Below are 115,343 nucleotides of genomic sequence, written 5' to 3' on the forward strand. Positions count from 1 at the left end.
TGGTGTTGAGGTCTCATTGGCTAAGCTTGCAAAAGGGTAATTTTTTTCTGGTTCCCACGGTCCTCCGTGGGAACCCATACCTTGTCAGCCGAGGCAAGATCGGTATGCATTCCCACGCTGGAGCGGTGGGAACGAGGAAAACGGTAATTTTTGACTTATGTATAACGATGAGCGCAGAGCGTGGGAACGATAATTTCCGGGGGACTAAATAGTTACGCGAACTTAGCCCAGCCTTAACATTGCGCGTCAATAGGTTATTGAATAATATGCAATAATTAATTTTATGGCACTACAAAGTTAAATTTGGCATGATTTTTAATTATTATATTTCAATAGCATAGGCGGTAGGCACTACACTTGTTAAAGCTGGGTTAGGCTAAACGAGACAATTCCAACCAATGCCGTTTATCCTGAATTCGGCAGTTTAACCATGAAGTTCATGAAGGATTCCAAGAACTTACCAAATCCTTCTCGCTAACCTTTTTGGTGAGCGAAAGTTCTATACAAACGCGTAATAAGCTATTGAATTAACTTCCTATTCTTCATGATCTTCATGGTGAAATGCTTTTTCTAGGTTTATAATTCATTCGACTTCTCGGATTTATCGCCGCTGACCGCCTTTTTTAAAAACCGATGAAAACCATCCTCGTGACCGGCGCCACCGGACAAATCGGCTCGGAATTGACGCCTGCTCTCAGACAGCGATACGGCAATGATTCCGTCATTGCCGCCGGTCACCGCAAACAACCTGATGCCGAGATATCGAACGCAGGCCCCTATTGCCGGCTGGACATTGAAGACGTCGCGGCGTTGGCTTGGATTGTCGAGGACTATCGCATCGATACGATTATTCACCTCGCCTCGCTATTGTCCGCTGTTGCCGAAACAGACCCCCAAAGGGCATGGTCGGTCAATATCGATGGCTTGTTCAATGTTTTGGAAATCGCCCGCCAACACGATTGCTCGGTGTTTTTTCCCAGTTCGATAGGCGCCTTCGGCCCGAATACACCTGCTTTCGATACGCCCCAGGAAACGATACAGCGCCCCAATACGCTGTACGGCATCGGCAAGGTAACCGGCGAATTACTGTGCGATTATTATCACAAGCGCTATAACCTTGACACTCGGGGACTTAGATTTCCGGGATTGATTTCCTACAAAACGCCGCCCGGCGGCGGCACGACCGATTACGCAGTCGAAATATTCAACGCTGCCGTTCGATGGCAACATTATACCTGCTATCTAAAACCCGATACGCAGCTGGATATGATGTACATGCCGGATGCGATCGATGCGATTTGGCAGTTAATGACAGCCGATCCCAAACGCTTGATCCACCGCAATGCCTACAATGTGACCGCGATGAGCTTCACGCCCGAACAACTGGCCTCGGAAATTCGCCGGCATATTCCTAATTTCAAAATAAGTTATAAAATCGACCCGCTTAGGCAAGCCATAGCGGACTCTTGGCCGCGCCACATGGACGATAGCGCCGCCCGGCAAGAATGGTGTTGGCAAGCGCGCTTCGACCTAGCAACGATGGTCGAAGACATGCTAGAGCACATAGCCGAATAAACCGATAATGCCCTTTCAATAAACCAACCCCCTATTCACTATTCACTATTCACTATTCACTATTCACTATTCACTACTTACTGCTAACCGCCAAAAGAGGTCATCATGACACTTGCCAAACTCGACATACAGTTAAGGGACCGACTCTCCGCGATGCAGGCCAAAGGTATCTCAAAGGGCAAGGAAAAAATCATCACCGGCTTCAAAACTACCGAAAACGGCCTCGGCCCAAGGGTATTGCTTCAGAATTACCCGGATCGGACATTTTTGAGAATGAATGCCAATGCCTACCTGGGTCTATCGAGCCATCCCGCAGTCATTGCCGCCGAATCGAAAGCCGCCGAAACCTTCGGTACGGGCCCCGGCGCGGTGAGGTTTATCAGCGGCACCTATCAGCCTCATATCGACTTGGAAAATCGCCTGGCCGAATTTCACGATCGTAACTCGGCCATGCTATTCAGCGCGGCCTATGCGGCTATGATCGGTATCTTGCCGGCGCTGATCGATGAAGAGACGCTTGTCGTCAGCGATGCACTCAATCATAACTGCATCATCAATGCGATTCGTTTGGCAAAAACGGCGCGAAAAGCGGTTTATCCGCATCTGGACCTGAGCGAACTGGAACGCATACTGATCGATAACAAAGGCCAAGCGGAACGAGTAATCATCGTCACCGACGGCGTCTTCAGTATGCGCGGCGACCATGCGCCGCTGGATAAAATAGACGCGATACGCAGAAAGCATGAAGCCGCTTACGCACAAGGGATTTTGACGGTAGTCGACGATTCGCACGGCATCGGCGCGCTCGGACCGTCCGGGCGCGGCACCGAAGAAATCACTACAAGCCGAGCGGATATCTTGATTGCAACACTCGGCAAAGCGCTCGGCGTCAATGGCGGCTATGCGGTGTCCAGCCGGACCGTAATCGACTATTTAAGGGAAACATCGGCGAGCTATATTTATTCCAATCCGATTACCCCACCGGAAGCGGCATCAGCTTTAGCCGCATTGAATATACTGGACAGCGCCGAAGGCAAGGACTTGCTTAACCATATAAAAACGCTAGCTTTAAGGCTCAGGAACGGATTGACCGATTTGGGATTCGAAACCTTACCCGGAGCACACCCGATAGTGCCGATCCTAGTTAGAAATACCGACAAAACCACGGCCTTGGTAGAACATTGCTTCAAGCACGACATTTTGGTTACCGGCTTGAATTACCCGGTTGTCGCAAAAGGAGAACAAGAAATCCGGCTACAGATTTCCGCGACCCACACAGAAAAAGACATCGATTATTTTTTGGATGTTCTAAGCCAATTTAAGCATTGACCTAGAAAAGCATTTCAAAATGAAACTCATGACGAATAAGATGTTAATTCAATGACTTATTATTTCCATGTAAATCATTTTTGCTCTGCCGCTCCTTTTTGATTGAAAAACCGTCTAAGAGAAAAAGGTATAGAATGTGTCTATCGAGGAAGTAATTTTAACTAAAGACTATCTAGGTACCTCCATGTACCCGGTCTGAACTTTTACGAGGTTCTAATTTTTTTTCTGTTTTTTGATGATGACTTTATCGTCGATGACCAAGTCGGAAATACCGCCGATCTCTATCCGCAACGTACAAGAAGCGTTTTTGAATGCATCGGTTTCACCTTGATAGTTATAAGTTACGTAAGACTCCTTGTCGCTTTTCGTCTCGGATGGAAAAAATACCTGTTCGCCGGTTTCCTTCATGATCGCGGCCGGGCATTTTTTAGATGCCATTTCCTGCATCGCGACATAAGCCCTGATCATTGCAGCCGACTCTTTGTCTTCAACGGATTCTTGTTTGCTGACACCCACGACAATAAATCCGACGACAAAAACACCGATAACCGCAATTACAATTTTAGTTGTTTCAGACATAGTACCCTCTAAGTTGTTTATTTTTATTAGTATGATGCCGAAAACATTTCAAAACATTCGGCAATACCTTATGAATTCTATGCTAATCCGCTAATATCGGCAATGATTAGAGCGGTTTAAAACTCAACTCCCTGCTCTGCCTTGATACCCTGGGTATACGCATGTTTAACCAGGGTCATATGGGTCACCGTATCGGCAACTTCAATCACCTCCGGCGCGGCATTGCGCCCGGTCAGCACTAAATGCATCCAGGACGGCTTTTCATTTTTAATGAACTCGGCGATTTCTTGTCCGGTAATCCATTGATAACCGCAGCAATAATTGATTTCATCGAGCAATACGAAATCATAGGCTTCAGACTTAATTTTTTCCTTACTGAACTCCCAAATCGAACGACTGGTTTTAATATCCTGCTCGGGATTTTTCGTATCCCAAGTAAATCCGTCGCCCAAAGCATGCCATTCGATATTGTCGAAACGCTCCGCGGCTTTGTGTTCGCCGGTTTTCCATTGGCCTTTAATATACTGAATCACGCAAACCTTCATGCCCCAGCCGGCGGCGCGAAACACCATGCCCAACGCACTCGAAGACTTGCCCTTTCCTTCGCCGGTATTGACCAACACCAAGCCACGCCGCTTATCTCTTGCTTTCATCCAATCTCCTTTACAAGTTATCAAATGTCGAGCAGAGTAACACCTTTATTCGTGAACACAAGTGTTACCGGACAATAAACACCGGCACTATGACTTGGCTTCATATACTCGTAGGTCAAAATTCGGCGCCGAATTTTGACCTACGGATATAACACAACACCACGCGGGTCGAAATAAAATTTTTTATCGATAGGATTGCATGATGAATAAAACCTTACCCATTCTGATTTTCGGCTACGGCAACCTCAGCCGGGGCGACGACGCGCTCGGCCCATTACTGATGGAAATAATTCAGGATCGAATAGAACTGGATTCCGTCGAAATTTTGAACGACTTTCAATTACAGGTCGAGCATGCTCTCGATCTTGAAAACCGGGATTTGGTGTTGTTTATCGATGCCTCGGTCGCCTGCAAAGGCGCGTTCGATTTCAGGGAGCTCGAACCCGCCCATGACAAAAGTTACACCACGCATGCGATGAGCCCTGCCGCCGTGTTGCAAGTTTATCAAACCATCAAACACCGTCCCCCTCCGCCGTGTTTCTTGTTGAGCATTCAAGGCGAACAATTCGAATTAGGCAGCGATTTAAGCCCGAAAGCACGCGCAAATTTACAACGGGCCGGCCAATATGCCGAACGATTATTAAAACAACCGAATGTCGAAATTTGGCGCGAGCTAACCGAAAAAGTATTTCACCATGCAGAATAAAAAATGAATTTATTCATCCAGCGCCGAAATTTGAAGCTGGAAAGGTATATCTTATCTGCGCTTCACGAGTGATTATTCACACCCCCTATCGTTCCCACGCTCCGGCGCTCGCCGTTATACACAAATATCGGTAAACTTGCTAAACAGAGGTCATCGTACAACTGGAAACGGTGCTGTTTGATAAATCTGCGGATATTGGATATCAGTGGCTCCGAGATCGCGATCTGGAGATCGCTCCCACAGAGCATCCAGCCCCTTGTGGGAGCGACACCTTCGTCGTCCCTCACCTAACGCTAGGTGAGGGAAAGTCAGTTACGTTATGAAACAATAAAGGGTATCGAGGTCACATTTGCCAAGATGGCAGACGGTATATCTACGACTTATGTATACTCATATATGGACTCCTCGTTTATTGCAAGCCAAGTTTTCAAAAAATGATGTCAAAACAGAGATCAAGATTGCAGCCATATATCCGGTCTCTCAACAGAGGCTTTATTGCCTCAGGACTCCTGATGAATCTATCCGCGCGCCTATTCCTCAACCATCGTAACGGTTTCTTAAGAACCTATGAGTATATCGGGTTGTAAAAGCACCGGTCTGACCTGTTGTTGTCATCAATGATTGTCTACTTGCCTCCGCAATCTTGTGTACTCGGTTAAATCAATCGCACTCATCAGGGTTATCCACGCTTTGTCCACGGGCGGAGAGCTCTCTTCTCTAGCTCGGAGCCGGTGGGCAAAGGGTGGATAACCCGGCCCGAAGCCCGCGTTAGGCAGGCGCCCCTTGATAAGCTTCATTTTTCGTGGTCATCGCCCACAGTATCCGGGCGTTTTTGTTGGCCAGGGCAACCGCGGCCTTGTTAAAGCCGCGTCGCTCGACCAGCGACTGCAGCCACTGGCTGAGTTGATCTGTTTTGCCAGCACAGTTTTTGACCACCGCGCGTGCACCATGAATTAAGTTGGTTCGGATATAACGATTACCCCGTTTACTGATCCCCAGATAGCGGGGTTTATCGCCGCTGCTATGCTGCCCGGGAACCAGGCCCAGACTCGCCGCATAATCTCGGCTACTGGTATAGCCTTTGCCGTCCCCGATATCAGATGCCACAATCGTGGCGGTGATCGGACCCACCCCGGGAACATCCAGCATACGTCGGCTTAATGCATCGGCTTGACTGAGCCTGCCAAGCCGTTTGTCTTGCTCCTTAATCGCCTTATCCAATTCTCTTAACCGTTCGGCTTGCTCCGCAATCAGCTCTCGACACAGCGCTGTTAGTCCGTTCTCGGCATCTTCTAAAATATCAGGCAATTGTTTTCTGACTTGATCGACCCCTTTGTGAATGGCAATGCCGCGCTCCAGCAAGGCTCCACGAATCTGATTCACTACAGCAGTTCGTCGTTTGACCAGATCCTGGCGTAGATTATGAAGCAGTTGCATATCTTGCTGTACCTCGGTTTTGATCGACACCACCCGCTTATTGGGCCGGCCGACCGCATCAAAAATCGCTTGGGCATCGTTAAAATCATTCTTGTTGCCGACCAAGAAGCTCTTGACAAACTTCGCGTTCAATAACATCACTTCATGGCCCAGTTTAGTTAATTCTCTAGCCCAATAATGGCTACTGCCGCACGCCTCGATACCAATCGTGCTGACCGGATAATTGGCGAAGAAGGTCAAGACTTGCGCCCGTTTGAGTTTTTTCTTGATGACTTTATTATCCGCATTCAACGTATACAGATGAAAAATGTTCTTTGCGATATCTAAACCAATTACGCTAGTATTCATCTCGGACTCCTCTTGTTTTGTTTTTTACTAAGGTGCTATTTGACACCAACAGAGTGAGAGGAGTCCATATCATCATCGTAGATGAAAATTCGGCCTCGGGGTGCCCGTCAAAGGACGCCGTAAACCCAGCACCTAAATCCAGCACCTAAATTCCATAGCCGATTGGCTATGTTTAATATCATGACTAATTTAGGTGCTGGATGAATTCCATAGCCTATTGGCCATGATTGATTACATAGATAATTTAGGTGCTTGGTAAATACGTCCATGTAGGCTCTATGCCAGCTCCATGCTGGCAAAGCCTTTACCGAGCACCCCGAGGCCTCCTCCGGCACTGCCGAAATTTGAAGTGCGAAAGGTATATAACGATGAGCGCAGAGCGTGGGAACGATAATTTCCGGGGGACTGAATAGTTACCTTCACGAAGTTTCAGATTAAACATTCAATGTATCCATCAAATCGATCATGAATTCCATTTCTTCCTCATCGACTTTTTCCCACCCTTTAAACCCCAGGCTTTCCAATACGCCAGCCCCTTTTGTTTCCTCGGCCATTTTTAATAAACACTTTTCGAGTAATTCTTTTTTGTCTTTGAGTTTTGGACCTATCATCAAGGAATGATGAATCACGCCGATTTGGCTTCGCACTAGAATTCGCAAACGTTTTTTGATCATTTCGGATAAATCGTCGTAGGCTTCGGCCAAGAAAATTCCGACATCGGCATCGCCTTGCAATAAATGTTTCGCAACTAAAATATAGGTATCGCAAGGTACGCCTTGTATGTTGCCGACATCCAGATCGCCCGGTTCGAGCATGATCATGCCCATTAGGCGAACATCCGGATCGTCGGTATAGGAGACTCTTGTACCGGGCTTTAAATCGGTCACACATTGAATCGCGCTGTCGGCATTGACGGCAATGATCGCTTCATCGGATTCGCCTTGCGGTTTCACTAAAGGCACAAATCCTTTTTCTCGTACCAGCATGGCTGCATCGAATGGATTGGCGTAAATCAAATCGATTTGATCATGCGCAATCGCCTCTCGCTGCAATTGAAAATCGTCGTACATTTCCAGATGTATCGGCAAATCGGTTTGCCTTTGCAACCATGTGTTAAAGATATACCAACCGGATAGATGATCCGGCGTAAAATCCGGACTGACAGTGAATTTGAAAGTCATGCGCGCTCCTGTTGTATCATGGCCGAATAGAGTTTAATGCTTTCTTCCACTTTGGTTCGAGAAGGTTTTCTTCTGACCGAGGTATAACCGACGACTTTGCCTTGCCGAACATTCGGGATCACGGTGGCCTTCACCCAATAATAGCCGCCGTCTTTACGCAGATTCTTGACAAAACCCTGCCATTTTTCGCCGCGATTGACGGTATCCCAAAGATCCTTGAAGGCCGCCGCCGGCATGTCGGGATGCCTCAGGATGGAATGCGGCGCGCCAATTAATTCTGCCTCGGTATAGCCCGACATATCGACGAACGATTGATTGACATGCGTGATTACACCTTCCGGGTCGGTTGTCGAAACGATTAACTTGCCATCCGGATAAGGTATTTCCGATTCGGTATATAACACTCTGCGACGAATACCGCCGTAAAGCTCAAGCATCGTTTCCTGGTATTCGCCCTTGATAAACTCGGGTTGCATATCGTGTATCATATCGGTCACCTAATCGTTGCTTGGCGGTCTAAAGCATTTCGGAGATATGTTGAGCGGCTCGTTTGACGTCAAGGAAAATCAAACCTAGCTTGGCATTGGGTTTTGCCAGTACGGTCAACACAGCCTCTTCGCCCGCATAAGTCATCAACACATAGCCTCTGTCGCCCTTGATCAATACTTGCTCGAGAGTGCCCCGCCCCAGTTCTTGGGCTGTTCTGTCGCCTAATGAAAGCATTGCCGCACTCATTGCGCCGACCCGGTCTTCATCCATTCCGACCGGCAATACACAAGCCATCATCAAACCATCGGTAGATATTACACCGGATGCTTCGATATCGGCTGATGTTCCATTTAACTCAGTTAACACGGAAGTCAACATATCTGCTCGCATAGCAGTCTCCTTAGATAATCATAAAATCGATTGATAATTTCATCCTCCAACGATGCTTTTTGTCGCTAACGCGGGGATCGAGTAGTCGCTTTATTTTCGGTTAGCAGCATAACGACTGAATAAGACCCAAACCAGCTCGACGAATTCGGACCGATTAAAATGAGGCACGCCGCTGATTGCAACGATAAAACGGGTTTCGCCTATAAATAAGGGCCAAAAGCCGACCTGGCTATTCCCTGCGGCATCGACAACGGCCCACGCATGACTATTCAAGCCCATGTTATTGAATAGCAATCCGGAGCGCCGCTCATGTATCGAGGCAATTTCAGCACCAAGCGCCGACAATTCTTCGGCCGTTTCATGCGCGAAACCATGACAAATCAAGTAAAAGCCTTGATTATCGGCCAATAACACCTTGCCGCTTTCAGTGAGACTCCCCAGCATGTTCGGCAAAATTTGTTCGAATGCGCCGGTCGGAGCCTCAATGGCTTGTTCGAGTCCTTGCACCAATCCAAGCTTCTGGCAATGATGCAATCGTTCGAAACAGATTTTCGGCTCGTCGTTTTCCATTAACGTAAGCAAGCTGTCTTCTGTCAGTGCTGGGGTTCTTTGTTGCCGAAATAAACTTCTTAAAAATTGCCGGGTTTTGTCTTGCTCCCGCGAAGCAACCGCATAATAAGCGCCCGCCGGTGTCGGCAACAAAAACAGACCTTCCGACAGTTTATAATCGGCCATGTCAAGCCTCCAAGCCGGGATCCAACGAATACAGCAGTGCCTGTATCAATAATGAAACATCGTTCTTTACTCGGGCGTCGACAGTAAAAACCGGAATATTCTTGTCCATTTCTTTAAGTTTTTTATGATAATCATTGATTACCGGGCGGCTACTTAAATCCATTTGTGTCACACCAATCGCGACTTGCGTTTTCTTGATAAAGTCGGAGAACGCCTCCAAAAAAAACCTCATATCCTGAAAAGGATCGGTGCGCGTATTATCCAATAGCAATATCAAGCCGATACCGCCCGATGTCAAAATATCCCACATAAAATCAAAACGCTCTTGCCCCGGCGTGCCATATAGATGTAATTTTTCTCCGCCGGCCAAATTCATTACGCCATAATCCATCGCGACAGTTGTCGCTGCTTTTCGGCTTTTGGTCATATCGCTGGCTGCTGCGTCGGTTTTAACCGGTGCAATATCGCTAATCGATTGGATCGCAGTGGTTTTTCCCGCACCGACCGGGCCGGTAAAAATAATTTTATATTGGCTCATTACTGTCTAGTCCATTGGGCTTGTTGACTCTAAGTTTATCGATGATTCGGCTCAGCAAGCTCTTGTTGCGACTGGGCCTAAGCTCGGGCGGCTCAATCACGCTATCGGCATTCCTGTCGCTTTGTTTGAGCAGTCCTAAAGCACTTGCCGCGCTAATGAAGACAAAGACATATTCGGGTTTTATATGTAGTAACCCGGCAATTTTTATCGGAGCGACCGGTTTATCGATCAACAATGCGGCAATTCGAAGTGCATGGGGCGTCAGAACTAAGCGGGTTAAATTGGGCCATTGTTTTAAATACACCGGGCGTTCGATATCGATATGTCTTGGGTATCGGCCTTTGGAGGTCCAGCAGGCAAGTTTCCATACAATCGCTTCCATACTTTGAAACTTATCCAAGGCACCGTTAAGGATTAACTTCGGGTCCGGCCAACTGATCGACATCTTTTTGGAGCTATTTTTGTTGATCGCCAAACCGGAAAAAGCGCGTAATTGCTTATCGTCGGCATCCAACCATATTTCATTGCTACGAGGCAGGATCAACATTTGCTTCCAGCCGGTATGCAGTTGCAACACCTGGTCCCTATCCTTAGCTACTTTGATAGCCGATTGCACGAAGCCTTGAAAATATTCTTTCGGATTATAAGCGGCGCGCTTCAGTTGCTCGGTATTATCGATATCCAATGGCTCAAGCCCGGTCAATAATAATGAAAACCCTTTATCACTTAATTGCATCGCGGTTTGATGCTTAGCCGATTTATTACGCTCGCTTGCATCGACATCAAGCCGTTTCATAGCCGGCTCCGATACCTGTTGTTTAGTGATAGAGGATGAAGGAGAGTTCGTCGATGGCTCTTTCTCTTTAGGAAGAGCGGATTTAGCCGAAGCAATTGAGCGATTTTGTTGTGATTGCCGAAGCTGAGTTCCAATCCTATCGAGCGCGTCCAACATCGACTCGACTTGAACCGGTTTTTTAATATAGAAAACCCCTTCGCGACTGATTTCTTGTAATGACAAAACGATCAGAGGACGAGGCAAAGTCTCGCTAAACCGTTTATCCAATAATGACCGACCTTCTCGCAAATCCGCATCGATGATTTCCAAGTCCGCCTCAAGAAAATCGACGATCGTGACGCCGGCAGCCTTACACGGACCTTGGAGATATAAAGTGAGCGTTTTTCGAGTGCGTTCATCCATCCCGGAAAGCACGACTTTTAACGTTTCTTTAGTTGATTTCTTTAGCATCGCTGAGCTCATTAAAATAATCATTCAATGCTATCCATGCGGCGGGCATATTGGTATTTTGTTGACGCAACGCGGCAAAAGCACGCGCAAACCGGGAATGATCATGGGTAGAGCGGTATAATTCCAATAAGGCATCTTGTAAATCAATACGCTCGGGTTGTTCCGTCATCGCTTGTTCCAATATAGCCATCGCCTCGCTTAATTGACTATATTCGACTGCGTCTTGGGCCAACTGTAGAGGATCTCGAGCGCCGCTATCCGATGAACTCATTTTTTCTATCACTTGCGTGCAGCCCAGCGTTCCTTCAGTTAAAAGACTAAAACGATTGCTCGGCAGTTTTGCAACGAATTCATAATCTTCGTTGATCGCAGCCATGAGAATATCTCTTTGAGACGAAGTCAATTTCGACCGCGAACCGAGAATCATTCGCCGAGCGATGGCCCTTCCCCGACTATCCAATACAATCAAAAAATCGACTAACGCCGCAAACAAAGCTTCCTGCCAATCCTTGCGATAGCAAAGATAAATACGCCGAATATGATTGCTGAGGTTTTGAGGTTTCCGAACTATTTCATGGGATAGAAATATAGCCAATGCGTCTATGTCTTGTGCGACATAGTCGAATAAACGTTCCGGCACCCCCAAAAAAATACGGAACCGGCTGTTCTCAGTTGTGGTTAAGCTTGATTCATGCTCAAAAAGAATGGGGCGATTCATCATGATCGTATCTTGAAATTAACAATTTCCACAAAATAATAGTGAAAATTAAACTTGATTTCTGAAATCACGATCACATTTGTAGTAATTCTGCCGTAAAAGACAAGATATGACCGCACTCAGTTATCAATTAAATCTATCCTCGTTCCCACCGCTCAAGCGTGGGAATGCATACGGATCTTGTCTAGGCAGGCATGGTATAGGTTACCACGGAGGATCGCTCGCTGTTATACTTCGCACGGTCATGTTTTCGGCTTTTATGGCAATGCCATTTTGTTCGGTAGCAAGGCGCGAAAACAGGCGTTAAGCTAAGCTATGTAACTGTTTTCGCAATGCAACTACCGGACAAAAGAGCGCGCCAGAAAACTGAAAATGTGGCCGTGCGAAGTATATACACAAGTATAAAATTCCTATCGTGCAAAAAGCAGCGGCCGAGCGCGAGCTTGCCGAGTCGTTCGGAAACGCTATTGGTGTTTGAGCATTAGCGACTTCGATAGCCGCGACGTAGGCGTCGCTCCCACAAGGGGCAGGTTTCTCTGTGGGAGCGATCCCCTGATCGCGATTTCAAAGCCGGGAGCGTTAGGTAACAATATATGTTATCGAGGTCAGATTAGCTAAGGAATATGCACAAAATAACTTATTCAAGCAATAGGCTTTGTGGCGGTTTGGTGACTCGCTTGACAGGACGCCGTGAATACGTCCGTGTAGGCTTGACGGCGGCTATCCCTGCCGCCGACACCTGTCAATCGAGCCACCAAATCCCCTTCCAACCGTTGTCTAAGTTATTTCATGCTCGTTCCTAAGGTAGCAAGACGGTATCTACGACTTATTTAAAACGACGAGCGGAGCACCGTGGGAACCCGAAATATTAGGTACTCAACTACTTGATTTACTCCCTTTATACTCAAAAAATGGTTAACTTTATGAAGGTATGGGGTGTGGCTAGCGAGGATGTCGGCAGCAGGGAGCTGCCGCCAAGCCCCCATGGATGGGTTTACCCAGCACCTAAATTCCATAGTTCATTGGCTATGACTAACTACCTAGGATAATTTAGGTGCTGGGTTTACGGCGTTCCTCGATAGACACATCCCATACCTTTTATTCTTAGACGGTTTTTCAATCAAAAGGGAGTAAGCTAATCTCTAGCTATCCAAACCGAATCGAGATTATGCGTTTTTTTCACCCTCGCCGCATAAGCGGATGCCTCATCCCGGCTCTTAAATCCGGAAACCGATAACCTATACCAAGTTTGACCTTTGACTTGCACCGGAATAACCTTGGCAGGTACCCCCTGCTTTGAAAATTCAGCGGCTTTTCTATTGGCGTACCAGTCTTGCTTAAACGAAATCAAATTCACCGACCAACCGGCCGATGGCGCCTTGGATTTTGGCGGGCTTCGTTTTATCGGGGCTGACGATTTGCTTGCCGCTTTTTTAACTGGCGGAGCGGTCGCCTTAGCAAGCTTCGTTTCCAATTCTTTAATTCTAGCTTCCAATGCCGCTACTTGACCGGTCTCGTTAGTAACATCGGATACCGGCGGTGAGCCCTCCTCTTGCTCGATTTTCTTTTCAGTATCGGTCGGTGTTGCCTCGGTTTTGCTTGCAGATTGAGCTAATTGCGCTTCCGAAGAAACCGTTCCATTTGCTTCCGTTTCGGTAAGCTTCGGGGTTAACGGAATGATTTCAGTTTTATCGCCTTCAATAGATGCATCTTGCGAAGCCATTGGCGCAGGGCTTGTTTGAGCGACTTCCGGCATATTGTTTTTGATCAATAAAGCATTCAATTCGGTTTGATTTTCTTCCAACGTACCGATTAATTCAGTCAAAGATTCGATTTCATTATCGCTTTGCAAAACCAAGTATGCGAATACGCCGGCAGTTAATAAAGCCACAACAGCAGTGGCCATGGCCACATAAGTAATCGTCGGTATTTTAGCGCCTTTGTCGAGTTGTTTTTTTAATTGGTTTTGCATCTTAGACAAACGATCGATTTCATCGGCCTGCCCTTGGCTCGTCGAAGCGCTCATTGCGCCCAATTGCTGCTTTAAAATTTCCTGTTCGCTAAATAATTGACTGATTTGTGTCGTAATAACATCATCGACGACTGTTTTATGGGGTTCTTCCGCCGTCATCACTTCAGGGAACGCCGAAGCATCGTCATAGACCGCAAAGTCCGGCTCCGCCGGATCCGGTTCTTGCTCTAGCTCTTCAGGGTCTTCCATTACCCGAGGATTTTCCTCCTCTTCCTCGAGTGCAATATTTTCGTCCTGGGTCTTTGCAAATTCGTCGACGTCATCTTCCGGGGCAGAAATATCGAATTCCGCTAACGTAAAGTCATCGCTATCGAAATCCGTTTCCGTCTTTTCTTCCGGCGGTGAAGAAACAGGGATCGGTTCCGGCTCGGTTTCTGCAAACTCGTCGAAACCGATATCTGAAAACTCATCGATTTCGGCCATTGCCGAATCTTCAGAAGAATTGGACGGCTCCAGGTCTTGAGCGAAATCGGCTTTTCCCCCGGACAGGTCATTATCGGCATCTAAATCATCGGTTAGTTGATCTCCGACTGTTGAATCTTCGGCAAATAACTCGCCGAACTCGTCTTCGTCGTCGGACAAATCTTGCTCATCAAATGCGCTATCCATCAATAATTTGTCGATAGCGTCATCATCATTCATTAATTCATCGCTATCGATTGACGAAGCCGCATCATCGAGCATTGAATCTAAGTCATCAGCAAAGTTTTTAGGCGATACTGACTTTTTTTTATCTTCTGAGTCGGCCATGGTTGAGCAGTCTCTTTATTGAAATAGTTGAATAACGTTTATTATAGTGTTTTCCGTAACTTTTGCGATTTTGCCGCTTACGATATTCATGCTATTCGACTACAATCCATTCATCGCTGATGCCGCATGCCCCATCAAAACTCCAAATCAACCTCCCCTTCATAATCGAATGGCAATGTTATAAGGCTGCGCATTAAACCTAGATGTCCGGTCAATTGGTAGCGAATGGGAGCGCCATTACGCCGAGTCAATTGACGTAAAAGCGTCTTTAATTTGACGCTCACGGGCAATTCGACAACATATTCGCCATATTCGGGAATCGTAATTTCCTGATCGCTCATGCCTTCAGCAAAATCGACACCATTAAGTTTCAGCGCATAGACCATGTCTCTTATCGCCAATTCGGAATCGTTCCTATTTTGCAAGCGCAAACGGATATTAAAACGTTGTTCGAATAAGCCGAACTTTGAAGGCTCAATAGCCAACAATTTAACTTTTGGCGCTTTGAAATCGGCATACATCCATGTACACGCATTAAGCTGCGAGACAAAAATAAGCACCGCTAAAAACTGAATCCATTTCACCGTTTGAAAACCTACTGTGAAAAAAGGAGTGATCCTACCTCATCTATCACTAATGCAATAGCATTTAGATATACCTTTCGCACTTCAAATTTCGACAGCCCCTGAGGAGGCGCCGGGGTGTCCGATCCATACGCATCAAGCTAAGGATTTCGTGAAAAAAAAACGTCCTGGAACTATGAGCTTTGTTGAGGGAGTCTAAACAGCGTAGCCCGGATGGAGCGTAGCGCAATCCGGGAAGCTCGGAGCCACGCTATTCCCGTATTCCGCTTCGCTGCATACGGGCTACGTGCTTTAATAGCAACTTTGGAAAGAGCAGACGTGGGGTGGTGTGGCCGTTTTTAGCTTGCTGCGTATGGGTGTCCGATCCCTCACCTAACGCTACTAGGTGAGGGACCAGCATGTAGCTGGCATAGAGCCTACATGGACGTATTCACCCAGCACCTAAACTCCATAGCTCGTTGGCTATGGTTAACTTCCTTTGATCCTAGAAAAAGCATTTCACCATGAAGATCATGAAGAATAGGAAGTTAATTCAATAGCTTATTACGCGTTTGTATAGAACTTTCGCTCACCAAAAAGGTTAGCGAGAAGGATTTGCTAAGTTCTTGGAATCCTTCATGAACTTCATGTGCTTCATGGTTAAACTGCCGAATTCAGGTTGATAATTTAGGTGCTGGGTTCACGGCATCTTTAGCGGACACCCAGGCGCCGAATTTTGATCTACGACGGGTATAGAATCGTTTGAGCATCCGGATTCGATTATCGGTAAAATAAACTCTGACTCAGATCCATACACTATTAGCATGACACTCAACGACGAATTTTCTGAAAAAGCCGTACAATTAATCGAAGCCGGACGCTTTATCGACAGCAAAGGCTGGGTACCGGCAACTAGCGGCAATTTTTCCGCACGCTTGTCCAATGGCAATGTAGCTATTACTGTTTCAGGCAAACACAAAGGTCGACTTAGCACAGAAGATATTATGCTGATTGCTCCTGACGGCACGTCCCTTGACGGTAAAAAACCGTCGGCCGAAACACTATTGCATACAGCGCTATATCAAAGATTCCCGGAGGTGAAAGCCGTTTTACACCCACATTCGTTAAATGCCACGCTCATATCCAAGCTGTTTAAAACCGAGCTGGTACTCGATGATTATGAACTTTTGAAAGCGTTACCCGATATCGATACACATGAAACGCGAATCAGCATTCCCATTTTCGCGAATGACCAAAATATGCATAGACTTTCAGCAAGGATCGATGCTGATATGGATCGACGCGAATCAACTTATGCTTATATTATCTCGGGACACGGCTATTACACATGGGGCCGGAGTGTCGAAGATGCGCTAAGGCATGTTGAAGCGTTGGAGTTTTTATTTGACTGTGAAATACGACTGTACGGAGCCTTAAACCGATGAGCGCCTTAACTGTATACCCCGATAATGCCCCGAATAACGGCAATACTTATCTTGATTTCAGCGATATACAAACCCAGCTGACACCACTGAATGTCCGTTTCGAACGTTGGAGCGCGGGATTCGAGCTTCCGGACGATGCCGACCAGGACGCTATATTACAAGCCTACCGGCAACCGATTGACCGCTTAAAAGAAGAATACGGCTTTCAATCCGTCGATGTTATCGGTATAAGCCCGAATCACCCCGAAAAAGAGGCATTACGACAAAAGTTTTTATCCGAACACATCCATGACGATTTCGAAGTTCGTTTCTTCATCGAGGGCAGAGGGCTATTTTCATTACATGTCGACGACAAGGTGTATTGCATTTTATGCGAGCAAGGCGATTTAATCAGTGTTCCGGCAGGCGCCAAACATTGGTTCGACATGGGCGAAAATCCGAATTTCCGATGTATTCGCCTGTTCACGACACCGGACGGCTGGGTCGCGAATTTCACCGGCAGCAACATTTCCGAGCAATTCCCAAATTTCGACGACTATATTCAACAATTAGAATAATATTCTTTCTATCGACACTTATGATCACAACCATCGTCACCGATATTGAAGGTACAACTTCATCTTTATCCTTCGTCAAGGAGGTATTATTTCCTTATGCTAGAGCCCATATTGCCGAATTCATTCGCAACCATGATCACGAACCGAAAGTTAGCGAATTATTGCAGGATGCCGCCAAACTAACCGACGACCCGACGAATACCGAAGCATTGATCGAACAAATGATCCAATGGATCGATCAAGATCAAAAGGTGACGCCGTTAAAATCTTTACAAGGATTGATTTGGGAACACGGTTATCGTCAAGGCGATTTCAAGGGACATATCTATGCCGATGCGGCTCAAGCCATGCAGGAATGGCATGATCAGGGCATCAAACTTTATGTGTATTCATCGGGCTCGGTCTATGCGCAAAAACTGCTATTCAAGCATACCGAATTCGGTGACTTAACCTCGCTATTTTCCGGCTATTTCGACACGCACATCGGCGGTAAAAAAGAGACCGCCTCTTACTCGGCAATCGCCGAACAAATCGCAACCGAACCTGAAAATATTTTATTTTTGTCGGATATTACCGAGGAGCTGGATGCCGCATCAAAAGCAGGATTCAAAACATGCCGATTAGTCAGGGAAGGAAAAGCCGATGACCCAAGCGATCACGGCACCGTATCTAATTTTTTTGATATCAAATTGTAGCCGGTCAGCGTCATATCGGCATTGATTGCCGATATCCTGGCTTGTACGGAGCTGAAGCTACGCATTATCCTAAATTCAGCAGTTTAACCATGAAGTTCATGAAGGATTTCAAGAAATTACCTAAGCATTCTCGTTAACCTTTTTGGTGAGCGAAAATTCTCTACAAGCGTGTAATAACTTATTGAATTAACTTCATGATCTTCATGGTGAAATGCTTTTTATAGAATTATCATTCATCGCACTGGATTCCGCCAAAAGTTCGTATGGACGGATTTGCATTTACCCGGAGGGCTCCGGGCAGGATAGCCCGGAGTGAATCCCTGGCGAAATAACGCGCGTCGGCGCCTCTGGGGTTTGACGGCAACACGAACGCCAAGGATGGCGTAAATGCAGATAAGGTGCCATCATACTTGCCACCAAGGCTCATTCAAACAAATCGAAATCGTCCATCGATTCATCAACCATCGGCATAGGCTCTTCTTCCTCCTTTGGCTCCTCTTCTACCGGCTTAGCTTTCAGTAAGTTTTTAGCATCGGGCCCCATCGCGATTGAATAATCGGTAGTCGCTACAAAATATCCGCTATCGATATCGACAACTCTTAGCGATACATAAGCATTTTTCTTACCCGGCGCAAAAGTGCCTACTAACAAAGCTTGCGCACCAACTTCGGCCAATCCGGCTTTAGTTTCATCGGACAACTGCAAAATACCGGTGTCATTTTTGACGAAAATTTCGGTCGGTAACTCCATACCCATGACACGATAACCTGAACGATGAAATGCCGATGCAATTTGATCGGAAACGATTCTACCGAACGAAAACGATTGACTCATATCATCTACATTGACTAACGAGTTAACGACAACCAAGCTTCCTCTAGGCAACGGATGTCTAAGATGTGTCAACAACTCATCTACCGCATCGTAGCTGACTTCCACTAAGTCATCATCGTCGACATCCTGGGCATAATAAACCCGATTACACCCGCTCAGTGCGGTTACAGCCGAAATCAGCAAAACAATTGCCTGCTTTTTGAACATTAGGAATCTCCTTTTTAAATTTGCAAATCATAAAAACTGAAAACCGTATCGCGTCAATGCTTAGGAATACGCACAAAATATACCTTTCGCACTCCAAATTTCGGCAGCGCCTTAGGAGGCGCCGGGGTGGGGTGCACGGTCCCTCAACTAACGCTAGGTGAGGGACTGTCAAAGCCTTCACAGAAGACCTCGGCTCCCTCGATAAGTCGGAGCCAAAATTAAATCTGAAAAAGGTATGCTTTTTAGGGTACATAGCAGCCCTGTAATAAATCTATAGTAACTATTCAGTCCCCGGCAATTATCGTTCCCACGCTCTGCGTGGGAATGCCTGAGTACCGCTCCAGCGGTACGAGACGCTAGAGCGTCTCAGTCTCCGTTCCCACGCTGGAGCGTGGGAACGATAGGGGATGTGAATAATTACATAAGTATCGATAGAGTTGAGGCACAATATACCCGTCGTAGATCAAAATTCGGCGCCTGGGTGTCCGCTAAAGGACGCCGTGAACCCAGCACCTAAATTCCATAGATCTTTGGCAATGATTCAAAATCATGGCTTATTTAGGTGCTGGGTGAATACGTCCATGTAGGCTCTATGCCAGCTCCATGCAGGCAAAGCCTTTATGAACGCCATGGATGGCGTGAATGTCGATTTTGCAGGAGCGAAAATCGACCGGACACCCAGGCGCCTTCTCTGGCACTGCCGAAACTTGAAGTGCGAAAGGTATACATTCAATTAAACTTTCAAGCAATTATAGACCAGGTAGAACTGTTTCAAAAAATACTACTCTTTTATAATTGCCGAAACCGTGACAGGGTTATCCTAAAGACCTTATTAAGCCAACGCCATCCGATCCTAAGCCAATGAAACAACCTTTACATAAATTTTTAATTGCACTAACGATAATCGCTTTATTCTTGCCGAAAATATCGACTGCCGAGCATCTAAGCGTTGAAGAATCGATACGCGAACGAATTGAATCCGCGGCTGAGATTCTTGATCTTTCAATCGATAACCAACCTTTAAACTCGCAAAAGGGCCTTATTACCTTTTACTCGGACAGGCAATTTTCTAAAGCTTGGCTTGCCAACGGTCAACCGACCCCGCAAGCTTATCAACTGATTCATATACTCAATAGCGCTGATCAGCATGGTCTCAATAAAAGCAATTACCATGTCACGGCAATTAATGAACGCCTGGAAAGATTAAAAGCACCGCTGGATGAATCCGAAGTCTTGATTCTCTCGGTCGATTTAGACTTATTATTAAGCGATGCCTTTCTAACTTACGGAACCCATTTGATACAAGGACAAGTCAACCCGCAAAAGCTCCAATCGAAATGGGATACCGGTCGACGCGCAACCGATATGGTCAAAATTCTGACCGATGCGATCAACACCAATTCGATTGAGCAAAGCCTCAATGAGTTAATGCCGAAACAACCGGGCTACCGCTCTTTGGTACGAGCATTGGCCGATCATCATGCGATCAAGGATCGGGGCGGTTGGCCTTCGGTTACGAAAGGCCCCAGTCTTCGCCCTGATGAGAAAAATCCTCGCATCATCGAACTTAGAAAAAGGCTGGCCGCCTCGGGCGATTTAGTTAACGATGTCGCTCTTGACAACCAAGAATTTGACCGGTCACTCCAGCAAGCAGTTAAATACTTTCAAAAACGGCACGGCTTGGAAACCGACAGCATTGTCGGAAAAGCCACGCTTGCGGCACTCAACGTCAGCGTGGATCAGCGCATCGCACAAATTCGCGCCAATCTCGAACGATGGCGCTGGCTTCCTGACGATCTTGGCGCACGCCATATCATGGTCAATATTGCAGGATTCGAACTTGATTTTGTCGGTAACGGCGAAGTCTTGCTGCACATGCCGGTCATTGTCGGTAAAACATACAGAGAAACCCCGGTATTTACCGGTTCAATGACTTATTTGGTCATCAACCCTTCCTGGTATGTACCGAACAGTATCGCCGTCAAAGACAAATTACCGATTCTGGTCAGGGACCCCTATTACATCGAACGAAATCACATGAAACTTTACCGTGGCTGGGGGGCCAATAGAACAGAAATAAACCCATTATCGGTTAATTGGCGGCAAGTAGACCCGAATAACTTTCCCTTTCGCTTGGTTCAAAAACCGGGACCCAAAAATGCCATGGGCAAAGTTAAATTTATGTTTCCCAATCCGCATAACGTCTATTTACACGATACGTCGGAACCAAGTTTATTTAATCGGGTCGATCGTACATTCAGTTCCGGCTGTATTCGTGTCGGCAAACCTTTCGCGCTGGCAAACTTAGTGCTTGAAAACAATTCCCGCATGACGCCGGACGCCATTCGAGAGGCTTTCGACCAAAGCGATCAAAAAACCGTCACGCTGCTTAACCCGATTCCCGTGCATATCTTGTATTGGACTGCTTGGGTTGATTTGGAAGGTGTCGTTCAATTTCGCAGAGACATATACAACCGTGACGACGAACTCATCCAAAAATTACAAAAATCCTTTTAGCTCCCAACCACCTCCCAAAAGCATTGATGAAATTAAGCGCATTATTGATAATCGTATTATTGACTTACTCCAACCTATCACAGGCAGGACATCATCGCAGCGAACGAAACAGTTTTTCAGTCACGATTCATTCTTTTTCGAAACATAGCAATAAGGACGAAACCATTCCCTTTAATACTCTTGGCATCTCTTTATTACCTAATGAGCGATTTATTCTTCAAGTCAAAACAAACAAACCCTCTGTCCCTGTAAAGTTTCAAGCCGAACAAGGCAAAACACGGCAACTTGCCCAGCAACAATGGCAATGGCAAGCACCCAATAAGCCTGGTTTGACCGTTTTACGTTTGATTCATCCCATTAGCAAGGAAACCACAGAGCTGAACGTTTTTGTCATGGTACCGGCTAGCAACGTGAAAAATGGCATGTTGAACGGGTATCAAATCGGAAGCTATCCCCGCCTACCGTTTAAAAACATGACAACCTACGAAACGCCGAAAGGTTTTATCGAAGTCACCGAAGCCAATCAAGATACTAAGGTATCGCCGCATTTTACGATCGGCGAATTCCTTTCCCATCAAAAAGGCGGCTTTCCGAAATATCTGGTGCTGCGCGAACGATTGCTGCTCAAGCTCGAACACATTATTGAAACGCTGTACAGCAAGCATTTTCCGGTCGATTCGCTGCATATCATGAGCGGTTATCGAACGCCCTGGTATAACAAATCGCTCGGACAAGGCCCCTATAGCCAACACATCTATGGCGGTGCCGCGGATATTTACATCGACGTAAATCCCAAGGACGGCTATATGGACGACCTCAACAAAGACGGTAAACGCGATTACCAAGACGCCAAGGTTTTGATCGATATCATCGAGGAAATGGAAGGTCAATCTCTATACAACAAATTCGTCGGCGGCCTAGCGCGTTACCGAAAGACGCCACACCACGGCCCATTCGTGCATATCGACGAGCGCGGCTATAAAGCGCGTTGGAATGATTAAACCGATTTGCCGGAAAGTCTGGTCCACAAGGATTTTGTTAAAAATGTAGGAAGCGGTGAGCGGTGAGCGGTGAGCGGTGAGCGGTGAGCGGTGAGCGGTGAGCGGTGAGCGGTGAGCGGTGAGCGGTGAGCGGTGAGCGGTGAGCGGTGAAATGATGCGGAATTCAACCTATTTGTCAAGCGCTAATTTCCTCTTTCCTCTTTCCTCTTTCCTCTTTCCTCTTTCCTCTTTCCTCTTTCCTCTTTCCTCTTTCCTCTTTCCTCTTTCCTCTTTCCTCTTTCCTCTTTCCTCTTTCCTCTTTCCTCTTTCCTCTTTCCTCTTTCCTCTTTCCTCTTTCCTCTTTCCTCTTTCCTCTTTCCTCTTTCCTCTTTCCTCTTTCCTCTTTCCTCTTTCCTCTTTCCTCTTTCCTCTTTCCTCTTTCCTCTTTCCTCTTTCCTCTTTCCTCTTTCCTCTTTCCTCTTTCCTCTTTCCTCTTTCCTCTTTCCTCTACCCCACCAAACCGCTCTGCTCGATACCGTCGAAAACAAACTGAACCGCCAATGCCGAGAGTAGAATCCCCGAAATGCGGGTAATGACTTGGATGCCGGTAACACCCAAGAATCGATGAATTTGACTGGCCATTAACAAGATCGACAGCGTCAGCAACATGATAATGAACAATGACGACAAAACGACCAATTGACGGGAGAAATCGCCGGCAGAATCGGCCATTAGCAAAATAATCACACCCATAGCGCCGGGACCGGCAATCAAGGGAGTCGCCAAAGGAAAAATCGAAATATCATGCCTCAAACGGGCTTCATCGGTTTCCGCCGACGTTGTCGTAAGCGCTCCCGAAGAACGCGCGAAAACCATATCGAGAGCAATCAAAAATAATAAAATGCCGCCCGAAGTTCTCAAGGCAGCCAAAGAAATGCCCAAACTATTCAATAAAAAGTCGCCGGCAAACGCAAAGACCAATAAGATCATGGTCGCGCTAATGACTCCGCGAACCGCATAAACCTGTCGCTCCTTAAGCGTCGCCGAAGCAGTCATCGCGGTAAAAACAGCGGCCACATCCAATGGTCCGACCGTCGTAAATAAAGCGGCTAAAGCAACCGTTGCGGTGTCGATCATCATATTATCCGGGGAAAATTTAATTTAGTCGGTATGACTGACTCTAACCCCGAAATAATCCAACTCGGCTATCAGGTTGAATTTCGGCGGCTTCTCAATATCAAGCAACTCGAAAATCTCTTTCAAGCGTCTTTGTCTTAGCTTTTCAAGATCGCCGTATCGAATCGCAAACAACTTATCTTGCTTACCGGACGGATAGCGTTTTTTGATTTCGTCTATTCTGCGATTTACCGTCAGCACCGCATTTTTCAATAAAACCGAAACTTCCTGAGCCGATTCAATCGTTGCATTTTTATCGATTAAACCTCTCGATTTCTCGAAACAATCCGTTTTAAGGCCCTGCTTAGCCAATGACGCTAAGCGCTTACTCTTAACTTGCGGCACTAATAGATTTGCTTCGGTTAAAATAATCTTTGTAGAATTTTTAAGTATTGTCATCGGCTTACATTATGGGTTCCCACGGTCCTCCGTGGGAACCAGAAAAACTAAAACTATGTCCCTTTTCCTCGTTCCCATCGCTCTAGCGTGGGAATGCATACCGACCTTGCCTCGGGCAGCCCAAGTATGGATTCCCACGGAGGACCGTGGGAACCAGAAAAACATTTCCTCGCTCCCATCGCTCTAGCGTGGGAATGCATACCAATCTTGCCTCGGGGTAGCCCAAGTATGGATTCCCACGGAGGACCGTGGGAACCAGAAAACTAAAACTATGTCCCTTTTCCTCGTTCCCATCGCTCTAGCGTGGGAATGCATACCGATTTTGCCTCGCGCAGCCCAAGTATGGATTACCCGCCTCTTCCGGAACGACGAGGGGCTATTAATATAAAAATGGAGGTATTATTCGAGCATTATGAATTTTCGATTCGGCATTTCTTATGCCCTCTACAAATTCCTGTAAGGATTTTTTTGCATTTTGCAAATAATACTCATCTAATTTCGGATCATTCTCTATCAATTTAGTCAAATACTGTTTGGTATTGTGCCGCTTAATTTCCAGGCTCGGCGCGCATTGCTCATAAGCCATTTTTGTACTGAGATTGCCCTGTATCGATTGATGACGTAATTGATCGCAGCGCTTACAAACCTCGTCGAATTCTTTTTGAATGCATTCTATTTCGATCCGACTATTCATAAAATTTACCCATCATTGCCATAATCAGTAACGCCAATATTTCGGTGAAAGCAATACCAAAATCGTAAATATTTCCAAGCGCCCCAAAAGCATGGCAAAACAAGCCAACCATTTGACCGGGTCGCTTACCGTTCTAAAACTTGTCGCAACATCGCCTAGGCCCGGGCCGACGTTATTGATACAGGCCGCGACCGCGGAAAAAGCCGTCACTTGATCGAGCCCCCCGGCCATCATCAATAACATGATAATTCCGAAGGATACGACATATAAACCGAAAAAGCCCCAAACCGCCTCGATAATGCGTTCTTGCTGCACTTCCTTGCCTACTTTAACAGGAATACAGGCATTCGGATGAATCAAGCGTTGGATTTCTCGGTCACCTTGTTTATAAAGCAACATAACGCGTATGACTTTCAAGCCTCCAGCCGTCGAACCCGCACAGCCGCCGACAAAGCCGATAAACACCAGCATCACCGGCACCGGCCCTGACCAGTTATAAAAATCGGTCGTTGAGAATCCGGATGTGGTCATAAACGAGACGATTTGAAACATGCCGTGCCGCATCGCATCGAACAACGAAAAATCAGAGATGCCTTTATAATTCAATACACCTCCGACCACTAACCCCGATAAAATCATCAGCAACAAATAGGTACGCGCCTCGCTATCCAATAGATAAACTTTCAATGAAGCACTTTGCAATGCTGCAAAATGTAAAGCGAAATTCATACCGGATACGGCCATAAAAAAAATCGCTACGATTTCTATCGCCGGATTTTTGAAAAAGCCGATGCTGTCGTCATGCGTCGAATAACCGCCGTTGGCCGCTGTCGAAAATGAATGCCCGATCGCATCGAACCAATCCATTCCGGCAATGCGATAAGCGATCGCACAGACTATCGTGATCCCTAAATAGATCACCCAAAGCGCTTTGGCTGTCTCGGCGATACGTGGCGTCAACTTACTATCTTTAACCGGCCCCGGCACTTCGGCCCGAAACAACTGCATGCCGCCGATACCCAACACCGGCAAAACCGCCAATGCCAGCACGATAACCCCCATGCCGCCGAACCATTGCAACAATTGCCGATAAAACAAAATCGACTTCGGCATATCGTCCAAATCTTCGAGAATGGTCGCGCCGGTCGTCGTGAAACCCGAAACCGATTCGAACACGGCATCGGTAATCGACAAACTAGGCGTATCGCCTAAAATAAACGGCACGGCGCCCATCGTTCCCAAAATCATCCAAAACAACGCGACGATCAAAAAACCGTCACGATGATAGAGCTGACGCTTTTCATTACGGAACGGAAACCAAAGCACGGCACCCGCACTAAGCAAAATCAAGAAACTTTGCCAAAACAATGATTCGGTTTGATCTTGGTAAATATAAGAAACCAACAACGGTAAGAACAGTGTGGTGCTGAACATCATCAACATCAATCCGATGCTTCTTAAAACGACTTTAGCTTGCATATGACAGTCCGTTAAATGCGCTGAAAATAACTTTCAATGTTTTTAACGAGTTTCTTATCCAGCGCAAACATCACGATATGATCGTTTTCCTCGAAAATCGTATCGTGATGAATGGGAATGACTTCTTTATTTCGAATCAATGCGCCCAGCACGACACCTTCGGGAAGCTTCACTTCATCGACTCTAAGCCCCACGACCGATAATAAGCGACCGTCCTCGTTCTTATGCGCGATTGCTTCTATAGCCTCGGCGCTCCCGCCGCACAGAGAGCTGACTCTCGCGACATCGCCTTTGCGGACATGCTTGAGAATATGACCCAAAGTTTCCTGATTGGGCTGAACCACGACATCGATTTCGCTACCCGTCAACAGTTTGATATACGAACCATGATTGAGCAAACAAATCGTTTTCTTGACTCCCAACTTTTTCGCCAAGGCGGCGGCAATAATATTGACGCCGTCGTTATTAGTGACTGCGCAAAACAAATCGGTCTTGGCAACGAGTTCATCGACAAGTAACGTTTCCTCGGTACAGTCGCCCTGTAATACAACAGTATTTTCGAGTTCGTTGGCAATTTTTTTAACCCGTACCGGGTCATGCTCAATGACCTTGACTTGATGATTATGCTCGAGCGCCATCGCCAAGCGCTTGCCGATATGGCCGCCTCCGGCGATCATGATCGTTTTGACCGGCTCTTCCAAAGTATGAAGTTCGGTCAATACTTTGCGGATTTTATGCCTCGGCGATACGAAAAAAACTTCGTCCCCTTCGAGTATATCGGCCTCGCCATTGACATCCAACGATTCGCCCTGTCTGAATATCGCCACGACGCGGATTTTTCCGTTGGCAAGCTTTTGTTTGAGCGCTTTTATTTTTTTGCCGGTTAAAAAGCCCTCGGGAACGGCCTTGATCGAAAACAGCCTTACCAGTCCGTCCGCAAACGAAGAAATATGTAAAACGCCCGGAAACTTGATTAAATTATGAATCGCTTCCATGACAATTTGCTCGGGACTGATCACGATATCGATCGCGATTCCATAAGGATTGAATAATTCGGGATGCTTAAGAAAATCGATTGCCCTTACCCGAGCGATCGTTTTAGGCTTACTGTATAGGGTATTGATGATCTGGCAAGCCAGCATATTGGTTTCGTCACGGTCGGTCACCGCGATGACGATATCGGTATCGCGAACGCCGGCCATCTCTAATATACTGGGATGAGCCGCATTACCGGCTACCGTGGCAATATCGTAGCGTTCCTTCAACGCCGCTAATAATTCGGGTTTTCTATCGATTACAACAATATCGTTTTCTTCGCTTGCCAAAGCACTGGCAACGGACGAGCCGGTCATGCCGGCTCCTAAAATGAGTATTTTCATTAAATCATAAAGTCGTCATAGTTGAGCTAGTTCATGCCAAGCTCGAATTAAACCGCAACATCAAGGTAAACTTGCTCATTTTATAGCAATTACCGACCTGCTTCGAGCCTTAGATTCCTCATTTTCTTGCTGGTTTTACAAGGCGCAACTATTATTGGGGATTGCGTCACAATAGTTCAACTTACACGAATCACATCAAGCCATGAAAATATTGGTCGTAGACGACATAGAGCAAAATAGACTGATGCTGTTTAAGCTATTATCGAGAAAAGCGCATCAAATCCTATTTGCCGAAAACGGACTCGAAGCCATCGAACAATTCAATCACGAACATCCGGACTTGGTATTGATGGATATCATGATGCCGGTCATGGATGGTTTTGAAGCGACCGCCAAAATCAGAGCCTTGAATATCGAAAAATGGGTTCCGATTCTTATTTTGAGCGCTGTCGACGGCGAGGAAAATATCGTCAAAGGCCTTGAGGCCGGCGCCGACGATTATTTGCCCAAACCCATCAATCCATCGATTCTTTATGCGAAGCTAACAAGTATCGAACGATCGATCGAGATGCAAAAAAGCATCATTGAGGGAAATCGCCAACTCCAAGCTTACCAAGACCAAAATGAAGTCGAACAACATTTCGCGCAGACGATTTTCGATCGTTTGATTCATCAAAACGACTTAAAAGACCCTCAGTTGAATTATTGGCTGCTGCCGGCCAGACGTTTTAGCGGCGATTTAGTTTGCGTTAAACGTATCAGCCCCGACCGGCTTTATTTTATGTTGGCCGACTCGACCGGACACGGCCTTGCGGCCGCGCTGCCGACCATCATCGTCAATCAAGTTTTTCAAGGAATGACCCAAAAAAGATTATTGGTTTCTTGCATTGCTAGAGAAATCAACAACCGCTTAAAAAAAGAATTACCAGCGGGTCACTTCGTAGCGTTAGCCCTAGGCATGGTCGATAACCGTAACCAATGGATTGAAATATGGAACGGCGGTTTACCGGACCAGTGGGCTCTGGATCTTCAAGGCATTCCGATCCGTGCTTTCAAATCGCAACATACATTCGCCGGCGTCCTGGACAATGACGAATTTGACGATGGCACCGAAATCTGGCAATGGCGGCAAGCATGCGAATTATTTTTCTATTCCGACGGACTCGTCGACATTGAAGACCCTCTCTCCGAATGTTCCGGCCATGATTGGTTGTTGAAAACCTTAAAACAATCCACATCGGGACAACGAATACAAGCCATTCAAGCCGAATTATCCAACTACATGCAAAAAAATGAAATTCACGATGATATTTCTTGTCTATCCATTCAATGCCGTTAACCGATAAGCGGAATTTTCAACCCCTATCGAACCGTGCAGGCAAACGAATGAAACATTGGCAAAAGGTGAGCTTATGCTGCCGGACTTAACCAGCATTCAACCCGCTTTTGTAGGATTTAATTTTCGAAATACGGTAGCTGCCGAACAAAATCCTAGCGCTGCCGAAAACGATACTCAAACCCAAGGACGAGACACAAACCTTGCAGCTGATGCGCAATTTTCTATCGAGGAACAACGTCAAATCGAAGCATTAAAGGCTCGGGATGCCGAAGTCAGGGCTCATGAGCAAGCGCATGTGAATGCAGCCGCAGGCATTGCCGTCAGCGGCGCAAGCTTTTCCTATCAAACCGGCCCCGACGGAAACCGCTACGCTATTGGCGGCGAAATCCAAATCGACACATCCCCTGTCCCCGGCGATCCGGAGGCAACGCTGAGAAAAGCCGAATCTATTCGCAGAGCAGCGCTTGCTCCGGCGCAACCGTCCTCTCAAGATTTCAGTGTGGCAGCCAACGCCGCCAGAATGGCAAGCGATGCCAGAATTGAACTTCTCAAACAAACGCAGGAAAACGCCGACCCTAAGTTTGGCGTTTCTATCGATGTTGCCGTTTAAACCTAAAAAGAGCAATTGGCAAGTGTTTTAGACCGTTCGTGCTGAGCCATGTCGAAGCATGAAGGGTCTACATTACTTACAGAGGCTCTCAACGGCTCTTTTTACTGTGAAAGTTCGTAAATCCGGACTCTTTATCTAATTTTCCGATATACAAAACTCTGTTCTAGCAATGCCGGTTCGGGAGAGGGTGCGGTTGCTCGATCGACAGGCGTCGGCGGCAAGGACAGCCGCCGTCGAGCCTACACGGACGTATTCACGGCGTCCTGTCGGGCGAGTGACCGCATCCTCCACCACCAAAGAACTTTCATTTGCCGGGGTGATGACCAGGTCTTCATGAAGGTTAGGTTAAGCGCCGTGACAAGCTGACATTCACCTAGAGAGAAAAGAAATTTTCTTATTATTTTCTGGTTTGAGTGCGCCATAACTGCACAATTTGATCCACATCCAAATCGTCAGGGCCTTCACGCCAACCGGTATAATAGTCCACATCATTACTTTTCGGCTCCGGATTGGGACGATAGATCTGCACGCGCGTCGGCAACGGCGCTGCCTCACCGAGCACTAACGCTTCACCTCTTCCGAGAGAAGTTAAAATATCGGTCAAGTCGCCTTCGGCTTCCGGAACCAATCCGCGTATATAAGCTTGATCGTCCGGGTTGGTAGTTCTCAAACAGAAAAACGAACTGCATTGAGCCAACATTGTTTCCGATAATTCGGTCGGTCTTTGGCTAATGACTCCGATCGAAACGCCGTATTTTCGCCCTTCCTTCGCGATACGCTCCATCATCCTTTTGGTACCTTCGAATTGACCGCCTTTTTCACGCGGAATATACGCATGAGCTTCCTCGCAAATCAGCGTAATCGGAAATTCCCGGCGTTTCGGATTCCAATAATTGAATTCATAGGCCAACCGGCCCACTTGTGCGGAAACCGCCGGCCTAACATCAGTCGGCACCGAACTCAGGTCGACAACGGTAATATTGGCCTTGTTATCGCCCAATCCGATGAATTGCCGCAGTAAATCGGCCATGCCGGCAGAAGTATTACGTTTTTTCGGCTTTAACAAAAAATCATAACGCACATCGTTGAATCGACTCTGCATTCTGACTAAAAATTCGTCGAATTGACCGAATAAGGCGCCTTTGCTTTTACCGAAATCCTTACGCTCTTCATTGGCATTCTTGAACTGCATATACAATTCGGCCAGCGAAAAATAGATCGGCGTATCGATCGAAACCACACCTAAACCGATTTCCTTTGCTTCCTTCCGCTTGAGTTGTTGCAAGATTTCACGCATGAAGGCCATCTGCATCGAAGCGCCGCTATCGTTGCGATCGATAAACAGATCGACCAATTCCGCATAACTCATCATCCAATAAGGCATCTCCATGTCCATCGCATCGACATAGTTAACCATGTCGCTAGGAAAGGCAGATTGAATCGTGCCATTATCGTCCTTCCAACAATATTCGCCATGTAAATCCAACATGATCAAATGCGCTTTAGGCATTGCTTTGATGGTATGTTGAATCAAACTGGTGACAGTCCAGGACTTACCCGAACCGGATTGTCCGATGATCGCGAAGTGACGCCCGAACAAGGCGCGAGGGTCGAGACTAAGATGATATTCCTTATGCGATGCTAACTGGCCGATAAAAAATTCGTAATCTCTGAAGGTAGAAAAAATAGCGTTAATTTCGCTTAAGCCGACCGCGTAAACTTTCGCACCGGGTGTCGGATAATGTCTAACGCCTCGAACGAAGCTGCCGTTTTCCTGGATTTCCCCGACCGGAATCAACGAAATAAAACGATCCGCCTTGCGTATCCCGACCGAATCGAAACGATCGCGCTCCCACATTTTAAAAACCAGGGCCAGTACGCCGATTATGCCTTGCCTGATAACGACATACGAACCAATATGACCGGCCAGGATTTCTTCGTTTCCGATTCGAATAATCGGCAAATCCGAAGAATGCTGTTCAGCTATTCTGGCCTCCATGCCATCTCCGCGCACTTCGGAAAGATAGCCGATTAGAATACTATTTTGGGGTTGCTCGGACATTATGTGCTTCCTATCAATTCAAAGATATTAAGCATTTTAGCCGAAATTTAAGTTTTAAACTTCGTTTGGATGTTTTTTGGCGGTCATTTCAAATTTGGAGAGAAAACACGCCGTCAAACGATTTGAATTGTTGCCTATGCGCTTTGTTTCTCGAAGCTAGAGCTTCGCGTACCGATTTCCCAAGCTGGGGCTTGGGAAACAGCGGGACCTTTCACCTTTCACCTTTCACCTTTCACCTTTCACCTTTCACCTTTCACCTTTCACCTTTCACCTTTCACCTTTCACCTTTCACCTTTCATCTTTCATCTTTCATTATCAACCCATTCATAAAACTCGGTCAAAGCCGGGTCGCATTTACAGCAACTGGTTCCACACGACCCATTCGGCGATGACGATTTAATTTTTCCTTTACTGATCCATTTACCCAACATGCCTCTTATCGCGTCGGCATCCATATCGAAATGATTGACCAGATCAACCATCGCCACTTTATGCCTTTGCTTGATATAGTTTCTAAGATCGGACAGTATCACAGGTTTTCTCCTGTTGAACGGGATTGCTGGAGTTTCGCCCGGATAAGCGCAACACTAACAACACCAATAAAAAGAAAAGACTTAGACCAATCAACCATGTCAACGAATAACTCGGATGATCGCCAAAGGTCGATAATTGATAGAAAAATGTTGCGGTCATATAGGCAATCCCGGTCGTCCAAAAGACGACAAACAATGTCCAGCCCAGATTAGTTTCTCGATAGATCGCCGCCGTCGCCGCAACGCAAGGCGCATACAATAAAATGAATAATAAGTAGGCGAAAGCCCCGGCTTGACCGTCGAAACTGGCGCGCATCGCGCCGAACGTTCCGGCATCGATATCCTGTTCTTCGGCTGCGGCTTCTAAGTCGCTGATATCTCCTATATCGAGTCCCAGCGGATCTAACGCATTACTAGCGACGTCGATCAAATTATCAGGAATGGTCATGAATGCCGCGCCGATCGCCGACACAAGATCAAATGCCTCATCTTCGGAATCAGCATTGTCAGCAGCCATTTGGCTGTACAAAGCATTCAAAGTACCGACTACCGCCTCTTTAGCCAATACGCCGGTAAAAATGCCGACCGTGGCAGGCCAATTGTCTTTCTCTATACCCATGGGTTTGAATACCGGTGTCAAGCCACGGCCTATTTCGCTTAGTACCGATTGATCGCTGTTTTCGCGGCCAAAACTACCGTCCGTACCCAGCGCATTGAGAAAATTCAAAACCAATACCATCGGCACGATCACCTTACCGGCATTGAAAATGAAGGTTTTGAGTCGATCCCAAGTTCTGAGTAAAACGCTCCGCAGGCGCGGAATATGATAAGCCGGCAGCTCCATGATAAATGGTGTGGCCTCGCCCTTGAATAAGGTATGACGCATAATCAGGCCGGTAAAAACCGCCACCGCAATACCGATCAAATACAATCCGAACACCAGATTTTGTCCGCCGACCGGGAAAAAAGCCGCCGCGAACAAAGCATAAACCGGCAATCGGGCGCCGCAAGACATGAATGGGTTCATCATATTGGTTAGAATCCGATCACGTTGATTTTCCAGCGTTCTGGTCGCCATGATTGCGGGTACGTTACAACCGAAACCGACGATCATCGGCACGAAAGATTTTCCCGGCAAACCGATCATCCGCATAAAACGGTCCATCACGAAGGCGGCACGCGCCATGTAGCCGGAATCCTCCAAAGCGGACAACACCAAAAATAGAAATCCGACAATAGGAATAAACGTCGCGACGACTTGCACCCCTCCGCCCGCGCCTTGAGCGATTAAAACCACTAACCACTCCGGCCAATTCATTTGATTTAATACAAACGCTAAACCATCGACTAAAAATGCTCCGGTCACTTGTTCAAAAAAATCTATGAAAGCGCTGCCGATATTAATCGTGAACATGAACATCAAATACATCACCAGCAAAAAAATCGGTATGCCTAAAAAGCGATTCAATACCAAGGCATCAATTCGCTCGGTAGTATGCCGATTTAATTGTTGAGTATGGATCACAAAACGCTGAGTCAATAAATTGACGAATCCATAGCGAGCATCGGCGGCTAAAATATCGATCTCATCATCAGCTTCGGTTTCTATTTCTCGCTGCAGAGCCGCAACAGTTCCTTTGAGTTCATGACCGGCAATTTGTTTGGCTAAAGTGTCGTCTTCGAGCAAACGTACAGTCAACCAACGCAGGTTGCAACGGTGCTGTTCGGCCAGCGGTTGCAATAATGGCGATAATTTGCCGATAGCTTGCTCTAAAGCCGGCGCATAAGGAATATCGAGACTCGGAACTGGCTTATCCTGCGCGGCGCGATTAATAACTTCCTTTAAATGACTTATTCCTTCTCCGGTCGATGCACTGATTGGCACAACCGGGCAACCCAATAGATTGGAAAGCTCATCAACATCGATTGCCACGCCTTTTAGTCGAGCGGCATCGATCATGTTCAGAGCGATCATCATCGGCACCCGCATTTCCAGGAGCTGAGAAGTCAGATAAAGATTACGCTCGATGTTCGACGCATCGACGATATTAATGATCAAATCCGTTTCCCTAGCCGCAACATAGTCTCTGGCCACTTTCTCATCGAGAGAAACATCGTCATCGGCCGCTTCCAAAGAGTAGGTACCCGGTAAATCGACAACACGCACGATTTTATGATCGAATCGATATTCGCCGGTTTTCTTTTCGACAGTCACACCCGGCCAGTTGCCTACATGCTGTTTAGAACCGGTCAAAATATTGAACAGGGTCGTTTTGCCGCAATTCGGATTACCGACGACGCCTATCGTAAAGTCGATTGCCATTAAATTTTCTCAATCAATAAGACGGAAGCTTCATCTTTGCGCAACGTCAATGAAAAACCACGCAGTTTTATCTCGACAGGATCCCCCATTGGCGCAAAGCGAGTAACACAAAACTGTGTCCCTGGCGTTAAACCCATTGCCAACAAACGTTTCCGGTAGGCCTTTGCAGATTTATCGAAGCCGGTAATGCGGCCGCAATCGCCAACAATGAGGTTTTTTAAACTTAAGTTCATTCGCTTAGCCTCTTAGTCTTGGAAACCCAAAACAATATAATAAGTAATAATGATTCTCATTAAGTGACTATATCATAACTAGACTTAACGTCAAAACATGGTTTTTCCGAACTTGCTTGATATTGGCGGGTCGAGGGCAGTATGCATCCCTTGCCTTGGTTATTCGTGCATAAGAAAGCTCAACATACTCCCTTTTGACCGAGAAACCGTCTAAGAATAAAAGGTACGGGATGTGTATATCGAGGACTACCGTTCACCCAGCACCTAAATTATCTCAGATAGTTAGGAAAGAGCATGAAATAACTTCGACAACTATTAGAAAGGGGGACGGCAGGGAAAACACATTAAAATAACTAATATATCAATATGTTAACCTGTTTCCTGGAACGCTTAGTCAATTTGGTTTAACTTATGGTACCCCTCCCTGGGCCCCGTTAGGCCGCGCCGAGCACTGGCGATTTTGCCGAGAATAGCCCGCTAGGGGAGCGGCAGGGATGCCGCTCGTTTTCGGAGGGCTAGGGATAGCCCTTCCGAAAACCCTCGGCAAAATCGTCAGCGCGCAGGATGCAGCGGCCTCCGGGTGTCTTTTCTTTTGGATACTTTTCTTTGGACAAGCAAAGAAAAGTATCGCGGCGGTCGGTCCGCGAACCGACTACACATAAACGTCGCGATAACGACACAAAGCCTTATTTAGGTTTCAAACAAACTAAATCTTATAGTTAACCAGAAAAAGAATATTTTAACTATTTGATTTTCTATAGTGTTTTAATGCGTTTATCCTATGGAGCTCGATTGACAGGTGTCGGCGGCAGGGCAGATTTTTGCTCCTGCAAAATCTGCATTCACCCAGCACCTAAATTACCTATTTAATCTATCATGGCCAATAATCTATGGAATTTAGGTGCTGGGTTCACGGCGTCCTTTGACGGACCACCCTGGTGCCGAATTTTGATCTGCGATGAGCGTAACCTAATTAGGGCTATTGACCTTTTTCGATTTTCTTCATTAATTTTGCATATTGGCTTTTCCATTTAAAAGAACTAATACCGGAAACCAATACGCCAATGATAATACCCGCCAGCAACTCTAACGTTAAAGCCAAAGTGAGCGGCATCGAAATAGTAAAGAAATAAAAATTAATTTGAACTGAATGAAAATTCAGAATGGAAAAGATCAACGCAACAATGAAAATACTGATGAAAATAACGATCGATAGAAATTTCATTATTGTTTAATTGTTACGTTGACTGGGGGGGATAACTGTCAGTGCTGACTTTATTAAACACTGGCATAGCTAATTAACGAAACGGCAATTAATCCGTTATTTTGCAATTTTCACGAGACATATCGACTCTGTCTCGAAGCTCTTTACCAGGCTTAAAGTGCGGTACATATTTTTTGGGCAAGGCCACCGATTCGCCGGTTTTTGGATTGCGCCCCATTCTAGCTTCGCGCTCACGCAACGAAAAACTGCCAAACCCTCTAATTTCTATTCTTTCATTGGAAGACAACGACTGACTCATCTGTTCGATGATGCATTTGACTGCCAACTCGACATCTTTTAAAGCAAGATGCGGTTGATGTTTTGCGAGTGCTTCTATTAATTCCGATTTTGTCACATTCTATCCTGCGAAAATGAATAAAATCAAAAGGGTGCGCACTAATGCGCACCCGTCTGCATGACTTTACTTTTCCATTTGCTTGAAGATATCGCCCAAGGTAGGGGTACCCGCAGGCTGCTGAGTATAGTCTTTGAGCGCTTCGGATTCTTCATCCTGATCCTTTGCCTTAATCGACAAGGAAATCGATTTGCTCTTTTTATCGACACCGATAAATTTCGCTTCGATTTGCTCACCTTCTTTCAGTAAAGTCCGAGCATCTTCAACGCGATCCCGCTGAATCTCGGAAGCACGCAAGTAACCTTCGACATTATCGGCTAATGTGATGACAGCGCCCTTCGCATCGACTTCTTTAATCGTTCCGTTAACCAGGCTGCCTTTTTCATGCAGTGCCAGGTAGTTTTGGAACGGGTCTTGCTCAAGTTGCTTAATACCCAGTGAAATACGTTCACGCTCGGCGTCGACCGCCAAAATAACGGTTTCTACCTCATCGCCTTTCTTGTAATCGCGCGCGACAGCTTCAGTATCGTCGGTCCAGGAAATATCGGACATATGAACCAAACCGTCAATGCCCCCATCCAATCCGATGAAAATACCGAAATCGGTGATCGATTTGATTTTGCCGGAGATTTTGTCGCCTTTGTTATGAGTCGCTGCAAACTCATCCCATGGATTAGTTTGGCATTGCTTCATACCCAACGAAATGCGGCGACGCTCTTCGTCGATTTCCAATACCATGACTTCGACTTCATCGCCCAATTGCACGACTTTGGAAGGATTGACGTTTTTGTTGGTCCAATCCATTTCGGAAACATGCACCAAACCTTCAACGCCTTCTTCGATTTCGATAAAGCAGCCGTAATCGGTCAGATTGTTGACTTTACCGAATACGCGAGTACCGGCCGGGTAGCGACGAGCAATATTTTGCCATGGATCTTCACCCAATTGTTTCATGCCCAACGAAACGCGGTTTTTCTCTTTGTCGAATTTGAGAACCTTGACTTTGACCTCTTGGCCTATTTCGACACACTCGGAAGGATGACGAACACGGCGCCACGCCATATCGGTAATATGCAACAAACCATCGATGCCGCCCAGATCGATAAATGCGCCGTAATCGGTCAAGTTTTTGACGATACCGGTAACCTCGGCACCTTCATGCAGGGACTTGAGTAGTTCTTCTCTTTCTTCGCTGTATTCTTTTTCAACGACTGCACGACGTGACAATACGACGTTGTTACGTTTTTGGTCGATTTTAATAACCTTGAATTCCAGGTCGCGATTTTCTAGAAAAGTTGTATCTCTAATAGGACGAACATCGACCAATGAACCGGGCAAGAATGCTCTCAGCGCACCAACGGCAACGGTAAAGCCGCCGCGAACCTTGCCGGTAATACGACCGGTAATGGTTTCTTCATTCTCAAAGGCCTGTTCCAGTTCAATCCAAGCTTTGTTTTTCTTGGCTTTATCGCGGGAAAGAAGAGTGGCGCCTAGGCCGTCTTCAAATAAATCGAGAGCGACTTCGATTTCATCGCCGACTTCGACTTCCAAATCGCCATCGGCATTCAAAAACTGCCATTTCGGGATCACACCTTCTGATTTGGCTTGGGTGCTGACGATTACGAATTCATTTTCGATATCGACTACGGTACCCATTAACATTGCACCAGGACGCATTTCCGTCTTGGCTAAACTTTCTTCAAATAATTCAGCAAAGCTTTCGCTCATTGTTCTTCTTTCCCAAGCTTGTTGTACATAGGCACAAGCTTCATGTAAGTTATCAAGGTTAAAAAAAAAAGCCGCTTAATACTGCTTGCGGCGTATGTAAATACTACTCAGCGAATCAAATTTACTATCTGCTCAATGACCGTCTCGATGGACATATCGGAAGAATCGATAAAAACCGCATCATCTGCCTGCATCAACGGCGCGGCTTTGCGCTGTTGATCGCGGCGATCACGCTCTTCAATCTCTTGAGTAATAGACAAAAGATTAGCATCAATTCCTTTTTCTTTCAACTGTTTATATCGGCGCATTGCTCTTTCCTCAGCACTAGCCGTTAAAAACACCTTGTTTTGAGCATCAGGAAATACGACGGTACCCATGTCCCGACCGTCTGCAACCAAGCCGGGCGGCCTTCTAAAATCCTTTTGTTTTTGCAATAGAACCTTTCGGACTTCAGGCAAAGCGGCGACCACCGAGGCTGCATTGCCTGTACTTTCAAGACCCAATTGGCCGGTTATATCCTTGCCATCAAGCCTAACGGTTAATTCCTCGGCGCATTCGAACTCCAATACCATCGCTTTGGCAACTTCCGCAATGACCGCCTCGTCGCTCAAGTCGACTCCTGCCGCAATGGCAGCAATAGCCAATGATCGATAGATCGAACCGCTATCCAAATAGTGCCAGCCCAATTTTCTCGCAATTGCTCGACTGACCGTGCCTTTACCGGCGCCGGACGGACCATCGATTGTCAATACCGGAACCGACATCAGCCTTGCTCGGACTGCAATTTTAAACCCAGAGACGAAGCGATCTCTATGAACTCCGGAAAGGATGTATTGACGTTTTCGCAATCGTTGATGACGATTTTTCCGTCGGCTCTGAGCCCGGCGATTGAAAAAGCCATCGCGATACGATGGTCGCCATGCGACTCGACCGAACCCGAACCGATTTTTCCGCCTTGAATGATCATGCCGTCCGGGGTCGGCTGAGCATCGACTCCCAAAATTTGTAAGCCATCGGCCATGACTTGAATACGGTCGGATTCCTTGACTCTGAGCTCTTCGGCGCCGGTCAAGCGGGTTTGTCCTTCGGCGCAAGCCGCAGCAACAAACAATACAGGAAATTCATCGATCGCCAGCGGAACCAATTCCTCAGGAATATCGATGCCTTTCAATGGCGCCGATTTAACATGCAGATCGGCTACCGGTTCTCCACCGACGATACGCTCGTTCAATATTTCGATATCGGCGCCCATCAATCGCAGAATATCGATCACACCGGTGCGAGTAGGATTGATACCCACATGATTCAGCACGATATCGGAACCTTGCGCAATGGATGCACCGACCAAAAAAAACGCCGCTGAAGATATATCGCTGGGCACATCGATATCGGCCGCCGTGAGTCTACCTTCGGCAGTAATCGTCACCTTGGCCCCTTCTTTTTCGACCGGATACGAAAAACCGTTCAGCATCCGTTCGGTATGATCGCGTGTCGGCGCCGGCTCGGTAACGCGGGTCGCCCCTTCTGCGTACATACCTGCCAATAGCAAACACGATTTGACTTGAGCGCTGGCCATTGGCATTTGATAATCGATGCCTTTAAGCTTGCCGGCCTGCCCTTTGATATGCAGCGGCGCCGTGCCCTTGTCCGTCGTTTCGATCACCGCGCCCATTTGCGCCAAAGGGTCGGTAACCCGTTTCATCGGCCTCCCGGACAAGGATTTGTCGCCGGTCAATACCGAGTCGAAAGCCTGCCCCGCCAACAACCCGGACAACAGGCGCATCGATGTACCCGAGTTACCTAGATACAATGGTTTTTGCGGCGCCTTCAAACCGTGTTTGCCGACCCCATGAATCGTTAATTCGCCATTTTTCGGCCCTTCGATAACGACACCCATGTCTTTGAATGCCTGCAGCGTCGCCAATGCGTCTTCGGCTTCGAGAAAGCCTTTGACATGCGTGACGCCATCGGCCAGGGAACCGAGCATGATAGAACGGTGAGAAATCGACTTGTCGCCAGGGACCCTGGCCTGCCCATTTAATGAACCGCCGGGTTGTACAGTGAAAGTTATCGTTTTAGCCATTTTAATTTGTCAATTGATCGAGAAAACGCTGCCGGGCTTGACCCGCGTATGTGAAGGTTTGAAAAATCTTCTGGCTATCGTCGTTTTCGAGAGCCAGTTCCATCGTATCTAGTTCTTGTTTAAGCTGTTGAATCAGTGGTATTAATTTTTGCTTATTGGCCAAACAAATATCCAACCACATGGTCGGATCGCTTGAAGCGATGCGCGTAAAATCCTTAAAACCACCGGCTGCATATTTAAATATCTCGACTTGCTCGTCCTTACGTCCGAGTAGATCAACCAACACAAAAGCCAACAAATGCGGCAAATGACTAGTCGCGGCTAACACCGCATCATGATGATCGACTTCCATGATCGACACGATCGCGCCCAAGCGATGCCAAAATTGCTGCATTGTTGCCGTCGCCTTGGGATCGGTTTGCTCAACCGGCGTGATAATCAGCCGCTTATCATCAAATAAACCGTTCATCGAAGCCGTTACACCGCTTTGTTCGGCTCCGGCAATCGGATGGGCCGGAACAAAATTACTCGGCAGGTAACCGAACACTCGCCTAGCGGCATCGACGACATTGCCCTTGGTACTGCCGACATCGGAATAAACGGCTTGCTCGGACCAATAAGGCTGCAACTCGCAAAGTACCTTTTCGATCGCGCCAACCGGCGTCGCAATGATGATGCAATCGGCATTCTTCACGGCTGCTTCGAGGTTTATAAAATACTCGTCGATAACACCCAATCGTCGAGCTTCTTGCAGATTATCGATATCTATTTCACGACCGTACGCGACGATGGCCTTACATAAGCCGCGATCGCGTGCGGCGCGAGCGATCGAGCCGCCAATCAGCCCGACGCCAATCAGACATAGCCTATTAAACATCGGCAAGCACAGCCTTTAATGCTTCGAGACAACGGCTATTTTCGGCGGGCGTACCGATACTAATACGTAAATAGTCGGGCATTTCATAGTTCGCGACCGGCCTTACGATGACGCCTTTTTGCAACAAAGCCCGATAAACACCCTCTCCCGAGCGTTTGACATCGACCGATACAAAATTGCCGGCTGACGGAATCCATTCCAGTCCAAGCTGACGGAATCCATCGATTAACTGTTGCATGCCTTTGTTGTTGGTCGCTATCGTACATTGCAAATGTTCATGATCTGCAAGCGCCGCTTCAGCCGCCGCCAATGCGAGCATATTATTATTGAAGGGCTGGCGTACTCGATTCAGAAAATCGGCAATCCCCGGATTGGAAAAACTGTAACCGACACGCAGGCCTGCCAACCCGTAGGCTTTGGAAAAAGTCCGGGTCACGATCAAATTGGGATGGTCTGCCAACCAGGCGATTGAATCGGCACGACTTTTCGGGTCGATAAATTCGTAATAAGCTTCGTCCAAGACGCAAAGCACATGACTCGGCAATGCCGCAATAAATTGGCGCAGGTCATCGGGCGCCAATAGGGTGCCGGTCGGATTATTAGGATTTGCAATAAAAACAAGCCGGGTTTTATCATTGACCGCCGCTAACATCGCATCGAGATCATGCCCGTATGCGCGCGCCGGAATAACGATGCCGGTCGCACCGACGGCCTGCGTTACAATCGGATAAACCGCGAATGCGTGCTGCGAAAAAATCACCTCATGAGCCGGCGTTAAAAAAGCCCTGGCCAGTAACTCCAGAATTTCATTTGAACCGTTACCCAATGTAATTTGCGACATTTCGACGCTAAATTTTTCGGCCAACGCGCGTTTCAACTTGAAACCGTTACCATCGGGGTAACGCGCCAAATCCGGCAAGGTCGCATGAATCGCCGCCAAAGCCATTGGACTCGGCCCTAGCGGGTTTTCATTCGATGCCAATTTAACGATATCGCTCAGACCTAATTCGCGTTCGAGTTCTTCAATCGGCTTACCGGGCGTATAAGGTACAAGTCGCTGCACGCCAGGCGTGGCCAAGGAATAAAAATTATCGGTGATGTTCATTAATAAATATGATTTTAAACGTTATCGGCACACGGATGACGCTGATTATCAAGAAGCCTCGACGTTCCGGCGTTTACGCAATTTAGTATTTGGCCGTAAATAACAGCAATTCCCAGTTTGAGCATTCTCACTGGATTAGGGTGTGGGGTATCCCTGTCGAGGAACGCCGTGAACCCATCCATGGGGGCTTGACGGCAGCTCCCTGCTGCCGACATCCTCGCCAACCAAGCATACCCCACACACACCCTGCTTGATCCCCAAATTGGGAATTGCTGCGCAAATAACTTCCCTATTTTAAAGCGAGTTACCGAACCCTCAACAAGGCCCATAGTTCCAGGACGTTATTTATCACGAAATCCTTACATGTTTCATTTTTTATAGAACCGCCTTCGGGTACGATCCTAATATATTCAACATACTGACTCGGGCGCCCAGCATTTTTAACGCCGCCGCGACATTTTCGTCCTCGGCATGACCCTCGATGTCAATAAAGAACACATAATCCCACAGACCTTGACGCGACGGCCTCGACTCAATGTGCATCATGCCGATACCGTGATGCGCGAACGGCTCCAAGACTCGATAAAGCGCGCCCGGCTGATTGCCGGTCGACACCAACAGCGAGGTTTTATCCTTACCGGTCGGCCCTGAAATCTGGCGACCGATAATGATGAATCGAGTGGTATTATTCGACTCATCCTCAATGTTGCGTTCGATGACCGAGAGCCCGTAAAGTTCGGCAGCAAACTTTCCGGCTATCGCCGCCTTATCTTTGGAACCGGCAGCCAAGCGAGCCGCCTCACCATTACTGTTGACAGCGGTGCGTTTCGCATCGGGCAAGTGCAGATCCAACCATTGACGGCACTGCGCCAAGGATTGCTGGTGCGAAAAAACTTCCGCGATATCCGCAAGACTCCCGGCATTGCCGATGAGATTGTGATGAACCCGTAATTCAACCTCGCCGCAAATCTTTAGCGGCGAACTCACAAATCGATCCAGGGTATGATTGACCACCCCTTCTGTCGAATTTTCGACCGGTACGACGCCAAACTGACAATGCTCATTTTCGACCGCATTGAATATTTCAGCGATCGTCGTAGCGGGCACTGCATTGACCGCATGCCCGAAATGCTTAATCGTTGCCTGTTGAGTAAACGTTCCTTCCGGCCCCAAAAACGCTACATCCAACGGTTTTTCAAGCGCCAAGCAGGCCGACATCAACTCTCTAAAAAAACGCATCGCGGTTTCATCGGCAAGCGGACCTTGATTGAGCGCCTTAACCCGTCTCAATACCAATGACTCCCTATCCGGCCGGTAAAAACATCCCGACTCGCCTTCCGCCATCTTGGTTTTAGCCACTTCGATGGCGCAAGTCGCGCGTTGATTGATCAACTGCAGAATCTGTTCGTCGATCGCATCGATTCGCGCCCTTAAATCGGCAAGAGGAGTAATTGAAGTCATGTTACGATACTCAGGCTCGGGTTCTTTCGAATTCGGCCATGAATTCAATTAATGCTTTAACGCCTTCCTCGGGCATTGCATTATAGATACTCGCACGCATACCGCCTACGGAACGATGTCCTTTTAATTCGGCGAACCCATTGGCTTCGGCTTGGCTTAGAAATTCTTTATCGAGCGATGCATCGGATAAAATGAAAGGCACGTTCATCCGCGAGCGAAATTCGGTTTGCACCGGATTGCTATATAACGAAGAACGATCGATTGCATCGTACAAACTCGCCGCTTTTCTGATATTGACGGCTTCTATCGCCTCGACGCCGCCAATCGATTTGAGCCATTTCAACACCAAACCGACCAAATACCAATTGTAAGTCGCCGGTGTATTCAGCATCGATTGATTCTTGGCCTGTACCGCGTAATTGAATACATCGGGTAATCGATCATCAGCCTCACCGATCAAATCATCACGTACGATCACGACGGTAACTCCGGCAGGTCCCATATTTTTCTGGGTTCCGGCATAGATCAAGCCGAATTGGCTTACATCGACTTTGCGCGACAAAATATTCGACGACATATCGGCAACCAAAGGCAGACCTTGTGCATCCGGGATAAACGGAAACTCAACGCCGTGTATCGTTTCGTTCGAGGTGTAGTGCAAATATGCCGCATTCGGATCCATTTGCCATCCGGTCACATCGGGAATCGTGGTGAATTTTTCGGATTCGGAACTGGCCGAAACAATCGCCTCGCAGAATCGCCCGCCATCCTTGATCGCTTTCTCGGACCAGGCCCCGGTATTTATGTAGCAGGCTTTGGTCTTGCCTCGCAATAAGTTCAAAGGTATGAATGAAAACTGGCCGGTCGCGCCGCCTTGTAAAAACAAGACTTTATAATTATCGGGAATCGCCATCAATTCGCGCAAATCGACTTCCAATTGTTCGGCAATCGTCGAAAAATACTTGCCTCGATGACTCATTTCCATCACCGACATGCCGCTAGCCTGCCATTCAAGCATTTCATCGCGCGCTTGCCGAAGCACCGCCTCGGGTAATGCCGATGGTCCAGCGCTGAAGTTATATATTCTGGCCATTATTCTTGTTCTCCCGAGTCCTGCTCTATTTCTGTTTCATTATCGACTTCCCCACCCAAATCGGACTCCGCTTCCATTCCTGCGTCCTCGTCTTCGGCCAAGCCTTCTATTCGATCGACTCCAACCACTTTTTCGTTTTTGTCGAGGCGAATAACCGTAACGCCTTGCGTATTCCGGCCGACGATCGATATTTCATCGACGCGGGTTCTGACTAGGGTACCGCCGTTCGTAATCAGCATGATTTCATCGCGTTCGGACACCAATACCGCCCCGACGACATTACCGTTACGCTCGGACGTTTGTATCGAAATCACGCCCTGTCCGCCTCGGCCTTTGCGTACGAATTCTTTCAAATGAGTCCGTTTACCGTAGCCGTTTTCGGTGATCGTCAATACGGTGCCTTCAGCCGATACGATCAGCGAAATGACTTTTTGTCCCGGCTGCAGTCTAATGCCGCGCACACCCGCCGCAGTCCGGCCCATTGAGCGGACGTCCTCTTCGTTGAAACAAACCGCCTTGCCGTCGGTCGAGAATAGTAAAATATTTTGTTGACCGTCGGTCACGGCCACACCGACCAAAGCATCTTCTTCGCGCAAATCGATCGCGATTTTACCGTTGGTGCGCTGACGCTCGAATTCGGGGAGCGGCGTTTTTTTAACGGTGCCGTTCGCGGTTGCCATAAAGATGAACTTATCGGCACTGAACTCTCTTACCGGCAGCAAGGCGTTAATATTTTCCCCGGCTTCCAGCGGCAGTAAATTGACGAAAGGCTTGCCTCGCGAGGCGCGGCTCGCGACCGGCAATTGATAAACCTTGAGCCAATAGACCTTACCTAGCGACGAGAAACAGAGAATCGTATCGTGCGTATTAGCAACGATCAATTTGTCGATAAAGTCGGTTTCTTTCGTTGCCGTCGCCGATTTGCCGCGACCGCCTCGCCGTTGCGCCTTATAGTCATCAAGCGGCTGTGCTTTGACATAACCTTCGTGCGATACGGTCACGACCATATCTTCCTCGGTAATCAAATCCTCGTCGGTCAGATCAAGATGATCCTGCAAAATCTCGGTGCGCCGTTCGTCGCCGTATTCCGCTTTAATCGCTTCAAGCTCTTCCTTGATAACCTCCATCAACCGAACATCGCTGCCTAGAATTTCCAGGTACTCGTCGATGAGTTTAAGCAAGTCTCTATATTCATTGACGATTTTTTCCTGTTCGAGACCGGTCAGACGATGCAGGCGCAAATCTAAAATCGCGCTTGCTTGCGTTTCGGATAATCGGTAGTACCCATCGACCAAGCCGAATTCGGGCGTTAAATCTTCGGGCCTAGACCGGTCGGCATCGGCGCGATCGAGCAAGGCATTGACCAAGCCGGCTTCCCAAGTCCTGGACAAGAGCCCGGCCTTCGCTTCCGCCGAATCTTTAGCCGATTTAATCAATGTGATCATTTCGTCAATATTGGCCAAAGCGATCGCCAAGCCTTCTAATATATGAGCCCTATCCCGCGCCTTGCGTAAATTATAAACCGTTCTGCGCGTAACGATTTCCCGGCGGTGATCGATAAAGGCCGTGAGAATCTCTTTTAGATTCATGCAATGAGGACGGCCGCCTAAAAGCGCAACCATATTGATACCGAATACCGTCTGCATTTGCGTTTGCTTGTACAGATTATTCAGTATCACTTCGGGAACTTCGCCGCGCCGAAGTTCGATAACCATACGCATACCATCCTTGTCGGATTCGTCGCGCAGACCTGAGATTCCCTCCAATTTGGCTTCCTTGACCATTTCGGCAATTTTTTCCAACAGCCTGGCCTTATTGACCTGATACGGCAACTCGGTCGTAATGATCGCATAACGGCCGCTCTCGCCGATTTCCTCGAAATGACAGCGAGCGCGTAAATAGACCTTGCCTCGACCCGTGGCATAGGCGCTACGAATCCCGGCCGCTCCGTTGATCGTTGCCGCCGTCGGAAAATCGGGCCCCGGAATAAATTGCATCAACTCGTTAATCGTAATTTCGGGATTTTCAATTTGTGCAAGACAGGCACTGACGACTTCGGTTAAGTTATGCGGCGGGATATTGGTTGCCATGCCGACCGCGATACCGGATGACCCGTTGATTAGAAGCGTCGGCACACGAGTCGGCAAGACTTTGGGTTCGGATTCGGATTCGTCGTAATTCGCTATGAAATCGACGGTTTCTTTATCGATATCGGCCAATAATTCATGCGCAATCTTGGCCATGCGAACTTCGGTATACCTCATCGCCGCCGGAGAATCACCGTCGACCGACCCGAAATTGCCTTGCCCGTCAATCAGCATGTAACGTAGTGAAAAAGGCTGCGCCATCCTAACGATCGTGTCGTAAACCGCAGTATCGCCATGAGGGTGATATTTACCGATAACGTCACCGACAACACGCGCTGATTTTTTATAAGCTTTGTTCCAATCATTGCCGAGTTCGCTCATTGCATAGAGAACGCGGCGATGTACCGGCTTCAAGCCGTCCCGAACATCGGGTAGTGCTCGACCGACTATCACGCTCATTGCATAGTCGAGATAGGACTGCCTCATCTCGTCTTCGAGATTGACAGGAATAATTTCTTTAGCGAAGTCCGACATTGATCCGTTTTTTACAAAAATAAAGCCCGTTACCTAAATCGGCAAGCGGTTTCCTTCAATGAGATAATTCCAAAAAGACTTATAAAAATCCTTACATCCAATGGAATTACGCGAGATACCAAAACCGGGAGATTATAACAAAATGTCGAACGAGAGTCGAAGAGCTTACGACTTTATCAAAGCTTCTCAAATGGAGCTAGCGCAAGAGCTGCAAAATGCAGCCTCGACCAACAACACAAACGCCATTTTTGACATAAAAGCATCATAGACCTGCCATCTATGTCACTTTTTTTTACAAAAGTTTAATATGCTTTTAATAACATATTACTAAATCATTGAAAATACTTATTTTGATTAGATAGGCCTTGATATTGCTTCATTTATTATGAAACAACATTGATCAGAGGTGACGACAATGGAAAATCAAACTATAGAAATCACAAGCCAAGCACAGTCCGCATTCATCGAAATGCTAAGCGCTGAATTTATTGCGCAAACCGGCGTTGGCGTTTATGCCTATCTGACACCGCTTGCGATCAACAGCTTATTCAGACAATATTTACAACACAGAGAGCCGCTAAGGACATTCACGAAGCAATATGTGAAAACCGTTTTGGTTTAATTGCAGCCAAGAACAGGCGACGAAGAACGCTATAATCGGTTTTTCTGGATTTCTTAGACATGGATTTGCAAAAAACGCAAATCCCATGTCTAACGGATTTTAAATAACCTTAGAAAACTGTTGTTTTTCAGTAATATAGCGATCAAATACCATACAGATATTGCGAATAAGCAAACGCCCGGCAGGTCGCACTAAAATTTGGTCGGTATCGATCGTCAAAAGTCCATCTTCGGCCATTTTCTGCAACTTAATCAATTCCTGCTCGAAGTATGTCTTGAAATCGATGGAGAACTCGTGTTCCAGCTCTCTGAATTCAAGCTCGAAATGACAGATTAACCCGCTGATGACCGCTCTCCTTAGCTTATCGTCGCGGCTCAATTCAAACCCTTTGAACACCGGCAAACGTCCCTGCTCTATCGTTTCCCGATAAGTGTCAAGATCTTTTACATTTTGAATGTAGGCATCGCCCACCCGGCCGATTGAAGTAACACCCAAACCAATCAAATCGCATTCGGAATGCGTCGAATAACCCTGAAAATTTCGGTACAGCTTTCCTTCACGCTGAGCAACCGCTAATTCATCATTCGGTTTCGCGAAATGATCCATGCCGATATAAACATAACCGGCTTCGGTCAAGCGCTGAATCACCATTTGCAAAATCGCCAACTTGACCTCCGGAGTCGGTATGTCGGCATCATTGATCTGGCGCTGAGTTTTGAAACGTTGCGGCAAATGCGCGTAATTAAAGACCGAAAACCTCTCGGGCGAGACTTGAAGAATCTTTTCCAATGTTCGCGAAAACGACTCGACGGTTTGTAGCGGCAACCCGTAAATCAAATCGATACTGGTCGAACGAAAACCTTCGTTGCGCGCCGCCTCCAATACCGCAAAAGTTTCCTGTTCGGTTTGAATGCGATTGACCGCTTTTTGCACATCGGGTTCGAAATCCTGCAAACCCAAGCTAATACGGTTAAAACCCAATTCCCGCAGTACGGCTATTGTCCGATCATCGGTTTCTCTAGGATCGACTTCGATAGAGTACTGCCCTTCGTCATCGTCGCGCAGATTGAAATGCCGACGCGTCGACACCATCAACTGGCGCATTTGACTCTCACTTAAGAAAGTCGGAGTTCCGCCTCCCCAATGCAATTGATCGACGACACGGCCTCGATCGAACAAAGAACCCTGCATTTCGATTTCGCGACAAAGATCGTTCAAATACGGCGCGGCATGCGCGCGATTTTTGGTAACGATCTTATTGCACGCGCAGTAGTAACAGACCGTATCGCAAAACGGAATGTGAAAATAAAGCGATAGCGGCCCTCCAAGCCTATTCGATTGCTCGATATGGCGTAAATAATCCGCTTCGCCGAAATCCTCGTGTAATTCCAACGCGGTCGGATAAGACGTATATCGAGGCCCGGCCTGATCGTAACGATGAATAAGATCGAGATCGAATGTTAAGGACTGGTCCATTATTGGACCTTTTGATCGATCGTTATAGTAACGCCCTCTGTTTCAGCCGGTGCAACGCTTTCCACGATCCCGATCCAATCGCCTGGACGAGATTCTGCCTGGCCCGACTTCGAAATCCGGGCGCTAATTTTAACGCGATCGAAGTTAGACAACTTCATCGCCGGCATCATTGCCTGCTCGTCGCTCAACACAACTGTTACCGGTAAATCAGACACTTGTTTCTTAACGATCGCTAGCGGCATCGGTGGACCCTGTAATGCCTGAGCATAAATAAATACGGTATCGGCAGCGGAGACAACGCCTTGCAATTCGCCGGAGATAGCTACATTGACTTTCAGGCCTTTAGCGATAGCTGCCGGCTGTTGCTCGGCAGGCGCCGTACCTAGCCTCTCCATGACTTGCGCAATCAAACCCTGTACTTCTCGGTGTGGTTCGGAACCCTTTGGTAATTGCGCGGCTAATTTTTGCCAATGCCGTAAGGCTTCGTCATATTTAGCCGCTTCGGCCTTAGCCATGCCCGACAACCACAATGCCGTCGAGTCATCCGGCGCCAATTCAAGCGCCTTCGCAACCAATTTCGCCGGCTTCCCGGCCAACCGACCGTCATTGGCCATCGCCAACGCATCGGCATACTGAAGCAGCACATCAGCCTTGTCACCTAACAGACGATAAGCCTCCGAAAAGGCTTGCGCCGACTCGGCATAGCGGTTCATGTATTTGTAAGAACGCCCAAGCATCAACCAGCCTTCCGCATCGTCCGGTTGGTTCTGCAAACGCTGAGCCAGCCCCGAAACCATCGCATTGATCTCATCGATCTGCTGAGCGGCTTGTTCCGCTTCCGGCAACAAAGCATCGGCGTTACCTAATACACGATACAAAGTCACCGAAACCAAAGGAATAACGATCAATGCCAGAGCGATCAACCACCGACCGGAAGATTCCGATTGCCGCGAAGCCGACTCTCTTTGCAAATCATCGGCCAGCACCGATTGCAATTCTTGGTATAAGTCTTCGTATTCATCCGCCGTAATCGTTCCGGCCGAGCGCTGATCTTTTAAGTCCAGCAGACGCTGCTTAGCAATATCGACATTGAAACGCTCTGTTTCGATGTCTATTGAACCCGGTCGACGCCATAACGGCGGTAATACAAACGCAAACGCTATCGCGATCAAAGCGCTTGCGGTCAGCCAAAATTCTGTCGTCACCGATCATCTCCTTGTTCCAATAAACGGCGAATTTCTTCCGATTGCGCGGAATCATGCGCAGACTCGGAATGAGTCGCCAAACGTTTTTTACGCACGACAGTCCAAGCAACCAATAAACCGATCACTAAGAACAATAACGGCGCCAACCATAATAAACTGGTCTTAGCCTTCATCGGAGGATTGTACAATACGAAATCGCCATAACGCTGAGTCATAAAATCGACAATCTCCTGCCTTGACTTGCCTTGTTGCAGCATTTTGTAGACTTGGGCACGCAAATCCTTCGCCAAATCGGCGTTCGAATCGGCAATAGTCTGGTTTTGGCAAACCAGACAGCGTAACTCAGAAATCAGAGAGCTGTAAACGCGCTCCTGCTCGGGAGTATCGAAGTTTTTGACCTCGACAGCCGCGGCAATGGCCTGAACGTCCCACAATAAAAAGACAACAAAAAAGATAATACGCATAATTGCATTGATCGAATGATTAGTAACGTGCATGAATTAACCTGAATAAGCATCTACCTTGCCCTTCAAGAGAGATTTGGATCAAGGAAACACCTTAGGCTATATCCGCAATAGAAAAAAACGCATGACTCGATAAATTCCGTTCATGACGAATAGAAAACCCAGCATGAATAGTAAATTGGAAACGGTCAATAATCTGGGTAAATTGATCAAATAAGCAAAAAAACCTTCCGGCTCGTTGACATAGCCGCGATTCTTGATTTCGGAGTCGGCATATTGCGCGGCCAGTTTTTTGAATTCGACAGCCTGGTTATTGGCTTGATAATTATCCTCGGAAAACTGATTATCGAACCCAAGATAGCTAACCCCTTGGTAAACTTTATGTGTGATCTTTTCATCCAAAGTATTCCATGCCTCGTTAACATGAAGCGCCATAGCGACCGTATCGTCGACCATTTCTCTTAAGGCTTTATCAATAACGAGCTCATCATCGATGATTTCCAAACTGATAATAAACTCTTTCGATACAAGCAAAGGATTAAACATCGTCTGATGATCGGACGAGGCTTGTTTAATAATATACGGCGGAACATCAGTCTCGGCAAACGGGCTGGAATACAGAGTATTTTCAATTTCGGCAGCTTTTCGATTAAAAGAGTTGGCGCCAAAATCGCCTTGCTTTATTTGGGGCGATAACTGCTGCCGAGCGCCAAGTTCACTTGAAGAGGGTTCAGATTTTTTTTGTATCTGCCTTAAAGCATCGGCTACCAGAGACCTTTCTTTAAGTTCGGCACCATCATCGAGCCGACTTTCGGAATCGATTGCATCGAGATTGCCGTCACCACCCTGAACCTTGAGCGTAATGCTCGCTGCGGCCGCGTAGATACAAAAAGTACTCAACAAAAAAAGTAGAAATAACTTTGTCACATAGCCGTACCATTTCCGGGATTTATTCAGCCTGCAAAGAATTCAACAGCGGTAAGAATGTCGTTTCAATATCTTTATCAGTCACAGGCCCTGTATGTTTGTAACGAACCACGCCCCGCTTATCGATTACAAACGTTTCCGGAACGCCATAGACTCCCCAATCGATTCCGGTCAATCCTTCCATGTCCAAGACACTGACATCATAGGGATTACCCAATCTGGCCAGCCAGTTTTTCGCATCTTCCGGTTCATCCTTGTAGTTGAGGCCAATAATAACAGCCAATTTTTGCTCCGCCAACCGATTAAGCACCGGATGTTCGGCACGGCAAGATACACACCAGGAAGCCCAAACATTCAGTAACCAAACTTGCCCCTTCAAATCCGCCGTACTCAAGGTACGAGTAGGATCATCCAAAGTTTGCAGTGTAAAAGGCGGGGCCGGCTTATCGATGAAGGGCGACGGAATTTCACGCGGATTGAGATTCAAACCGATCGCCAAAAAAATCGCCAGTACGGCAAAAATTAAAAGTGGCGTCAAAAATTTAAGCATTTTTGCTTACTCGCTGATTTTTATTGCCCATTCGATAACGTCTGTCGCAGACAGCCCAGAGACCGCCCAATGCCATGAAAACACCGCCGATCCATATCCACCGTATAAAGGCTTTATAATAAACGCGCATGCTCCATGCGCCCGAATCGCCCAACGGTTCGCCGATCGCGACAAAAAGATCGCGAAACAAACCGGCATCGATCGCGGCCTCGGTCATCGGCATTTGTTGCACGCGATAAATTCTTTTTTGCGGTTCGAGTTTAGCCACCGTCTTATCATCATATCTGACCGTCAAGTGGCCTTGTTGCGCCCGATAATTCGGTCCATCAACCACATCGATACCATGAAATTCGAATACATAACCGGACATTTCCAGCTTGTCGCCGGGAGCCATTCTGACGTCTTTTTCGATGCTATAAACCGAGGTCAAGGTAATCCCGACAATGAAGACCGCAATACCCAAATGCGCCAAGGTCATGCCGTAAAAGGCTCTCGGTACTTTCAGCAAGGCGGTAAAATCAGGCATTTTATGCCCTAGACGCTCCGAAAAGGCCAGTCCGGTCAGCGCCGTCGTCCACAGCGCCAACGTCAAACCGATCGCGGCAGCCCACGAATAATAGGGCATCAACAACGGCAATGCCGCGCCGAGCAACAGGCAGCCCAGCATCAGCCAACGGATTCGTAGCGCGAGCGCGTTGAACCGGTCTTTTTTCCAACGTAGCAAAACGCCGATACCCGAGACCACGGCAAGCGGCGCCATCAAAGGAACAAAAATCGCATTGAAATAAGGCGGCCCGACCGAAATCTTGCCCATGCCCAAGGCATCGATAAACAAAGGATACAAGGTGCCGACCAAAATGCTGGCCGCAGTCACGACCAACAGCACGTTATTCAACAGTAATGCGGATTCTTTCGAAATCATTTCGAAACTGGCGCTGCTTTTAACCGCCGGCGCTCTAATCGCATAGAGCAATAAAGATCCGCCGACGACAATAGCCAGAAAAATCAGAATGAACAAGCCGCGGGCCGGATCGCTGGCAAAGGCATGCACCGAGGTCAATACGCCGGAACGCACCAAAAAAGTACCTAACAGACTCAACGAAAACGCGAAAATCGCCAACAGCACGGTCCAAGTCTTGAACACACCTCGTTTTTCACTGGCCGCCAATGAATGAATCAACGCCGTGCCGACCAGCCAAGGCATAAACGAGGCGTTCTCGACCGGATCCCAAAACCACCAACCGCCCCAGCCTAATTCGTAATAAGCCCACCAACTGCCCAGCGTGATTCCCAAGGTCAGAAACATCCAGGCGATATTAGTCCAAGGTCTGGACCAACGCGCCCAGGCGCTGTCCAAACGGCCTTCGAGCAAGGCCGCGATCGAGAATGCAAACGCCACCGAAAAGCCGACATAGCCCATGTATAGCATCGGCGGATGAATCGCGAGCCCAGGGTCTTGCAACAGAGGATTCAAATCACGGCCTTCTGGCGGCGCCGGAATCATGCGCTCGAACGGATTCGAGGTCAGTAATAAGAACAGTAAAAAACCGATACTGACCAAGCCCATCACACCGAGAACTCGGGCGATCGTCGCGTCCGGAATGCTGCGGCTAAACAGTGCGACCAAACCGGTCCAAACCGTCAAACTCAATGCCCAAAGCAATAATGAGCCTTCATGCGCGCCCCATACGCCGGAGACTAAATACAGTACCGGCAAATGAGTATTCGAATTGTTCGCGACATAGGCAACCGAGAAATCGTGCGTCAAAAACGCATACGTCAGACATAAATAAGACAAACCGACAAAGAACAATTGCCCGAACGCGGCGGGACGCGCGACGGCAATCCATCCAGGAATCGCGCGAAAACTACCGACGATCGGGACAATACCCAACATCACGGCCATGCACAAAGCCAGTATTAAGGAAAAATGCCCTATCTCGGGAATCATATACCACCCTCTGCCGAAGGCTCCGGTTGTTTTTTCAGGCTACCTGCGACTTCGGGCGGCATATAATTTTCGTCATGTTTGGCTAAGACTTCCTCGGCGACGAACACACCGTTTTCGGACAAACGGCCTTTTGCGACGATGCCTTGCCCTTCCCTGAACAAATCCGGCAAAATGCCGGTATATTCCACGGTCACTTCTTTATTGAAATCGGTCAACTTAAAGCGCACAAGCAAACTCTCCGCCGGGCGATCGACACTGCCGTCGACGACCATGCCGCCAATTCGAAACAAAGCGTTTTCCGGCGCCTTGCCTTCGACCACTTCGGTCGTCGAGAAAAAATACATCAAATTTTCATTGAACGATTTCAGTGCAAAGGCGACGGCAAGACCCATACCGGCCAGCATCAATCCAATTAAAATAAGTCGTTGTCTACGAATCGGTTTCATGATTTTTTCATCCGTTTCATTTTATGAGCCAACTCTTTTAAAAAAAGTTTGCGTTGAATAACGGGTAAAACCGCAATCGCAAGCAACACGAGTAAAGTTACCCCATAAGAAGTCCAAACATAAAAGGCGTAACCGCCCATTGCAAAAAATTCTTGCCAATTCATTCTATTAAGCCTTTAACCCATTGACTGTTTCGTTCGCGCTGAATCAATTCGGTCCGAGCGCGCTGCAACATCGCAACTAGATAATAAAATTTGAAGGCGACCGCCATCGTCAACAATGGAATCAACATGCTGACATGAATCGACGGTTTATCGATCTTCGACACGGTCGGGCCTTGATGCAAGGTATTCCACCATTCGACCGAATAATGAATGATCGGAATATTGACTACGCCGACAATCGCCAAAATTGCCACCGCTCTCGACGCTGTGCGTTTGTCGTCGATCGCTCCGTACAGTGCGATGACACCCAGATACAGAAACAGCAGAATCAATTCCGAAGTCAAGCGCGCGTCCCAAACCCACCAGGTCCCCCACATCGGCTTACCCCATAGAGAACCCGTTAACAAAGCAATGAAGGTAAAACCGGCGCCGACCGAGGCGCTGCTGATCATGACGATTTCGGCCAACTTGATACGCCAAACCAGTCCGATGGCGCCGGCAACCGCCATCACGACATAGATGAACAATGACATCCAGGCGCTCGGCACATGAATATAAATGATCCGGTAGCTATCGCCCTGCTGATAATCGGCGGGCGCCAAAAACAAGCCGCCATATAGACCTACGGCGGTCAAAATAATAAAAATCGCCGTCAACCAAGGCAATAATCGGCCGGTAAACGCGTAAAAATGCGGTGGTGAGGCCATGCGATGGAAAAAACGGCCTACGGAATCAGGAATCAAAAACATGCGATAAGCTTATAAAGTGATCTACGATAATGAGCAAAATTGATTCAATATCGAATAGTAAATTTAGAAGACCGGGCATTCGAATATGCCCGCATGGATGAATAGGACGCTATTTTACGAAAAATTATCCATTCATACTCATTTTTAATGCGGCGGCGGCCGGTAATGGCGCCAGCACCAAGGCCGCGAATAAAATCGCCGCCAGAATATTGAGTTGCGCGCCGACCGGCAAACCGCTACCCGCCATTTCGACGGCATTGCCGGCAAAGATCAACACCGGGATATACAACGGCAAGACCAACAACGCCAATATCATCCCGCCTCGTCGTAAACCCACCGTCAGCGCGACACCGATCGAACCGATCAAACTCAATACCGGCGTGCCAAGCAACAAAGTCCAAAGCAGCACAGGCACGGACTGTTCGGGCATGCCCAAAAATATTGCCAATAAGGGTGAGATCAACAATAAAGGCAAGCCAGTCACCAACCAATGCGCGACGATCTTGGCCAAAATCAGCACCGAAAGCGGATGCGGGCTCAAGATAAACTGTTCCAGCGAACCATCGTCGAAATCCGATCGAAACAATGAATCCAGCGATAGCATCGCGGCCAATAGCGCGGCAATCCAAATGATTCCCGGAGCCATCGCTTGCAATAACTTGGTTTGAGCGCCTAATCCTAACGGAAACAAAGTAATGACCAAGACAAAAAACAACAGCGGATTGGCGACTTCGGCACGCCGCCGATAAGCCAGAACCAAATCGCGTCGAATGATGGCGATAAATGCGTTCGACAATGTCATTAAGCTAACCTGATTGTTTGCACGTCGATGCCGTGCAGCGTGATATCGTGATGCGAGGTCAAAACGACCATGCCTTCTCTGGCAATATGGTCGACCATCAGCGCCTCGAAAATGGCTATACCCTCTTTATCCAAAGAGGTGAAAGGCTCGTCGAGAATCCATAATTTATTGTCGGTAATCAATAAACGAGCTAGCGACAAACGGCGTTTTTGCCCGGCCGACAAAGATTGCACCAGCACATCGTCGTAACCGGATAAATAGACCTTCTCCAGTGTTTCCTCGATCGAATAATGGCCGGGCTTACCCAGAGCCGAGGCAATCTTGAGATTTTCAAGAACGGTTAATTCCTTTTTGACACCGTCCAAATGGCCGACATAGGCCATCTGTTCAAAGAAAGTACCGTTATTAATTTCTACACCGCACCACAAAACCTCTCCGGCATCCGGCTCCCGAAAACCGCATAAAATCTTCAATAAAGAGCTTTTGCCCGAACCGTTTTGCCCTTCCAGCAACAGCGCTTGCCCAGAAGAAATATTAAACGACAAATCATCGAACAATACTCTATCGTCGCGTATGCAGCATAAGTTTTTAACTTCCAGAGATAACAATCAATCCACCTAGATCCGATCGAAAAAAATATTCAGTGCATAATCCCATCCGCACCCAAACAGGCTGTAACTATTCAGCACCCGGCAATTATCGTTCCCATGCTCTGCGCTCATCGTTATACATAAGTCAAAAATTACCGTTTTGCAATCTTAGCTAATGAGGCCTCGATACCATTTTTTGTCGCCCAACGTTCCCGACTTTCCCTCACCTAGCGTTCACTGCCATTAAGGATTTCGTGATAAATAACCTCCTGGAGCTATGAGCTTTGTTGAGGGTTCGGTAACTCGCTTGACAGGACGCCGTGAATACGTCCGTGTAGGCTTGACGGCGGCTTTCCCTGCCGCCGACACCTGCCAATCGAGCTACCGAACCCTCCATAAAACAGGGAAGTTATTTACGACCAAATCCTAAGTTAAGATCCTGGAGTTTTACTCCCCTCTTTGAAAAAGAGGGGCTGGGGGGGGATTTTTCTAATAAATCCCCCTTAATCCCCCTTTTTCAAAGGGGGAAGCAGGCTTAACTTAATGGCAGTGTCACCTAACGCTAGGTGAGGGAAAGCCACTGATGTTCAATATCCGCAGAGTTATTAAACAGCACCGTTTCCAGTCATACGATGACCTCTGTTTAGTAAGTTTACCGATACTTGTGTATAACTACGAGCACTCTGCGTGGGAACGATAATCCGCGCCTAAACAGGTTCATTAAAATTATACCTTTCGCGCTTCAAATTTGGGCGATGCTTAATCCTAAGAATTTGGTCGCAATAACTTCCCTATTTTATGAGGGGGTCGGTAAGGCGCTACAAAACCCATAGCTCCAGGAAGTTATTTTTCACGAAATCCTTAGAACAAACGGACTAGAGTAGGGAAAACTCGTGAACAAATCAAGTATTGAATCGACATGAATTTGTTTGCCACAATCCACATAAAACAATCATATCGTAAATACTTACTCCCTTTATACTCAAAAAACAGCTAACTTTATGAAGGTATGGGGTGTGGCTAGCGAGGATGTCGGCAGCAGGGATTGCTGCCGTCAAGCCCCCATGGATGGGTTTACCCAGCACCTAAATTCCATAGCCCATTGGCTATGCTTAACTATCTGGGATAATTTAGGTGCTGGGTGAACGGCGGTCCTCGATAGACACACCCCATACCTTTTATTCTTGTACGGTTTTTCAATCAAAAGGGAGTAGAAACCCTTTTGATAAAATCAGACCATTTCGAGCCTCGCCCAATCAAAAATCGAGCACGCAAAAGACAGCTTTATCCCAAGAACGGCCCGTCCGACTACAGAATCCTGTTCTAAAAAGACCGACTATGCTATTATTCGCGTTTTTTAAACGTTAGGACTAAGTACATGGCAAAAGAAGATCAAATCGAAATGGAAGGCAAGGTTGTCGAAACCCTACCGAATACGATGTTCAGGGTTGAACTCGAGAATGGACATATCGTGACCGCACACATTTCCGGAAAAATGCGTAAACATTACATCCGAATTTTAACCGGAGATAAAGTTAAAGTAGAAATGACGCCTTACGATTTAAGCAAAGGAAGAATTACCTTCCGTATGCGCTAATCCCGCGCAAATGCGGGATTAGCGAACGACAACCGCTAACTTTTTTCAGAAACAGTCAATTCCTTACTTTCTATTGCAAAAGCCAGCTCATTGTTTTCGACATAGATTCGGACATTCCCGCCCCGCACCAATTTACCAAACAATAAATCATTAGCCAGCGGTTTCTTGATTTTCTCCTGAATCAAGCGCGCCATCGGCCTTGCACCCATTTTCGGATCGCAACCGTTTTCGGCAAGCCATAATCTCGCTTCAGACTCCAACATCAGCGTGACATGTTTCTCGGCCAACAAAGCCTCCAGTTCGAAGATAAATTTATCGACCACATGGCCGACAATCGAAATGTCCAGCGGCTTGAACTGAATTACCGCATCCAAGCGATTACGGAATTCCGGAGAGAAACTTTTTTCGATCACTTTCATGCTATCCGAAGCATGATCCTGCGAGGTGAACCCGATTGATGCGCGACTCCCCTCTTCGGCTCCGGCGTTTGTCGTCATGACCAATATTATGTTACGAAAATCGGCCTTGCGGCCGTTATTGTCGGTTAACGTGCCATGATCCATCACTTGCAACAGCAGATTGAAAACATCAGGGTGCGCTTTCTCTAACTCGTCCAATAAAAGCACGGCATGAGGATGCTTGGTCACTTGCTCGGTTAACAATCCGCCTTGATCGAAACCCACATAACCCGGAGGCGCGCCGATCAGCCTCGATACGGTATGGCGCTCCATATATTCGGACATATCGAAGCGAATCAACTCGACGCCCAGCACTTTGGCTAATTGACGAGTGACTTCGGTTTTACCGACGCCGGTCGGTCCCGCAAACAGAAACGAACCGATCGTTTTTTGGGCATCCCTAAGCCCGGCACGCGACAGTTTGATCGCTGAAGCGAGTGCCGAAATTGCCTCGTCTTGACCGAAAACCAGCATTTTTAGATTCTTTTCCAGCGCTTCAAGCTTCTCTACGTCATTGGATGAAACCGATTTAGCCGGGACTCTAGCCATTTTCGAAACGATTTCCTCTATTTCCGGCGAATCGATAATCGGTTTACGCTGATCGGTTGAAAGCAAGCGTTGACGCGCTCCCGCTTCATCGATCACATCGATGGCTTTGTCCGGCAGATGCCGGTCGGTAATATAGCGGTCCGATAATTCGGCGGCCAAACGTAAAGCATCCGCCGTATATTTAATATCGTGATGTTCCTCGAAACGCGACTTCAACCCTTTCAAAATCAGAATGGTATCTTCGACCGAAGACTCGACAATATCGATTTTCTGGAAACGGCGCGCCAATGCATGATCTTTTTCGAAAATTCCGCGGTATTCCTGATAGGTTGTCGAGCCGATACAACGCAACTGACCGGAGGCCAATACCGGTTTAATCAGATTGGACGCATCCATAACACCGCCGGAAGCGGAACCCGCGCCGATGATCGTGTGGATTTCGTCGATAAATAATATCGCTTCCGGCTGCCTTTTTAGCTGGCTAACCAATGCTTTCAAACGTTTTTCGAAATCGCCACGATATTTGGTGCCGGCCACCAATGCGCCTAAGTCCAGCGAATAAATCACATTGCCCATGAGCACATCAGGCACCTCTTCCTCGACGATTCGTTTTGCCAAACCCTCGGCAATCGCGGTTTTTCCGACGCCGGCTTCCCCGACCAACAAGGGATTGTTTTTACGCCGGCGGCATAGCACCTGTATGGTTCTTTCAAGCTCGAGTTCGCGCCCAATCAGCGGATCGATCTTACCGAGCCTCGCCTCCTCATTCAGGTTGGTCGCATATTTTTCCAACGGACTCTCGGATGTATCGCCGGTCGCGCCGCTCGTTTCCGGATCTCTTTCCATATCGCGCTCTCGCTCCGTCTCTATTTTCGAAACACCATGGGCCAGATAATTGACGACATCGAGACGGGTTATATTCTGTTTATTCAACAAATAAACCGCCTGTGAGTCCTGCTCGCTAAATAATGCAACAAATAAGTTGGCGCCGGAAACTTCTTTCTTATCGGTCGCCTGGACATGGAACACCGCCCTCTGCAAAACCCGCTGAAAACCCAGTGTCGGCTGCGTTTCGCGCTGCACGCCTTCGGGAATCAGCGAAATCGTATCATCAATAAACTGCGTCAGTTCATCGTGCAGCTTTTTGAAATCGCATCCACAGGCCCGCAGCACCGCGACAGCACTGGCATTATCCAACAAGGCCAACAGTAAATGCTCGACGGTAATAAATTCATGCCGCTTATCGTGAGCATTCTTAAAGGCGAGATTTAAAGTAATCTCCAACTCTTTGCTTAACATATTTCCTCCGACCTACGCGATTTCCATCGAACACATTAAGGGATGGTGATGTTCCCGAGAATATTCGTTGACCATGCATACTTTTGTTTCCGCGACATCCTTAGAATAGGTTCCGCACACACCGACTCCTTGGGTATGCACCTGTAACATGACTTGTGTCGCTTTCTCCTCGGACATATTAAAAAACTCCATTAACACTTCAACGACAAAGTCCATCGGCGTGAAGTCGTCATTCAATAAAATAACCTTATAAAGGGGCGGCCTTTGCAACTGAGGCTTAGTCTCTTGAAGAGCCAGTTCGCCATCATTGTCTTTTAACGGGTCAAAATCAGACATACTTTCAACAATTCTAAAAGAATCAAAACGACTTAGAGTTTACCATAGTGAGCGCGCCTGTAAATTTCAATCTTTCACAACATGAATTCACCAAATAAAGTAAAATGTGCTGCTTTTTATAAACGAGTTTGCCGATGGTCTGGAAACCCCATGTCACCGTTGCAGCGATCATTGAAAACGACCGACGTTTTCTGCTAGTCGAGGAAGAAACATCAAACGGACTCGCATTCAACCAACCTGCGGGACATTTGGAAAAAGGCGAGGACTTAATTAATGCGGTTAAACGTGAGGTTACCGAAGAGACCGCCTGGCAGTTTGAACCTGAATACATCGTTTCAGTTCAATTATGGCGAAGAAACCCGGCAAGCCCCAGTTTTCTGAGAGTTTGTTTTGCCGGCCATTGCCATTCTTTCGACCCTAATCAACCGTTGGATGAAGGTATCATCGCGACACACTGGTTAACCCGTGCTGAAATCGCCGCCAAGCACGATCGCTTACGCAGTCCGCTGGTCATGATCGGCATCGATGAATTCCTCTCGGGAAAACGCCATCCATTAACTTTATTAGAATCCTTTCTTGATCTGGATGCATGAGTAAACACATTATCGTAGGCATGTCAGGCGGTGTCGACTCTTCCGTCACCGCTTTGAAACTGCTTGAAGAAGGCCATCGAGTCACCGGCCTGTTCATGAAAAACTGGGAAGAAGACGACGGCACCGAATATTGCACCGCAATGGCTGATTTGGCCGATGCGCAACAAGTCAGCGATAAACTCGGCATCGAATTGAAAACCGTCAATTTTGCCGCCGAATACTGGGACGAAGTGTTCGAAGTCTTTTTGTCCGAATTCAAGGCCGGACGCACGCCGAACCCTGACATCCTGTGCAACAAGCATGTCAAATTCAAGGCCTTTTTGGATTATGCGCTCGAAGACCTCGGCGCCGAATACATCGCGACCGGCCACTATGCCCGCGTCCGCGAACAGACCGGCGAATTCCAGTTATTGAAAGGCTTGGACCCTAACAAGGAACAAAGCTATTTTCTATACGCCATGGGCCAGAAAGCCTTGTCGAAAACGCTGTTTCCAATCGGCCATCTGCACAAACCGGAAATCCGCGCCATCGCCGAAAAGGCAGGATTCGCGAACAGCCGCAAGAAAGACAGCACCGGCATTTGCTTCATCGGAGAACGCAAATTCAAGGACTTCCTGCAGCGCTACCTGCCGGCCCAACCCGGCGAAATGCGCACGCCGGAAGGCCAATACATCGGGCGGCACCATGGCCTGATGTATTACACGATGGGACAACGCCAGGGACTCGGCATCGGCGGCGTCAAAGATGCGCCGGACGAACCTTGGTTCGTACTGGACAAAGATCTCGACAACAACGTGCTGATCGTCGGCCAAGGACACGAACACCCGATGATGATGCACAATACGCTCGAAGCCGGACAACTCGACTGGTGCGGCAACACGGGACTGAGCGAGACGCTACGCTGCGCCGCGAAGACTCGATATCGACAGCCGGACCAGGACTGCATCGTCGAACCGCTGGACGACGGAAACCGCGTCAGAGTCCGTTTCGATCAGCCGCAACGCGCGATTACGCCGGGCCAGTCTGTCGTGTTTTACGACGGCGAAGTCTGTCTAGGCGGAGGCATCATCGAGTCCAGAAAGATGGAACATTAATTTTGCTCTCGCTTTCATGCTCTGCGCTCGCCGTTATACACAAGTACCGCTAAACTTGATTGACAGAATTTATCGAATAACTATAAACGGTGATATTTGATAAAACTGTAAATATTGAACATCAGTGTCTTTCCCTCACCTAGCGTTAGGTGAGGGACGACGAAGGCGTCGCTCCCACAGAGTTCAGCGAATACTCTGTGGGAGCGATCCCCAGATCGCGATTTCGAGGCCAAGAGTGTTAAGTGACAATAAAGGGTATCGAGGCCTCATTGGCTAAGATGGCAAAAGGATAATTTATGACTTATGTATAACGATAAGCGCTCGGCGTGTGAACGCAGACCTAAAGCGAGCAAACATGCCCCGATATGGGTCCGCACTAGGACCGTGGCGCGAGATTTAAACTACCGTACATTTTTACAACTTGGTTAACTGACATGACAAATTCCGCCCTTACCGCCATTTCCCCGATCGACGGCCGTTATGCCGGCAAAGTCGAAGCCTTGCGCCCCATCTTCAGCGAATACGGCCTGATCCGTTTTCGCGTACAAGTCGAAGTTCGCTGGCTGCAAGCTCTGGCCAAGCATCCACAAATTCCGGAAGTTCCCGCTTTTAGCGAGAACGCGAATAGATTACTGAACGATTTAGTCGAACAATTTTCCGAAGCGGATGCTCAGCGCGTCAAAGACATCGAAAAAACGACCAACCACGACGTCAAGGCGATTGAATATTTGCTCAAAGAAAAGATCGCCGGCAACGCCGAGCTTGAAAAAATCAGCGAATTCATTCATTTCGCATGCACATCGGAAGATATCAACAACCTCTCCTATGCCTTGATGCTTAGCGAAGGGCGTCAATTGCTCATCGACCAAATCGACCAATGCATTGAGGCGATCCGCAAGGTTGCACACGACACTGCCGCACAACCGATGCTATCGCGGACGCATGGACAATCGGCCACCCCGACAACGGTCGGCAAGGAACTCGCGAATGTCGTTGCGAGAATGTTGCGCCAGAAAAAACAACTGGAAGCGGTCGAACTGCTCGGCAAGATCAACGGCGCGGTCGGCAATTACAATGCGCATTCGATCGCCTACCCCGACGTCGATTGGAGCGAATTTTCGAAAAACTTCGTCGAATCGCTGGGCCTAAGCTTCAATCCATACACAATACAAATCGAGCCGCACGACTATATCGCCGAATTCTTCCATGCGCTGTCGCGTTTCAACACAGTCTTGCTCGACTTCGACCGAGACGTTTGGGGTTACATCTCGCTGGGCTACTTCAAGCAAAAAACCATTGCAGGCGAAGTCGGCTCGTCGACGATGCCGCACAAGGTTAATCCGATCGATTTCGAAAACTCCGAAGGCAATCTCGGCATCGCGAACGCTGTATTTAGCTTTCTTGCCGAAAAACTCCCTATTTCCCGCTGGCAACGCGACTTAACCGACTCTACAGTACTACGCAACATCGGCGTCGGCATCGCGCATACCAGCATCGCTATTCAATCGACGCTGAAAGGTATTTCGAAGCTAGAACTCAATAGCGATGCACTCGAAGCCGATCTGTACGCGAATTGGGAAGTGTTGGCCGAACCGATTCAAACCGTGATGCGCCGTTACGGCATCGAAAAACCCTATGAAAAACTGAAGGAATTGACGCGCGGTCAACGCATCACACCGGAACAAATGCGCACGTTCGTCGAAGGACTGGATATACCGCAGGACGCCAAAAACGTACTGCTTGAATTGACGCCGCGAACTTATACCGGTTACGCCGAGCGATTAGCCCGAACTATTTGAAATTCCGGCCCCAAGCTGAGCGATCGGCAATTGCTCCCGCATTGCCCTAATACACGCCATCCATGGCGCTCATAAAGGCTTTGCCAGCATGGAGCCGGCATAAAGCCTACATGGACGTATTCACCCAGCGCCTAAATCCCATAGCCCATTGGCAGTGGTTAAGTGTCTTGGATAATTCATCCAGCACCTACTCCCTTTTGATTGAAAAACCGTCTCAGAATAAAAGGTATGGGATGTGTCTATCGAGGAACGCCGTAAACCCATCCATGGGGGCTTGGCGGCAGCTCCCTGCTGCCGACATCCTCGCTAGCCACACCCCATACCTTCATAAAGCTAACCATTTTTTGAGTATAAAGGGAGTAAATAAGCCATGATTTTGAATCATTGCCAAAGACCTATGGAATTTAGGTGCTGGATTTAGGCGCAGGGCCTGCCAGGCGAGTTACCGAACCCGCTACAAAACTCACAGCTCCAGGAAGTTATTTTTCACGAAACCCTAATTTCGGGACAACTGGCATTTTTAGAACTACCTCATCAAAAACATCGCGTCTCCGTAACTGAAAAAACGGTATTCTTGTTCTATGGCATGCCGATAAGCCTTCATAATATTGTCGTAACCGGCAAACGCCGAAACCAGCATCAATAAGGTCGACTCGGGTAAATGAAAATTGGTCAGCAAAACATCGACTGATACAAATCGGTAACCCGGCGTAATGAACAAATCGGTATCGCCAAGACCGGGCTCAAGCCTGCCGCTCTTCGAAGCCGATTCCAATGCCCTTACCGCGGTCGTGCCGATCGCTATGACACGACCGCCTCGCGCCTTGGCTTGCTCGGCGGCTTGGACCGTTTCAGGGGAAACCGCATAATATTCCTTATGCATTAGATGCTGTGACAAGTCCTCGACTCGCACCGGTTGAAATGTACCGCTTCCGACATGGAGAGTCACAAACGTTTTTGGTACGCCCTTAGCCGCCAACCGATCGAGAATAGCTTGACTAAAATGCAAGCCGGCAGTCGGCGCCGCCACGGCACCAGCCTCCTTGGCAAACACCGTTTGGTAGCGCTCCAAATCGACAGCATCGTCAGCCCGGTCGATATAAGGCGGCAACGGAATGTGACCGATGCTTTCCAGAATATCGAGCACGCCAGCTTCGCCGTCGAAGCGAAGCCTAAACAAGTCATCCTCCCTGACCCATACTTCGCAGCGATAATCTCGATCCAGCTCGATAATCGTCCCGGCTTTGGGCGACTTACTCGCCCGCACATGCGCAATGGCTTCATGCCGATCGACGATGCGCTCGATCAAAATCTCCACCTTGCCGCCGGTTTGCTTTTGTCCGAAAAGGCGTGCGGGAATCACCTTGGTATCATTGAACACCAATAAATCATCAGGCTCGACTAGATCGATAAAATCGCTAAACTGCCTATCCTGCAAATTTCCGTTAGCGCCATCCAAACACAACAACCGACTGCTAACACGGTCAGGTAAGGGGTATTGAGCAATTAAATGCTCCGGTAAATGATAATTAAAGTCGCTTTTTTTCATGGCGCGCGATAATACCAGTTTGCTCCGAATAATGACACTTAAAAAAACATTGGACAATTGAAAAAATTTCAATATAATATCCCTTCTTTGCCGGGGTGGCGAAACTGGTAGACGCGCTGGATTCAAAATCCAGTGGTAGCGATACCGTGCCGGTTCGATTCCGGCCCTCGGTACCAAAGAATAATCAAGGCTTTAGCGGATTTTCCGTTAAGGCCTTTTTTATTGCCTTTTGCTTTGTGTCACACTCATGCCACAGCTACCGCAACTTATTACAATACTCCCTTCTTACTGAAGAATCGTTCAACTTTGTTGGGTATGGGGTATGCCTATCGAGGAGCGCCGTGAACCCGTCCATGGGGGCTTGACGGCGGCTCCCTGCCGCCGACATCCTCGCTAGGCATACCCCACACCTTCTCGTTCTTATACGCTTTTTCGGTCAAAAGGGAGTAAAACCGGGATGGAAGCATCCAGAAAAGCGCCAATTTGCCCATATGTGACCCGGAGCGGAATCAATCAGAAAGCGCGTTTTTTATGGGATAAATCGGCATGAGTGCGACTTGAGTGTGACACTATAAAATAAATATCATTTTTAATTCAAAAATATCAATTACATACAACTTTATCACACTTGATTACATATCAAGCGTTGTAGTTTTTTGAGTTGTGTTGTATCGTTTCGCCAAAGTCAATTTGGGGGGCGATATGGCAACCATCCACAAACGAATCAGCAAAACCGTAGACGCTGCGCGCCATCCGTGTCCCCGCCCCTATTTCTTAAAGAAAAGGCCGCGCCGGATTTATCGGCTTGGGTTTTAATCCCTCCCATTCAGGCATGATCGATCGGCCTGATTCTAGGCCTGGATTCATCTCCTACGATAACCCAATAGATGCCATTCACAACAAAAATTGCGGCAGGTATTGCAAATCGGTATTTGAAGTTTGCGTGAAAGACTGCATTTCAACTAGTTCTTGTCACACCATCCACAAACATCTAGGTCGGCTTTGGGTCGAAAATGGACCAGCAAAATATTTCTTGCTTTATCCCAACTCAATCATCGGCGGACGACGGCAGACCGGATGCTCGTTATGCAATCCGGCCTTTCTAATCAACGACCTTGAAAAAACGCCTCCAAAGCCGCCGTCCTTTCCTGATTAACGCGTTGTGCATGCGGTCGGCTTTCTACCGCCTGGATATAGGTGCCAATATTGGGGATATGCTCTGCGACCAAATCCCGTCCGTAAATTTGTTGCGTAACGAATGACACTAATTGTAGATGGGGCCAAGCAACTACATCGGCGGCACTGAAACGATCGCCTAAAGCATAGCTCGAAAAGTCCGTTAAACGAGCCAATCCGGTCAAACCGGATTCGACTTTGACCAATACCTCATCCTTGGTTTCTTGCGATGCCTTACCGCCAAACAATGCTTCGCCATATAGACGACGCGTAATCAGCTCCACATTCAGCTCGATATGCTGAATAAATTCCCGGCATTTCGCGCGCTCGAATGGCTTGACCGGATATAGCGGCTTTTCGGGGTAAACATCTTCTAAATATTCCAAAATGGCTTGAGATTCCGATAAATATCCGTCCGATGTCTTGATAAATGGGATTTTTCCTAATGGCGAACGCTTCAAAACCGCATCGCTTTGTCCAGGCGGCAAAGCCTCTTCAACAAATGCAATCTCTTTTTCCAACAACGCCAGCTTGATCTTGTTGTAGTAATTACTGATAGCAATCCCGTATAGCGTAATCATGTCGCGTCTCCTAAGATGAACAAAAGAATGACAATACAGACCAGGCTGCATAAATATTAAAAATAGGTTAAGTTTAACGATTAAAATTTATCGCCCGGTGACCCCTATAAAAAACTGTATTACCTGCATGCCTAACTCACAAGCCAAGCCTTATCGAAACTGCCTCGCTCATATATTTCGTTAAGATTTAATCCAAAATCCCCCGCGCGCAAAACCCTTGAAATACGATAAGGCTCTTGGTTGCTATTATGTATCGAATCGTCCTCCAGGTCGATTACGGTTTCCTCGCAAGGCTGCTTATCGGCATTGAGCAACATCAACACCTTGGGCCTGGTTTTATTAGCGGCATTGCTTTTAATGATTACGCCGACTTCGCCAGACTTCATCTCTACTAGGTTACCGACCGGATAAATCCCGATACAGTCTATAAATTTTAGAACCAGGCCGGCGTCGAAGTGACTTTCTCGACATTTCATCAAAATATTGATAGCTTCCAAATGGAGGCGCCCTTTACTGTATACTCGATCGCTAGTAATCGCATCGTACGTATCGACAATCGCGACAATGCGAACAAAGGGGGAAAGCGCGGATTCCGAAATACCTCGTGGATAACCTTGGCCGTCCAGTCGCTCATGATGCGCATAGGCGGCATCGACGGCTCCGGGATAAATACCGCGAGCAGACATTAGAATATTGCGGCCATGCGTAGTATGAGACCTCATGGTTTCGAGCTCTTCCGGCGATAGCTTTCCCTCTTTATTCAAAATATCCAAGGGCACTTTCATCTTACCCATATCATGCATCAAGCCGCAGATTCCGAGCTTATTCAGGTCGTCGATCGAATAATTCAAATGCCGGCCTAGCATGATCGACATTAAACAGACATTTAAAGAATGCTGCGAAGTATACTCATCGTTGTTCTTCAACTGCGTCAGCAACATCATTGCGTCCGAGTTTCTCAGAACTCTAGCTACGCAAGCTTCCACAGATTTCTTAACGGCTTCGACATTCAACTGATTACCGAATCGAATATCGTCCATGACCGTTTTCACTAAATCGCTGGTTTGCCGATACGTATCGTTTGCATCGGCAAAAACGACCATTTTTTCTTTGAGTTCCGCCGATAACGCGCCATGCGTTTCTTTTTGCCTGGAAGGGTCGATCAAGACATAATCGCATACATTCTGAACAGCCTTGATGTCGGCATTCGATTTAATATCGAACCCTTGCAACATAAATGGCGACTCTTCCCAAGGAATATCCAACTCGCTGACAAACATCCCGATTTCCAGTTGGTAGACATGAATTCGTATCGTTTTGCCGCTTTCCCGCATGTAAGTTTCCTGTTAATTACAATGACGCTTGAGTTTCCTCTAAATACTTCCGGTATTTAATCGAAAGCTTAACACCGGCAAAACGGCCTGCCATTCTGATTAATTCGTCCGTTTTTTTATCGAAAGTCAATTTCACTTCACTCAAGGCACGATCTTCATAACCTTTTTTTATGCCCATCGTCTCGAGTAAAAAATGATAAAGATAAATTTCTTGTTCATCGCTCACGTCGATGATTTCTAACGGTTCGCCAAGCTCTGCAAGGACCGATTCTTTTTTCGGTAACGATGCTGCAATTTTTTCGATATGATCGGCATTCGCCCGCATTTGTTTTGCGCCTTCATTTATTTCTGCACCGGCCAGCGATCGCAAGGAAACTTCTAAAAATTCCGCCGGAGCAATACGCAAAAACAACTCTGAAAACGTCCACGCAATCAGACGATTCTCTTTGTTGAAGTCGAGATTGAAAAAGAATTTGACTTCAGGAAGTATCGGTTTTTGATTCCTGTCGACTTTATGAAACCAATAACTCCAACGCCTTCCCTCTCCTAACGGATCGGAATAACTCGGACGCAAACCCGATAGCGAGACGAAGTCCTCGCTATACATAATTGGATTATTGAATCGCAAGGTAAAGTCATCGGTATTGACCACCGTAAAGTTATTATCGAATTGATCCAGTTGACGGTAGGTTTGAAACGCCCGCCACCAATATATACAGCCGGTTAAAGTAAAGCACAAAATCAGCACAATCGTCCGGCCGAACCATAATTTGAACGTTTTATTACTCATCATCAATGCCTTGTATCTGTTGCGTTAGTCACTGCGATGTCGGCAAACAAACCTTCGACATCTATACGGTCGAATGAATAATTTTGTCCACAGAATTCGCAATTGACTTCTATGTCGCCTCGAGACTGCAAAATATCCTCGAGTTCTTCCCTTCCCAGGGAACGCAATGTGTTTTCGATCTTGTTTCGTGAACAAGCGCAACGAAACTCGACCGATTCGGAGTCGAGTACTCTGACTTTTTCCTGGTTAAACAATCGATATAAGAGCGGCTCGCAATCCAGTTCCAATAATTCGCGATCCGTCACCGTTTGAGCCAACATTTCGATACGTGCCCAGTCTTCCTTATCACCCTTCCGGCTCGGCAATTCCTGCAACAACAAGCCTGCTGCTTGATACTGATCCGCGACCAACCAAACTCGAGTATTTAATTGTTCGGATTGACTGAAATAAGTCTCCAACGCTTCACCGAGATTCCGTCCCGCTAATGGAACCACCCCTTGATAGGGCGAACTATTTTCACTCTCAATCGTTAATATTAATTGTCCTTGCCCATACATTTGCTCGAACGAAGCGTTATCGACATCCTCGTTACAGCGAACCAAACCGCGAATATTTCTTTCATCCGAGGATTGAGCCACCAACGTTCTGATAACACCGGTTCCTTGAGCCTGCAAAATCATCGAGCCTTTAAATTTTACAATGGCGGACAACATAGTTACGGCGGCCATCGCTTGACCCAACTGCTCCATAATAAACGGCGAAGCCTGCTGGTGTGCTATCGATTGACGCCAGCTTTCATTTAGCTTGACCCATTCGCCTCTAACACCTAGGTCTTCGAATATAAAACGACGTAATTGATCTTGTTCTTTCATGTTTTAATCATTTCATTAAATTAAAGGTTATTATAAGGCATAGCTTTACTTAGGCTATGTATGCGGTAATAGTGTAACTATTCAGTCCCCCGGCAATTATCGTTCCCACGCTGGAGCGTTGGAACGATAGGGTGTGTGAATAATTACTTCGAGATTGGTGTAGTATTCACTTCAACTATTAACGCGAACATAGTTTTTATACTTAATCTCATCTAAACAGTCACTGAACCCAACGGTATTCGTAATGATCTTTAGCCATAAAAAAACCGTCATGGTCACCCCGTCGCAAGCCTTGCCCGGACGAGAAACCTCGATTAGCGTAACTCCGAAACATTTTGTCACCGGGCACACGATCGTTCCGCCTTTTCCCGATCACTTGGTTCTTGCACTATTCGGCATGGGCTGCTTTTGGGGAGCCGAACGAAAATTCTGGCAATGTCATGGCGTTTACAGTACTGCGGTCGGCTATAGCGGCGGCTATACCCCTAACCCAAGCTACGAGGAAGTCTGTACCGGCCAAACCGGTCACAGCGAAGTCGTTCGAGTGGTCTTCGATCCGAAACTCATAACTTATGAGCACTTATTGAAACTATTTTGGGAATCTCATAATCCGACTCAAGGCATGCGTCAAGGTAACGATATCGGAACACAATATCGCTCGGGTATTTATTTTTACTCAACGGAACAGGAAGAAGCCGCATGCCGGTCGCAAAAATACTATCAACAGCGATTATCAAACAACGGGCACGGCCTGATTAGTACCGAAATATTACCGGCCGGCATTTTTTATTATGCCGAAGACTATCATCAACAATATCTGGCCAAAAACCCGGGCGGTTATTGCGGCTTAGGCGGCTTAGGGGTTAACTACGATTAGCATGGGATAGCAGGCAAAAAAAAGCGGTTTAAAAAAACCGCTTAAGAAGATATTTAGGAAGGATATATAACGCAACTTTCAGCTTTGAGATTTAAAGTAAAACCTCAAAAGTTAGATATATACTAGCAATATGAAATGCAAATAAAAATGTGACATATTGTCGCAGCCTAATCAGTCATCGATTCATAGCCGCTAATATTGGTATTTTTCTGGTTACCACGATCCTCCGTCACTGCCATTAAGTTAAGCCTTTTCTGGTTCCCACGGTCCTCCGTGGGAATCCGTACCTTGGCTGTCGAAACCAGATTGGTATGCGTTCCCACGCTGGAGCGATGGGAACGAGGAAATACGTGACCTGTTGCCGCTGCCTGATCAGTCATCGAATCATAGCCGCTAATATTGGTATTTTTCTGGTTACCACGGTCCTCCGTCACTGCCATTAAGTTAAGCCTTTTCTGGTTCCCACGGTCCTCCGTGGGAACCCATACCTTGGCTGTCGAAACCAGATTGGTATGCGTTCCCACGCTGGAGCGATGGGAACGAGGAAAAATCTCCCCCAGCCACTCTTTTTCAAAGAGGGGAGTAAAACTCCAAGGACCTTAACTTAACGGCATTGACGGTCCTCCGTGGGAACCCATACCCTGGCTGCAGAAACAAGACCGGCATGCATTCCCACGCTGGAGCGGTGGGAACGAGGAAATACGTGACATATTGTCGTAGCCTAATCAGTCATCGATTCATAGCCGCTAATATTGGTATTTTTCTGGTTACCACGGTCCTCCGTCACTGCCATTAAGTTAAGCCTTTTCTGGTTCCCACGGTCCTCCGTGGGAACCCATACCCTGGCTGCAGAAACAAGACCGGCATGCATTCCCACGCTGGAGCGGTGGGAACGAGGAAATACGTGACATATTGTCGTAGCCTAATCAGTCATCGATTCATAGCCGCTAATATTGGTATTTTTCTGGTTACCACGGTCCTCCGTCACTGCCATTAAGTTAAGCCTTTTCTGGTTCCCACGGTCCTCCGTGGGAATCCGTACCTTGGCTGTCGAAACCAGATTGGTATGCGTTCCCACGCTGGAGCGATGGGAACGAGGAAAATTCACCCTCGTAAAATTAACTTAACCCATTAAAGTATTTCATGTTTTCAGACATACTGCCTAAAACCGAATTATCGACAAAACAAAACCTGAAATGGCTCTTCATCTTGAGAAATCTGATGATAGCCAGTCAATCGGTGCTCATCCTAATATCCGTGCACGGACTAAACATCGTTCTACCCCAAGAACAGCTTTGGCTGGTCGTGCTTTCGATTGCATCGGTCAATCTCTATACTTGGATGCGTTTAAAAACCGACGACCCGGTAACCGAACTGGAAATTTTTTCTCATTTGGTCATCGACGTCTTAAGCATTGCCGCACTCCTCTATATGACGGGCGGGGCCTCCAATCCGATTATCTGGGTGTTTTTGTTGCCGTTGATCATTACCGCGATCATGCTGCCGCCGTCTTATGCATGGTATATGGTGATTCTGACCACATCGACTTATACGGTTTTAATCACCTACAACATACCCTTGCCGGCCATAGAACCTCATATACCGACCACAACACCCGAATTGATGATGATCGAAAAAATGACTGCCGACTCGCCGCATTCGGACATGGATCATTTCGAAATGCTGCGCCAAATGCACGAAATAGGCGATAAGCATTATTTCAATCTGCATATCTTCGGCATGTGGTTCGGTTTTGTATTCAGCGCTGGCTTAGTCGCTTTTTTTGTTGTGGAACTGGCGAAAACACTGAGAGCTCAGGAACGATCGCTCGCCGAAGCGCGTGAAAATGCCTTACGGGATGAGCGGGTTGTCTCGCTTGGCACACTAGCGGCAAGTGCCGCTCACGACATCAGCACACCGCTGGCAACTATTGCGATCGTCGCCCATGAATTGGAAAATGAATACCCCGATCACAGGTATCCCGATCTACATGAAAAAGCCCAAATCATGGCTCAACAAATCAACCGTTGCAAACAAGCGTTATCGGTCATGTCGGCCAGCGCGGGTGAAATGCGGGCGGAATCCGGTAAAATTATGCCCTTGATCGAGTATATCGATGAAGTAATCAGCCAATGGCGCACGCACAGACCCGAAACGAAACTCAACTTGTTTATCAATCCTGTAGTACCTACGAATGCCGGCATCATTGCCGAACGTACACTGACTCATTCGTTGATCAACATTTTGAACAATGCCGCCGAAGCGACTCAAGACGACCTCGGCATCGAGTTTCATGCTTCTTGGGACTTGGAACAAGCCCACATAAAGATTCGCGACTTCGGCCCCGGCGTGCGTTCGGAAATTTTGGAACTGATCGGTAAACAGCCGGTCATTAGCAATAAGTCCGGCCTAGGCGTGGGGCTTTTTTTAACGTGTAGCACCATTCGCCGACTAGGCGGTAAAATAGAATTCACTAATTTAGAATCCGGCGGGGCTTGTGTGGAAATTACCCTGCCTTTACTCGCTTTGGAGGAAGCAAATGACATCACAGGAACCGGATAAACCGCGATTACTTTTAGTCGACGACGACGAAACCTTTTGCAAGGTGTTACAGAGCGCAATGGAAAAACGCGCATTCGAAGTCCTGGTCGCCAACAACGTCGAAAACGGTATCAAACTCGCCGAACAATTCGAGCCTGAATACGCGGTAATCGACTTACGCATCGGTCATCAGTCCGGTCTGGAATTAGTTAAGAAGCTAATGTCGCTCGACGATAACACGCGGATCGTGATGCTAACCGGTTTCGCCAGTATCGCCACGGCGGTCGAGGCTATCAAACTTGGTGCGATCCATTATTTGACGAAACCGGCCAATGCCGATGAAATTGTCGCCGCACTGAATAAAAACGAAGGCGACGCCACGGTCAGCATCAATGAAAACCCGCTATCGATCAAACGTTTGGAATGGGAGCATCTACAAAAAGTACTGATGCAACATGACGGCAACATATCGGCTGCGGCGCGCGCACTAAACATGCACCGCAGAACCTTACAACGCAAACTCGATAAGCGGCCCGTTAGAGAATAATAGCGCCGCCTTATCTCTAAGCCGCCTCAATCCTTTTTTCGCTTTGCACCTAAAAAAAACGAAATTATACCCTTCGCACTTCAAATTTCGGCAGTGCTTTAGGAGCACACCGGTGCCGAATTTTGACAGCAATTCCCAATTTGGGGATCAAAAAGGGTGGGGGGTATGCTTGGCGAGGATGTCGGCAGCAGGGAGCTGCCGCCAAGCCCCCATGGATGGGTTTACGGCGTTCCTCGACAGGCATACCCCACACCCTAATATCGGCGAAAATGCTCAAACTGGGAATTGCTGGAATTTTGATCTCCGATAGGTATAAATGTGTAACGGATATATAATACCTGTACGAGACATATACTAATCAAAGTTACCGAATCATGTTAGCCACAGAAGACATAGAATACATAAAAAAGCACTTAGCCGAATGGTTGGCGGAGCAATCTCTCGGCAAGCCGCCGGTAGTTTATGAAATCGAACTGCGCGAGCGCATGGTGCGGGTCGAAGAAGCGCTGAAAAACCAGGGCGAAGAACTCAAAGCGCAACGCGAAACGATGCAGATGATCATGCAGCAGATGGATAAGCGCTTTGATCAAATGCAGCACGAAACCAATAAACGTTTCGAGCAAGTCGATAAGCGTTTCGAGCAAGTCGATAAACGCCTCGAACAAATGCAGCAAGAAAACAATAAGCGCTTCGAGCAAGTCGATAAGCGCTTCGAACAAATGCAGCAAGACACCAACAAGCGCTTCGAACAAGTTCATCAGGAAATACTACAACTTCACCGCGACATGCGGCAACTGACCATGTGGGCGATGGGTATTTTTCTATCGGTCGCCGGCCTGACTGTCGCCGTATTTCGAATGTTATAGCGGTTAGTTCCGATAGATATTCTTGGTAAAACCTAAGAACTGCGAATTTTAAGCGGCAAATTACAACTTTTCTACAGTGTTAACGCCGACATAACCCCCCTTTTCCGCTCGTTCCCAAGCTCTAGCTTGGCAACGCAGGCACTGGAAGCTCTAGCTTCCCGAAGCTTATCAAGTCAGTTGAAATTGGCATTGTTGCAGACACGGCGGGTAAAGGGATAAATAAAAAACATCTGTTTTTCTCTCGCTTTGCACCGCGAAGATATAGAACTTCGCATATCGATTTCCCAAGCTGGCGCTGGGGAATCAACAAACACTGCTTAATTTAGGAGTATCAAATGGCTTTAGCCTATCAAGAACATTACACGATTGACGACTATCAACAATGGGAAGGCAATTGGGAATTAATCGAAGGCATGCCTTATGCGATGACGCCATCGCCCTCAGTTACTCACCAAATGGTTGCATTTAACATAGCAACATCAATCAAGGATGCCTTAAAAAACCGGAATACCGATTGTCCCGACCAATGCGCCATCTTGATGGAAACCGATTGGCAAATAGCCGGCGATACGATAGTCAGACCCGATGTCATGGTGATTTGTCAGCCTATCGACGAAAAAGTTTTAGTAACGCCCGATCTGATCATTGAAGTTGTATCGCCAACGAGCGCGAAACGAGACGAGATCATAAAGCTTGATCTCTACCAGCGTGAAGGCCTACCCCACTACATCCTTGTTTATCCGGAAAACCGTCTGGCTAAAGTCTATCGAAACGATGCACAAAAGTTTATAAAACAAGGGGATTATTCATCTGAAAAAGTTGAATTCGCAATTCACGACTGCCGCTTCAACATTGATTTTGCTACGATTTGGCGATGAGAAAACCATCTATCACGCTGCTCGTTACAAAGCACTAGCTTCACGGAGGGGCGGGTTATTCAACCCGTACCGGACGTTTAGATTCGCTTTTTCCCACGGTCGAAACGTTTAGAATTTCGTTAGTTCGGTAGGCACCGTCATTGTAATTATTCACGCCCCTATCGTTCCCACGCTCCGGCGTGGGAATGAAGACCGAGACGCTCTGGCGTCTCGTACCGCTGGAGCGGTACTCAGGCGTTCCCACGCAGAGCGTGGGAACGATTATTGCCGGGGGACTGAAAGTTACCCGTCATTAGGTACGCATAGCGTAATCCACCTGGATCAAGCACACTCCTTGAATTCAACATTATCCTTTGCCGAGTAGCTTTTATAGTGCAATTGAAAGCCTTGATTCCATATTGGATTTTGCAATATCTCATTCATATGAATTTTATAAGGGAAACGCTCCCCATTTAATTCACACGAATCGCCGACTTGATCCATTTTAAAATTTTCTTTAGTGATCAAGCGATATAGCATCTTTGTCGTTAAAAAATACCAGTTGTGAATTCGATTTTCAGCGCAATACAAAGATGCGGCACGGAACATACCCCATATGATACTTCGGTTCAAATGACGTTGATTACGCAAGTAATCAACGTCATCATGCACGCCATGTTTTTCAGTTAATCCAGTCGGCGGCTCGCCATCACTGGAGCGCCGCCTTACCTCTTTAATTACGCACAAGCGGGATATTTCCACCGATCTATGTAAATCCGATTTGATAACCCCATTACTGAGCCTACAATGTTTTTCCAGAGGTAAATAACCCAGCTCCGGTAGAATCAATCGCATAGCGCCGACAAAGCGACCGGTTAATTTATTTTTCACTATGAAATGAACCGAATGCTTATCCCACTCATCCACTTCTAATTGTGCGCCATTCGATGTTTTTTCAAACCCCATCTCCTCACAATAAACTTGATAACGGATATTGTAATGGATCTGCTTCGACTCATCGTTATCGGCAAGATAAACGTCAAAATAATCATCGAACATCATAAAATATACCTAACAGCGATACCGGGCTTTAAAAAATAAACCTTTGAGACCATCTTGAAACTAATAAATATTACGCCTAAACGCAGGAAACAAAGTAATTGCTAAAATAAAACTAGATTGAACTATCAACAACTTTCAAAATCTATAGCTTCGCGTATAAAGCGTAGACTATTTCGAAGAAGACACGCTAAAGTTATTGAAATTAAGCATTAACCATGGATAGAGGCCTAATCGCGCAGATCGTATTATCCCCCTATCGTTCCCACGCTCCAGCGCTCATCGTTCGTCATACACAAATATCGGTAAACTTGCTAAGCAGAGGTCATCGTATACCTGGGAATGATGCCGTTATAAATCTGCGGATATCGAACGTCAGAGGCTCCCTTGTGGGAGCGACGCCTTCGTCGTCCTTCACCTAACGCTAGGTGAGGGAAAGCCGGGTAAGTTAAACAATAATAAAGGGTATCGAGGTCTTATTCGCAAAAATGGCAAGACGATATCTACGACTTATGTATAACGGCGAGCGCTCCAGCGTGGGAACGCTAATTGCGGGGTTAATACGCACCGAACTCCCAAGCAAAGAAATCTGGAATCAGCAAAATTTTCACTTCGCTATCGCTCCGTTTCCAAGATTTTCAACAAAAACTTAAACCGCTAATCCACACATAGCCTAATTTAGGCTATACGATAACCGCCTCCGATTAAGCTCTGCTTAAAAACAAAGTAATTACTAAATCCTTTTACACTACGCAAGTAAAAGTTAGACTTTAACAATATTTGTATATAATCAAGGAAGATTAAACAAAAATGCTGATACAAACCGATCAATCGGCACTATATGCAGACAGTTAGAAACAGCCTTGGCATTGAAAACAAAAGAAAAATATGGTCAACCCCTCCTGCAAACCAACTTAAGCTTACGCGCTTTTCAAAATAACCGAAAATAATGATATTTTCGTGATTTAAACCACCGCAATGACTACTCAGGAAATTTCATTAAATAACACCCATCTCTAAGCGGAGACTGTAAATGGATAATAACGCAAAACAATCCATAGTAGACAACTTCGAGCGCTACTTTTCAGTTGAGCTAGCGGAGACCCAAGAACAAAAAAACTTGGCATACGGAATTCGTTACCGGGTTTACTGCCAAGAATTTCATTACGAAAAACCCAACAAGGAAGAACTCGAATATGACGAATTCGACGAGCGCTCGAAGCACTGCCTAATCATTCATCAAGATAGCGGATTGCCTGCCGGCTGCGTGCGCCTGGTACCGACTTTCGACAGCCGCAAAAAAGACCCATTACCCTTTGAAAAACATTGCCTGAATAGCCTAGACGAAAGCTTTATCGAACAATTAGCCCTTGACCGGCAACATGTCTGTGAAATATCAAGACTCGCTGTCGATGGCATATTCAGACGTCGTCCAGGCGAACATTCAACCCGATTCGGCGAGCCAAGCTCGCTAGATTTTTCTCGGCAAGAACAAAGAACTTTTTCCCTGATCGCCGTAGCCTGCTTTTTAGCGGCCACCGTACTCACCGAAACGACCGAACGGACCAGCGTATTCGCGATGATGGAACCGTTCCTACCTCGCTTGATGAACAGATCCGGCATCATGTTTCAGCGAGCCGGTCAAGATATCGACTACCATGGAACAAGAGCCCCTTACTTTATCACCACTCAATCGGCTTTAACGCACATGCACCCCGACTTGAAAGAATTGTATCAATGGATCAAAACAAGCATCGTTCCCGCCTAACGCCGAACTAAAAAGACCTTAAAGCTCAAACACTCACGCACCGATGCTTTTCAAAATATTATCCAACGATGTCAGTCCGATCAATCCTCTAAATAAGATAAGCCCGCCCTCGACCAAACCATAACATTCGTAAGTCTGAACAGACTCCGCATCAGCGGGCTGAGCTGTTTTATCGAAATCATCAACTCGCCTAACCAAAATATTCAAGACAGCATTACTCGAAATAGCCGACAATACCTTACGGTCGATACTGATTTTATGCGTGGTATAAACCATCGGCTCGTTTTCAAAATCCAATGATTCCATTTTTGCCTTCTCCAACAACGCACATGAAATCAAACTACACGGAAAAATTTCAGGGAAAATCGCCGTATCCGTTAGATCATCAAAATAAAGCCGCTGATCCGCCAAAGAGCCGCACAAAAAATTTTTCGCATTACTGACATTCATAAACTTACGCTTCAGAAAAAAACCGCTCGGCGTCAAAAAACTGCGGTCCTGATAACGATTTAAATCATCGAATTGAGCAGATTCCGGGTTATTTAAAAACAACGGTACTGAAGATTCTTTCTTATAGCCCACCAAAGCCAATAGACCGTCGGCTTTCACGCTGACGCGGTGACTTAGAATGCCGTCACCATCCGGATTGAATTGAGGTTTCTTGATATCAATGTCAACCGCCTGCCCGGGCTTAACCGCATTAACGAAGGAAAATTGATAATTACTAAAACGCAAATTGTATTCGTCGATCAATTCATTTTCGTTAGTACCCTGTCGGTAGCGCACAAACTCGTGCTCGATCATCGACTCCAATTGAAACCCCAAAGCGATCGGCCCTTTAAACGGGTTATTCCGAATCCGCCGCCAATATTCCGCATCGTGAAATAAATTAAAATCGTCGGTGGCATTACGAACGACATCGATATGGATCTGTTGAAAGACCTTGGGGTTAGAGGCAGTATGTAACATTGAAAATAGTTTTCCCTTATCTGTCTGTAAATCGGCGTAAAACCGAACAATTCCTAATCGCAAGCAACGATCAATTTACTTCCTATCCAGACACATTAAAATGGGCGGGAGTAAAAACAAATCCATGAACAAAGCAATTCCTATTGTGATGGCAGTTAATAAACCCATATCCGAATTCACTGTAAAATGCGAAAAACTCAAGACAGCAAACCCACTAATTAAAACCACCGAAGTGACCCACATAGCACTGCCTACCGTTGAAAAAGCATAACGCACCGCATCATCACAGGCGGCCTCTCGCTCAACCCTAGCACGACGATATTTACTGATGAAATGCACAGTATCATCGACGACAATTCCCAACGTCATTCCCGTCACAATCGACAAACCGAGCCCAACATTCCCATCTATCAAAGCCCAAACGCCAAATGCAACACCGGCAGGCGCTAAGTTTGGCACTAAGCTCAACAAGCCTAATTTAAACGACCGAAAAGCGCCAACCAAAATGAAGGAAATCAACACCAATGCCAGTAAGGTCCCTCCCATCATGCTGGCAATATTCCGCTTGCCAATATGAGAAAACATTAAAACCGGGCTAGCGACTTCGGCATCAATATCTGGCATATTAGTTTTCAACCAATTATGCAAACGCGATTCCACGACTAACATTTCATTTGAGCTCAAGCTTTTCAATGTTGCAATCATCCGAGTTCCGGATTTATCGATGTTAACCTGGTCATTTAAATCTAAACCGTACGGCAAGGACATTTCATACATCAACAAATATTGTGCCGCCAAATCTCGTGCAGCCGGCAGTTTATATTCGTCCTGACTACCGTCGTGCATATTCTGATTCAACCGCTTAAAGGTATCGGTGATACTATTTACATGCAACACTTCGGGCTGTTGCTGTAACCATTGACTCAATTGTTCAACTTTTTCCAAAACGAGGGGTTCATTCAAGCCGCCTTCTTCACTGACCGATAAAGCAATCTCGATAGTATAAAACCCGCCCATTTCCTGATCGAGAAAATCGGTAGCGCGCCTAAATTCGACCGTTTCATCGAAATACTTGACGAACTCGTCATTCAACTCATTCAGCGTCACCATTGCCGTCAATATCAGCACCAACCCGCCGTTGACTACCAAAAGAAACTTGGGTCGTCTAATTACCCATAGTGCCAATTTATCCATCCAATTTTGTTTTGATGCATCACAGAGCTTTACCCGCACAGGCAAAATCATCATTATTGCGGGCAAGATAGTCATTGTTAACAAAAAGGCAACGAGTACCCCGCATGCCACAATATTACCCAAATCCCTAAAAGGCGGCGCATCGCTAAAATTCATGCTTAAAAACCCGATCGCAGTTGTAACGCTCGTTAACAACATGGGCTTAAAATTGATTTTCAAACTATTTAACAGTGCTTCTTTTTTAGCCTGCCCCTGCCTCATATTCTGAAGCATCGCCACTAAGAGATGAACGCAATCAGCCACAGCCATTGTCATGATAATGGTAGGCGCCGTTACCGATACCGGTGTAATCGGCCAACGCAACCATCCGAAAAATCCCATAACCGCCAATAGGGTAAAAATTATAAGCAAAATCGAACCGAAGGTTGCGCTAAAGGAACGCAAGGAAAGTAGCAATACCAATATAATCATGCCGTACATAATCGGCGTCATCTTTTGACTATCAGCCAATGTAGACTCGACAAACGCATTATTCATCATTACCATGCCGGTCAAATGAATCTCAAGCTTCGGGTACAAAGTCTTAATTTCCTCGGCCATGCCTCGTGCTGCCGCCGCCACCTCAGTAACCTCCATTGGGTCTAATTCGGGTAATTGAACAGTCACATTCACACCCGCGACATGCCCCTGTCGAGACACCAAACGGTTTACCAATAAGGGTTCATTGAGCGCGATCTTTTTAATTTCGCCTAAGTCGCTACTACTGATATCACTGGGATCCAGCACTAAATCAGCAACGACCAACTCGCCATCCGAGATGCTCGTGTGTTGAAAATTAGTAATCGAATCGACTCGACTCGAAAATGGCAGTTGCCATGCTTTTTCGGTTAATAGCGCAATTGCCGACAACACCTCCGGAGTAAAAACATCATTACCGGACGGCGCGATTACAAACAACACATTATCGCTTTTGTTATAAGTCGACTGGATTTTATCGAACGCCAGCAATTGAGGATTGTCTTCGCTAAATAAAGACCGGTAATCGTTATCGAACGTCAAGCGGGGCATCCCTAGAGCCGAAATAAGCACGATAACAAAACAAAACACTACCGTTATCCAAGGGCGCTCGACTATAAACAACATCGACCGCGATACGCTTGTGTCATTGTGCATGCTCAACTTCTCCTAAACATTTCAAAAAACAAACCGATTAGTCAATTGCTTCTACTAAAAGCCTATCTCCGCCGGGAAACAGACTTCAGAGCCGTGAACAGCTTACTCCCTTTATAGCCAAAAAGCGGCTAACTTTATGGAAGGTATGGGGTGTGGCTAGCGAGGATGTCGGCAGCAGGGAAAGCTGCCGTCAAGCCCCCACGGAAGGGTTCACGGCGGTCCTCGATAGACACATCCCATACCTTTTATTCTTCGACGGTTTTTCGATCAAAAGGGAGTAGTAAGTGTCCAAAACTTATTTCCCGATTTGGCTAGTATCAGGTAACGCTGGAAGAAGTGTGCGCGGCATGGACGCCGTGCCCAAGCCTATAGGGATATATTCACGGCGTCTTCTGGAAGCGTTACCTGATACCGGCCGATAAAACCGGGTAATTATTTTGAAACAATTATTTAACGCAAATAGTAATCTTCATTTGGACATGGCCTAATATTTCAACGATACACAATAGATTAGTCGAAACTGAAAACGCCAATACATCATTCCACTCCAAGCAATTGTTTCAGCCGCCAAAACATCAAGCGCTGTAACGGGTTTCGATTGCCGCCGGGACGCCAAGTTTTTTTCAACTGATTACGATAGGCATCGAAATGCAAACCCCAAGGCGCGCAAATGACATCGCCTCGATTTAGTAGAATTTTCAATACATTCGTACAAGCCACGCCGGCAGCCAACTCAATACCCATCGGCGTCGACGGCACTTTTTTCTTTAAAAAATTGACCGAAGTCCGCTCTACTAGGTATTTCCTTTGCATCACAGTCGGCGATACGCCGATGACAAAACGCATGATTTGCTCTTCAAACGAATATCCATCCAGCGCAAAATATTGCTCGAAACTCATTTTCCCCGGCATGAAAACCAGCATCGCCGTCCCCATACCCATCGGCGCGGCGGTAATCGTCGGAATCCCCAACTCATAACAACGCGCGAATACGGCACGCCGGATTTCCAACGCAAAGATATCCAAACTATCGACGTAAATATCGACATCCTTTAAAAAATCATCCAGATTTTCAAGCGTAATGCCTTGCTTGAAATTGACGATTTCGGCCTCCGGGTTGATATCTCGAATCGTCCGTTCCATGACTTCCGATTTCGGTTGACCCAAAGTACTCATGGACGCGCCGTACTGGCGGTTAAAATTGGCAAGCTCGAAGGTATCCAAGTCGGAAATGTGGAAACGGCCTATTCCCATCCTCGCCAATACAATCAAATGACTCCCTCCGACACCGCCTAAACCGCCGACAGCAACTTTTTTATTTTTTAGCAGCTTGAATTCCTCTCGCGTCACCCAACCGATATTGCGGGAAAAAGCTTCGTCATAACTAAATTCCATTCCCCCTCCTCTATTAGTTCGCTTCACAGACAAAGTTGTGTCAAATAATTTTACAACTTTTTACCTTTCGCCAGATATTATCGAGAAAATAATCAGGCATCGTCTCTCAGCATATCTTTCGATAACCCCCCCATATTGCTCTAAATCTGCACGCGTCTCGAAGCTGTAACAAAATTAAAGCAACAGTATAGCGCAGAAAATCAGTGTCAAAAATTTTTACAAGCCTTGTTCTATCCGAAAGGAATCAAGGAAAATCCCTTTTATTCTAAAACAAAATAAAATAAATCAACCGCTATTCAATTATAATCCGCAGCAGTATAGACACTTCAAGATATTGATTTTATTAATTTAGTAAACGTTTTCTTAATAACCGAGCTTCAACAGCCTAAGTTAACAACTAAACACCATATAAAATGGCATTAAACATGCTTGTTTATTTTCGTACAATAACAATCCCTACTCAGCTTTTTGGAGAACCTTAAATGAACAAGCTACTCAAAACCTTAGGGGCAGGTATCTTAGCCGCCACCTCTACATCAATAAGCGCAGCCCCAATGGAATGGTATGTTGACGTCGGAACAGACTTTGGCGGTTTGTTTTCCGCAACAAAAGTCACCCCCACCAGCACAGGCATTAAAGATCAAGCCGACATTAGCTTTCAATCACAAACGTTAGTGACAACCCAAAACTCGGGCACATTAACCGTAGGTGATTCTATAGTGACATATGCCGGCCTCATTGCCGCAACCACGAATATAACAGCACAAACTTATGCGAATAATTTATTCACAGCCTTGCTGCCTACGATACCTGATAGTGCAAACAATGGATTTGGTAACGACTGGTTTCTTACTTTCCGCACTACCAATTTAAGCGGCACGATAACCAGTGTAAGCGATCCTACAAGACCAGAGGTCTCTTATTCTTCGGGAACCATTGAGTTGCTGTTTTCCACAAACTTGACTACTTGGTCGAACTTTATGAATTTAGATGTCATTAGCAGCACTTACGATACCGCCAACAATCTAAATATTGTGGGAAATATTGATTTCACCGGTGTCGACCTAGCTTACGCCGACCTATTCCATAAGGTCGACGGTATATCTTTTTATGACAATTGGCTTGATGGTGACGCTAATCCGATTACCTTTTCGTTAGACCAAAACTTGGGCGCACCCATCATCACTCCAATTGACCCTAACACAATTAAACTCAGCGGCACTCACGGCGCTCAACTGTACTTCAATACAGTACCAGAACCAGCAACTTTAGGACTATTAGGCATGGGAATGCTTGGCTTTGGCGTAGCAAAACAGCGCAAAAGATTAAAAGCACAACAATAAAAATATTGTCTTAACGCCGCCATATTCCAGCGGCGTTTTTTTGGCATTAGAGCATTAAGTATCGAAACAAGAAGGGTTAGGCTCATTTAATATTTTAACCCTTACCAAGAAACGTTTCGAGCATGACCGAAGAAATCAAAACGTTGGATCCGGGCTAAATAACAGGGTTACCGCATTTAACTTTTTATTTATCGTTAAATCAATGCACTAGGGGCTGTTGCCGTTTCACATAGGTAACCATAAAAAAGCGCAAGCTAAGGCCACAGAAGCTTCAAAATTTCGTTTTAGCTTGTCATATCGTGTAGCAATAGCTCTAAAATGTTTCAGTCTTGCAAACACATTTTCAACTAGGTGACGATATTTGTAGAGACACCAATCCATATCATCATTCCCTACGTTTGAATTCTTTTTTCTTGGAATGACAGGAACAGCTCCTTTGCCTTGAATCTGAACACGTAGTGGTTCACTGTCATAGCCTTTGTCAGCAACGATATAGTCAGCTTTAGGCAGTTCAGCGACTAAGGTTGGCGCTTCTTTACAATCATGAACTTCGCCACCTGTCACTGTAAAGTGGATGGGAAGACCACAGGCATCAACAGCCATATGAATTTTGGTTGTATTACCCGCAACAGATTTACCAATCGCCGATTCTTGCCCATAGGCCGCACCGCTACTATGCTGATGAGCTTTCACAATACTTCCATCAATAAATGACCATTCCAAGTCAGGCTCAACTATCAGTTCGTTAAAAATACCCATCAGTTTTTCTTTACGAGACCATTCATTGAAGCGTTTATAAACAGCATTCCAGTTACCAAAGGCACTGGGTAGATCTCGCCAGGGACAACCTACGCGCAAACGATAAAAAATCCCTTCGGTTGTTTGCCGAAGAAAGGGTTTGTCATATATCCCCATTTTCAACATAATCATCTTCAATTTTCCCCAGTGTTCATCCGTAAACATTTGTCGCGGCATAGTTTGCTTGTTTTTGGCTCAAAATAAACAAGCTATGAGGCGGAATTATTGAAATTCAAGGGTAAGTTACAAAACGGCAACAGCCCCTAGAATTTCTCGCTCCATTTCAAGATATTTTTAACGCTTGTAGCTTATTGATTCCAAGGAATTTTTATTTTTAATGTGCTTGCCCTGGGTTAAACAACCCGTCCTGCAGTGGCCTTGTGATACAGGCGAAGTATAAAAACCCAGAGGAAGATGCTTGACCATGATTGTCCATCGCGCAAAACATCAAAAGACGATAATCGTTTAGAGGCCGGCTAGAGTGTAAAATTTTCTGACACCATATAAGAAAAATTCGCCTTCTCACGAACCGGCTATGCCCTGCCTTGCCCAAAATCACCATGACATCATTGTTAATCCTGTCGATTTGCCAATAATTTCATGTTTGCCTCCCTATCAAGGCAACAATGCTCGCAAGCCATCCTTCGATTCACATCCTTTTGACCACAAGACAATTAGGCTAAATAAATTCTGACCGACGGGGCTTCCCACTTAAGGCCGGAGAAAAGTACTAAGGATTAACCGTTCGCCCTGAGCCTGTCGAAGGGTGGACGGTTAATCCGCCCAAGGTTCGACAGGCTTTCCTAAGCGCAACCGAAGGGCTCACCACGAACGGATTAACCTTAAACTGTCCCGCGTTAAGCGAGTAGCCACTGGCGGTAAATGCGGCATTGTTTTTTTTCATAAAAACACAGCAAGGTGTAACGCGCACCATGAGCTAAATTAACGCAGCAACGTTACATACCATCGCGTCACCTTAAGCCCTTAATTACCTTTTAATTGCCCCAGCATTTCAATCGCTCGATTTTTCGACTCGAAGGCTTGATCGACTTGCGTTATCGCCTCCAGTAGTTCGACAGCCCGTTTCTTATCGCCTTTTGCGGCAAGCGCTTCGGCTAGATGAAATTTGATATTAGGATCATTGGGTTTTAAGTCTACCGCTTTTTCCAATAACTCGAGCGCTTTTTGAAATTCTCCTCGCTTTAACAGTATCGCGCCTAGCGTATCGGCGATCTCTGCTGAATTAAGCGCTGCTTTATAAGCGCGTTCCGCCATAGCAAGTGCCTCCGATTTGTTTTGCTGATGATATAACCAAGCCAGGTTATTCAATGCCAAAGGATTTTCCGGCTGTATCGCCAAAATAGCCTGATAATGTTTTTCAGCCTGCCGTAAGTTGCCTTGTTGCTGCAAAATGTTGGCTAAATGAAAGTGCGCTAAGAGATTTTTATCGTCTTTTTTTAACTCGTCATTCAACAGCTTTATTGCGTCGGCTTGTTTTCCCTGAGAACTTAATACCGCAACCATCAACTCGAGCAACTTCGGGTTAGGTCGCGCTTGATACGCTTCACGGTATGCCCCATAGGCTTGATCGAATTTCTTTTGGGACAGAAAAATATCCCCTTCGATTGCTTTGTGCAACTTCGTTTCGGGCGATAAATCGGCAATACTTTGAGCAACTTTCATCGCTTCATCATGATGCTTAACCCTTATTAACAAATTCGCTTTTTGAACCATCAACTGCAAATTATCGGGCGCCGCCGTTGAAGCCTGATTCAACAGGGCTAAGACTTCATCCGCCTTATCCGGTTGTCTCGACAAATAATTCGCCAACATTATCCGGTGCTGAATGTCTCGTTCGTTTTGTGCGATGATTCTACGTAGCGTCTGCTCCGCCTCAACTGCCTGATTATTTACGATATACGCGCCTGCCAACAAGGACAAAGCGGCGGGGTGTTCCGGATAACGAACATTCATCTCCTGTACCAACGTCAATACTTTTTCCGGCTGCTTCTGTATTCCATACAATCGCGCCAAACTCGACAGCAGCCTCGCTTCATCTGCAATTTGGCCTTTGACGTTCTCAAGCCCTTGGATCAGTGCTTTTTCCGCTTCATCCAGGTTTTTTTCTTTATTCGCTATTTCGGCTAGTAATAGATATGGCGAAACGGTTTTTTTGTTTACCGCCATTGCTTGACGAATCCGTTCTTTGGCTTGCTGGGACCTTCCTTCGTCAAAGTCTATCGAGGCAATACCCAGCAATGCCGCTTGATTTTTTGGGTCGAGACTCAAAGCCTTGTTAAAACTTGCCGATGCCGCTTTACGGTCTTTTTGATGAAGCTCTATCGTTGCCTTGAGAATATAGGCTTGCACAATATCCGGCTGCCGCTTGATGAGCGCTTCTACCTGACTGTGAGCGCTATCGAATTGTTTTTGCCTGATTTTTTCTAAAATTTCGGCAAACTCTTCTTTGATGTTTTGTTGCTGTGTTTTTTCAAAGTCCTCCGGGCTTAACATTAAGCTGCTCGGCTCGTCAAACATGGACTTTTTATCAAGAACCGTCAGAGGATCTTTATCTAGTTCATTGAGGTCGTAAGTCGCCGCAATGCTATTTGAACTTGCTATTAATATAGCAATACTCAAACAATGCTTTGCTTGAGTTAAAACCAATTGTTGTTGACTCATAAATATATTCCTTCTCAATTTTAGGGAACCGTAAATTATTTATAGCACGAAACAGGGCGCTTGATATCAAGCAAAAACCAAGATTCATTTTGTTACTGGCCTTGGCCGGCTTGGGGTGAATTTTTTGATTTTCTTACCCTTCTCAATGACTAAACAGATCTGAAGCGCTGTAAAATTTTCTGACACTCACAAAAAAAGGGGGGGCAGTCTAAAATGGGGTTATGTAAAAAGGGGTCAGGTTGAATTAATAATTTTATCCTGCCTCCTTTTTCTGCCTTTTTCTCTAATCAAGATTAAATTTTGATAATTGTGTCGCTATAGAGCGCTACCAAGGGATCGTGGGTCATTAAACGCATCGGCTCTACGAGCGCCTGAGCCATAAGTATGCGGTCGAACGGGTCTTGGTGATGTAAAGGCAGTTCTTCGACCGCTATCGCAAAAAAGGGGTCAGGTTTATTTAATAATTTACCCCTTGCCAAGGACCCGCTCTAAACGTTTCGAGTATAGCCAAAGCTTACCGAAAAGTTAGGGACGGGTTAAATAAGCCGTCCCGCCAAGGTCTTAAAATAGAGGCAACGCATAAACACCCAGTAAAAAGTACCAAGCCAAGTTTCTCCATCGCGCAAAAAATCAAAAATGATAATCGTTTAGAGACTTGCTAAAGCGTAAAATTTTATAACACCAAGAAATAAAGAGGGCAGAAGTTTATACCTACATCCGGGATGTTCCTAAAAAACGCCATGGTTAATGCAGGCTGATCAAATAAGCATGGCGCACAAAAGAGCCTCTTCTGCTTTCAATCCGGTTCTTTAAAAACGTTCTCAAGACTCGTTGCATCGAAAACCCGATCAAACCACACTTCAATCTCTGCTAAAGAAGCTTGATCGATTTTAGCTTGCAGAATTGGCTCCATTCGATTGCCAAAACGCTTGTGCAACGCGCGTTGCAATAACATTTTAGCTTCATTCTCCGAACCTTTTTCCATACCTTTTTCTATGCCTTTTTCCATGCCTTTTACATAACTCGGCAAGCGTTCAATATTGATTTGTAACATTTCGTATGCCTCTTGGATGTCGATATTTAATTGACGGTTGTCCGCTAATATTTCCAACATTTCTAAATATTCACGACGCGCCTTGTCGTTCGTGCCGATCAATGCTTCCAGCTTCTGTAGAATATGCCGTACTATCTGAGTCGCCGACTCACCTTGAAAATCACACAGTATCGACAATACCAATGCCTCCGGCGTTCCTTGGTCGAACAACATGCGGAAAAGGGGTCAGGTTCATTTAATAATTTACTCCTTGCCAAGAACGGTAAATGTCAACGTAGTTGTCGCATGTGTTGAAAATTAATGAACGGTAGTGTCGGTATTTTTTACCGCATTATCGATTGGTTTATCGGGATTTAAACAGACTTGTGCCTGCCAATCCCAGTTTCGGGTACCACGGCTCCAGCGCTCCGGTTTTTTGGCTTTAGCGGCCTCATAAACGGCTTGGCGTTGCTTCAAGATCGCCTGGTCTTCACCCGTATGACGTTGCTCGGGTGTGACATATTGAATGCCGCTGTGCCGATGCTCGTGGTTATACCAGCAGACAAAGCCGGTCACCCATTCCCTGGCGGCGCTCAGCGAGGCAAAAGGCTGTGTCGGATACTGTGCGTCATATTTCAGTGTTTTGAACAACGACTCGGAATACGGGTTGTCATTACTGACCGCCGGGCGACTCCGCGAGGGCGTAACGCCCAGTTGTTGCAAGGTTGCCAGCAGCGTTACCCCTTTCATCGGGCTGCCGTTGTCGGAATGTAAGACTAACTGATGTCGTGGAATGCCTTCACGTTGGCAGAGATCGGTGATCAGATCGGCAGCCAGTTCGCTGCTTTCTTGCTCATAAACTTGCCAACCGACGATCTTGCGGCTGAAAATATCCATAAACAGATACAGATAGAAAAACTGGCCTTTGACGAGGCTGGTCAAATACGTGATGTCTCAGCTCACCAGTTGTTTCGGCGCCGTTGCGGTCAGGGCTTTCGGCTTGCTGCGCTCGACCGGTGTTCGACAGGCATGACGGTGATTCACTTGTTTTGCCTCGCGAAAAATGCGGTAAATCGTCGACTCTGAAGCATAATACTCGCCGCGTTCGGCCAAGATCGGTACGATTTGATGCGGTGTTTTGTCTTTGAATTCATCGGTGTTGGCTATGGCTAATACCCGGGCGCGTTCGACGTCACTCAAACGATTGCACGGCGCTTGTTGACGGAGCGTTCGACCGTCAACCGGCACGGATTCGGGGCGTTGCCAACGTTGTAAAGTACGCAGCTGTAACCCCATGACATCGGCGGCTTTGGCTTTACCTGCTCCGTGTTTGACGGCCTCATTAAAGAGCGTGACTAAATGCATGCGTTCTGCAAGAGGGATCATGACGCCTTTTCCTCCCAGAACGCTTGGCACTTTTTTTGAAGAATCAACAAAGCCGCGGCTTCTGCTAAAGCTTTCTCCTTGCGCTGTAGGTCTTTTTTCAGTTGGCCAATCTCGTCCTGCAAGGGTTTCGCCGCTTTCCTTGATGTGTGGCTAGATTCGGCGGCCACAGGCGGTTTAATAAAGTCTTGTTTCCAAGTGTGCAGGTGATGGGTAAACAAGCCTCGTTCGCGGCAAAAGGCATTGAGTGCTTCGCCTTCCAAGCCTGCGCTGGCTACCAAGGCTTCAAACCGTTGTTGTCGAGTCCAGTCTTTAGGACGTTGTTGTTTCATAGTCTTTGTCGTTGAATGAGATCGTGTCCGTTTAAGCCAGCCTTTCAGTGTAAACACGCTGATATTCAATTCATCGGCAATCGATTGAATGCTTTTATCACCGCGTTGCAATACTTTGCTCAGGGCTTGCTCTTTAAATTCTTCACTATAACGGGTTTGCATTGTTTTACCTCTATAAAATTTTAGAGGCGACAACTATCCTGACACAGGGGGAGAACCCGCACTAAACGTTTCGAGTATAGCCAAAGTATACCGGATCATTTAGGGCATACCGAAACTTTGGGGACGGTGCTAGATAACCCATTCCACCGAGGTCTTGTGACACAGGCAACGCTAACAAAGGCGCCGCCCGTTTTTCAATCCGGTTCTTTTTCATCGTTCCTACGCTCTGCGTTGGAATGCATCCTGGGACGCTCTGCGTCCCCAGAGGTCGATAATCCAGACAAGAGCTACGCAACTCTCTATGGCTTCTCAATCCAATTGCCCGTCGCAGTCGACGCAGAGCGTCTAAAGCGGCATTCCCACGCAGAACACTCGTCTTTATACATTAAGAGAAAAAGAAGAGTCCAAAAAGGGGTCCAAAAAGGGGTCAGGTTAAATTAATAATTTAACCTGACCCCTTTTTTCGCAAGAGCCTTACCTTGGGCAAATTCTTCTCGTGCTTTCGCAATCAGTTTGTTAAATTTCCCTGCCTGAAAGTCAGATTTGATTTGAGCGTCCCAACGATCATTTTCAAGTTGAAGGAACCAATCGCGAAATTGAGTAAATTCTTCTTTGGGTAAGTTGTTGTAAACACGGGATTCAAGTTCTTCAACTTCGCTCATACAATAACTCCTTAAATTAAGGGACTATGTCTTTCTAAATGATATTTGTTTTATCATTGTGACGACTCTATTTTTCCTCTTTTTAATAATGAAGGAGTCAGGCCAGTTCCCTCTGTGCCAATATACCTGAGACACCGACGACCCATGCAATTATTAGGGAACATTTTCGCAATTGAGAATCAAGAAGATGCCATGCTAAACTCGCGACATGAAAGTGAAAGATCTTATCGCTCTTCTTGAACTGGATGGTTGGCAGCAGGTACGGCCAAAAGAAGCCATCGTCAGTTTCACCATCCCGTTAAGACCGGTACAGTCACAGTTGCTGGAAAACCCAGCGTAGATGTACCTCCTGGTACTCTAATTAGTGTTTTGAAACAAGCGGGACTTAAGCAATAGAGGTTTACATGCGCTATATGGTTGTTATTGAAGAGGGTCCAACGAGTTTGGGTGCCTATGTTCCTGATCTTCCAGGCTGCATAGCTGTCGGCGAATCTACGGAAGAAGTCTTGCAACTTATTCAAGAAGCTATCGAGTTTCATATTGAGGGTCTGAAAGAAGAAGGTCAGCATATTCCGGTGCCACACTCTTCAAGTTCGTTTGTTGACGTTCAAGCCTAACAGTAACAAAACAGCCAAAGAGACGCCCGCTTTGACCGCTTTTTTCTCTGTTCGGCACACCAAAAGTTCGCTAAAAAAGGGTCCAAAAAAGAGGTCAGGTTCTGAGGTATCCCCACGAAATAGCCAAATAAAACAATTTGCTATGGCTGAAAATTGATAGATATATTGATTTTTTCATCGTTCCTACGCTCTGCGTCACTGCCATTAAGTTAAGCCTTTTCTGGTTCCCACGGTCCTCCGTGGGAATCCGTATCTTGGCTGTTGAAACCAGATTGGTATGCGTTCCCACGCTGGAGCGATGGGAACGAAGAAAAACCTCCCCCAGCCACTCTTTTTCAAAGAGGGGAGTAAAACTCCAAGGACCTTAATTTAATGGCATTGACGCTCTGCGTGGGAATGCATCCCGGGACGCTCTGCGTCCCCAGAGGTCGATAATCCCGACAAGAGCAAGTACATTCCTTAGTCCAATTGCCCGCCGCAGTCGACGCAGAGCGTCTAAAGCGGCATTCCCACGCAGAGCATGGGAACGAGCGTTTTGCGGGGATACCTCAGGGTCAGGTTTATTTACTAACTTACCCTACCAAGAACCCGCTCTAAACGTTTCGAATATAGCCAAAGTATACCGGAACATTTAGGGCATACCGAAACTTTGGGGAGGGGTTAGATAACCCGTCCCGCAGAGGTCTTGTGTTACAGACAACGCTTACAAGATCGCCGCGCGCTTTTCAATCCGGTTCTTTAAAAACGTCTTCAAGCCTCATTGCATCGAAAACCCGATCAAACCATACTTCAATCTCTGCTAAAGAAGCCTGATTGATTTTGACTTGCAGTGCTTTCTCCATTTTATTGCCAAAGCGCTTGTGCAACGCGCGTTGCAATAACATTTTAGCTTCATTCTCCGAACCTTTCTCCATGCCTTTTTCCTCTGCCGAGGCGATTTTGCTCTCGACATCGGCCAGGGCTTGCATGCGTGTTTCATAGATTATTCGTTCGTCTTCATCGAACATTCGGTCGACTGCGGTAATCGCTTTAATGATCGCCGGGTCGACGCGCAATTGTTCCGGTACATCGTGTTTGTCCAGTTGATGCGCTTTAGTCAAAAAGGTGCTCCAGCGATCCAGCGCGGTCGTGATTTCCCGATACGGTTTGATAAATTTACGTAGTTCGATGTAGTGCAGCTCAAATACATCATGCAGTTTGTCGTCCTTGCCGGTCGCGGTGTTGATGATTTTGTAACGATTGTGGAACTCCGGCGTGTTCGGAATGAAATTGAAGTCCAATATATTGATGCTGACGGTTTTTTTCAGTTCGCGGAACATCATGCCTTCGCTGAGCTGTTCTGTCACGAGCTTCGCCCAGTAGTAGATCGCGCGCTTGTCGAAGTTGTAGTCTTCGCTGATTTGCATTTCCACATTAAACCAACGCCCTTGTTCGCTTTTCGCCTTGATGTCCAAAATTGAGATTTTTCCGGCCTGATAATCCGCTAGGTTGTAGGGATTTTTCAGCTCAACTTCGGCCACCTTATCCTCTTCGGAGACGATTGCATTGATCAAAGAGATTAGCAGGTCTTTGTTTTCTTCGCTGCCGAACAGTTTTTTGAAGGCGAAATCGACTCGGGGATTGATTCTACACATGGGCCTACTCTTTGAAACAAAATACTGCTAATAAATGTCTTCTAGCCTTGATTCTATCATGAGCAGTCATGGATGATAGCATAAGTCAATCCACAGAATGCTTAAGGGTCAGATTCTTTTGTCTTTTGCTATATTTACACGCCGAAGGAAAAGGGGGGCACTATAACAGTTGCCCCCTTCTTTATCACTCAAAATGAATTGCATTTTTTAGTTGAATCCGCGACATCTTCCTTTGACAAAGGGAGATTTATTTAGCTAATCTACCCTCCCTACCCCGAGCTAAAATTATTCGTTGTCTACATTACCTGACAGATTTATCAGCATCCGCCCAAAAACAGAAGCGGTTTCATTGCTTACTTCAGTGTAATAATTCCTGACGGCGGTATAAAAAGCACCCTATCCTTAAGCGACACGAACGATCTCTCCTCGGAGAACAAGGCAACCAGTCCGGTCGGCTAAAGATGGCGTTACCTAGCAACTTAATTCCATCGGTCATGGACTATGATTAATAATCTTCGGTAATTATGATACCGGATCGTTGACGAGTCTCCCGGCGCCGAATTTAGCGAGCAAAGGGGATTTATTCAAAAACTCACCTTGGCATTAAAAATGATAAACATACTTTTACTACTTGGTCTCTTCTTTATTACAACACCGAGCCTAGCGCAAAACGATCAAGAAAAAGGCTTGCAAATCATCGAAGAAATGGTCGAACGCGATAAAGGCTGGCAAGACAGCCAAGCCGAAATGAAAATGATCCTTAGAACCCGAAGCGGGAGCGAAGCTATTCGGCTACTCAGAATCAATACGTTGGAAGTCACCGGCGACGGAGACAAAAGCCTGACTATTTTCGATAGCCCGGGCGATGTGCGAGGAACGGCATTTTTAAGCTATACCCATGCACTTGAACCGGACGATCAATGGCTATATTTACCGGCATTGAGAAGGGTTAGGCGTATTTCGTCAAACAACAAATCGGGCCCCTTTCTCGGCAGCGAATTTGCATTCGAGGATTTGACATCATTTGAAATTCCGAAATATCAATACCGCTACCTTCGTGACGAAGCAGTAGACGGCATTGATTGCTTCGTTGTCGAGCTTGACCCTCAGTATGAACATTCCGGATATACCCGGCAGATATCGTGGATAGACAAAGAACGCTATATTCCAATAAAAGTCGAATATTACGACAGAAGAAATGCCCTATTGAAGACGCTAGAAAACAAAGATTATCGTCAACATCTCGACCAATACTGGCGTGCACACGATATGTTGATGACCAATCATCAAAACGGCAAAAGCACTAGCTTATTGATCGAGAGCATCGAATTTCGAACGGGACTCACCGAGCGCGATTTCGATCAAAATACTTTAAAGCGCGCGCGCTAGTTTTCAATTATACTTTGTCGAACCTGCTTGGAAATTGTATAAGATTTTAGCGAATTAGCGCCATTATTTAAATTATTGTCGTAATTCCCATCGTTCCCAAGCTTTGCGTCACTACCATTAAATTAACGTAAACCGTCACTGACCTCGTTCCCACGGAGGACCGCTCATCGTTATACATAAGTCAAAAATTACCCTTTTGCAAATCTTAACCAATGAGACCTCGATACCATTTTTCGTCGCCCAACGTCCCGACTTCGAAATCGCGATCTGGGGATCGCTCCCACAGAGCCTCCGGCCCCTTGTGGGAGCGACGCCTTCGTCGCGATTTCGAAGCCACTGATGTTCAATATCCGCAGATTTATCAAACAGCACCGCTTCCAAGTATACGGCGGCCTCTGTTTAGCAAGTTTACCGATACTTGTGTATAAAGGCGAGCGAAGGACCGTGGGAAGCAGAAACAATAAAGGGTGGGCTAAACAATTACGATACAAGCAAACGCAAGAAGCATATTAGGCAACAACACTTAAAATCTTATGCGCAACACCCGACTTAAATATATTAGCTTGGCAACTTGCTTGGTAATTTCGGAAGCTGATGCACAACAAATGTTGTTGGATTCGGTTGCCTATCAATCTAATCCCCGTCAAGCCTTGATAGATCTTAGCATCGTCCCCACGCCCCCCCCTGAAAACCGAAAAACGCCCGAATTCAAGGCCTTTTTCCTCGACAATCCGCCTCGCCTTGTAATTGATGTAAAAAACCTGAAATCTTCGGCACCGCTTAACCAGCCGGCTGTCGATCATCCGTATTTTCAACGTTTACGCAGCGCGCCTCGAAATAAAAACGATTTCCGGCTGGTATACGATTTAAAAAATCAAACCGGCACACACGGATACACTGTCGATACGAATTCAAACGCTCACGGCTCGTATCTGATCACCCTAACAGACACAAGGGATTTAGCCCAGGGACACAAACCGCTCACATTGGCTCCGTCAAATTATGCGGACTCAAGCGGCGAACTCCAAAAATACGATTTAACCGCACCCCAACAATCGGCAAACGAATCGTATCCTAATAACTTTAAAGAAAACCGCATCGGTGCATCGAGCGACGAATCGTTTTTTAACGACTTGATATCCGATTGGGAAATTTCCGGCTATGCCGAAGTGGAAAGCCTGGGCTTTTTTCAAACCCCGCAAGACAACCAACAACATAGCCACTATATTTCCGGTGCGATAAACCCCGAACTCTACCGAAGCTGGGATAACGGATCGCAAAGCTTTACTTTCTCGCCCTTTTATCGCTACTCTCAACACGACAGCCGCCGTACCCATTTCGATATCCGCGAACTGACGTGGCTAAAAGCCGCCTACGATTGGGAGCTGCGGGTCGGCTTCCGCCAAGTATTTTGGGGCGTCACCGAAGGTTTTCATTTGATCGACATCATCAATCAAGCCGATTTTGTCGAAAACATCGACGGCGAACAAAAACTCGGCCAGCCGATGATTAACCTAGCCTTGATTCAAGACTGGGGCACCATCGATTTGTTTTTATTGACCGGCTTCCGCGAAAGAACCTTTGCAGGACACGAAGGCCGCTTAAGAACGCACCCGGTAACCTCAGTCGGGAACGCCCAATTTGAAAGAGAAGGCGTCGAGAAACACTTGGCTTACGCCGCGAGATATTCTCATTCTTTCGGCGACTGGGATGTGGGGCTCGCTCATTTTTACGGCACTGCCCGCCAACCGACGATGCTGCCTCGCTTCAATCAGTTAGGCGAAATTGAACGAATCATCCCGCTTTATGAAAACATCAATCAAACCAGCATCGATGTACAAACGATCAAAGGCAGCTGGCTATGGAAACTCGAAGCGTTAATGCGTTCGGGACAAGGAGACCGATTCTATGCAGCGACCGGCGGCGTCGAATATACATTCTTCGACCTCTTCGAATCGGGCGTCGACCTAGGCCTGATAGCTGAATACATGTACGACAGCCGTGGCTACAATAATTTTCAGGCATTGACCCAGCAAGCCCTATTTCAAGACGATTTCTTAGCCGCAATTCGTCTGGGCTTTAACGATATTCAAAACACCCAGCTGCTTGCCGGCGTCATTTTCGATCGCACTCAAAACTCTAAAATATACAACATCGAAGCCAGTCGGCGCATTGGCAACGATTGGACCGCGGATCTTCAACTCCGTCTGTTTCGCGGCATCCCGGTCACCGATCCGTTAATCATGTTCAGCGCCGACGACCACGTTCGCTTTCAGCTTAGATACCATTTTTAGGCTTATCGAAATATGATCATCGTAGATGAAAATTCGGCCTCGGGGTGCACGGTTCACACCCTACGGCTTGTCTAGTTTTTGCACAAGCCGGGTCGGCTTTACTCGTTCCCTCGCTCCAGCGTGGGAATGCATACCGATGTTTCCGTGCCGGCATGGGTTTCGTGCTTGTACTAGGCTTCGGTATGGGTTCCCGCGGAGGACCGTGGGAACCAGACATAATTACTCGTTCCCGCGCTCCAGCGTGGGAATGCATACCGGTGTTTCCGTGCCGGCATGGGTTTCGTGCTTGTACTAGGATTCGGTATGGGTTCCCACGGAGGACCGTGGGAACCAGACATAATTACTCGTTCCCTCGCTCCAGCGTGGGAATGCATATCGGTGTTTCCGTGCCGACATGGGTTTCGTGCTTGTACTAGGCCTCTGTATGGGTTCCCACGGAGGACCGTGGGAACCAGGCATAATGGGTAATTTTCATTACCTTAGGGGCCCTCTAAGTTTAAGACGCTTTAAGCAATGTTTGAACGATTTTTTCGCAGGCATGCCCGTCGCCGTAGGGGTTGTGCGCTTTGGACATGCGCGCGTAGACATCGCCGTCCAATAGCACTTTTTCGACGCCGCTGACGATTTTTTCTTTATCGGTGCCGACCAACAAAACGGTGCCGGCATCGACTGCTTCGGGTCTTTCGGTCACTTCTCGCATCACCAATACCGGTTTACCCAGTGAGGGACCTTCTTCTTGAATGCCGCCGGAATCGGTCAGAATCAAGTCGCTTCGGTTCATGATCCAGACGAACGGTTCGTAGTCGAGCGGCGCGATCAGGTAGACGTTATCGAGTCGGTCGAGGATTTCGTAGACCGGTTTTTGCACATTCGGGTTGAGATGAACCGGATAGACTAAGTCCCAATCCGGATGTTTTTGTGCCAGTTCTTTGATCGCATTGCAAAGATCGATGAATCCTTGGCCGAAATTTTCGCGGCGGTGCCCGGTAATCAGAATGAGTTTTCGGCTTGAGTCGCAAATGGTCTTAAACAGTGTTTCGCCGAATTTTTCCTGCCATACGCTATCCGGTTCGCCGATGACTTTGTCCCGGACGATCAGCAAGGCATCGATGACGGTATTGCCGGTCACGACGATGTTTTGCTCCGGAACGCCTTCGGCGAGTAGATTATTTTTCGAGGATTGCGTCGGCGCGAAGTGATAATCGGTTATGCGTCCGACCAAGGTCCGATTTGCTTCTTCGGGAAACGGCGCTCTAAGGTTGCCGGTTCTCAGCCCCGCTTCGACATGGCCCAGTTTGATGTTTTGGTAGAACGCGGCCAGTCCCGCGGCAAAACAGGTGGTAGTGTCGCCGTGTACCAGCACGATGTCCGGCTGCGCTTCGCGTAATACATCGCGTAAGCCTAACAACACTTTCGAGGTGATGTCGAAGAGGTCTTGATTCGGCGCCATCAGGTCCAAATCGTAATCGGGTTTAATGTCAAACAAGTTGAGCACTTGGTCGAGCATCTGCCGATGTTGGGCGGTCACACATACGAGGGATTTCAGACCTTCGGCTTGTTGTAGAGCCAATACGACGGGCGCCATTTTAATCGCTTCCGGCCGGGTGCCGAAAACGGTCAGGATCTTTTTGGTCATAAAATGATTATGTGATGGGTTTGCTGTAATTGATTGAGAACACGCTTTTTCGTTTTAACCCAGCTTTAACAATCTCTGTCATATGACTTAGGAATATGCATAAAATAACTTCTACAAGTAGTAGGCTTTGCGGCGGTTCGGTGGCTCGCTTGACAGGACGCCGTGAACCCAGACCTAAATTATGCAATATAGTTACCATAGCCAAAGGGCTATGGAATTTAGGTGCTGGGTGAATACGTCCATGTAGGCTTGACGGCGGCGACTGATTGCCATGGATGGCATGAATGCAGATTTTGCAGGAGCAAAAATCTGCCCTGCCGCCGACACCTGTCAATCGAGCCACCAAACCCACTTCCGACAGTTGTCTAAGTTATTTCATGCTCGTTCCTTAGAATATTAAAGCAAAATAATATTACGGCACTCCATTTGTTAAGGCTGGGTTAAAAGGCGACTTCTTGATCGGATACGCTTTTAAGTATGCTCATGCCGTTCGGTTTTTTGGCCATTTGCAATTGGGCTTTGATGCGCTTTTGCACCGCTTCGACATGCGAGATCACGCCGACCTTTTTACCGTGCTTCTGCAAGCCTTCCAGGGTCGAAATCACGACATACAGGGTTTCGGCATCCAAGGTACCGAAGCCTTCGTCAAGAAACAAAGAATCGACAGAACGCCCGTTGCCGGCCAGTTCGGAAAGTCCCAGCGCCAAGGCTAGGCTCACGACAAAACTTTCGCCGCCGGACAGGGATTTCGGCAGTCGTCTAATGTTGTTTTGATACGTATCTTCGATTTCGAGCGCCAAGCCCTGCTCGCTCGGCATTTGCCGTAAATAATAGCGGCCGCTGATTTTTTCGAGCACCTGATTGGCCTGGGCCAATAGTTTATCGGCCATTTTAATTTGCACGCGCCGGCGGAATACGGCGCCGTTTTCTTCGTCGATACATTTGACTTCCAGCAAGCATTCGTCGACGATTTCTTGCTGCGCAATCAGTTTAGTCGACAATACGTCGAATTGTTGCCGCATCGCCAGGTTTTTACCAAGCATCGCTTCCAAACGGGCGGCTTCTTGTCGGGTAATGTCGATTTTTTCGTCGATACCTCGTATGCGAATGACGATATCTTCGACGGTCTGGGTGGTCAATGCCAACGCTTGTTCGGCCGCTAATTCGGCCCGGGTATTTTCAAGCCGAGTGGCAAGATCAGCCAATTCGCTTTGCAATGCCGACATGCGCTGCTCGAACTCCGGCCCGCGCGCAATCAAGTGCAGCAATTCGATGACTTCATCAACTCGCCAAGACTGGTATTTTGTGCCGACCAGTCTTTCCCGGAAAACTTCGCGCATTCGCGCCGCTTCGGCGGTCTGTTGGACGATCAGTTTTTCCTTGTCTGCAATCAGTTTTTGTTTTTCGATCAATGCCAGATGCAAGCCGGCGGTTTCTTCTTGCTGAAGTTGCGTGCCGGCGGCGGCAATTTTTTCGGATAGTTGCGCAATTTTTCGATTGCTGGCGTCGATCTTTTCGGTAATTGCAGCGATTTCGTCAGTCAACCCCTTGCGGCGCAATTGATAGGTTTGATATTCCTGACGGCGTTGATTCAATCGATCGTAAAAGGCGTCCTCCTTTCCTTTGGCGGGCATTTTTTCGCCGACTAAGTCCAATTGATGCAACACCTTCGCGGTTAATTCCTGCTCGTTCTTGCGGCATTTTTCGAGAGTTTGCTCCAGCTCTTTCAATTCCTGAGGACGGCTTTGCCACTCTTGATGGAGTTGCTTGGCATTTTCCTGCAAGCGGCCGATCATCGCTTCGTGCCGAGCCATCAATTCTTTGATTTTATAGATACGCCTGGCCTGCACGCGGTATTGTTGCGCTAGCTTGGTGATATTTTTCAATTCGATCGTTTCAGTCTTCAAAAAGCGCTTAATCGCCCGCGAATTGTTGATTTCCATATCGTCGTTGACCGCATTCAGGCGGTTACACAAGGTCAACCATTGAGAGCGAAGTAATTCGATGCGTTGACGTTTGGCCTTGCTGCCTTCAAGCCGTTTCTCGGTCAATTTGGCTTCTTGTTCGATACGCTCGGACGCCGCGACCAAGACTTGGATTTTTGCTCGCTGATCGGCTAGTGCGCGCTTGGAGTCGCCGATTTTCGGCGGCCGAATGACATACGGGTGATTCAGCGCGCCGCATAACGGGCAAGGCTTGCCGTCTTCAAGATGGACGCGCTCGTCAGCCAACCTGGCTAGTATCACCTCGTTCGCTACCGCTTTTTCGAGCGTCAGTCTGATGTTGTCTTCGCGCATGATGTCGTCTTTGTACTGCGCCAATTCAGCTTGTAAGTCGTCCAGCGTTTTTTCTTCCTTCGCTTTGCCGAAGCCGAAGAAGCTAAAGCGTCCTCCGGTTAGGCGCGCATGTTCGCGGCTTAGGTTGTAGAGGGATTGAAAGTCGGCCAAACGCTCTTTTTGATCTTTTAAAAGCTCGTCGATTTCGGCCGCATCCCTGCCCAGTGCCACGCCTTCGAGTTTTTGCTCATTGATTTGCAGTTTAAGCTTCAGACGACCTATGGTTTTTTGGGATTTCTGAATTCTAGCTTGATGACCGCTAAGCGAGGCGCCGGTCGCTTGTACCGATTTGGCGGAACGCTTATGTTGTTCGGTCAACGACGCCAGTTCGGCTCGTAATTTTTTTAATTTGGCCGTTTCGGGAAAATTTTCGAGCAAATTTTCATCGCTCGCGTTGAGTTCCAGCCATTCATCGACCGTCGCCAGAATACTTTGTTTTTGTTCGCGTTGTATTTTCAGTCCTTGCGTGACATCGGTTTCCAGATGCTTTTCTTGCGTGTGTTGCGAAATCCTGGCTTTTTGCGTTTCTATAGACCGCTGCTGGTCTTCAATCGATTTTGTCGGCGCCGCGCCAAGCGACTCGGGTTCTACGCCCGATAGGGCCAGTTTGTCCTGCAGTCGCTTGAGTTCGTTCCGGTATGCATTTAACGTTTGCTTGCCTTGTTCGATGTCTTTTTCAAGCGCCTCGAGTTCGTCCGCGGCTTCTTTAAATGCCAGGGCCTCCGGGTTTTCGGCAATTCGCGTTAATTGTTGCTGGGTTTGTTCGGCTTGGGTCTGCGTTTTTTGTTGTTGCTGGGTTAACGCGGTAATTCGTTTTTCCAGCGTTTCGATATTTTGCAACCAAACTTGCTGTTGTTTGAGTTCGTCGCGCTGTCCGCGAAATTCGCTTATTTGATCTTTGAAATCGGCCAAGTCGTGTTCGGAGGCCTCTTGTTTGGCGGGATCGAGCATATCCAATGCATCGATGTCTTGTTTGAGCGAGGCCAGTAACGCTTGTTCTTCATCGGCTTTGGCGATTACGGCATTTTTGTAGTCGGCGTAGATGTCGCTGCTGATGATTTTTTCGAGTATATCGAGGCGTTCGTTATCCAGCGCATTCAAAAACGCCGCAAAATCGCCTTGCGCGAGCATGATCGAGCGGGTGAAATTACGGAAATTCATGCCGGTGATTTCGGCGATTTTTTGACATACCGCATTGGGCGTTTCGGCCAGCAATTGTTCGCGGTCGCCTTCGATTTTTATCAACAGCATTTGCGGCGATTGCAAACGGCCGTTCGGATCTTGCCGTTCGCGTTGTACTTTCCAAGTCGAACGGTAAAGGTTGTCGCCGACCGCAAAATCGACTTCGGAAAAGCTTTCCGCCGTGCGTTTGGTCATGACGTGCACAGCCGGCCGGTCGAAACGAAAAGTCTCTCCGTAGAGACCTAAGGTGATCGCGTCGAGAATACTGGATTTACCCGACCCGTTCGGCCCTGTGATTGCGAATAAGCCGGAATCGCTGAACGGCGCCTTCCTGAAATCGACCTGATTATCGCCTTCCAACGAATTGATATTTCTAAATTTTATTTTGAGTATTTTCATTGACGAAAGACTGGGACCGGCAAATGATTTTTCATCGGGTCATTATAGCGCCGTCGGTTTGATTTTTCTCATGTTTGAATCGATCGCGGAATTTAGGATACGGTAAAAGATAACTTTCCGATGGTTCCCACGGGCCTCCGTGGAAATCCGTACCTTGGCTGTCGAAACAAGATCGGTATGCATTCCCACGCTGGAGCGATGGGAACGAGTACATTTCTGGTTCCCACGGTCCTCCGTGGGAATCCGTACCATGGCTGTCGAAACAAGATCGGTATGCATTCCCACGCTGGAGCGATGGGAACGAGGAAAAATAATTAACCCTCGGCACAATCCCGAATATTTCAATGGGACAATATGCTATTTTTATAATCTATTAAAAAAATAACAATGCTTGAGGAAGCGCATCATGTTGAAACCATTTTTGCATCGGTTACTGACTTTTATCTTCAAGGTCGAACTTAAAGGCCTCGATAACTATCATAAAGCCGGCCCCCGCGTAATGATCATTTCCAATCACACCTCGTTTCTCGACCCGTTATTGCTCGGTGTTTTTTTACCGGACGATATTACCTTCGCGATCAATACGCAAATCTCCGAACGCTGGTGGCTAAAACCGTTCTTGAAGCTGTCGAGAGTGTTTCCGATGGACCCGACCCATCCGATGTCGCTAAAAGAGCTAATCAATCATTTAAAGAATCCTACTAAAACGGTGATTTTTCCCGAGGGCCGCATCACAGTGACCGGCTCGGTCATGAAGATATACGACGGCCCGGGCATGGTCGCCGACAAATCGCAGGCCACCGTTTTACCGATTCGGATTAAGGGCGCCGAATACACGCATTTTTCTAAATTGCGTAATATCGTGAGACTGCGCCTTTTCCCGAAAATTACGATACAAATTCTTCCGCCGACCACAATAGAAGTACCTAACGACTTGCGAGGCCGCCATCGTCGTCATTTTTGCGGCCAAATTCTTGCCGATATCATGACCGATATGATGTTCGCGACGAGCCATTATCAGCAAAGTATTTTTGCCGCGTTGCTCGAAGCGCGCCGTATTCACGGCGGGAAACACACGGTTGCCGAGGATCTCGAACGCAAGCCGTTATCCTACGACCGATTGATCACAGCGACATTGTGTCTTGGTCGCGTCTTGAAAAAAATCACCGTAACCGGGGAAAATGTCGGAGTCATGCTGCCGAATTCGACAAAAACATTATGCACGGTTTTAAGTCTTCAGCTTTACGGCCGCACGCCTGCCATGCTGAATTTCTCGACCGGTTCGGCCGGCATGCTTTCGGCCTGCTCCACAGCAAAGATTAAAACCGTGCTGACTTCGCGCCGCTTTATTGAGCTGGCAAGATTAGAAGATGAAGCCGATCGATTAAGCCAACAGGTCGAACTGATTTATCTCGAAGATTTAGCCGGGCAAATCACTCCGGTGAGTAAGTTGGTAGGCTTGATCAAATGCAAAACGGCTAATATCTGGTATAAACACACCGAGTTTAGCTATGACAACCCCGCAGTGATTTTATTTACCTCCGGTTCGGAAGGCACGCCGAAAGGTGTCGTGTTATCGCATGCCAATATTCTAGCCAATCACAAGCAACTGGAGGCGAGGATTAATTTTAACGCGCAAGATGTCGTGCTAAATTTTCTGCCGATGTTCCATTCGTTCGGCTTTACTGTCGGCACGATGCTACCGATATTGAACGGCATGACCACGTTCTTTTATCCGTCGCCTTTGCATTATGCAATCGTCCCTGAAATGGCTTACGAACTCAATGCGACGATCATGTTCGGCACCAATACGTTTTTAGCCGCTTATGCGAAAAAAGCCCATGCTTACGATTTTTACAATATGCGTTATGTCGTGGCCGGCGCCGAAAAATTGCAGGAAAGTACGCGGCAAATTTGGTCGGAAAAATTCGGCATCCGTATTCTCGAAGGTTACGGCGCCACCGAAACCGCTCCGGTAACTTCGGTCAATACACCGATGGAATTCAAGGCCGGCACGGTAGGACGTTTCATGCCGAAAATGGAATACAAACTGGAGCCGATACCGGGTATCGATCAAGGCGGACAATTGCATGTCAAAGGTCCCAATATCATGCAAGGTTATTTGCTGGCGAAAAACCCGGGACAACTGGTGCCGCCTAAGTCGGTTTACGGCGAGGGCTGGTACGATACCGGCGATATCGTCGATGTCGACGATGAGGGTTTCATTACGATCAAAGGCCGCAGCAAACGCTTCGCCAAAATAGCCGGAGAAATGGTTTCGTTGACTGTCGTCGAACAATTAGCCACCAAGGCTTGGCCGGACGCGCTTCATGCCGCAGTCACTCTGCCCGACGAGAAAAAAGGCGAGCAGATTATTTTGCTGACCACGCAAAAATCGGCATCGGCACGCGATTTGGAAGCGGTCGCCGAAGGCGTTTCTAAAATTGTTCTACCGAAAAAGATAATGATTGTCGATAAGGTACCGGTTTTGGCGAGCGGTAAGATCGATTATCCTGCGGCTACGGAGTTGGCTAAGGGCGGTTAGCGGTTAGCGGTTAGCGGTTAGCGGTTAGCGGTTAGCGGTTAGCGGTTAGCGGTTAGCGGTTAGCGGTTAGCGGTTAGCGGTTAGCGGTTAGCGGTTAGCGGAATTGTGAAACATTTTATACGCTTGTCAAGCCCCAACTTCTGCTTTCTGCTGCGGGGAGGGTTATTGAGCCCGTCCTTAACGTTTCGGTTTGGCCTAAGCATTTCGCCTTACTTCGGCCATGGTTCAAACGTTTCGCATGGGTTGTAAACCCCGCCCTATCAAAGGGATGAATACTTACTTCCAAGGTGGCATTCGTCACGAACCTCTAGCGCCATGTGAAAAGGCTTTGAGCCTTTAATTAAGGAACAAGCCATGATCTGGAGACTTATTTAAACTGCGTTATTTAACTCACTAGTGAGGCATATCCCCTACTAATGAGTCATATCCCCCACTTCAATTTATCAAAGCAATCGGCTTCGCATAACACAAACGCAAAACAACGAATATCGATTTCCTCTAGCAGTTTAATTTAAAAAGATTTTTTATTTATTACGCTTGGAAAATGTTCTGCTTTTAAAAAGTGGCATTTTTATTGCATTCTTAAGATTGTCTTAGCGCATTGATACAGACTGTAATTTAGTACAGTACAGTCGAGTTAACTTATTTAAATAGCTGAAGTAAAGCAAACAAATTGAGGTTAATTGCCTAGTCTCCAATATCAAAGGACCGGTTGATCGCTGAACTCGCTATTTAATTTAAACAACAGGAAGGCAGATAAAATTGCAAACACTTAAGTTTTATCAATCGGTTGTGCTGAACATTTTTGTTAATTGAAAATATGCCTATGCAAAAAACTAACGCATGGCGATTATTAAAACAATGGAGAAACAATGAAAAAAACTAATAAATTAAGAGCCTTAACCTTCGCCATGGCCACGATGGGAGCGCTGACCAGCCTACCTTCGAATGCGGCAACAACGCTTAACGGGGGCTTTAATTTTGAATTTACTCCAAGCGCTTCCTCGCATGTCATGAATATTAGGGCAGACTCCTGGTATAACTTGACTATGGGTTACCTGGGTTGGACTCATCACTCAAACTGGGGATACATGAAACTAAGGAAAAATCAACCTGTCACAATTACCGTTGATGCCACTGATATTCAAGGTTTCCATCCCGGAGTGACGGTCTGGTATAGAAAGCAAGGCAGAAGATTTGCTCCTATAGAATATGTCAATGCGCACTCTTATAGCCAATCTCAAGATGTAATGGTTCAGAATGCAACTCTCGACGATGACCCGGTCAATCCTGTCAATCTTGGCCGAATTCATATGGAGTTTATTACCAATGCGTTCGATCGAGACGGCATGGGCGATGTATTAGGTGAAACATACGACCAGTCGGCGATCAACAAGGTCTTGGACGGCGAGCCCGGCAAGGTAAGCTTGACTTTTACGCCGCCACAAAACGGTTTTTATCAGTTCGTAGTCGGCGGTATCAATCCCGATGAAGATATCGACACATCCAAAGCAGTATCACAGCGCTATCCTGTAAGCGTTGAAGTCAGCTTTCCAAGTCGATAAAATACGTCCATTTTAACTGCAGGCCTCCCTCGACTCTATTTGAGGAAATAGTTCCTTTAGTTTCGTATGGGCTGAGCAGTCTACATCGTTAAGGGGAGGCAGGTATTTACTTGCCTCCCCCGCAATTTTTGGAAGATCATGTTTATCAGCGTTAAAAAAGCCTTTGTCCGCCAATTCGTATTATCGCTATGTCTATTGACGGTTCTGCTGGGTCACCCGAAATGGGCTCTGGCGCATGGTTTCGCCGAAGATCATTCTTTCGATTTAGTCACATTGCCCGAAACCCCCGGTTTGGTAGGTAAACGATCCTCAATTGTCGTTGACCAAGAGGCGGCAATTCAGCTGGGTAAGGCTTTATTTTGGGATATCAATGTCGGTAGCGACGGCATTGCATGTGCCAGTTGCCATTTCCATGCGGGCGCCGACCGTCGCACGCGCAATCAGATGAATAGCGGCCAGCGTCATACTGAGGATACCGAGAGCGCGAAGCGTTTCGACATTGGCGGACCGGATTATGAGCTTAAAGCCAGCGACTTTCCTTTTTTTCGTTTAAGCGATCCCGCCGACAAAAACTCGGAGATACTTTTTGCGACGGACGATGTGGCCGGTTCCTCCGGCGCTTTTAAACGTTCATTTGAAAGTGTCCAAGAAACAGGTGACGGCATCGACCAATGCACTCCTCAAAACAGCGATATTTTTCATGCTAACGGTTTAAATACGCGTCAAGTCACCAATCGCAATACGCCGACGGTCATCAATGCAGCCTTCAATTTTCGAAACTTCTGGGACGGGCGCGCCAATAATATTTTCAATGGCGTCTCGGGTTTTGGACTTCGAGACCCCGATGCCAAGGTTTGGATAGCCAGAAACGGCAAAAGAGCCCGGCAAGTCAAGTTGTATCTGGAGCATGCTTCTCTCGCATCGCAAGCGGTCGAGCCGCCATTGGATATGATAGAAACGTCCTGCCAAGGACGGACTTTTTCCGAAATAGGAAAAAAATTAATTCAACGCCGCCCACTCGAAACACAGCAGATTCATGCCGAAGACAGTGTCTTGGGCGGTTTGCGTCATGATTCCGGTAAGGGCTTGAATACCACTTACGGCGAATTGATCGAAAAAGCCTTCCATAGAAGATTCTGGCGGGGCACTGCGGATTTCGGCGTTTCGAATTCGGGCGAGCCTTATTCTCAGATCGAGGCCAATTTCGCCTTCTTTTTCGGTTTGGCCATTCAGCTTTACGAAAATACGCTAATCTCCGATCAAGCGCCTTTTGATCAGCCTTTAGACGACGCAGGTTATCCCTCCGGCTTTAACGCCCAACAAAAACAAGGGCAAGATGTCTTTTTCGATGCGCATTGCCATAACTGCCATTCCGGTCCGACATTTTCGGCGGCAATTAACCCTCAAGCCTATTTCCGCCCGGGGAAGAAACCGCGTTATTACCGACTGGTTGACAGAACCGTTTTAGGCCAACAAACCAGTGGTGTCGGCATTGATAAAACACTAGTCGATATCGGGTTTTTCAACACCAGTGTGACGCCGAATGATTATGACGTAGGATTGGGCGGCAAGGATCCGTTCGGTAATCCACTGTCCTTTGCGGAACAATATTTGGCGGTTTTAGCAAACGACTCCAAGGCAATGGTCGACCCCATCAGAGCAGTCGCCTGTGATTTTGTTGAACCATTTGTCAGTGATTTGGAATTCGGCGACAGAGAAACGATTCGCGATCGTCGTTTTGGCCGCGGAGCGGTATGCCGTGGCAAAGCGCTAAGACAACTATCAAGAGTGCCGTCCCCCGATGTCGTTGAGGCGGAAATGCGTAAACCCGGCAACGGTCGCGTATCAACCTTGACTACAGGCGCCTTCAAAGTGCCCACTCTAAGAAACGTCGAATTGACTGGGCCATACATGCATAATGGCGGCATGAAGTCGCTTGAGGAAGTCGTGGAGTTTTATAATCGCGGCGGAAATATACAAAATCGGCGTCATGCAGCCACCTTGGTATTCGACCAAGGTTTTACCGAAGAAGACAAAGCAAGCTTGGTCGCTTTTATGAAAACCTTGACCGATGAACGGGTACGCTGGGAAAAAGCACCTTTCGATCACCCCGAACTTTGGGTCCCGCACGGACATGAGGAAGGGATCAGCAGCCCGATCGATTCGAGTTTGGCGGAAGACAAGTTTATTTATTTACCGCCTGTGGGCCGAAATGGTCGCACGAACGATCAGGGTCCTTTAAAGCCTTTTGATAGTTTTTTACAACCCTAAAGCAACCAGCCGCGGGTTCGTAGTTGTCAATAACCCACGAGGTGTAATTATTCACACCCCCTATCGTTCCCACGCTCCGGCGTGGGAATGAATACTGAGACGCTCTAGCGTCTCATACCGCTGGAGCGGTACTCAGACATTCCCACGCAGAGCATGGGAACGATTATTGATGGGGGACTGAATAGTTACCACGAGGTTGAACCTAATTTTTAAAAGGCTAGGATTTATACCTTTCGCACTTCAAATTTCGGCAGTGCCTTAGGAGGCACCGGGGTGTTCGGCAAAGGCTTTGCCAGCATGGAGCTGGCATAGAGCCTACATGGATGTATTTACGGCGTCCTTTGACGGGCACCCCGGTGCCGAATTTTGATCTCCGATGGGTATACTTCCCAATCAACTCCCTTTGTTAGTGTCGTGTAAGCGGGTTCGGTTGATCGAACCCGCTATCCCCCCATTGTTTCAGAAAGTTATTTGGCGTAAAAACCTTACTGTGATCGATTCAACTTTATTTTGAGTCGGTCGCTTTCCCAACATAAAAAACGCACCAACATTTTCCACGAAAGCTGAAAGACTCCAGAAGCCTACTCCCGATCGGGTATAATTCGTAATCCAATTCTCAATGACATATTGACCAAGGGCGCCTGGAAGCAATGAATACACAAAGCAGCACTATCGAACCGAATGCCCCTTCTATTCGTGCAGACTTCGACGCAACTTCTCCCGAATGGTACCTGAACCGCGAATTGACTTGGCTCGAGTTCAATAAACGCGTCTTGCACGAAGCCGAGGACGAGCGAACGCCGCTACTGGAAAGAGTCAAATTTATCGCGATCGTCAGTTCCAATCTCGACGAATTTTTCATGAAACGCATCGGCGGACTCAAACAACAACTTGGCGCAGGCATCACCGAATTAAGCGTGGACGGTCGCAGCCCGCAACAACAAATTACCGAATGCTACGCGGTCGTACGCGAAATCGAAGCCAAAAAGCAGCAACTGTTTGTCGAATTAATGGGGCATCTCGATGCCCAAGAAATCCGTATCGTTCCTTTCGCCGAACTAACGCGCGATCGACAAAAACAAATGCGCGACTACTATATACAGAATATTTTTCCACTGGTAACGCCTCAGGCGATCGACCCTGCGCATCCGTTTCCGTTCATTTCGAATCTGGCGCTAAACCTGCTGGCCGGCGTCTATTGCACGGACCCCGAACTCGTCACACTCGTCAGGATCAAGGTCCCGGTCGGCCCCAGACTACCGCGTTTCATTCAAGTCTCTGACGAACTTATTTTCGTCGCGCTGGGCGATTTGATCGCGAACAATTTGGATTTACTGTTTCCGGGCATGAATATCGCGTTCGCGGATTTGTTCCGCGTTACGCGCAACGCCATCACCGAAAAAGACGAGGATCAAGCCGACGATTTGCTGCAAATGATCGAGTCGGAATTGCGCGAACGCAAATTCGCCTCGGTCGTTAGACTCGAAGTCGCGTCAACGATGGGCGAGTCACAACGAGGCATGTTGACAGCAGAACTTAATCTGAACGAGCATGATGTCTTTATCGTCGATGAGCGCTTGGCGATGTCCGACTTATTTCAAATCGCCGCGATTGACCGACCGGACTTGCTCGACGCCCCTCATCACCCGTGCGACCACCCTAAACTGGCCGCTGCGCCGAATATTTTCCATGCCATTCGGGAACAAGAGACGATTCTACTGCAACATCCCTATGAGTCTTTCGTGACGACGGTCGAACGTTTCGTCAAAGAAGCAAGCCGCGACCCAAATGTTCGAGCCATTAAAATGACTTTGTACCGCACTTCGGCCGGCACTAAAATCGTCCAATATTTGATCGACGCCGCCTTAAACGGCAAGCAAGTGACCGTATCGGTGGAATTAAAAGCGCGTTTCGATGAATCGGCCAATATCCAATGGGCGCAGCGCATGGAGCGAGCCGGGATTCATGTCACTTACGGCGTGGTCGGACTCAAAACGCACAGTAAAGTGATTTATGTCGTCCGCCAGGACTACAACGGTCTACGCCGGTACGCGCATATCGGCACAGGAAATTATCACGCCGGAACCGCCAGGCTCTATACCGACCTCGGTATTTTGACCTGCGACCAAGACATCGGCCAAGACCTTACCGAGTTATTCAATTATTTAACGACGGGCTTGGTACCGAAGCGTCAATACAATTGTCTACTCACCTCGCCGAAATACCTAAAACCCGCTTTAATCGAAAAAATCGAACGCGAAATCGCCAAGCATTCTCCAAAAGCGCCAGGCTTGATTCAATTTAAGATGAACGCCTTAGAGGATGCCGATATCACTGCCGCGCTTTACCGGGCCGCTCAAGCCGGCGTCAAGATCGATTTGATCGTCCGCGATACCTGCCGGCTACGACCCGATATTCCGGGAATTTCCGATTCGGTACGCGTCATCAGCATTGTCGGTCGTTTTCTTGAGCACTCGCGGATTTTTTATTTCCAAAACGGCGGAGACGAAGAATATTTCATCGGTTCGGCCGACTGTATGAAACGCAATCTGGAAAGCCGCGTGGAAGTCGTAACGCCGGTTAAGAAACCCGAATTACAAGCCGAGCTACGAGAAATATTGAACGTACAATTGAATAACCAAAGAAGCGTTTGGGAAATGCAGCCCGACGGCAGCTATATTCAGCGTCGACCGAAAAGCGAGCAGGATAGCATTGGCGCCCAAGAAATGCTGATCAACTTAGCCCAGACGCGTCTTAAACAAGCCGGCTCTGAAAAAAAGCTCAAGAAATCGAAAAAAAGCCGACCCGGTTTGCGCAAAAACTAAACAAGTCACGATAAACCACCAGCTTTTCCTGGTTCCCACGGTCATCCGTGGGAATCCATACCGAGGCCCAGTACAAGCACGAAACACATGCCGGCAGGAAACATCGGTATGCATTCCCACGCTGGAGCGTGGGAACGAGAAAAACGAGAAAAAGCCGACCCGGTTTGCGCAAAAACTAAACAAGTCACGATAAACCACCAGCTTTTCCTGATTCCCACGGTCCTCCGTGGGAATCCATACCGAGGCCCAGTACAAGCACGAAACACATGCCGGCACGGAAACATCGGTATGCATTCCCACGCTGGAGCGCGGGAACGAGAAAAAGCCGACCCGGTTTGCGCAAAAACTAAACAAGCCACGATAAACCACCAGCTTTTCCTGATTCCAACGGTCATCCGTGGGAATCCATACCGAGACCCAGTACAAACACGAAACACATGCCGGCAGGAAACATCGGTATGCATTCCCACGCTGGAGCGTGGGAACGAGAAAAAGCCGACCCGGTTTGCGCAAAAACTAAACAAGTCACGATAAACCACCAGCTTTTCCTGATTCCCACGGTCATCCGTGGGAATCCATACCGAGGCCAGTACAAGCACGAAACACATGCCGGCACGGAAACATCGGTATGCATTCCCACGCTGGAGCGTGGGAACATGGAAAAGCCGATCCGGTACGCGCCGTGGATAAATAACGATAAACTATTCGTTTTAATCGTTAGATTTAAACCCGTCGCCGCAATATCGCTTCTATCTCGGCATCGGTCAGCACGATCGGATTGGTTTTCATACTGCTGCCACGGCTATTCGCAACGATTTTTGCAAAATCGGCCTCTCTGAGGCCGTAATCCCCAAGGCGCGGCAATTGCAAAGTTTCGCTCCATTCGACAAGCAACGCGATCAATAAATCGCGCGCAACCGAATCGCCAATATCGTTACGTCCGGTCAGCAAACGCCCGACTTGCGCGTATTTAGCCAACGCCGGATTATCGGGTTCTCGCGCTTCAATCGCTTGAATATTGATTTCGGTGGCGGCGGCAACCATTGTTCCGCAAACCACGCCATGCGGTATCGGGAAAAAGGCGCCCAACGGCGAAGCCAGGCCATGAACCGAACCCAAACCGACTTGCGCCAACGTAATACCGGAAAGCAAGGACGCATACGCCATAGCGGCGCGGCCGTTAGCGGCTTCCGGTTCCCGGCCTTCCCACGCGGCAAAGAAGCCTTCCTTGAAAGCGGTCATACCGCTCCAAGCCAACGCATCGATGAACGGATTGGCCTTTAGCGAGACATAGGATTCCAATAATTGCGTGAAGGCGTCCATACCATCGGCCGCGATCAAGTCGCGCGGGCAGCTTTCCAGCAAGTCGGGATCGATCACCGCATATTCGGGAATCAAGCATTCGTCTCGAAAAGACTTTTTGAACCCCTCCGGACCTTGCACGCTCAACACCGAATTTTTGGTCGCTTCACTGCCGGTACCGGCCGTGGTTGGAACAGCGATGAACGGCTTACTAGGCCCCCGATATGGAATATTCCGGCCGACGCCTTCCAAGTGATCCATGACCGAATTACCATGCGGCAAAAGCCCCGCTATCGCTTTCGCCGCATCGAGCACACTGCCGCCGCCGATGCCGACAACGACCGCAATCGCCTCGCCTCGAAACCGGCTAACCGTTTGATCGACCAGATCCGGCGACGGTTCGCCCGAAACCGTGA

General features: G+C 47.2%; 96 protein-coding genes, 1 tRNA gene and 1 pseudogene (1 of these 98 running past the window's edge). 31 read left to right on the forward strand and 67 right to left on the reverse strand.

What is annotated here, in order from left to right:
* The first annotated feature begins 633 nt into the window (after positions 1-633).
* Positions 634-1,575, forward strand: a complete 942-nt coding sequence (locus tag WJM45_RS13000; RefSeq protein ID WP_341325528.1) for an NAD-dependent epimerase/dehydratase family protein — start codon at positions 634-636, stop codon at positions 1,573-1,575.
* 105 nt (positions 1,576-1,680) lie between these two features.
* Positions 1,681-2,904: an aminotransferase class I/II-fold pyridoxal phosphate-dependent enzyme gene (locus WJM45_RS13005; RefSeq protein ID WP_341325529.1), complete on the forward strand. Its 1,224-nt coding sequence runs from the start codon at positions 1,681-1,683 to the stop codon at positions 2,902-2,904.
* A gap of 213 nt (positions 2,905-3,117) precedes the next feature.
* On the opposite strand, the gene WJM45_RS13010 is transcribed toward WJM45_RS13005, so the two are convergent.
* Positions 3,118-3,483, reverse strand: a complete 366-nt coding sequence (locus tag WJM45_RS13010; protein WP_341325530.1) for a hypothetical protein — start codon at positions 3,481-3,483, stop codon at positions 3,118-3,120.
* A 116-nt stretch (positions 3,484-3,599) separates the two neighbouring features.
* Entirely contained in the window at positions 3,600-4,136 is a 537-nt protein-coding gene (gene cobO, locus WJM45_RS13015; RefSeq protein ID WP_341325531.1) for a cob(I)yrinic acid a,c-diamide adenosyltransferase, read from the reverse strand.
* Positions 4,137-4,338: 202 nt separating this feature from the next.
* Here cobO and WJM45_RS13020 point away from each other — a divergent pair, with 202 nt between their 5' ends.
* Complete coding sequence (locus WJM45_RS13020; protein ID WP_341328942.1) at positions 4,339-4,842, forward strand: hydrogenase maturation protease; 504 nt, start codon at positions 4,339-4,341, stop codon at positions 4,840-4,842.
* A 768-nt stretch (positions 4,843-5,610) separates the two neighbouring features.
* Here the strand turns inward: WJM45_RS13020 and WJM45_RS13025 are convergent.
* From WJM45_RS13025 to WJM45_RS13070, 10 genes are all read right to left on the reverse strand, one after another.
* Positions 5,611-6,627, reverse strand: a complete 1,017-nt coding sequence (locus WJM45_RS13025) for an IS110 family transposase (protein WP_341325532.1) — start codon at positions 6,625-6,627, stop codon at positions 5,611-5,613.
* Between the two features lie 434 nt (positions 6,628-7,061).
* Positions 7,062-7,808 carry a phosphate/phosphite/phosphonate ABC transporter substrate-binding protein gene (locus WJM45_RS13030; protein WP_341325533.1) on the reverse strand — a complete coding sequence of 249 codons (747 nt, stop codon included), beginning with the start codon at positions 7,806-7,808 and terminating at the stop codon, positions 7,062-7,064.
* Positions 7,805-8,296, reverse strand: coding sequence for a PAS domain-containing protein (locus WJM45_RS13035; protein ID WP_341325534.1), 492 nt, complete (start codon positions 8,294-8,296; stop codon positions 7,805-7,807). Before WJM45_RS13035 ends, WJM45_RS13030 begins: the two co-directional genes overlap by 4 nt.
* A gap of 28 nt (positions 8,297-8,324) precedes the next feature.
* On the reverse strand, positions 8,325-8,687 hold the full coding sequence (locus WJM45_RS13040) for a roadblock/LC7 domain-containing protein (RefSeq protein ID WP_341325535.1): 363 nt from the start codon (positions 8,685-8,687) through the stop codon (positions 8,325-8,327).
* Between the two features lie 90 nt (positions 8,688-8,777).
* Positions 8,778-9,422 (reverse strand): hypothetical protein, encoded by a 645-nt coding sequence (locus WJM45_RS13045; protein WP_341325536.1) that lies wholly within the window; start codon positions 9,420-9,422, stop codon positions 8,778-8,780.
* Between the two features lies 1 nt (position 9,423).
* Positions 9,424-9,960 (reverse strand): ATP/GTP-binding protein, encoded by a 537-nt coding sequence (locus WJM45_RS13050; protein ID WP_341325537.1) that lies wholly within the window; start codon positions 9,958-9,960, stop codon positions 9,424-9,426.
* Positions 9,947-11,206, reverse strand: coding sequence for a hypothetical protein (locus WJM45_RS13055; RefSeq protein ID WP_341325538.1), 1,260 nt, complete (start codon positions 11,204-11,206; stop codon positions 9,947-9,949). The genes WJM45_RS13050 and WJM45_RS13055 overlap by 14 nt, the downstream gene beginning before the upstream one ends.
* Positions 11,187-11,927 carry a hypothetical protein gene (locus WJM45_RS13060; protein ID WP_341325539.1) on the reverse strand — a complete coding sequence of 247 codons (741 nt, stop codon included), beginning with the start codon at positions 11,925-11,927 and terminating at the stop codon, positions 11,187-11,189. Before WJM45_RS13060 ends, WJM45_RS13055 begins: the two co-directional genes overlap by 20 nt.
* Positions 11,928-13,059: 1,132 nt before the next feature.
* Entirely contained in the window at positions 13,060-14,706 is a 1,647-nt protein-coding gene (locus WJM45_RS13065) for an SPOR domain-containing protein (RefSeq protein WP_341325540.1), read from the reverse strand.
* A 134-nt stretch (positions 14,707-14,840) separates the two neighbouring features.
* Entirely contained in the window at positions 14,841-15,290 is a 450-nt protein-coding gene (locus tag WJM45_RS13070) for an LEA type 2 family protein (protein ID WP_341325541.1), read from the reverse strand.
* Between the two features lie 803 nt (positions 15,291-16,093).
* Between WJM45_RS13070 and WJM45_RS13075 the strand changes: the two genes are divergently transcribed.
* Genes WJM45_RS13075 through mtnC form a run of 3 tightly spaced genes read left to right on the forward strand, consistent with a single transcriptional unit; the run spans position 16,094 to position 17,966 of the window.
* Complete coding sequence (locus tag WJM45_RS13075) at positions 16,094-16,714, forward strand: methylthioribulose 1-phosphate dehydratase (RefSeq protein WP_341325542.1); 621 nt, start codon at positions 16,094-16,096, stop codon at positions 16,712-16,714.
* Positions 16,711-17,271, forward strand: a complete 561-nt coding sequence (locus WJM45_RS13080) for a cupin (protein WP_341325543.1) — start codon at positions 16,711-16,713, stop codon at positions 17,269-17,271. Before WJM45_RS13075 ends, WJM45_RS13080 begins: the two co-directional genes overlap by 4 nt.
* A 20-nt stretch (positions 17,272-17,291) precedes the next feature.
* Entirely contained in the window at positions 17,292-17,966 is a 675-nt protein-coding gene (gene mtnC / locus WJM45_RS13085) for an acireductone synthase (RefSeq protein WP_341325544.1), read from the forward strand.
* A gap of 423 nt (positions 17,967-18,389) precedes the next feature.
* Here the strand turns inward: mtnC and WJM45_RS13090 are convergent, their stop codons facing one another.
* Entirely contained in the window at positions 18,390-19,007 is a 618-nt protein-coding gene (locus WJM45_RS13090; RefSeq protein ID WP_341325545.1) for a FlgO family outer membrane protein, read from the reverse strand.
* 861 nt (positions 19,008-19,868) lie between these two features.
* On the opposite strand from WJM45_RS13090, the gene WJM45_RS13095 reads away from it, so the two are divergent.
* Both WJM45_RS13095 and WJM45_RS13100 read left to right on the forward strand, forming a co-directional pair.
* Complete coding sequence (locus WJM45_RS13095) at positions 19,869-21,524, forward strand: L,D-transpeptidase family protein (protein WP_341325546.1); 1,656 nt, start codon at positions 19,869-19,871, stop codon at positions 21,522-21,524.
* A 26-nt stretch (positions 21,525-21,550) separates the two neighbouring features.
* Entirely contained in the window at positions 21,551-22,525 is a 975-nt protein-coding gene (locus tag WJM45_RS13100) for a D-Ala-D-Ala carboxypeptidase family metallohydrolase (RefSeq protein WP_341325547.1), read from the forward strand.
* A gap of 182 nt (positions 22,526-22,707) precedes the next feature.
* Here the strand turns inward: WJM45_RS13100 and WJM45_RS13105 are convergent, their stop codons facing one another.
* The 6 genes from WJM45_RS13105 to trkA all read right to left on the reverse strand — a co-directional run bounded on the left by WJM45_RS13105 (position 22,708) and on the right by trkA (position 27,631).
* Complete coding sequence (locus tag WJM45_RS13105) at positions 22,708-23,052, reverse strand: hypothetical protein (RefSeq protein ID WP_341325548.1); 345 nt, start codon at positions 23,050-23,052, stop codon at positions 22,708-22,710.
* Complete coding sequence (locus tag WJM45_RS13110) at positions 23,012-23,644, reverse strand: MarC family protein (protein WP_341325549.1); 633 nt, start codon at positions 23,642-23,644, stop codon at positions 23,012-23,014. Before WJM45_RS13110 ends, WJM45_RS13105 begins: the two co-directional genes overlap by 41 nt.
* 21 nt (positions 23,645-23,665) lie before the next feature.
* Positions 23,666-24,079: a hypothetical protein gene (locus WJM45_RS13115; RefSeq protein WP_341325550.1), complete on the reverse strand. Its 414-nt coding sequence runs from the start codon at positions 24,077-24,079 to the stop codon at positions 23,666-23,668.
* A 379-nt stretch (positions 24,080-24,458) separates the two neighbouring features.
* Complete coding sequence (locus WJM45_RS13120; RefSeq protein ID WP_341325551.1) at positions 24,459-24,773, reverse strand: hypothetical protein; 315 nt, start codon at positions 24,771-24,773, stop codon at positions 24,459-24,461.
* A gap of 24 nt (positions 24,774-24,797) precedes the next feature.
* Positions 24,798-26,252 carry a TrkH family potassium uptake protein gene (locus WJM45_RS13125; protein WP_341325552.1) on the reverse strand — a complete coding sequence of 485 codons (1,455 nt, stop codon included), beginning with the start codon at positions 26,250-26,252 and terminating at the stop codon, positions 24,798-24,800.
* A gap of 11 nt (positions 26,253-26,263) precedes the next feature.
* Entirely contained in the window at positions 26,264-27,631 is a 1,368-nt protein-coding gene (gene trkA / locus WJM45_RS13130; protein WP_341325553.1) for a Trk system potassium transporter TrkA, read from the reverse strand.
* Positions 27,632-27,833: 202 nt separating this feature from the next.
* On the opposite strand from trkA, the gene WJM45_RS13135 reads away from it, so the two are divergent.
* The gene (locus tag WJM45_RS13135; RefSeq protein ID WP_341325554.1) at positions 27,834-28,970 is read left to right on the forward strand and encodes a fused response regulator/phosphatase; all 1,137 of its coding nucleotides are present in this window, start codon (positions 27,834-27,836) and stop codon (positions 28,968-28,970) included.
* A gap of 73 nt (positions 28,971-29,043) precedes the next feature.
* Positions 29,044-29,580 (forward strand): putative metalloprotease CJM1_0395 family protein, encoded by a 537-nt coding sequence (locus tag WJM45_RS13140; protein ID WP_341325555.1) that lies wholly within the window; start codon positions 29,044-29,046, stop codon positions 29,578-29,580.
* A gap of 397 nt (positions 29,581-29,977) precedes the next feature.
* On the opposite strand, the gene WJM45_RS13145 is transcribed toward WJM45_RS13140, so the two are convergent.
* From WJM45_RS13145 to gyrA, 14 genes and pseudogenes are all read right to left on the reverse strand, one after another.
* Positions 29,978-31,642, reverse strand: a complete 1,665-nt coding sequence (locus WJM45_RS13145) for a DUF87 domain-containing protein (protein ID WP_341325556.1) — start codon at positions 31,640-31,642, stop codon at positions 29,978-29,980.
* Between the two features lie 302 nt (positions 31,643-31,944).
* The gene (locus WJM45_RS13150) at positions 31,945-32,175 is read right to left on the reverse strand and encodes a FeoC-like transcriptional regulator (protein WP_341325557.1); all 231 of its coding nucleotides are present in this window, start codon (positions 32,173-32,175) and stop codon (positions 31,945-31,947) included.
* Positions 32,156-34,498 carry a Fe(2+) transporter permease subunit FeoB gene (gene feoB / locus WJM45_RS13155; protein ID WP_341325558.1) on the reverse strand — a complete coding sequence of 781 codons (2,343 nt, stop codon included), beginning with the start codon at positions 34,496-34,498 and terminating at the stop codon, positions 32,156-32,158. The genes WJM45_RS13150 and feoB overlap by 20 nt, the downstream gene beginning before the upstream one ends.
* Complete coding sequence (locus tag WJM45_RS13160; RefSeq protein ID WP_014148944.1) at positions 34,498-34,731, reverse strand: FeoA family protein; 234 nt, start codon at positions 34,729-34,731, stop codon at positions 34,498-34,500. Before WJM45_RS13160 ends, feoB begins: the two co-directional genes overlap by 1 nt.
* A 979-nt stretch (positions 34,732-35,710) precedes the next feature.
* A complete protein-coding gene (locus tag WJM45_RS13165) occupies positions 35,711-35,956 on the reverse strand; it encodes a LapA family protein (protein ID WP_014148945.1) in 246 nt (81 codons plus the stop codon).
* A gap of 88 nt (positions 35,957-36,044) precedes the next feature.
* Positions 36,045-36,350 carry an integration host factor subunit beta gene (locus tag WJM45_RS13170; RefSeq protein WP_014148946.1) on the reverse strand — a complete coding sequence of 102 codons (306 nt, stop codon included), beginning with the start codon at positions 36,348-36,350 and terminating at the stop codon, positions 36,045-36,047.
* A 66-nt stretch (positions 36,351-36,416) separates the two neighbouring features.
* Positions 36,417-38,084: pseudogene (gene rpsA, locus WJM45_RS13175) on the reverse strand (30S ribosomal protein S1); the annotation flags it as partial.
* A 101-nt stretch (positions 38,085-38,185) separates the two neighbouring features.
* Complete coding sequence (cmk, locus tag WJM45_RS13180) at positions 38,186-38,842, reverse strand: (d)CMP kinase (protein WP_341325559.1); 657 nt, start codon at positions 38,840-38,842, stop codon at positions 38,186-38,188.
* Complete coding sequence (gene aroA, locus WJM45_RS13185) at positions 38,842-40,161, reverse strand: 3-phosphoshikimate 1-carboxyvinyltransferase (protein ID WP_341325560.1); 1,320 nt, start codon at positions 40,159-40,161, stop codon at positions 38,842-38,844. Before aroA ends, cmk begins: the two co-directional genes overlap by 1 nt.
* Position 40,162: 1 nt before the next feature.
* On the reverse strand, positions 40,163-41,038 hold the full coding sequence (locus WJM45_RS13190) for a prephenate dehydrogenase/arogenate dehydrogenase family protein (protein WP_341325561.1): 876 nt from the start codon (positions 41,036-41,038) through the stop codon (positions 40,163-40,165).
* Positions 41,031-42,143, reverse strand: coding sequence for a histidinol-phosphate transaminase (hisC, locus tag WJM45_RS13195; protein WP_341325562.1), 1,113 nt, complete (start codon positions 42,141-42,143; stop codon positions 41,031-41,033). Before hisC ends, WJM45_RS13190 begins: the two co-directional genes overlap by 8 nt.
* Positions 42,144-42,518: 375 nt before the next feature.
* Positions 42,519-43,604, reverse strand: coding sequence for a prephenate dehydratase (gene pheA / locus WJM45_RS13200; protein ID WP_341325563.1), 1,086 nt, complete (start codon positions 43,602-43,604; stop codon positions 42,519-42,521).
* A gap of 10 nt (positions 43,605-43,614) precedes the next feature.
* Positions 43,615-44,697 carry a 3-phosphoserine/phosphohydroxythreonine transaminase gene (gene serC / locus WJM45_RS13205; RefSeq protein WP_341325564.1) on the reverse strand — a complete coding sequence of 361 codons (1,083 nt, stop codon included), beginning with the start codon at positions 44,695-44,697 and terminating at the stop codon, positions 43,615-43,617.
* Positions 44,697-47,318, reverse strand: a complete 2,622-nt coding sequence (gene gyrA / locus WJM45_RS13210) for a DNA gyrase subunit A (RefSeq protein ID WP_341325565.1) — start codon at positions 47,316-47,318, stop codon at positions 44,697-44,699. The genes serC and gyrA overlap by 1 nt, the downstream gene beginning before the upstream one ends.
* Before the next feature lie 415 nt (positions 47,319-47,733).
* Here gyrA and WJM45_RS13215 point away from each other — a divergent pair, with 415 nt between their 5' ends.
* Complete coding sequence (locus tag WJM45_RS13215; RefSeq protein ID WP_341325566.1) at positions 47,734-47,940, forward strand: hypothetical protein; 207 nt, start codon at positions 47,734-47,736, stop codon at positions 47,938-47,940.
* Positions 47,941-48,039: 99 nt separating this feature from the next.
* On the opposite strand, the gene hemN is transcribed toward WJM45_RS13215, so the two are convergent.
* From hemN to ccmA, 11 genes are all read right to left on the reverse strand, one after another.
* On the reverse strand, positions 48,040-49,416 hold the full coding sequence (hemN, locus tag WJM45_RS13220) for an oxygen-independent coproporphyrinogen III oxidase (RefSeq protein ID WP_341325567.1): 1,377 nt from the start codon (positions 49,414-49,416) through the stop codon (positions 48,040-48,042).
* A complete protein-coding gene (gene ccmI / locus WJM45_RS13225; protein ID WP_341325568.1) occupies positions 49,416-50,621 on the reverse strand; it encodes a c-type cytochrome biogenesis protein CcmI in 1,206 nt (401 codons plus the stop codon). Before ccmI ends, hemN begins: the two co-directional genes overlap by 1 nt.
* A complete protein-coding gene (locus WJM45_RS13230; RefSeq protein ID WP_341325569.1) occupies positions 50,618-51,118 on the reverse strand; it encodes a cytochrome c-type biogenesis protein in 501 nt (166 codons plus the stop codon). The genes ccmI and WJM45_RS13230 overlap by 4 nt, the downstream gene beginning before the upstream one ends.
* Before the next feature lie 66 nt (positions 51,119-51,184).
* Positions 51,185-52,012, reverse strand: a complete 828-nt coding sequence (locus WJM45_RS13235; RefSeq protein ID WP_341325570.1) for a hypothetical protein — start codon at positions 52,010-52,012, stop codon at positions 51,185-51,187.
* 22 nt (positions 52,013-52,034) lie between these two features.
* On the reverse strand, positions 52,035-52,562 hold the full coding sequence (locus WJM45_RS13240) for a DsbE family thiol:disulfide interchange protein (protein ID WP_341325571.1): 528 nt from the start codon (positions 52,560-52,562) through the stop codon (positions 52,035-52,037).
* On the reverse strand, positions 52,555-54,513 hold the full coding sequence (locus WJM45_RS13245) for a heme lyase CcmF/NrfE family subunit (RefSeq protein WP_341325572.1): 1,959 nt from the start codon (positions 54,511-54,513) through the stop codon (positions 52,555-52,557). Before WJM45_RS13245 ends, WJM45_RS13240 begins: the two co-directional genes overlap by 8 nt.
* A complete protein-coding gene (gene ccmE / locus WJM45_RS13250) occupies positions 54,510-54,962 on the reverse strand; it encodes a cytochrome c maturation protein CcmE (RefSeq protein ID WP_209004312.1) in 453 nt (150 codons plus the stop codon). Before ccmE ends, WJM45_RS13245 begins: the two co-directional genes overlap by 4 nt.
* Positions 54,956-55,123, reverse strand: coding sequence for a heme exporter protein CcmD (ccmD, locus tag WJM45_RS13255; RefSeq protein WP_014148963.1), 168 nt, complete (start codon positions 55,121-55,123; stop codon positions 54,956-54,958). The genes ccmE and ccmD overlap by 7 nt, the downstream gene beginning before the upstream one ends.
* The gene (locus WJM45_RS13260) at positions 55,120-55,872 is read right to left on the reverse strand and encodes a heme ABC transporter permease (RefSeq protein WP_014148964.1); all 753 of its coding nucleotides are present in this window, start codon (positions 55,870-55,872) and stop codon (positions 55,120-55,122) included. The genes ccmD and WJM45_RS13260 overlap by 4 nt, the downstream gene beginning before the upstream one ends.
* Positions 55,873-55,996: 124 nt before the next feature.
* Positions 55,997-56,674 carry a heme exporter protein CcmB gene (ccmB, locus tag WJM45_RS13265; protein WP_341325573.1) on the reverse strand — a complete coding sequence of 226 codons (678 nt, stop codon included), beginning with the start codon at positions 56,672-56,674 and terminating at the stop codon, positions 55,997-55,999.
* Positions 56,674-57,282: a cytochrome c biogenesis heme-transporting ATPase CcmA gene (gene ccmA / locus WJM45_RS13270; protein ID WP_341325574.1), complete on the reverse strand. Its 609-nt coding sequence runs from the start codon at positions 57,280-57,282 to the stop codon at positions 56,674-56,676. The genes ccmB and ccmA overlap by 1 nt, the downstream gene beginning before the upstream one ends.
* Before the next feature lie 1,360 nt (positions 57,283-58,642).
* On the opposite strand from ccmA, the gene infA reads away from it, so the two are divergent.
* Complete coding sequence (gene infA, locus WJM45_RS13275; protein ID WP_014149038.1) at positions 58,643-58,861, forward strand: translation initiation factor IF-1; 219 nt, start codon at positions 58,643-58,645, stop codon at positions 58,859-58,861.
* A 35-nt stretch (positions 58,862-58,896) separates the two neighbouring features.
* Here the strand turns inward: infA and clpA are convergent, their stop codons facing one another.
* Both clpA and clpS read right to left on the reverse strand, forming a co-directional pair.
* The gene (gene clpA, locus WJM45_RS13280; RefSeq protein WP_341325575.1) at positions 58,897-61,167 is read right to left on the reverse strand and encodes an ATP-dependent Clp protease ATP-binding subunit ClpA; all 2,271 of its coding nucleotides are present in this window, start codon (positions 61,165-61,167) and stop codon (positions 58,897-58,899) included.
* Positions 61,168-61,179: 12 nt separating this feature from the next.
* Entirely contained in the window at positions 61,180-61,503 is a 324-nt protein-coding gene (gene clpS / locus WJM45_RS13285) for an ATP-dependent Clp protease adapter ClpS (protein WP_341325576.1), read from the reverse strand.
* A 134-nt stretch (positions 61,504-61,637) separates the two neighbouring features.
* Between clpS and WJM45_RS13290 the strand changes: the two genes are divergently transcribed.
* The 3 genes from WJM45_RS13290 (at position 61,638) to purB (ending at position 64,989) form a co-directional block, all read left to right on the forward strand.
* Positions 61,638-62,096, forward strand: coding sequence for an NUDIX hydrolase (locus tag WJM45_RS13290; RefSeq protein WP_341325577.1), 459 nt, complete (start codon positions 61,638-61,640; stop codon positions 62,094-62,096).
* Entirely contained in the window at positions 62,093-63,190 is a 1,098-nt protein-coding gene (gene mnmA, locus WJM45_RS13295; RefSeq protein WP_341325578.1) for a tRNA 2-thiouridine(34) synthase MnmA, read from the forward strand. Before WJM45_RS13290 ends, mnmA begins: the two co-directional genes overlap by 4 nt.
* Before the next feature lie 434 nt (positions 63,191-63,624).
* Entirely contained in the window at positions 63,625-64,989 is a 1,365-nt protein-coding gene (gene purB, locus WJM45_RS13300) for an adenylosuccinate lyase (RefSeq protein WP_341325579.1), read from the forward strand.
* A gap of 526 nt (positions 64,990-65,515) precedes the next feature.
* Here the strand turns inward: purB and queA are convergent.
* Positions 65,516-66,610 (reverse strand): tRNA preQ1(34) S-adenosylmethionine ribosyltransferase-isomerase QueA, encoded by a 1,095-nt coding sequence (queA, locus tag WJM45_RS13305; protein ID WP_341325580.1) that lies wholly within the window; start codon positions 66,608-66,610, stop codon positions 65,516-65,518.
* A 17-nt stretch (positions 66,611-66,627) separates the two neighbouring features.
* On the opposite strand from queA, the gene WJM45_RS13310 reads away from it, so the two are divergent.
* Positions 66,628-66,714: transfer RNA gene (locus tag WJM45_RS13310), tRNA-Leu, on the forward strand.
* Positions 66,715-67,644: 930 nt separating this feature from the next.
* Here WJM45_RS13310 and WJM45_RS13315 read toward each other — a convergent pair.
* From WJM45_RS13315 to hslO, 4 genes are all read right to left on the reverse strand, one after another.
* Positions 67,645-68,295 carry a glutathione S-transferase gene (locus WJM45_RS13315; RefSeq protein WP_341325581.1) on the reverse strand — a complete coding sequence of 217 codons (651 nt, stop codon included), beginning with the start codon at positions 68,293-68,295 and terminating at the stop codon, positions 67,645-67,647.
* Between the two features lie 131 nt (positions 68,296-68,426).
* Positions 68,427-69,629 (reverse strand): HD-GYP domain-containing protein, encoded by a 1,203-nt coding sequence (locus WJM45_RS13320; protein WP_341325582.1) that lies wholly within the window; start codon positions 69,627-69,629, stop codon positions 68,427-68,429.
* Between the two features lie 16 nt (positions 69,630-69,645).
* Positions 69,646-70,422, reverse strand: coding sequence for a hypothetical protein (locus WJM45_RS13325; protein ID WP_341325583.1), 777 nt, complete (start codon positions 70,420-70,422; stop codon positions 69,646-69,648).
* Positions 70,422-71,291: an Hsp33 family molecular chaperone HslO gene (gene hslO / locus WJM45_RS13330; RefSeq protein WP_341325584.1), complete on the reverse strand. Its 870-nt coding sequence runs from the start codon at positions 71,289-71,291 to the stop codon at positions 70,422-70,424. The genes WJM45_RS13325 and hslO overlap by 1 nt, the downstream gene beginning before the upstream one ends.
* 244 nt (positions 71,292-71,535) lie before the next feature.
* On the opposite strand from hslO, the gene msrA reads away from it, so the two are divergent.
* Complete coding sequence (gene msrA, locus WJM45_RS13335; protein WP_341325585.1) at positions 71,536-72,168, forward strand: peptide-methionine (S)-S-oxide reductase MsrA; 633 nt, start codon at positions 71,536-71,538, stop codon at positions 72,166-72,168.
* A 167-nt stretch (positions 72,169-72,335) separates the two neighbouring features.
* On the opposite strand, the gene WJM45_RS13340 is transcribed toward msrA, so the two are convergent.
* On the reverse strand, positions 72,336-72,608 hold the full coding sequence (locus tag WJM45_RS13340) for a hypothetical protein (RefSeq protein ID WP_341325586.1): 273 nt from the start codon (positions 72,606-72,608) through the stop codon (positions 72,336-72,338).
* A 703-nt stretch (positions 72,609-73,311) separates the two neighbouring features.
* Here WJM45_RS13340 and WJM45_RS13345 point away from each other — a divergent pair.
* The 4 genes from WJM45_RS13345 to WJM45_RS13360 all read left to right on the forward strand — a co-directional run bounded on the left by WJM45_RS13345 (position 73,312) and on the right by WJM45_RS13360 (position 77,000).
* Positions 73,312-74,730 (forward strand): ATP-binding protein, encoded by a 1,419-nt coding sequence (locus tag WJM45_RS13345; protein ID WP_341325587.1) that lies wholly within the window; start codon positions 73,312-73,314, stop codon positions 74,728-74,730.
* Entirely contained in the window at positions 74,708-75,256 is a 549-nt protein-coding gene (locus WJM45_RS13350) for a response regulator transcription factor (RefSeq protein WP_341325588.1), read from the forward strand. Before WJM45_RS13345 ends, WJM45_RS13350 begins: the two co-directional genes overlap by 23 nt.
* A 374-nt stretch (positions 75,257-75,630) precedes the next feature.
* Positions 75,631-76,122 carry a hypothetical protein gene (locus WJM45_RS13355; RefSeq protein WP_341325589.1) on the forward strand — a complete coding sequence of 164 codons (492 nt, stop codon included), beginning with the start codon at positions 75,631-75,633 and terminating at the stop codon, positions 76,120-76,122.
* Between the two features lie 335 nt (positions 76,123-76,457).
* The gene (locus WJM45_RS13360; protein ID WP_341325590.1) at positions 76,458-77,000 is read left to right on the forward strand and encodes a Uma2 family endonuclease; all 543 of its coding nucleotides are present in this window, start codon (positions 76,458-76,460) and stop codon (positions 76,998-77,000) included.
* Positions 77,001-77,321: 321 nt separating this feature from the next.
* On the opposite strand, the gene WJM45_RS13365 is transcribed toward WJM45_RS13360, so the two are convergent.
* Positions 77,322-78,041: a PEP-CTERM/exosortase system-associated acyltransferase gene (locus tag WJM45_RS13365; RefSeq protein WP_341325591.1), complete on the reverse strand. Its 720-nt coding sequence runs from the start codon at positions 78,039-78,041 to the stop codon at positions 77,322-77,324.
* Between the two features lie 1,030 nt (positions 78,042-79,071).
* On the opposite strand from WJM45_RS13365, the gene WJM45_RS13370 reads away from it, so the two are divergent.
* Positions 79,072-79,806, forward strand: coding sequence for a PEP-CTERM/exosortase system-associated acyltransferase (locus WJM45_RS13370; protein WP_341325592.1), 735 nt, complete (start codon positions 79,072-79,074; stop codon positions 79,804-79,806).
* Positions 79,807-79,839: 33 nt separating this feature from the next.
* Here WJM45_RS13370 and WJM45_RS13375 read toward each other — a convergent pair whose 3' ends face one another.
* The 3 genes from WJM45_RS13375 to WJM45_RS13385 form a co-directional block, all read right to left on the reverse strand.
* A complete protein-coding gene (locus WJM45_RS13375; protein ID WP_341325593.1) occupies positions 79,840-80,775 on the reverse strand; it encodes a hypothetical protein in 936 nt (311 codons plus the stop codon).
* Positions 80,776-80,850: 75 nt separating this feature from the next.
* On the reverse strand, positions 80,851-83,142 hold the full coding sequence (locus WJM45_RS13380) for an MMPL family transporter (protein WP_341325594.1): 2,292 nt from the start codon (positions 83,140-83,142) through the stop codon (positions 80,851-80,853).
* 537 nt (positions 83,143-83,679) lie between these two features.
* Positions 83,680-84,537: a ThiF family adenylyltransferase gene (locus WJM45_RS13385; RefSeq protein ID WP_341325595.1), complete on the reverse strand. Its 858-nt coding sequence runs from the start codon at positions 84,535-84,537 to the stop codon at positions 83,680-83,682.
* Positions 84,538-85,019: 482 nt separating this feature from the next.
* Here WJM45_RS13385 and WJM45_RS13390 point away from each other — a divergent pair, with 482 nt between their 5' ends.
* Positions 85,020-85,880: a PEP-CTERM sorting domain-containing protein gene (locus WJM45_RS13390; RefSeq protein WP_341325596.1), complete on the forward strand. Its 861-nt coding sequence runs from the start codon at positions 85,020-85,022 to the stop codon at positions 85,878-85,880.
* A gap of 225 nt (positions 85,881-86,105) precedes the next feature.
* Here the strand turns inward: WJM45_RS13390 and WJM45_RS13395 are convergent, their stop codons facing one another.
* From WJM45_RS13395 to WJM45_RS13425, 7 genes are all read right to left on the reverse strand, one after another.
* Positions 86,106-86,855: an IS5 family transposase gene (locus WJM45_RS13395; RefSeq protein ID WP_341325597.1), complete on the reverse strand. Its 750-nt coding sequence runs from the start codon at positions 86,853-86,855 to the stop codon at positions 86,106-86,108.
* Between the two features lie 807 nt (positions 86,856-87,662).
* Positions 87,663-89,360, reverse strand: a complete 1,698-nt coding sequence (locus WJM45_RS13400) for a tetratricopeptide repeat protein (RefSeq protein ID WP_341325598.1) — start codon at positions 89,358-89,360, stop codon at positions 87,663-87,665.
* Positions 89,361-90,156: 796 nt separating this feature from the next.
* Positions 90,157-90,627 carry a hypothetical protein gene (locus WJM45_RS13405; RefSeq protein ID WP_341325599.1) on the reverse strand — a complete coding sequence of 157 codons (471 nt, stop codon included), beginning with the start codon at positions 90,625-90,627 and terminating at the stop codon, positions 90,157-90,159.
* Positions 90,628-90,711: 84 nt separating this feature from the next.
* Positions 90,712-91,335 carry an integrase core domain-containing protein gene (locus WJM45_RS13410; protein ID WP_341325600.1) on the reverse strand — a complete coding sequence of 208 codons (624 nt, stop codon included), beginning with the start codon at positions 91,333-91,335 and terminating at the stop codon, positions 90,712-90,714.
* Positions 91,336-91,347: 12 nt separating this feature from the next.
* Positions 91,348-91,779, reverse strand: a complete 432-nt coding sequence (locus WJM45_RS13415; RefSeq protein ID WP_341325601.1) for a hypothetical protein — start codon at positions 91,777-91,779, stop codon at positions 91,348-91,350.
* Positions 91,776-92,270, reverse strand: coding sequence for a transposase (locus WJM45_RS13420; RefSeq protein ID WP_341325602.1), 495 nt, complete (start codon positions 92,268-92,270; stop codon positions 91,776-91,778). The genes WJM45_RS13415 and WJM45_RS13420 overlap by 4 nt, the downstream gene beginning before the upstream one ends.
* Before the next feature lie 437 nt (positions 92,271-92,707).
* Positions 92,708-92,932, reverse strand: a complete 225-nt coding sequence (locus WJM45_RS13425; RefSeq protein ID WP_341325603.1) for a hypothetical protein — start codon at positions 92,930-92,932, stop codon at positions 92,708-92,710.
* Positions 92,933-93,140: 208 nt separating this feature from the next.
* On the opposite strand from WJM45_RS13425, the gene WJM45_RS13430 reads away from it, so the two are divergent.
* Positions 93,141-93,272, forward strand: coding sequence for a hypothetical protein (locus WJM45_RS13430; protein WP_341325604.1), 132 nt, complete (start codon positions 93,141-93,143; stop codon positions 93,270-93,272).
* 64 nt (positions 93,273-93,336) lie between these two features.
* Complete coding sequence (locus WJM45_RS13435) at positions 93,337-93,549, forward strand: type II toxin-antitoxin system HicB family antitoxin (protein WP_341325605.1); 213 nt, start codon at positions 93,337-93,339, stop codon at positions 93,547-93,549.
* Between the two features lie 725 nt (positions 93,550-94,274).
* Here WJM45_RS13435 and WJM45_RS13440 read toward each other — a convergent pair.
* A complete protein-coding gene (locus WJM45_RS13440) occupies positions 94,275-95,183 on the reverse strand; it encodes an Rpn family recombination-promoting nuclease/putative transposase (RefSeq protein ID WP_341325606.1) in 909 nt (302 codons plus the stop codon).
* Between the two features lie 609 nt (positions 95,184-95,792).
* Between WJM45_RS13440 and WJM45_RS13445 the strand changes: the two genes are divergently transcribed.
* The gene (locus tag WJM45_RS13445; RefSeq protein ID WP_341325607.1) at positions 95,793-96,572 is read left to right on the forward strand and encodes an outer membrane lipoprotein-sorting protein; all 780 of its coding nucleotides are present in this window, start codon (positions 95,793-95,795) and stop codon (positions 96,570-96,572) included.
* 533 nt (positions 96,573-97,105) lie between these two features.
* Entirely contained in the window at positions 97,106-98,866 is a 1,761-nt protein-coding gene (locus tag WJM45_RS13450; RefSeq protein ID WP_341325608.1) for an AMIN domain-containing protein, read from the forward strand.
* Between the two features lie 496 nt (positions 98,867-99,362).
* Here WJM45_RS13450 and wecB read toward each other — a convergent pair whose 3' ends face one another.
* Together wecB and WJM45_RS13460 are read right to left on the reverse strand one after the other, a co-directional pair.
* On the reverse strand, positions 99,363-100,502 hold the full coding sequence (wecB, locus tag WJM45_RS13455; protein WP_341325609.1) for a UDP-N-acetylglucosamine 2-epimerase (non-hydrolyzing): 1,140 nt from the start codon (positions 100,500-100,502) through the stop codon (positions 99,363-99,365).
* A 440-nt stretch (positions 100,503-100,942) separates the two neighbouring features.
* Positions 100,943-104,419 (reverse strand): AAA family ATPase, encoded by a 3,477-nt coding sequence (locus WJM45_RS13460; RefSeq protein WP_341325610.1) that lies wholly within the window; start codon positions 104,417-104,419, stop codon positions 100,943-100,945.
* Between the two features lie 406 nt (positions 104,420-104,825).
* On the opposite strand from WJM45_RS13460, the gene WJM45_RS13465 reads away from it, so the two are divergent.
* The 4 genes from WJM45_RS13465 to ppk1 all read left to right on the forward strand — a co-directional run bounded on the left by WJM45_RS13465 (position 104,826) and on the right by ppk1 (position 113,625).
* A complete protein-coding gene (locus WJM45_RS13465; protein ID WP_341325611.1) occupies positions 104,826-106,964 on the forward strand; it encodes an AMP-binding protein in 2,139 nt (712 codons plus the stop codon).
* An 872-nt stretch (positions 106,965-107,836) separates the two neighbouring features.
* Complete coding sequence (gene corA, locus WJM45_RS13470; protein ID WP_341325612.1) at positions 107,837-108,529, forward strand: copper(I)-binding protein CorA; 693 nt, start codon at positions 107,837-107,839, stop codon at positions 108,527-108,529.
* A 138-nt stretch (positions 108,530-108,667) separates the two neighbouring features.
* The gene (locus WJM45_RS13475; RefSeq protein ID WP_341325613.1) at positions 108,668-110,800 is read left to right on the forward strand and encodes a cytochrome c peroxidase; all 2,133 of its coding nucleotides are present in this window, start codon (positions 108,668-108,670) and stop codon (positions 110,798-110,800) included.
* 650 nt (positions 110,801-111,450) lie between these two features.
* Complete coding sequence (ppk1, locus tag WJM45_RS13480) at positions 111,451-113,625, forward strand: polyphosphate kinase 1 (RefSeq protein WP_341325614.1); 2,175 nt, start codon at positions 111,451-111,453, stop codon at positions 113,623-113,625.
* Between the two features lie 723 nt (positions 113,626-114,348).
* On the opposite strand, the gene WJM45_RS13485 is transcribed toward ppk1, so the two are convergent.
* Positions 114,349-115,343, reverse strand: partial view of an iron-containing alcohol dehydrogenase gene (locus WJM45_RS13485; RefSeq protein ID WP_341325615.1) — the 3' portion only. The gene runs 199 nt beyond the window's last position; the window shows 995 of its 1,194 coding nt (coding positions 200-1,194); its start codon lies beyond the right edge, outside the window; it ends in the stop codon at positions 114,349-114,351.

It is taken from the genome of Methylotuvimicrobium sp. KM2 (genome assembly GCF_038051925.1).
GTDB lineage: Bacteria > Pseudomonadota > Gammaproteobacteria > Methylococcales > Methylomonadaceae > Methylotuvimicrobium.

Bases quoted from the DNA above. Each gene is read 5' to 3' on its own strand.
- WJM45_RS13000 (WP_341325528.1), top strand. From the start codon at position 634: ATGAAAACCATCCTCGTGACCGGCGCCACCGGACAAATCGGCTCGGAA.
- WJM45_RS13005 (WP_341325529.1), top strand. From the start codon at position 1,681: ATGACACTTGCCAAACTCGACATACAGTTAAGGGACCGACTCTCCGCG.
- WJM45_RS13010 (WP_341325530.1), bottom strand. From the start codon at position 3,483: ATGTCTGAAACAACTAAAATTGTAATTGCGGTTATCGGTGTTTTTGTC.
- cobO (WP_341325531.1), bottom strand. From the start codon at position 4,136: ATGAAAGCAAGAGATAAGCGGCGTGGCTTGGTGTTGGTCAATACCGGC.
- WJM45_RS13020 (WP_341328942.1), top strand. From the start codon at position 4,339: ATGAATAAAACCTTACCCATTCTGATTTTCGGCTACGGCAACCTCAGC.
- WJM45_RS13025 (WP_341325532.1), bottom strand. From the start codon at position 6,627: ATGAATACTAGCGTAATTGGTTTAGATATCGCAAAGAACATTTTTCAT.
- WJM45_RS13030 (WP_341325533.1), bottom strand. From the start codon at position 7,808: ATGACTTTCAAATTCACTGTCAGTCCGGATTTTACGCCGGATCATCTA.
- WJM45_RS13035 (WP_341325534.1), bottom strand. From the start codon at position 8,296: ATGATACACGATATGCAACCCGAGTTTATCAAGGGCGAATACCAGGAA.
- WJM45_RS13040 (WP_341325535.1), bottom strand. From the start codon at position 8,687: ATGCGAGCAGATATGTTGACTTCCGTGTTAACTGAGTTAAATGGAACA.
- WJM45_RS13045 (WP_341325536.1), bottom strand. From the start codon at position 9,422: ATGGCCGATTATAAACTGTCGGAAGGTCTGTTTTTGTTGCCGACACCG.
- WJM45_RS13050 (WP_341325537.1), bottom strand. From the start codon at position 9,960: ATGAGCCAATATAAAATTATTTTTACCGGCCCGGTCGGTGCGGGAAAA.
- WJM45_RS13055 (WP_341325538.1), bottom strand. From the start codon at position 11,206: ATGCTAAAGAAATCAACTAAAGAAACGTTAAAAGTCGTGCTTTCCGGG.
- WJM45_RS13060 (WP_341325539.1), bottom strand. From the start codon at position 11,927: ATGATGAATCGCCCCATTCTTTTTGAGCATGAATCAAGCTTAACCACA.
- WJM45_RS13065 (WP_341325540.1), bottom strand. From the start codon at position 14,706: ATGGCCGACTCAGAAGATAAAAAAAAGTCAGTATCGCCTAAAAACTTT.
- WJM45_RS13075 (WP_341325542.1), top strand. From the start codon at position 16,094: ATGACACTCAACGACGAATTTTCTGAAAAAGCCGTACAATTAATCGAA.
- WJM45_RS13080 (WP_341325543.1), top strand. From the start codon at position 16,711: ATGAGCGCCTTAACTGTATACCCCGATAATGCCCCGAATAACGGCAAT.
- mtnC (WP_341325544.1), top strand. From the start codon at position 17,292: ATGATCACAACCATCGTCACCGATATTGAAGGTACAACTTCATCTTTA.
- WJM45_RS13090 (WP_341325545.1), bottom strand. From the start codon at position 19,007: ATGTTCAAAAAGCAGGCAATTGTTTTGCTGATTTCGGCTGTAACCGCA.
- WJM45_RS13095 (WP_341325546.1), top strand. From the start codon at position 19,869: ATGAAACAACCTTTACATAAATTTTTAATTGCACTAACGATAATCGCT.
- WJM45_RS13100 (WP_341325547.1), top strand. From the start codon at position 21,551: ATGAAATTAAGCGCATTATTGATAATCGTATTATTGACTTACTCCAAC.
- WJM45_RS13110 (WP_341325549.1), bottom strand. From the start codon at position 23,644: ATGATGATCGACACCGCAACGGTTGCTTTAGCCGCTTTATTTACGACG.
- WJM45_RS13115 (WP_341325550.1), bottom strand. From the start codon at position 24,079: ATGACAATACTTAAAAATTCTACAAAGATTATTTTAACCGAAGCAAAT.
- WJM45_RS13120 (WP_341325551.1), bottom strand. From the start codon at position 24,773: ATGAATAGTCGGATCGAAATAGAATGCATTCAAAAAGAATTCGACGAG.
- WJM45_RS13125 (WP_341325552.1), bottom strand. From the start codon at position 26,252: ATGCAAGCTAAAGTCGTTTTAAGAAGCATCGGATTGATGTTGATGATG.
- trkA (WP_341325553.1), bottom strand. From the start codon at position 27,631: ATGAAAATACTCATTTTAGGAGCCGGCATGACCGGCTCGTCCGTTGCC.
- WJM45_RS13135 (WP_341325554.1), top strand. From the start codon at position 27,834: ATGAAAATATTGGTCGTAGACGACATAGAGCAAAATAGACTGATGCTG.
- WJM45_RS13140 (WP_341325555.1), top strand. From the start codon at position 29,044: ATGCTGCCGGACTTAACCAGCATTCAACCCGCTTTTGTAGGATTTAAT.
- WJM45_RS13145 (WP_341325556.1), bottom strand. From the start codon at position 31,642: ATGTCCGAGCAACCCCAAAATAGTATTCTAATCGGCTATCTTTCCGAA.
- feoB (WP_341325558.1), bottom strand. From the start codon at position 34,498: ATGGCAATCGACTTTACGATAGGCGTCGTCGGTAATCCGAATTGCGGC.
- WJM45_RS13160 (WP_014148944.1), bottom strand. From the start codon at position 34,731: ATGAACTTAAGTTTAAAAAACCTCATTGTTGGCGATTGCGGCCGCATT.
- WJM45_RS13165 (WP_014148945.1), bottom strand. From the start codon at position 35,956: ATGAAATTTCTATCGATCGTTATTTTCATCAGTATTTTCATTGTTGCG.
- cmk (WP_341325559.1), bottom strand. From the start codon at position 38,842: ATGTCGGTTCCGGTATTGACAATCGATGGTCCGTCCGGCGCCGGTAAA.
- aroA (WP_341325560.1), bottom strand. From the start codon at position 40,161: ATGGCTAAAACGATAACTTTCACTGTACAACCCGGCGGTTCATTAAAT.
- WJM45_RS13190 (WP_341325561.1), bottom strand. From the start codon at position 41,038: ATGTTTAATAGGCTATGTCTGATTGGCGTCGGGCTGATTGGCGGCTCG.
- hisC (WP_341325562.1), bottom strand. From the start codon at position 42,143: ATGAACATCACCGATAATTTTTATTCCTTGGCCACGCCTGGCGTGCAG.
- pheA (WP_341325563.1), bottom strand. From the start codon at position 43,604: ATGACTTCAATTACTCCTCTTGCCGATTTAAGGGCGCGAATCGATGCG.
- serC (WP_341325564.1), bottom strand. From the start codon at position 44,697: ATGGCCAGAATATATAACTTCAGCGCTGGACCATCGGCATTACCCGAG.
- gyrA (WP_341325565.1), bottom strand. From the start codon at position 47,318: ATGTCGGACTTCGCTAAAGAAATTATTCCTGTCAATCTCGAAGACGAG.
- WJM45_RS13215 (WP_341325566.1), top strand. From the start codon at position 47,734: ATGGAAAATCAAACTATAGAAATCACAAGCCAAGCACAGTCCGCATTC.
- hemN (WP_341325567.1), bottom strand. From the start codon at position 49,416: ATGGACCAGTCCTTAACATTCGATCTCGATCTTATTCATCGTTACGAT.
- WJM45_RS13230 (WP_341325569.1), bottom strand. From the start codon at position 51,118: ATGCACGTTACTAATCATTCGATCAATGCAATTATGCGTATTATCTTT.
- WJM45_RS13240 (WP_341325571.1), bottom strand. From the start codon at position 52,562: ATGCTTAAATTTTTGACGCCACTTTTAATTTTTGCCGTACTGGCGATT.
- WJM45_RS13245 (WP_341325572.1), bottom strand. From the start codon at position 54,513: ATGATTCCCGAGATAGGGCATTTTTCCTTAATACTGGCTTTGTGCATG.
- ccmD (WP_014148963.1), bottom strand. From the start codon at position 55,123: ATGAATTGGCAAGAATTTTTTGCAATGGGCGGTTACGCCTTTTATGTT.
- WJM45_RS13260 (WP_014148964.1), bottom strand. From the start codon at position 55,872: ATGTTTTTGATTCCTGATTCCGTAGGCCGTTTTTTCCATCGCATGGCC.
- ccmB (WP_341325573.1), bottom strand. From the start codon at position 56,674: ATGACATTGTCGAACGCATTTATCGCCATCATTCGACGCGATTTGGTT.
- infA (WP_014149038.1), top strand. From the start codon at position 58,643: ATGGCAAAAGAAGATCAAATCGAAATGGAAGGCAAGGTTGTCGAAACC.
- clpA (WP_341325575.1), bottom strand. From the start codon at position 61,167: ATGTTAAGCAAAGAGTTGGAGATTACTTTAAATCTCGCCTTTAAGAAT.
- clpS (WP_341325576.1), bottom strand. From the start codon at position 61,503: ATGTCTGATTTTGACCCGTTAAAAGACAATGATGGCGAACTGGCTCTT.
- WJM45_RS13290 (WP_341325577.1), top strand. From the start codon at position 61,638: ATGGTCTGGAAACCCCATGTCACCGTTGCAGCGATCATTGAAAACGAC.
- mnmA (WP_341325578.1), top strand. From the start codon at position 62,093: ATGAGTAAACACATTATCGTAGGCATGTCAGGCGGTGTCGACTCTTCC.
- purB (WP_341325579.1), top strand. From the start codon at position 63,625: ATGACAAATTCCGCCCTTACCGCCATTTCCCCGATCGACGGCCGTTAT.
- WJM45_RS13315 (WP_341325581.1), bottom strand. From the start codon at position 68,295: ATGATTACGCTATACGGGATTGCTATCAGTAATTACTACAACAAGATC.
- WJM45_RS13320 (WP_341325582.1), bottom strand. From the start codon at position 69,629: ATGCGGGAAAGCGGCAAAACGATACGAATTCATGTCTACCAACTGGAA.
- WJM45_RS13325 (WP_341325583.1), bottom strand. From the start codon at position 70,422: ATGATGAGTAATAAAACGTTCAAATTATGGTTCGGCCGGACGATTGTG.
- hslO (WP_341325584.1), bottom strand. From the start codon at position 71,291: ATGAAAGAACAAGATCAATTACGTCGTTTTATATTCGAAGACCTAGGT.
- msrA (WP_341325585.1), top strand. From the start codon at position 71,536: ATGATCTTTAGCCATAAAAAAACCGTCATGGTCACCCCGTCGCAAGCC.
- WJM45_RS13340 (WP_341325586.1), bottom strand. From the start codon at position 72,608: ATGGCAGTGACGGAGGACCGTGGTAACCAGAAAAATACCAATATTAGC.
- WJM45_RS13345 (WP_341325587.1), top strand. From the start codon at position 73,312: ATGTTTTCAGACATACTGCCTAAAACCGAATTATCGACAAAACAAAAC.
- WJM45_RS13350 (WP_341325588.1), top strand. From the start codon at position 74,708: ATGACATCACAGGAACCGGATAAACCGCGATTACTTTTAGTCGACGAC.
- WJM45_RS13355 (WP_341325589.1), top strand. From the start codon at position 75,631: ATGTTAGCCACAGAAGACATAGAATACATAAAAAAGCACTTAGCCGAA.
- WJM45_RS13360 (WP_341325590.1), top strand. From the start codon at position 76,458: ATGGCTTTAGCCTATCAAGAACATTACACGATTGACGACTATCAACAA.
- WJM45_RS13365 (WP_341325591.1), bottom strand. From the start codon at position 78,041: ATGATGTTCGATGATTATTTTGACGTTTATCTTGCCGATAACGATGAG.
- WJM45_RS13370 (WP_341325592.1), top strand. From the start codon at position 79,072: ATGGATAATAACGCAAAACAATCCATAGTAGACAACTTCGAGCGCTAC.
- WJM45_RS13375 (WP_341325593.1), bottom strand. From the start codon at position 80,775: ATGTTACATACTGCCTCTAACCCCAAGGTCTTTCAACAGATCCATATC.
- WJM45_RS13380 (WP_341325594.1), bottom strand. From the start codon at position 83,142: ATGCACAATGACACAAGCGTATCGCGGTCGATGTTGTTTATAGTCGAG.
- WJM45_RS13385 (WP_341325595.1), bottom strand. From the start codon at position 84,537: ATGGAATTTAGTTATGACGAAGCTTTTTCCCGCAATATCGGTTGGGTG.
- WJM45_RS13390 (WP_341325596.1), top strand. From the start codon at position 85,020: ATGAACAAGCTACTCAAAACCTTAGGGGCAGGTATCTTAGCCGCCACC.
- WJM45_RS13395 (WP_341325597.1), bottom strand. From the start codon at position 86,855: ATGCCGCGACAAATGTTTACGGATGAACACTGGGGAAAATTGAAGATG.
- WJM45_RS13400 (WP_341325598.1), bottom strand. From the start codon at position 89,360: ATGAGTCAACAACAATTGGTTTTAACTCAAGCAAAGCATTGTTTGAGT.
- WJM45_RS13405 (WP_341325599.1), bottom strand. From the start codon at position 90,627: ATGTTGTTCGACCAAGGAACGCCGGAGGCATTGGTATTGTCGATACTG.
- WJM45_RS13415 (WP_341325601.1), bottom strand. From the start codon at position 91,779: ATGATCCCTCTTGCAGAACGCATGCATTTAGTCACGCTCTTTAATGAG.
- WJM45_RS13420 (WP_341325602.1), bottom strand. From the start codon at position 92,270: ATGCAAACCCGTTATAGTGAAGAATTTAAAGAGCAAGCCCTGAGCAAA.
- WJM45_RS13425 (WP_341325603.1), bottom strand. From the start codon at position 92,932: ATGAGCGAAGTTGAAGAACTTGAATCCCGTGTTTACAACAACTTACCC.
- WJM45_RS13430 (WP_341325604.1), top strand. From the start codon at position 93,141: ATGAAAGTGAAAGATCTTATCGCTCTTCTTGAACTGGATGGTTGGCAG.
- WJM45_RS13435 (WP_341325605.1), top strand. From the start codon at position 93,337: ATGCGCTATATGGTTGTTATTGAAGAGGGTCCAACGAGTTTGGGTGCC.
- WJM45_RS13440 (WP_341325606.1), bottom strand. From the start codon at position 95,183: ATGTGTAGAATCAATCCCCGAGTCGATTTCGCCTTCAAAAAACTGTTC.
- WJM45_RS13445 (WP_341325607.1), top strand. From the start codon at position 95,793: ATGATAAACATACTTTTACTACTTGGTCTCTTCTTTATTACAACACCG.
- WJM45_RS13450 (WP_341325608.1), top strand. From the start codon at position 97,106: ATGCGCAACACCCGACTTAAATATATTAGCTTGGCAACTTGCTTGGTA.
- wecB (WP_341325609.1), bottom strand. From the start codon at position 100,502: ATGACCAAAAAGATCCTGACCGTTTTCGGCACCCGGCCGGAAGCGATT.
- WJM45_RS13460 (WP_341325610.1), bottom strand. From the start codon at position 104,419: ATGAAAATACTCAAAATAAAATTTAGAAATATCAATTCGTTGGAAGGC.
- WJM45_RS13465 (WP_341325611.1), top strand. From the start codon at position 104,826: ATGTTGAAACCATTTTTGCATCGGTTACTGACTTTTATCTTCAAGGTC.
- corA (WP_341325612.1), top strand. From the start codon at position 107,837: ATGAAAAAAACTAATAAATTAAGAGCCTTAACCTTCGCCATGGCCACG.
- WJM45_RS13475 (WP_341325613.1), top strand. From the start codon at position 108,668: ATGTTTATCAGCGTTAAAAAAGCCTTTGTCCGCCAATTCGTATTATCG.
- ppk1 (WP_341325614.1), top strand. From the start codon at position 111,451: ATGAATACACAAAGCAGCACTATCGAACCGAATGCCCCTTCTATTCGT.